The following is a 113,134-nucleotide window of genomic DNA, read 5'->3' as shown; positions in this document are numbered from 1 at the left end:
TTCGCGCAGACGCATGCAGGAGAGACGACAGTGACTGAAGCCAACATGTCCCCCAAGGTGGAAGAAGCGGGCCTGGCCCACGGCGGCTGGAGCCGGGAGCGGATGGAGCTGATTCGACGCACCATCTGCCCGAGGGGAATCAGCGAGGACGAGTTCGCCCTCTTCATCGAGCAGTGCAAGCGCAGCGGGTTGGACCCCCTCCTCAAGGAGGCCTTCTGCGTGGCCCGCCGGCAGAACATCGGCAACCGCGAGCGGCCCAACTGGGTGAACAAGTACGAGTTCCAGCCCTCCGAGGCCGGCATGCTCGCCCGGGCCGAGCGCTTCCCGGACTTCAAGGGCATCCAGGCGAGTGCGGTGTTCGCCGAGGACGACATCGTCGTGGACCAGGGCAAGGGCGAGGTCGTGCACCGCTTCAACCCGGCCAAGCGCAAGGGCGCGCTGGTGGGGGGCTGGTCCCGCGTGGTGCGCGACGGAAAGCTGCCCGTCGTGGTGTGGCTGGACTTCAGCGGCTACGTCCAGCAGACGCCGCTGTGGGCCAAGATTCCCACGACGATGATTGAGAAGTGCGCCCGGGTGGCGGCGCTGCGCAAGGCGTATCCCGAGGCCTTCGGAGGCCTGTACGTCCGCGAGGAGATGCCGGCGGACGACTTCGAGCCGGCGGCCCCAAGCCACGCGGAGCCCACGGGCGCCTACGAGGTGCTGGGCGCGCGTCCTGGCCCCGTGAAGGCGTCCTTCCCCACCCTGCCCGCCGCGCCCGCCAGGGAGGAGAAGCCGCAGCGACTGGACGTCGACGTGCCGCTGGCGCCGCTTCCCCCCAAGGAATCGGCGAGGGCGGTGGAGGTGGATGCCGCTGAAGCCCCCCACCCCGTCGAGCCGCCCGCGCCGCGCCAGAGCCCCAAGGCCAGCGCCGTGGTGGTGGCCTTCGGCCCGTACAAGGGGAAGACGGCTTCGGAGCTCTCCGACGAGGAGCTGAGCGAGAGCATCGAACTGGCGAACGAGAAGCTGATGGAGCAGCCCCGCGCGCGCTGGGCCAAGGCGATGCGGGAGAACCTGCTCGCGCTGGAGGCGGAGACGGAGCTGCGCTGCCGCGTGCCCACCGCGGACAAGGGCAACGGCGCCTCGCACGGCGTCTGAGCCACGCCCGGATGGCGACGTGAAGTCCTCCTCCGCCGGAAGGGCCTCGGCGGAGGACGGGCCACGCGGCTCCACGGGGTGAGTGGTGCGGGAGTCGCTCCGGAGCGCCGTTGCTCGGGCGCGGATCATCGGAGTGACGGGGCTACTGGAGCGCGCTCGGAGGGACTTGAACCCCCAACCCCTGGGTTCGAAGCCCAGTGCTCTATCCAGTTGAGCTACGAGCGCAGAGTACGGAGAGGAAAAACGTGGGCGGCCAACCGGGGTCGAACCGGCAACCTCTGGAGTCACAGTCCAGCGCTCTAACCAGTTGAGCTATGGCCGCCGTTCCGCAACGGCGTTTGAAGCGTGGCTTCCCTACCGTGGAAAGCCGGGCCAGTACAAGGCCCAAATGTCACGGCAGCCAGGTTGGCGCCCCAAGCAGGACTCGAACCTGCGACCCCCGACTTAGAAGGTCGGTGCTCTATCCAGCTGAGCTATTGGAGCTGGCCGGGCCGCCTGCTTCCACATCGCTACTTAAAATCGGGGCGAGAGGATTCGAACCTCCGACCCCCTGCGCCCAAGGCAGGTGCGCTACCAGGCTGCGCTACGCCCCGAAAAGTAGAGTCCGGCATTGTTGAACCATCGCGAACGGACGCGCAAGGACAACGTGCCTGACGGGCCCGCTCAAGTGCCCGTGGAGAGCATCAGCAGCTTCGGCTTCATCTTCCGGAAGGCCGCGCCCCGGTGCGACACGGCGGACTTCTCCTCCGGGGTCAACTCCGCCATCGTCCGGCCACTGTCCGGAAACATGAAGATGGGGTCATAACCGAAGCCATGCGTCCCGCTCGGCGCATGGCCGATGCGGCCTTCGCACCGCCCCTCCTCCACGTGCGTCCTGCCATCCGGCCACGCCAGCGCCAGCGCGCAGCGGAACGACGCCGTGCGCTTCGCGTCGGGCACCCCGGTCAGCTCGGCGAGCAGCTTCTGGTACCGGGCCTTGTCGTCTCCCGGCGCGTACCGGGCGGACAACACGCCGGGCCGGCCGTCCAGCGCGTCCACGCACAGCCCGGAGTCGTCCGCCAGCGCGGGCAGGCCGGTGGCCCGGGCGTACTCCAACGCCTTCTTCACGGCGTTGGCCTCGAAGGTGTCGCCGTCCTCCTCGGGCTCGGGGATGGGCGCCAGGTCCGCCAGCGACACCACCTCCACCGAGTCCCCCACCAGCTCCCGCAGCTCGCGCAGCTTTCCCTTGTTGGTGGTGGCGAAGAGGAGCTTCGACTTGCCCGGCGTCATTCGAGGGCCTTGGCCTGCGCGACGACGAGTTGCTGGATGGCGGCCAGGCCCCCGTCGAGCATCGCGTCCATCGTCTTGCGGTCGAAGAGCTGGTGCTCGGCGGTGCCCTGCACCTCCACCATGCGCCCGTCCCCCGTGGCGACGATGTTCAGGTCCACGTCCGCCTTCGAGTCCTCCTCGTAGTCCAGGTCCACGCGCACCTCGCCGTTCACCACGCCCACGGAGACCGCGGCCATGGGCGTCAGCTTGGGCGTCTTGGTGAGGGTGCCCGCCTTCTGCAGCGACCGCAGCGCGAGCACCAGCGCCACATAGGCCCCGGTAATCGAGGCGGTGCGCGTGCCGCCGTCCGCCTGAATCACGTCACAGTCCAGCGTGAGGGTGCGCACGCCCAGCGTGGACAGGTCCACCGCGGCGCGCAGGGAGCGGCCGATGAGCCGCTGAATCTCCATGGTGCGGCCCGTCTGCTTTCCCTTGGCCGCCTCGCGATGGTTGCGCGTGTGCGTGGCACGAGGGAGCATGCCGTACTCGGCCGTCACCCAGCCGGTGCCCTTGCCCATGAGGTGCGGGGGGACGCGCTCCTCGGTGGAGCATGTGATGAGCACCTTGGTGTGGCCGAACTCCACCTGCACGGAGCCCTCCGCATAGCGGGACACTCCGGGGGTGATGATGACGGGGCGAAGGTCCAGCGCACCACGTTGGAAGGAACGCACGGCGGGCTCCTGGGGAAGTGAAGCGAGCGTCCCTTCTCTACCAGAGCCGCGACACGCGCGTGTCGTCCGCCTCGCCCGCCTGTCCACTCAGTGGGAGACGGGGCCTGCCACCTGGGCGGGCCTGGCGGCATCCCGCCGACGCGTCTCTCGCAGGAAGGCGAGCACGCCCTCGCTGATGGCCTCGGCCAGCTTCTCCTGGTAGTCGTCCCGCCCCAACCGCACGCCCTCCTCTGGATGGGAGATGTAGCCCACCTCGACGAGCACGGCCGGACACTCCACACCCGACAGCACGAAGAAGGGCGCCTGCTGTACGCCCCGGTCCGCCGCGCGCGTGCGTGAGACGAGCCGGGGGTGGATGGCATAGGCCAGCCGGGAGGAGTCCGAGTGCGCCTCCGTGCGGACCAGGTCCTGGAGGATGAGCGCCAGCGTCGAGTCACCGCGCGAAACGCGGGACATCGGCGCCTCCGCGTTCTCCCGGTCCGCCACCGCCAGGGCCGCCTCGCCCGAGGCGCTCGCGGACAGGAAGTAGGTCTCCACGCCCTCGGTGCGCGCGCGCATGCGGGGCGTGGGCATGGAGTTGGCGTGGATGGAGATGAAGAGGTCCGCGCCGTGGTCGTTCGTCATCGACACGCGCTCCGTGAGCGACACCAGCGCGTCTCGTTCCCGCGTCAGGTAGACCTCGCCCCCTGCGGCCTCCAGCTTCGAGCGCAGCCGGTGGGCAATCTGCAGCGCCACTTCCTTCTCGCGCAGCGCACCCGGCCCCTTCGCGCCCTCCTTGATTCCGCCGTGCCCCGGGTCGATGACGATGCGCGCGGGGCGCTCGCCGGCACCGGCGGTGACGGGGACGAGCCAGAGGAAGGCGACGAGGGCCAGGAGGGGGCGGGGGGACAGCGGCATGCCGGGGTGGAATGCTAGCGGAGCCCCACCCCGGGCGCGAACTCCCGCCCTGCCCTGCTTCAGCCGATGACTTCGATGGCGGGGCGGCCCGCCCGCACTTCACCGATGAGGGCCGCGTCCACGCCCGCCTTGTCCAGGGCCTTGAGGGCCTTGAGCGCGTCGCTGGCGGGCACGCTGGCCAGAAGGCCCCCGTTGGTCTGCGCGTCGGCGAGCACCCACTGAATCGCCTCCGGCAGTCCCTTGGGGAAGCGGACCTTCTTCTGGACGTGGGCCAGGTTGGACCGGGTGCCCCCCGGAACCACCCCCGCCTCGGCCAGCGCGGGCACCTCGGCGATGAGGGGGATGCGCTCCAGGTCGATGGCCGCGCGCGTCTTCGCGCCGGTCATCATCTCCAACAGGTGGCCCAACAGCCCGTAGCCCGTCACGTCCGTGAGCGCGTTCACCTTGAACCGGCCCGACGCGAAGACCTCGCCGGCGGCGCGGTTGAGCGTGGTCATCACCGCGATGACGCGCTTCTGGAGCTGCTTCGAGGCGAGCCCGCGTTTGATGGCCGTGGTGGCGATGCCCGTGCCCAGCGGCTTGGTGAGCAGCAGCACGTCGCCCGGCTTCGCGCCCGCGTTGGTGAGCACCTTCTTCGGATGCACCACGCCGGTGACGGCCAGGCCGTACTTGGGCTCCGGGTCTCTGATGCTGTGGCCGCCGAGGATGGAGATGCCCGCCTCCTCCACCTTGGACTGCCCCCCCGCCAGAATCTTGGAGAGCACCGACAGCGGCAGGCCGTCCGGGAAGCCCACGAGATTGAGCGCGAACAGCGGCTTCGCCCCCATCGCGTAGATATCCGACAGCGCATTCGCCGCGGCGATGGCGCCGAACTGGAACGGGTCGTCGACCACGGGTGGGAAGAAGTCCACCGTCTCCACCACGGCCAGGCCGGGCGCGAGGCGGTACACGGCCGCGTCGTCGTTCGTGTTGAAGCCCACCAGGGCCTGGGGGCCACGGGAGGACTTCAGTCCCCCCAGGATTTTCGACAGGTCCCCGGCCTTGAGCTTCGCCGCGCAACCCGCGCAGTGACTCAGCTCGGTGAGGCGCAGGCGCTTCACCGACTTCGCGTCCGCCACGGCGTGTTCCCCTTTTCGGACCCGCCCGGATGAGGGGCGGGCCCTGTGTACGACTCAGATGATGCGCACGTACTCGCGCTTGAGGAGCTGGACCAGCCCTTCGGCCGTGACGACGTCGTCCGCGTCCGCGCGATCCAACACACCCACCAGGGTCCCCTGGTTGATGACGAGCTGGAGCACGTCCAACAGCTCCGGCGTCAGCTCCTTGAGCGGCGGCGCCAGCGGGACGACCAGCTGGAGCATCGCTTCCGGAGGCGGCAGGCTCGGCTGGAGGCGCTTGAGCTCGTCGAGCTGACGGAGCGCGTCCATCAGCAGCGCCTCCGTGGACGAGTCCAGCTCCACCATGAACTCCTGGCTGTCCGCCGGACGCAGCTCGAAGTCGCCCTGCTCCCAGGTGATGATGCGGTTGAAGCTCTTCTGCGGACCCAGGTTGTGGTTGTCGCCGATGACCGCGTAGTACACGCGACCCTGGCGCAGGTAGATCTTCCCCTCCTGGGCGCTGTTGACGACCAGCACGCCGTTCTTCTTGGAGGTGTGGAAGAGCTGGAGCAGGTCCGGCAGGGGGATTTCCTCAATCTTCCCCGTCATGGAGCTGCCCTTGGTGGTGGTCCGCGCGGCCTGGGCGGCGGCGGCCTCCTCCAACTTCAGCTTGGCCATGCCCTCGTCCACGTTGGCGCCGTCAACGCCCTGGTGCACGAGCTTGAGGATGGAGGTCCCGATGAGGATGCGGTCCCCCTCCTTGAGCCCGGCCTGCTTCACCTTCTCGCCGTTGACGAAGGTGCCGTTGGTGGAGCCGAGGTCCTCGATGGTGATCTTCCCACCCGAGAAGCTGATCTTCGCGTGCTTGCGCGAGACCATGTCCTCGACGAGCACCATGTCCAGCTCGCTGGAGCGGCCGATGACGATCTGCTTCTCCGCCTTCAGCGGGAACTCTCCGCCCTGGTACTTCCCGGAGATGAACTTCAGGGCATAGGTCTTCGCGATATCCATGGTCATCAACCCGCCTGCTCCACCTTGCCGGGGTCCTTCACCAGGTTGAGATACATCTGCGCGCTCTTGTTGTCGGGGCTGCGCGCCAGCACGTCCTCCCACACCTGCACCGCCTCCGCCCTGCGTCCAGCGGAGTACAGCGCCACGCCGTACTGGATACGGCCCGGGATGAAGGCTGGGTTCTGCGTGATGACCTGCTCGTACTCGGCGATGGCCGCCACGTTGTCACCCGCGTCTCGCAGGGCGTTGCCCAGCTTGAGGCGGATGTCCACGAACTGGGGACACAGGCCCAGCGCGCGACGATACTCCTCAATCGCCTTCTGCCACGCGCCACTCGACGCGTAGACGTCGCCAATCTCGCCGTACATGTTGGCGATCTTCTTCTCGACGTAGGGGTCCAACTCACCGGGGCCGGTCTTCTGCCGGGACAAGGCGGCCTGGTAGACCTCCTTCGCCTCGGCGTACTTCCCCATGTCGTTGTAGATGACCGCCAGGTTCAGCGCCGCTTCGGTGTACGCCGGATTCAGGTTCAGCGCGGACTCGAACGCCCGCTGCGCCCGGGCGAACTGGCCCTGGTCGTGGTAGATGATGCCGAGCATGTTGAATACGTCCGCGAACGTCGGATTCTGCTCGACGATTTTCGCGAGGTACTGCTCGGCCTGGGCGTACTGCTTCTTCTCGAAGTAGCCGCGCCCGAGGGTCAGTAGCTGCTTGAGGGGCTCTTCCATGACTCGGCCCGTCCTCGGGCCCTGCCTCCGACGCAGGTAGCCTACATGAGCCCGGGCGAAAACAAGAATTCATCACCGTGAAGCGTGAGCGACAGAGACCGTTGGCCCCGGGTGTCCACCGGCCTCGACGGGAGAGAGCCCTGCAGCCGCCAGTGCTCCGTGACGACCGCTTCTTCCCGCTCCAGGCGGATGTACCACGCCTCCGCCCGATAGACGCGTCCTCGCAACATCTTCAGCTCGTCCCATTCGGGTCCCGCCACTCCGGGATTTCCAGGCGCCAACAGTCGGCCCAGGGCCTCCGCGTCCGCCGCCTCGAGCGCGCGGCGGCGGGCCTCCAGCGCGGCGACGACGGCCACCAGTCGGGGCGCGGCGGAGGGCTCCGGCGTCCAGTCACCGTCCTTCAAGACGAAGGGCACCCGCTCCACCCCGGCCGTGCCCACCTGGGTGGCGCCCAGCCTTCCCTCGAAGTCGAGCGTGGCGAAGGCCTCCGCCCGCTTCGCCCCGGGCTCCACCGTCACCGTGATTCGGGCGAAGTGGACCTCCTGGGAGGTGAGCGGAATGGCCGAGTGGGGGATGGGCAGGGAAAGCCCGTAGGCCTCGGTGCGCTTCAGGGCGGTGATGACCTCCGCCTCGGGCCCGGCGGCGAAACCCAGGAGCCGGGGGACGAGCACCGCGCAGGCGGCGAGCACCGCCAGTCCGGCGATGACCAGGCCGCCCAGACGGCTCCACTCCTCCGTCGTCCTCACGTGCCCAGCATGCGCTGGGCCTTCTCCGCGGCGGGAGTCCCGGGCAGGCGGCGCAGCACCTGGCGCAGCGTCTCCTCCGCGCGCTTCGGGTCATTCAGCTTCACGTACGCCTCGTGGAGGTCGAAGAGGGCCTCCTCCTCGACGGGCGTGCCCGGGTACTTGACGAGCAGCCCCTCCAGGCGCTGGGCGACGGCCTTCCAGCGCTCGCGCTTCGTGTAGAAGCGGGCCACGTACAGCTCGTGCTCGGCCAGCCGCTTGCGGGCCTCGTCCGCGTGCTGCTTGGCCTCCGGGGCGTACTGCGAATCCGGATACTGGCGGAGGAACTCCTCCATGGTGGACAGCCCCGCGCGAATCTCGGCCTGGTCCTTCTCCTCCGAGGGCGGGAGGGCGAAGAAGTCGGAGGGGTAGTCCTCCACGTGGGTGAGGGCGGAGCGGAAGGCCGCGTAGTCCACCTTGGGGTGGGTGGGGTGGAGCTTGATGAAGGACTGGTACTGGTCCCGGGCTTCCGGGAAGGCCTCGCGGTCGAAGTCCACGTCCGCCAGTCGCAGCTCCGCCTCGCGCGCGGCTTCCTGGTAGGGGAACTTGGCGCGGACGTACTCGAAGTACTTCTGGGCCTTGAGGAAGTCCTTGTTCTCCAGGGCCTCGCTGCCGAGCAGGAGGTTCTCCTCGGCGGTGACGGCGTAGTCGGGGTCTCCGCCCTGGCTGCCGGAGAGGGCGGCGCAGCCGGAGGTGAACAGCAGGACGGTGGTCAGGAAGGCGACGGCGGAACGCATCGGCACCACGCTATTCGTCCGGCCCCGAGGGGTCCAGCGAAGGTTCGCCCAGGAGCTGATGGATGACGTCCTGGGAGAATCCCCGACCCGACAGGAACCGTGCGGCGCGGGCCCATGCCTTCCCGTCGGGTGGGCGAGCCGACAGTCCGCGCTTCTCCAGGGCGGTGCGCGCCGCGGCGACGGCGTCGAACTCCACCGTGGCGCGGGCGGCGTCGAGCGCGCCACGGGCCTCCTCCTCGGACAACCCATGCGCGTGGAGGCGATGGAGGACGGCCGCGGGCCCCTTGCCCCCGCTCAAGAGGGAGGCGGCGCGCTCGTGGCCGAAGCGAACGTCATCGAGGTAACCCCAGCCCTGGAGCCGGGCGAGCGCGGCTTCTCGTACAGAGGTGGGGAAGCCCTTGCGCTCCAGGGCCTGGAGCAACTCGTGCCGGGTGCGGGCTCGGGCGGCCAGCAGCTTGAGCCCCGCATCCGTGGCGCGCTGGACGGCCTCCGGTCCTTCATCCTCCGAGAGCATGGCGGGATACGTAGCATGTGGTAACAGGCGCGGGCATGCACCCTGTCCTCGCCCGCTTCCTCACCGCCGATGTCGCGAAGGAGACGCTCCGCAAGCAACAGGCGGGAGAGTTCCTCGCCCCGGAGGAGAAGTCCTTCACCGAGGCCGCCAAGGCACACCCGCGCCAGACGTCCATCCTGATGGACGTGGGAGGCCGCGTCCTGTCCTCGGATGCCCAGGCCGCGCTCGTGCTGCTGGCTGCCCATGCGTCGGCGCGCGCGCTGCTGGACGACGAGGAGCTGGGCGAGCCGGCCCGCAAGGCCCGCGCGGCGCTGGCCGAGGAAGGCGCCAGTGACGAGGAGACGGACGCGTTCATCGCCTCCATCCTCCTGGAGGAGGCCTTCGGCTACGCGCAGGACGTGGACTCGTTCGACCGTGAGTACGTGAAGGAGTCCCTGGGTGAGGTGCCCGCGCTGGCGGCGCTCACCAAGGAGGCGGTGGACGCCCTCTTCCTCGGGTTCGTGAAGGGCGCGCCGAACGACGCCGAGCGCAAGGTGCGCGAGACGATGGCCCGCGCGCTGTTCGACATCGCCTGGGAGGAAGGGCCCGCGCCCGTCAACCCCGAGCACATCGAAGCGCTGTTCGACGCGGAGATCTCCAACAAGCCCGAGGAGGAGCAGGAGGCCAAGGTGCACGCCGCCGCTCAGCTCCTCCAGGTGCTCGCGCGAGAGGGCCTGATGGGACCGCTGCGCCTGTCGCGCCTGCGCGCCATGCTGGGCGAGGAAGACGCGTAGCGACGTCGCGCTTTACGTCGAGGCCAGGCCCGTTTCGCGGATCCACCCTGAGCAGCGAGGCCCCTGCCCTTGCGGATCCGCTGGACTGGGGCGCTCGAACGGGCCCGCTCGTCCGCTGAAATGGGCGACGCGACCTCTCGATGCGCACACTCAGGCGTGCCGGCTCACCCGGTGAAACGGAGCGGCTCCCGCTCAGCACGAATCACCCAAGCGAACCGTCCCATCAGGCCGGGCGGAATGGCGTCCGCTCGGAGCGATTCGCCCAGGCCAGGCCGGCCCATCCGGTGAAACGGATGGGCTCGACCACCACTCAGCGAATCAGCTCCTGCGCAGAGCGACTCACCCAGGCAAACCGTCCCATCGGACAGTGCGGAATGGCGCCCGCGTGGAGCGCGTCGCGCGGACCGAACCGGCCCATCCGGTGAAATGGATGGGCCCGGCTCCAGCGCTCAGAAGCGTTCGATCTGGAAGTCGTCGTCCCCACCCGCCGCTGGCGCGGGAGCCGCGGCGGGCGCGGGCGCCGGACGAGGGGGCGCGGGCGCCGGAGGACGCGCGGCCTGGGCGGGTGCGGGCGGACGCGCGGCGGGGGGAGCCGTGGGCGGCGCCGGACGCTGGGCCTGGGCGGGCACCGGCGTGGGCGGAGCAGCCGGAGGCGGCGCGGCGGCCCCCGTGGGCGCTCCCTTCTGCGCGAAGGCGGCGGAGCCGGGAATCGGGCGGGCATCGCCGGGCTTGGCGTCGAAGTTGTCCCACTTCGAGTCGGACGTGCCGCTGATGCCGGAGAAGCGCAGCGCGAAGTCGTCCGGGTTGGACGCCTGGCGGTGGGCCTCCTCGTAAGTCACCAGCCCCTGCCGAACCAGGCTCATCAACGACTGGTCGAAGGTCTGCATGCCGTACGAGTCGGTGCCCTGGGCGATGGCGTCGTGAATCTCCTTCGTCCGGTCCTTGTCCTCGATGAGCTCACGCACGCGCGCGGTGACTCGCAGCACTTCGACGGCGGCCACGCGGCCCTTGCCGTCCGCGCGCGGCACCAGGCGCTGGCTGACCACGCCCTTGAGCACGCTCGCGAGCTGGATGCGCACCTGCTTCTGCTGGTGCGGAGGGAAGGCGGAGACGATGCGGTTGACGGTCTCCGTCGCGTCCAGCGTGTGCAGCGTCGACATGACGAGGTGGCCCGTCTCCGCCGCGTGCAGCGCCGTTTCGATGGTCTCGTGGTCTCGCATTTCGCCCACGAGGATGACGTCCGGGTCCTGCCGCAGCGCGCTCTTGAGCGCCTGCGCGAAGCTCATCGTGTCCACGCCCACTTCGCGCTGGTTCACGATGGAGCGCTTGTCCCGGATGAGGAACTCGATGGGGTCCTCAATCGTCATGATGTGACTGGTCTCGTTGGCGTTGATGTGGTCGATCATCGCCGCCAGCGTCGTGGACTTGCCCGAGCCCGTCGTCCCCGTCACCAGGACCAGGCCGCGCTCCTCACCACAAATCTTCGCCAGCACCTGCGGCAACAACAGGTCCTGCATGGTCATCACCTTGAACGGGATGACACGCAGCACCGCGCCCACGGTGCCTCGCTGCTGGAAGACGTTCACGCGGAAGCGACCCAGGCCCGGAACGCCGTACGCCAGGTCCACCTCGTTGCTCGACTTGAACTTCTCCTTCTGGAACTCGTTCATGATGCCGAAGGCCATGCGCGCCACCTCCTCGGGAGGGAGGCGACGACCGTCCTTCAACGGCACCAGCGAGCCATCCACCCGGAACATGGGTGGCAGACCTGCCTTGAGATGAATGTCGGAGGCACCGCCGCGCAGGGCGATCTGCAGAATCTCATTCAGTTCCATGGGCGCCTGGAATCGTAGCAGACGCCCCCGCGCCGAAGCGACCGAGGGAAGCAGTGAGTCCCGGAAAACACCACGGCGGAGACCCTCGTGAGAGAGCCTCCGCCGCGGGAGACAACCGAGCGACCAACCTGAGCGGTTAGCGCTTGGAGAACTGGAACCGGCGACGCGCGCCCGGCTGACCGTACTTCTTGCGCTCGACCGCGCGAGCATCGCGGGTGAGGAAGCCGGCCTTCTTCAGCGCCGGACGGAACTCCGGGTTGAAGGCGCACAGGGCGCGGGCGATGCCGTGACGGATGGCACCGGCCTGACCGGAGAGACCGCCGCCGCGAACGTTCACGGTGACGTCGAGCTTCCCCTTCTGCTCGAGGATCTCGAGGGGCTGATTGAGCACCATCTTCGAGGTCTCACGACCGAAGTAGTCGTTGATCTCCCGACCGTTGACGGTGACCTGACCCGTGCCGGGACGGAGCCACACGCGGGCGGTGGCTTCCTTGCGGCGGCCGGTGGCGTAGAAACCGAGCTCTTGGTGAATGGGCATGGACGTTGTCTCCCTTACGCCTCGACCGCGAACGCGGCCGGCTTCTGGGCGGCGTGCGGGTGGGTGTCACCTGCGTAGACCTTCAGCTTCGTCATCATCTGCCGGCCCAGCGCGTTGCGGGGCATCATGCGACGCACGGCGTTGAGGATGACGTCCTCGGGGTGACGCTGACGGAGCTTCTCCAGGTTGGTGATCTTCAAGCCACCCGGGAAACCCGCACGGGAGTGCCGGTAGTAGAGCTTGTCCTGCTCCTTCGTTCCCGTCACCTTCACCTTGTCGGCGTTGATGACGATGACGTGGTCGCCCGTGTCGATGGACGGCGTGTAGATGGCCTTGTGCTTGCCCTTGAGGAGGGTGGCAATCTGGCTCGCCGCGCGGCCCAGCACCTTGTCGGACACGTCAACGACGTGCCACTGGCGCTTGATGTCCCCAGCCTTCGCGCTGTAGGTCTTCTGCGACATTTCTTGCACTCCAAACTTCTCGCGGCCGCCAGGTGCATGCCGGGGGACCGCTGAACGTGCCTAACCAACCGCAGGTCCGCCGTCGAAACTCCACGGAGGCCTGGAAAGGCCGACCCTCCTAGTCGGCATGGAGGATCAAGTCAAGGTTGGCGGGGCCTCGGCCCTGGAATGCTCGCCTGCCGCCCCCACCCCACCCTACCGCCCGGGCACCCCACCGCCCCCCGGAGCCCCGGGCGCCGGCTTCTTGAAGCGCTCCTTCAGGTTCGCGAAGAAGTTCTTCTCCTCTGGCGTGGGGTCGCCTTGACGCGGCGCATCCATGGCGACGTGCTCGGCGACCTCGGCGGGCAGGTCCTCCAGGAAACGGGAGGGCGTCCGGGGCACCTCCTTGCCGCGCTTCACCCGGGTGACGGCGCGGGTGAGGTACAGCGTCTCCTTGGCGCGGGTGATGCCCACGTAGCAGAGGCGGCGCTCCTCCTCGAGGTTCTGCGCCTCGCCCTGCATGCCACCGTGGGGCATCAGGTCCTCCTCCATGCCGATGAAGAAGACGAGCCGGTACTCCAGGCCCTTGGAGGCGTGCACCGTCATCAGGGTGACGCGGCGGTTGGCGCCGGGCACGTCCTCGTCCTCCTCCTGCTTGGTGTCCAGGCTGAGGCGGTTGAGGTACGTCAGGAGGCTGGCCTTGGGGCCCTCGCGTTTCTCGAAGCGCTCCAGCGAGCCGAGCACCCCGTCCACGCCCTTGAGCTTCTTGTCCGCGCTGGTGGCGCTGGGCGCGTGGGCGCGGGTGGCCTCGCGGAAGCCAATCTCCTCCAGCAGCTTGCGCGTCACGGTGGCAAGTTGGCCGTGCTCGTAGGCCGCGCGGTAGCGCTCCACCAGCTCGACGAACTCGCGGACCTTCTCGCCGGCGCCGGGGGGCAGGTCCTCGTACTCGGTGGCCTTGCGCATCACCGTCCACAGGGTGACGCCCTCGGAGCGCGAGTGCCCGTGCAGCCGCTCCATCGTCACGTCGCCAATGCCCCGGGACGGGACGTTGACGATGCGCATGAGGGAGATTTCGTCCAGCCGGTTCACGATGACCTTGAAGTACGCGATGACGTCCTTCACCTCGCGCCGGTCGAAGAACTCGCTGCCACCGACAACCTCGTAGGGGATGCCCTTCTCGCGCAGCATCTCCTCCACCGGGTGGGACTGGCCGTTGGTCCGGTAGAGCACCGCGATGTCGTCCTCGGGGACGCCCAGCGACACGTGCTTCTGGATTTCGTGCGCGACGAAGCGGGCCTCCTCCTCGTCATTGGGGCACGCCACGATCTTGACCTTGGGACCGCCCTTGCGGTCGGTCCACATCTGCTTGGCCTTGCGCTCGGGGTTCTTCGCGATGACGGCGTTGGCCGCGTCCAGCACCATCTGCACGGAGCGATAGTTCTGCTCCAGCCGCACTTCCTTGCTGCCCGGGAAGAAGTGGTCGAAGTGGAGGATGTTGCGCACCTCCGCGCCGCGCCACGAGTAGATGCACTGGTCGTCGTCACCCACCGCGCACACGTTGCGCGACTCGCCGGCCATCAGCTTGAGCACGTCCAACTGGGCCAGGTTGGTGTCCTGGAACTCGTCCACCAGCAGATAGCGGAAACGGCGCGTGTACTTGACGTAGAGGTCCGAGTGCTCGCGCAACAGGCGCGCGGGCAGCAGGAGCAGGTCATCGAAGTCCACCGAGCCCTGCGCCTTCAGCGCGAGCTGGTAGTCCGGGTACACCATGTGGGTGATGAGGTCGTAGTCATCGCCGATGCCCTCCGGCTTGGGCTCCGGGGCCTTGCCGGAGTTCTTCGCCTTGGAGATGAGGTTGAGCACCTTGCGCGCGTCGAAGGAGCGGTCGTCGATGCGGTGCTCGCGCATGGCGCGGCGGATGATGGCCAGCTGGTCGCCCATGTCGGCAATGGCGAACTTCTTGGGCCACCCCAGGCGGTGGATATCCTCGCGGAGCATCTCCGCGCCAAAGGCGTGGAAGGTGCACACCAGCACTCCCTGCGCACGCGGCCCGGCCATGTGGACCAGGCGCTCCTTCATCTCCGTGGCCGCCTTGTTGGTGAAGGTGACGGCGAGGATGTTGCGAGCCAGGATGTGGTCTGGTCGCTCGTCGAGCAGGTGGACGATGCGGTGGGTGATGACGCGAGTCTTGCCGCTGCCAGCGCCCGCGAGGACCAGCAAGGGCCCCTGGAGGGTAACCACGGCCTCGCGCTGAGGAGGGTTGAGCTTCGAGAGGTCCATTGCGCGCGGGCCGGGGATACCCTTTGATTCGTCCGTGCGCGACAACTTTCTCCTCCGCCTCACCGCCGCCCTGCTCGCGCTCGCTCCCGGTGTCGGATGCATGGAGCGTGACGCCGCCATGGGCGAGGTGGAAGCCTCCGTGCCCGCCGCGAGCGCGCCCTGCGTGTACTTCAAGTCGCTGGCCCCCTTCCTCCCAGAGGAACTGGAAGGCTTCACCGTCGCACGGACGCAGGGCTCCACCGGCAAGTACGGCGAGGTGTCGGTGTCCGAGGCCGAGCGCCTGTTCACCCGAGGTGAGGGGCGAGAGGTGAAGGTGCGCATCGTGGACACCACGATGGGCGAGAAGATTGGGCAGGCCATCCGCGACGCGGCGGAGCGGGCCAAGGGCCGGGCACCCAGCGACCCGGCGGCGCCCATCCACTGGAAGGACGCGGTGGGCTTCGTGAGATACGACGCGGAGGAGTCGCTGGCGGAGGCCAATCTCCTGGTGGGGGACCGCTTCGTGGTGGCCGTCACCAGCCGAGGCTTCCCGGGGACGGTGGAGGTGCGGCGGGTGGCGCGAGGAATCGACCTGGCCGGGCTGGCCCGGCTTCAGTGAGCCCAGAAGAGAGCCCCAAAGACGGGCAAGGAGTGTCCCGGGTGGTGAAGGAGAAAGGTACGCGGCCAGACGCAGTGGATCCGCTCGCCGCGGAGAAGGCGGCGCGCGCGCTGGTGTCGGCGCTCGGCAAGCGGGAGTTCCTGGAGCAGTTGCAGAAGCTCACCAAGAGCTACGCGTCGGACCCCGGCAACCCGGGCTCCTACGCGTGTGAGGGCTGTCAACGCTGCGCCAACTGCATGTTCTGCAAGGACTGCGACAGCTGCTTCCAGTGCACCCACTGCACGCGGTGCGAGCTGTGCAACAACTGCTCGCACTGCGTGGAGTGCAAGAGCTGTCACGCGTGCGCCTACTGTCTGCAGAGCGAGAACTGCACCACCAGCGCGTACCTGGTGCTCTGCCGCAACCTGCAGGACTGCAACTACTGCTTCGGCTGCGTGGGGTTGGCCAAGAAGGACTTCCACATCCTCAATGTCCCCTTCCCCCGAACCGAGTACTTCAAGATCGTGGGCAAGCTGCGCAAGGAGCTGGGGCTGTCTTGAGCAGCCCCGTCGTCCCCGTGCGCGCGGTTAGAGGGCGCGCACGTAGAGGGCCTTGAGATACTCCGTCTCCCCCAACCCACCGAGCACCGGGTGGTCCAGGCCCGCGCCCCGGCGCTCCAGAATCTGAATCGGGCGCTTGGCGTCCGCCGCGGCACCGAGCAGCATCTCCTCGAAGCCCGCGCGGTCCAACTTGCCCGAGCACGAGCAGGTGACGAGCAGTCCGTCCGGCTTCAGGCACCGCAGCGCGCGCAGGTTCAGCTCGTGGTAGGCGCGCAGTGCGGTCTCCAGGCCCTCGCGGCGCTTGGCGAGCCCCGGCGGGTCCAACACGATGGTGTCGAAGCGTCGGCTCTGTGAGTCGAAGCGCTTGAGCACATCGAAGGCGTTGGCGTTCTCCACGCTGACGTTCGTCCGGTTGTTGGCGCGGGCGTTGTCGCCGATGCGCGCGGCTGCCTTCTCGTCCTGCTCCACCGCGAGCACCGACTCGCTGTTGCGAGCCAGGGCCAGCGCGAACCCACCGTGGTAGCTGAAGAGGTCCAGCGCCTCGCCCCGCGCCAGCTCTCCGGCACGCAGATGGTTGTCCACCTGGTCCAGGAACGCGCCCGTCTTCATGTCGCCCAGCAGGTCCACTTCGAAGCGGTTGTCACCCTCGTGGTACGTGAAGCGCGACTCGCCCTCGCCGTGCAGGAAGCGCGACTCGCGAGGCAGACCCTCGAAGTCGCGGCCGGAGGCGTCGTCGCGGCACACCACGTGGGTGGCGCCGGTGAGCTCCACCAGCATCTTCGCGAGGGACTCCTTGCGGGCGTCCATGCCCTCGGAGAGCGTCTGGAGCGTCAGGCCCTTGCCGTAGCGGTCCACGAAGAGGCCGGGCAGCTGGTCCGACTCACCATGCACCAGTCGCAGGCCGTCGCGGCCGGACAGCGAGGCCCTGCGCGCGAGCGCGGCCTCCAGGCGACGACGGAAGAAAAGGTCGTTCACCGGCTGCTCGCGAGGAGGCTTGCGCGTCAGCAGCCGCAGCGCCAGCGGGGAGCGCCGCGCATAGAGGGCCTGACCGATGGGGTTGCCCTGCGAGTCCACCACCAGCACCACCGCGCCAGGGCCCGTCACGTCGGGCGGGGCGGCCAGTTCGGTGCGGTACAGCCAGGGGTTTCCGGTGCGCAGGGACTTCGCGCCCTTGGGAGTCGTACGTGCAACGGGAAGCGTTACGGGGATGGCCATTCGCGTCACTCCAGGCCGCGCGCGGCCAGTTCTTCATCGTCCTCCCCTCGCAGATGCCCGATTTCGTGCAGCAATGTCACGCGAATCTGCTCGCGCAGCTCCGCCGGCGTGCGCACGGCCCTCGCCAGGTTGCGTCGGTAGAGCACCACGGAGCGGCACGGCGTCTCCGTTCCGTCGCACGGCGCGCCCAGAGGCGGCCCCCTGAACAATCCAAGGATGGTGGGCGACAGAGGAGGCTGGTTGGCCAGCAGGTCGCTCTCGGACGGCAGCTCCTCGGCGGTGACGGGCACGCCCTCCAGGTCGCTCCGCATGTCCACGGGCAGCTCGGACACGGCGCGCGCCACGTCCACGCGGAAGGCGTCCTCGCCAGGCAGGGGCGGCGTCGGGAAGTCCTCGGGCGCCAGGCTCCGGGCCTTCTCGAAGTGCGCCTGCGCCTGCTTCCACTTGCCCTCGCGCTCCAGCAACAGGCCCAGGTGCTGGTGCGCGTGCGCGGCGCGCTCCGCGTCGGAGACGAGCGACAGGAAGGCCGTCTTCGCCTCGGAGAAGCGACACAGTTCGAAGAGGGCCAGGGCTCGCTCGTAGAGCGCTTCCCTGCTTCCCGGCTCCCGGGCCAGGACGATGGCCGCGCGCGCCAGGGCCTCTTCCGCCTGGCCCAAATCGTTGAAGGCCATGGCCGCCACCAGCGCCAGGTGGGGAATCAATTCCGGAGGCGTGCCGGGGTGGGACAGACCTCGCTCGGCGTAGAGCGTGCCCAACTCGTCCCGCTCGCGCGTGGAGGGCAGTTGCACCGCGTACAGGTGCGCCGCGCCCAACAGCGCGTCCGAGTCTCCGGGGTCGATGGCGAGCGCCCGCGCGAAGGCGAGCTGGGCCTCCGGCTCCCGGCCCAGCGCGGCCAGCGCCACGCCGCGCTCGGCATGGGCCGCAGCCAGGTCCGGCTCCAGGGCCGCCGCCTGCGCCGCGCAGGACAGCGCCTCCTCGAAATGGCCCCCGTCGTAGTACCCGCGCGCCGCATCCAAGGGAGAGCTGCCTTGCGCGCGACACACCGCGAGTGGCTGCACCGGACGCGAGGCACCTTCCACCGGAGCGGCGTTGGCCGCCGGGGCCTTCACCGCGGACACCTCCGGCGGACCGGCGTCTCCCGTGTCCGGGGCCGAGGCGTTCCGCTTACACGCGGTGAGGAGGAGGCAGAGGGCGAGCAGACCGCGCCGCGACATGGGGCATCAGGCTACGGCATCACCTCGTGGCCGGGAAGCGGGGACGTGCATGCCCGCTCGGCGGGCGGCGCTCCTCCCGCGCCCGGGTGGACCATGCATCACCTCGTGACTGGGAAACGGGGACGTGCATGCCCGCTCGGCGGGCGGCGCTCCTCCCGCGCCCGGGTGGACCATGCATCACCTCGTGGCCAGGAAGCGGGGACGTGCAGGCTCGGTCGGCAGGCGACGCCCCTCCCGCGCTCGGGTGAACTAGGGTGGGCGCCCCATGAAAGACTTGATTCTGGCGTCCACGTCCAGCGCCCGCCGTGCGTTGATGGATGGCCTGGGCCTGCCCTATCGCACCTCGTCCCCCGGCGTGGACGAGACGGTGGCTCCCCACCTGTCCGCCAAGGAAGCCGTGCGAGAGCTGGCGGCCCGTAAGGCCCGTGCGGTCCACGCGCGCCACCCGGACGCCTGGGTACTGGGCGCCGACCAGCTCGTCGAAGTCGCTGGCGAGGCACTCACCAAGCCCGAGGACCGCGACGCCGCGCGCACACAGCTCGGCAAGCTATTGGGCCACACCCACGACATCCACACCGGCGTCTGCCTCGTCGGCCCCGACGGACACCTCGAGGAAGCCGTGGAGACGGCCCGCCTCACCTTCCACGCGGTGACGCCCGACGAGTTGGAGCGCTACCTGGACCTGAACGAGTGGGAGGGCTGCTGCGGCAGCTACCGCGTGGAAGGCGCGGGACAGGCGCTGCTGGCGCGCCTGGAGGGAGACCGCGCCAACGTGCAGGGACTGCCCATGGTGACGGTGGTGCGACTGCTGCGGCGGGCCGGCTTCTCGTTCTTCGAGCGCCGGTAGCGCAGCGCCTCCGTCAGCCCGCGGTGGACAGCTCCGCGAGAATCTCCTGGTACGCGGCGCGGGCCTTGTCTGACTGGTCCGCCTTGAAGCTGGCCGCCGCCACCACCGGGTGCCCGCCGCCACCGAACCGGCCCGCAATCGCGGACAGGTCGTGCTTGCGCAGCTCCGGCTTCCACGGGTTCGAGCCGATGGACACCTTGGCGCGCGCCGCGCCCTTGCCCACCCACAGCGTGTAGCGCGCGTCCGGATAGAGCGCGTACGCGATGAACTTGTTGAGGCTGTCCACGCCCTCGTCCACCAGGTCGAAGAAGACGACGCCGCGCTCGTAGCGGGCCTTCGCTCGCACCAGCTCGATGTGGCCCTGGTGACGCGAGAGCAGCGGGGCCAGCGGCGTGGCGATGAGCGGCGAGGCGGCGAGCTCCGCGAGCGACTCCGACTGCATGCGCCGGATGACCTCGGGGATGAGCGCCGGGTCCTTGTTCGCCTCCAGCACCGTCATGATGCGCAGCGCGGGCTCCTCCAACGCCACCGCCATCCGCGGCGAAGGGAACTGCGCGCCGTCGATGATTTCCGCCCAGTGGATGAGGTCCGAGAGCGACGAAGCGTCCCAGCCGAAGCGCTCGTGCGCCACGTCCGCCAGGTACTTCGTGCAGCTCTTGCGGTGTCCGTCGTGGAACTTGCGCCCGCTGGTGTCCGCGCGGAAGTGCGCCTCGTCCCCCGGCTGCTGGAAGGCGGAGGCATGGTGGTCGAACCACCACGTCAGCCGCGCGTCCTGGCTGTAGCGGAAGTCGACGATGACGTTCTCCTCGCCGGTGAACACCGCCGGGTCGATGCCCTCCGCGCCCGGCTTGTGATTCAGCCCCTGGTAGCCAAAGGCCGCGTCCGCGCGGACTCGCTCCCGGTAGAAGCGGGAGAACACCGCGGCGCTCGCGGCACCGTCGAAGCAGTTGTCGTGGAAGAGGACCTGAACGTTCATGGCGGGCCGCCCTTTACTGCAACGCGAGGCCCTCGCCCACCGCCGCGAAGGCCGCGGCCCCCTGCGCCTCGCCCGTCTGTGCATCACCCGACCCGGCGGCGACCACGGCGAGCCCCACCAGTCGACCATCCGCCAGGAGCCCGCAACCCAACGTGCCTCGCGCTCCCGCCGACGTGTTCAGCGCGTAGAGCTGCGTGCGTCCGCCCAGCGCCGTCGGAGCAGGCCGCGTCAACGGCGCGTCCGATGCGCCTCCCAGCGAGCGCAGCAGGCCCTGACACCCCGTCGCCAGTGACACGCCCGGCGTGCGCTCCACCCACAGCAGGCCATAGCGCCCTCGCGCCGCGTCGCCGAAACCGACGCCACTGCCGTGCAGCGTCGCCGTGGGCAGCCGCAGGTGCGTGGAGAGCTGCTCGCGCGTCAGCCGCTCCCAGCCCACGGGCAGCTCCAGCCGGTACCCCAGCTCACTGCCCACCAGGAGCTGCCGGACACCCCCTCCGCCACCGGGCGTCACGGTCCCCGGCATCGCGAGCAGCGCCGCCGATACCAGCGCCACCGCGAGCCCCAGGCCCAGACCCGCGTGCCGCCGCGCCACGCCCGGCTCGCCCACCACCAGCGTCAGCGCCACCACACCCAACACGAAGTAGGCCACGTGCACCGGAGCCGTCGGCGCCGCGCGCGCGAGCCACGCCGTGGCCAGCAGTTGCACCACCAGCCCCGTCTGCGCGAGCCCCTTCGCGGGGCCCCGGTTGAGCATCAGCACCAGCGCGAGCACCAGGTCCAGCGCCACCAGCCCGTACGTCCACGACGGGTCCTGGAGTGAGCCCACCACTCCGCCCGCGCGCAGGAACCACGCCGCCGCGCTCGCGCCCAGCACGCCCGCCACGGGGCCCGGATGCGCGGACACCGCGCTCGTCACCAGGTCGCCACCGAACACCGTGGCGTCGTCGTCCACCGCGTCCCCCAGCCTGGCCAGCGGCGTGCGACCGGCCTTCTTGTACGACTGCAGATGGTCGAAGGGCTCGCCGCAGGAAGGACAGGCAGTGGCACCCCGGGGGATGGGGCTATGACCGCAGCTCGGGCAGAGGGTCTGAGGCATGGGCCGGCGTATACCGCACTGAACACTCCTCCCACGAGAGCGCGACTCGCGTGTCAGTCCCTACCCCGCACTGCCAATTTTTCGACCAAAAGGGCGGGGCTTCAATGACACCTGAGTCATTCAAGACTGAGCACACTCGCAGTCCTTGCGGCTTCTGGCCGACTCTCAACTCTTGAACGAAACGTCGAGATTCCAGGGCTGGCTGAACGAAAAATCTCGACAGAACGAGGAATCGGTTCCCAACCCCGACGTTTACCGTGGGGTGGTGAACCTGGAACCCTGCTTCATCACAGGGAAAACCCGTAGTGCGTGTTACCTGCCAGGTGACCTGCCGACTGGCACCTCGTCTGCATATGTCAGACCCCAGGTGTACTCACCCGCGCTGAACCGCGTGGTGGGAGGAGCACATGGCCAAGAGGACGACACGCAAGAGCGTCACGGTCCGCAGGCAGGGTCGCCGGGTGATGCCGGCGCTCCGGCGGACGGCTCAGCGGGCCCGGGTGGCCGCTGAGAAGGCCCAGCTCACCTTGGGGGAAGTCATCGCCGCGGCCTTCGACACGGCCGGTGGTGAGCTCGGTGAAGCGCTGGAGGTGATGACCTCGCCCCAGATGGCGCGCGCGCTGGGGCGCCGCATCGTCGTCGTGGGCTGAAGCACGACGGCGCCACAAGGCTCGCCCGGGCCGCGCCCTCGACTCGGGGACGTGGCCGGGAGCCCTGGGCGTCAGTCCGCCGCCAGCAGCTCGCTGGTGTAGTGCTGCAGGGTGGGCTCGCCCGCGAGTGCACGCGAGAAGTCCTCGGCGTTGTTCGGGTGCACCAGGAAGGTGCCCGCCCGCGTCTCCAGGCGCACAGGCTCCGCGTCCGGGTGCGGGTCAGCGGCCACGGTGCCACCGCCGCCACCGTCCAGCCGCGCGGTCCGCACGGAAGCGCAGCCGGCGGACAGCAGGACACCGAGCATCACGAGGCCAGTCTTCATCCGAGTCCTCCAGGGCACGGCCCCACGGATGGCGGGCCATGGGCCCCTGCCTGTTCCGGTGACACTCCGAGCCGCAAGGCCCGACGCGTCGCGCGCGGAGGACGGAGGGCCCGCGCTCCGGACACCTCACCGGGACGCGGGCCGAGCCCCTTGAGAGCATGGACTACTGGGGCTGCCATCGTGGCCGAACAAGGCCCGGCACGTCGCGCGCGGAGGACGGAAGGCCCGCGCTCCGGACACCTCACCGGGACGCGGGCAGAGCCCCTCGAGAGCCTGGACTACCGGGGCTGCCAGCTCGGCCGAGCAAGACCCGACGCTCCGCGCGCGGAGGACGGAAGGCCCGCGCTCCGGACACTTCACCGGAACGCGGGCCGAGCACCGTGAGGAACTGGACTACCGGGGCTGCCAGCGCGGCCGGTGGTCGTCGCTGTCACTCGTCTGGAGGGTGTAGCCCGCCCTCGGATGGACGATGGCCGCGTTCACCGGAGCGCCGGTGGCCGGGTCGATCTGCTGGACGTTGAGCTGGCCCATCTTGATGAAGGCGACGAAGCGGCCGTCCGGAGAGAACGACGGGAGCGTGCCGTCATCCGCGAGCCGCACCTCGGTGGTGCTGGCGGTGCCATCCGCCGGGTTGATGGCGCGCAGGAAGATGACGTTGCCCGGGCGCGTCTCGCACGGCGACGGGGCTCCGCCGCACAGCACCGCATCTCCTGTGGTGGGCTTGAAGTAGTACGCGCGCACGTACGCGGACCAGGTCCCGTCCGGGGACCAGATGGGGCTGGCGATGAACGTGTTGATGGCGCCGTCCGTGGCCGCCTCCGAGGAGACGTCCGCGACGAGCTGGGGCTGGGCTCCCCCCGTCACGTTGACCGAGTACAGCCGGAACAGCGGCACGGGGGTGGGGTCCCCGGAGAAGACCACCGTCTCGTTGTTCGGGTTGGCGAGGTACAGGAGCTGGGCGTTGGCGCGGTTGTAGTGCGCCTGCTCCGCGGTGGTCCCCGCGCTCGTCAGCGGCGTCGGCGCGGCGCCGAGCGTGGAGGTCAACAATCCCTCCCCCATGATGTTGTAGACGAAGGTCGTGCCGTCGGCGGCCCAGTCGGGGAACGCGCCTGTCGTCGTGGCCTGCGTCACCACGCCACCGGCCGCATCCGTGGTCACCACGGAGATGCCAGAGCGGCTGCTGCCGTTCTGGCGCACCCAGGCGATGTAGCTGCTCGGCTCCCACTCCATGGAGCGGAAGCTCTCCGTATTGCCCGAGCCACCATCGGCGAGGACCTGTGCCTGCCCCGCGACGAGCGGGAGGTCGCGCACCGTCAGGTTGCCAGCGACCTTCTCCGCGGAGGTGTCCACTGCGCCCTGCGCGAAGGAGACACGCGTGCCGCCCGGCCCCCAGCGCGGGTAGCGGCTGTCGCTGTCCCCTTCCGACAGCACCGTCACGCCCGGCGTGTCGTAGCGCATGGACAGCGCCTTGGAGACGCCCGCGTCGTCACGTCCCGTCACCGCGATCTGCTGCGCCTGGCACGTCAGCGGAGTGCCTTCACAGCGCAGGCCCGCGATGCAGTCCCCCGAGGCCGCGCAGCTCTCACCCTTGCCCGCCGTGCCCTGACCTCCACCGTCCACCGGCCCCGCATCCAGCTCGCCCGCGTCGGGCACGCCCGCATCCGGAACACCCGCATCCACCTCCGGCACGCCCGCGTCCGGCTCTCCCGCGTCCGGGTCCGGATCGACGACGGCGATGGGACGCTGCTCACACTTGTTGTCGCCGGTACAAACCCACTCCTGCCCCTCGGCGGGTTGGCCCTTGTCCGTGCGGCAGTCGAACTGGTCGACGCACTCGTCGGAACAGCCCGACGAGAGTACCCACAGCGCGCAACACAGCGCACCGACAACTCGCTTGTTCATATTGAATGCCCCTCCAAAAGAATGGAGGGGTATAGCCTCGGGTGGATGACGGCGATGGGCCCCCAGGGTGGGTTGCTCGAGCGTGTTCCTGAATGAACGGCGATTGCCCACGGCGTGATGAATGATCGACACCCACTGCCATCTCGACGCGACTCGATTCGATGAGGACCGGACCCTCGTGCTGGAGCGAGCCTGGGCCGCGGGCCTTCAGGGAATCCTCATCCCCGGCATCGGCACGCACGACTGGGAGCCCCTGTTGGAGTTGTCCCGACAGGAGGCTCGCATCCAGGTGGGCCTGGGCATCCATCCCCAGCTCCTGCCGGAGATGACTCCAGCGGAGGACGACGCGGCGCTGGAGCTGCTCGACGCGCTCTTGGCGAAGGGCGGCGCGGTGGCAGTGGGCGAGTGTGGACTCGACGGTCCATCCCTCCCCGGCGCGCCGCTGGAGCGGCAGGTGTCGGTGCTCCGGCGCCACCTGGCGCTCGCGCGCAAGTACCAGCTTCCGGTGTTGATGCATTGTCACCGGCTCCATCCGGCGCTCATGGACCTGCTCAAGCAGGAGGAGATGCCGGAGGCGGGCGTGCTCATGCACAGCTACAGCGGCGGCGTGGAGCTGGCGAAGTTCTATCTCCAGAAGGGCTGCCACTTCTCCTTCGCGGGCGCGGTGACCTGGGCGGAGGCACGCAAGCCGCTGGACGCGCTGCGCGCCATCCCCCTGGAGCGGCTGATGGCGGAGACGGACGCGCCGGACCAGGCGCCCACCCCCCACCGGGGAGGCCGCTCCGAGCCGGCCTACCTGCCCCACATCCTGGAGGGGATGGCGCGCGTGCGGGGGGAGCCCCTGGACGAGGTCGCCCAGCGGACGACCGAGAATGCCCGCCGCCTGTTCCGGGAAGGTTTTCCCCCCGCTTCGCGGTAGGCGAGCGGTCGCGTTATAGAGGACTCCCATGAACCCGCAGCCCCCACCGCCCGCCCCTCCTCAGCCCGAGCCCCAGCCCGCCACCCCGCCGAATGTGGCGACAGGCTCGCTCGCCCGTCCCTTCAAGCTGTCCCGGCGCTTCGACCGCACGGGTCGACTGCTGGGCGACACGGCGATGGAGCGGCTGGCCAATGCGCGCGTGGTGGTGTTCGGCCTGGGCGGCGTGGGCAGCTACGCGGCCGAGGGCCTGGTGCGCAGCGGCATCGGCCACCTCACGCTGGTGGACCACGATGACGTGTGCGTCACCAACACCAACCGCCAGCTCCACGCGACGGTGAAGGCCGTGGGCAAGCCGAAGGCGGAGCTGATGGCGCAGCGCTGCCGGGAAATCAACCCGGAGGCCCGCATCGAAGCGGTGCGCGAGTTCTACCGCGAGGAAATCGCCGAGCAGATGCTCCAGGCCGGCCAGTACGACTTCGTCGTCGACGCCATCGACAACGTGAAGGCGAAGCTGCACCTGTTGCACCGCTGCGTGTCGCTGGGCATTCCGGTGGTCAGCTCCATGGGCGCCGCCGCGCGACTGGACCCCACTGCCATTCGCGTGGAGGACCTGTCCGAGACGCACATGGACCCGTTCGCCAAGGACATCCGCAAGCTGCTCAAGCGCAAGTACGGCGTGGAGACGGACCGGCACACCGGCATCACCGCCGTCTACTCCATCGAAGCGCGGCGCATGCCGGTGGCCCTCAATTACGACGACGCCACCGATGGCTTCCTCTGCGTGTGCCCGAACGACAACGACTTCCACACGTGCGACCACCGCACGCAGATTGATGGCAGCGTGTCCTTCGTCACGTCGTGCTTCGGGATGAACGCGGCCGGCGTCGTCGTGCGCCGGCTGGCCTCCACCCGCTAGCGCCTCACGCCACCTGCTGGGGCGCGGCCTGCTGCGCCACCACGGCGGCCTCGCGCCCGCAGGGACGGCGGAACACGCAGCGCATGCACGGCGACAGGGACTCCGACACTGGAAAGGCGGACGCGTCCAGCGGCGTGTTCGTCGCGGGGTCCTTCAAGAGCGCGCGCATCTTCGCCACGCTCGTCTCGAAGTGCTGGTGGAAGGACTCCATGGCGCCCAGGTCCACCTGGACGTCGTGCTCCTTGCCCTCGTTGAGATACACCAGCGACGCGCGCACCTTCTCCACCGGGAAGCGGTAGCGCTGCGACACGTAGAGCGCATAGCCGAGCACCTGCTCGTCATAGCCGTCGCGCGACTTGCCCGTCTTCCAGTCCACCACGACGGGCGTACCGTCCGCGTCGACGAAGGCGAAGTCGGGGATGGCGAACACCTTCAGCCCGTTCAGCGTGAAGTGGGCGAAGTCGAAGCCCGCGTCCACCTCCAGCCACTGCTCGGGCTTGAGGCCCTTGGCGATGACGGGCCAGCGCGACGTGAAGAACCACGCCAGCGCCGCGCGCACCGTCTCCCAGTTCTGTTTCCAGGCTTCGTCGGCCAGCGTCTCGCCGTACTCGTGCTCGACGAGTCCGGTGAAGGGCTTGCGGTACTTCTGCGTCCAGTAGAGCTTCCCGCGCGAGTGGCGGAAGTCGTCCTGCATCACCTTGCGGGCCCGCGCTTCCACCGCGGCCGGGTCGACGGTGCGCCCCGCGCGCCAGTCCAGCAGCACGTCCTTGATCTGCTCGTGCACGATGCTGCCCGCCCAACTGAAGCGGTTGGCCAGCTTCTTCAGCACGTACAGCTCCCGCACGTCCCTCGGCGCGTCCGGCTCCCAGCCGCCCCACGAGCGGTAGTAATAGAAGTAGTAGGAGCGCAGGCATTCGGAGAACTTCTCGTGGCGGCTCTTGGACCAGGAGAAGTCGTTGCTGAGAGGGGGGCGCCGCATGGAAGCGGCGCATCCTAGGCGTTCGCTCGCTCCACCAGAAGGGGAACAGGCGAGGAAACGAGCCCTCGGGGTAGGTTGAATGACAGTCCGGGTGGGTTACCCCAAGAGTATGGTCTCCGGCACCATGAAGAGCCAACCCTTCAAGGAGCGAGTGGTCCTCATCACGGGAGCTTCCAGCGGCATCGGCCGCGCGGCGGCTCGGGCCTACGCGGCGGCGGGGGCGAATATCGTGCTCGCCGCCCGGCGGCTGGAGCGCCTGGAGGACGCGGCCCGTGAAGTGGAGTCACTCGGCGTCAGGGCACTGTCCGTGCGGTGCGACGTGACGCGCAGCGAGGATGTGGAGCGCCTCATGCGTGAGACGCAGGCCGCCTTCGGTGGGCTGGACGTGCTGGTGAACAACGCGGGCCAGGGCCTTTACGGGCCGCTGGCGTCCATCAGCGAGGAGCAGCTCCGACAGGTCTTCGAGCTGAACGTGTTCGCGCTGTGGCGGGTGACTCGCGCCGCGCTGCCTCTCTTGCGCGGACGGCGCGGGGCGCAGGTGGTGAATGTCAGCTCCGTGTTGGGACATCGCGGGTTGCCGCTGCTGGGCGGGTACTGCGCGTCGAAGGCCGCGGTGAACGCGATGACGGAGTCGCTGCGCACGGAGCTGGCGACGGAGGGCATCCGCGTGCTGCTCGTGTCCCCGGGCTTTACCGAGAGCGAGTTTCGCGAGCACCGGTTGAACGCGGAGGGCTGGGCGCAGGAGGCCGTTCCGTTGAAGGCCATGTCGTCGGAGGAGGTCGCCGCTTCGATGGTGCGCGCGAGCGTGCGCGGACGGCGCGACACCATCCTCACCCTCCCTGGCCGCGTCATGGTACTGGCCAACCGGTTCGTCCCCGGCCTGTTCGACCGTGTTGCCCACCGCATGGCAAACCCCGTGAAGAAAGACGCATGAGTCCCCGCAGTCGCCCCGCGAAGCGCGCCGCCACTCCGGTCGTCCAGACACAGCTCGGGATGCTCGACCTGGGTGCGGCGACCCCGAATGGTCCCGTGACGGAGCAGGACTCGGTTCGTCCCCGCCGGGGGCGTCCGCCGCGCACGCCTGGAGCCACGCTCGACAAGTCCTCGGATCTCGTCGACGCGGCGCCTCCCATGGAGCCTCCCCGTGCGAAGCGCGGTCGCCCGCCGCGCACCGCCGTGTCGTCCCGTGTTCCCACGGTGACTCCGAGTGCCGCGCACCTCGCCTCGGTCCGTGGGCCGTTGCTGGATTGGTACGACCGGAACAAGCGTGACCTGCCCTGGCGCCGGACGAAGGACCCGTACGCCATCTGGCTGAGCGAGGTCATGCTCCAGCAGACGCAGGTGGCCACCGTCATTCCTTACTGGGAGCGCTTCCTCAAGCGCTTCCCCACCCTGCTCGCCCTCGCCTCCGCGCCGTTGGATGACGTGCTCTCTGGCTGGAAGGGCCTGGGCTACTACTCGCGCGCTCGCAACCTGCACCGCGCCGCCCAGGAGATGGTGTCGCGCTTTGGCGGCAAGCTGCCCTCCACCGCCGAGGAGTTGCTCACCCTCCCCGGCTTCGGCCGCTACACCTCCGGCGCCGTGGCCTCCATCGCCTTCGGGGAGGAAGCTCCGCTCGTCGATGGCAACGTCGCTCGCGTGCTGTCGCGCCTCTTCGAAGTCGAGGGCCTCCCCGGCGACCGCGAGCGCGAGGCCACGCTCTGGGACCTCGCCACCCTGCTGGTCAAGGGAGAGAGGCCCGGTGACTTCAACCAGGCCCTCATGGAGCACGGCGCCACGACGTGCCGTCCGGAGAACCCGCTGTGCCTGCTGTGCCCCGTGCGCACCGGCTGCGTCGCCTTCCGCAAGGGCCGCGTGGATGAGCTGCCTCCCGCCAAGATTCGCGCCGCGCCGAAGAAGCTGACACTGGCCCTCGCCGTCTGGGCCCACGCGGACACGTTGCTGTTCGCCCGGCGCGCGGACTCCGGCCTCTTCGGCGGATTGTGGGAGCTTCCCGCCGTCGAGGTGGACGAGGACGCCACCGAGCCGGAGACCACGCTTCGCCTCACCGCCGCGCTGGGGGTGGGCGTGAAGCTGGAGGCAATGCTGGGGTCGGTGAAGCGCCAGCTCACCCACCGCGACCTCACGCTGCGCCTCTATCGCGTCTCGGGCCCGCTGCGCCCCACCCGCTCGGCGGCGTTCCAGGAGCTTCGCTGGTGCACGCCCTCCGAGGCGGCGACGCTCGGCATGAGCACCGCGATGCAGCGCGCGCTCGACGCGGCGATGACCGCGCTGAAGTAGGGCCGTGCCTGCTTGCCCTGTCTCGCGAGTCACGCCACATCCACGTCACGCGTGGGTCCGGTTGTCCACCGTGCGACACGGCCTGCCACGTCGTGTCGCGTCGCCAACCTCCGACGCACCGGGTCGCTTTCGCGAGCACCCACCGAGGCTCAATCTTCGCGCGCCCTTTCCCGGAGGCGCCTCGATGGCTCGCAACAGTACCCACAAGCCGACCCCGCAGACGGCGACGCAGCCCACGGAACACTCCAACGACGCCAAGGCCTCACGCGGCCCCATTCCGCATGAGCAGATTGCCCGGCGCGCCTATGAAATCTATCTGGCGCGCGGCGGCAACCACGGGAGTCACGACCAGGACTGGCAACAGGCCGAACGTGAGCTGAAGCTCGGCCGTCAGTAGTCACACCGCCCTCAGTGTGGAGGCGGCGAGTGCAGCACGGGGCGCTCGGCTTCGAGCGCTCCACGCAGCCTCCGCTGCGCCACCTTCAGCTCGGCGAGGACTCGCTCCGCGTCCAACACCGAGCGCATCGCCAATCCGCACGCGGGCGTCAGCAACACCGTCGACACCGCCCGGGGGAACGTGAAGCCGCGAGGCAGCGCGGCCTTCAGCGAGGCCTCCACCGAGTCCGCCAGCTCCGTCACCTCGTACGTCGACGCCAGGTCCGTGGGGATGATGCCCAGGCTCAGCGTCGCGCCAGAGTTCAGGTAGCGCTCCAGCGCCTCGCCCTCCTCCAGCATCGCGTCGAGCGACAGCCTCACGTCCAGCGACAACAGGTCCGGCTGCACGTCCAGCAGCGCGGCCCAGTCCGTGTTGCCGCAGCAGTGCAGCCCCACCAGCGCGCCTTCACGCTGGAGCGCCACCACCAGCAACTTCAGCTCCTGGAGCGCCAGCAGGTGGCGCGGGTTGATGCGCTGAAAGGCATAGAGCCCCGGCTCGTCCAGGAAGAACAGCGGCGTGGTGCCCGCGCGCCGCAGCGCCTTCACCATCGCCAGCGAGCGCGCCAGCACCAGTCGGAAAATCACCTGGTCCAACCCCGGCACCTCCAGTGCGGACAGGCCCGAGTCCGTGCGAGCCACCGAGCGCACCGTGAACGGGCCCGCGAGCTGCGCCTTCGCGAACGCCAGCTTGCGATGCTCCACTTCCCATAGGAACGGGCGCCACGCGCGGCAGGCCTCGGGGGTGGGCTCGTACGCCTCCAGCGTCCCCGCTGCGAGGGCCGCGTCCAGCTTCGCTTCGAACTCGCCGCGCCCTTCCTCCCAGGCCTTCAGGTCCACGGTGCACAGGCCCTCCTCGTCGAAGCGCAGGCCCGGCAGGCCCTCGAGCGCCGCTGGAATCATCAGCTCCGAGGGCTTTCCCACGGGGAGCTGCGGGAGGAACGGGATGTCCATCGACAGGGCGACCTGGAGCCCCAGCTCCACCTGCGTATGGGGCAGGCTTCCAATGCCCGTCGTCGCACAGGCGGGCAGCAACTGGACGGCTCGGCGGATGTTCGGGGCGCTCATGGCCGGGGAGTCTACCCGCTCCCTCCGCCAGCGGGGCACCTCGGGCTCCCCCGGGCGCCGGGCCTTCTCCGAACGAGGCGACCTCATCCTCGCCGGAGGCCCCCAGGGGCGTCCGAAGGAGGAGGAAACCGACATGCTGCTTCCAATCTGGCGAACAGGTGCCCTGCTGGCGACCCTGGGCTGGGCAGCCCCCTCCCTCGCGAAGGAGGACTCGCCGCGCAAGCAGCAGCCGGCTCCGTTCTTCGGCGCCCCCGGCCTCACCGTCCGAGGCGGTGTCACGGCCTACACCGGCGACCTGGGTACGGAGACGGACGTGGGCACGTTCCTGGGGCTCCAGGCAGATGCGCAGCTCTTGCCCGCGGTGGGCCTGGAGTTGGGCTACGAGGGCTCCGCCAATGGCTTCGCGGACATCGACAACGCGACACTGTGGCGTCACAACGTGGGAGCGTTGGCCAAGATGGGGCCCACCGTGCGCGAGCGCTGGAAGCCCTTCCTGGGCGCGGGCGTGGGCGTCACCTACCTGGACGCGACGTCGGAGGCCAACGCGCGCCAGTTCGACGACACCTTCCTGGCCGAGGTGCCACTCACCGCCGGGATTGAGTACCGCTACAACGGGGTGACGGCCGGGGCGCGCGCCACCTATCGCGTGTTCGCGGGCGGCGGAGACTTCGCCCCTGGCGCCGAGGATGACGGAGACCTCTTCACAGCGGGGCTCAGCCTGGGCGGCCGGTTCTGACGAGCCAGGCCGCTCGGCCTCACGGCACCTCCGCTCACATCACGAAAAGAACGATGCCCGGGACGGAACCGCACTCCCTCCCGGGCCGCTCGCGCCTCTCACGTCACGGAGAAGTACGACGCCTGCGGATGGTGGAAGACGATGGCGGACACGGACGCCTCCGGCTCCATCATGCAACCGTCGGTGAGCTGCACGCCGATGTCCTCCGGGCGCAGCGCGACGAAGAGCTTGGACTGGTCCTCCAGTCGAGGACACGCGGGATAGCCGAACGAGTAGCGCTTGCCCGCGTACTCCGCGCGGAAGCGCTCCAGCATCGTCATGTCCGGCTTGTCCGGCGTGCCCCACATGCTGCGTAACTGCGTGTGCAGCAGCTCCGCGTAGCCCTCCGCCGTCTCCAGCGCGAGCGCCTGCACCGCGTGCATCTTCAAGAACTCGCCCTTGGCCTTGAGGCCCTCGGCCAGCTCACGGATGCCCGAGCCCGCGGTCACCACGAACATCCCCACGTTGTCCGTGGGCACGCCGCGCTCCAGCGGACGCAGGTAGTCGGCCAGGCACAGGCCGCCCTCTCGGTCCTGCCGGGGGAACTCGAAGCTCGCCGCTTCCTTGCCGGTGCTCCCATCGAAGAGCACCACCCGGTTGCCGTCGCTGCCCGCCTTGAAGAACTGGAACACCGCGCGCGCCTGCATCAGCCCGCCGCGCAGCATGCCCTTGAGCTCCTCCACCGCCTCCTTCAGCGCCAGCGCCTTGCGCCCCTCCTCCGTCTTCGCCAGCTCCGCCTCCGCCGGAGTGCCCAGTGCACGCGACGACGAGCGCAGGCCCAGGTGCCGGCCGTACAACATGACGGGGTTGATGAACTTCCAGATGTGGTCCAGCGGCGTGTTCGTCAGCACGTGCCGCTCCCAGTCCGGCGCGGAGGGCACCGTGTCCAGGATGCGAATCTCCGCGCTGCGCGCACGCGACGTCGGAGCCTCCACGCGAGGACGCTCCTTCACCTCTTGCGCCAGCTTCACGCGGCGCTCGCTCAGCTCACCGCGCAGCTTCGCGTGCGAGGACGGGTCGACAATCTGCTTCGCCAGGTCCAGGCCGCTCATCGCGTCCTGCGCATAGGCCACCGTGCCGCCGCCGTATGCCGGAGCGATGTTGCGGTCCACGAAGTTGCGGCTGAGCGCCGCGCCGCCCACCAGAATCGGCACGTCCACGCCCGCGCGCCTCAAGTCCTCCGCAGTGGCCACCATCTGGTGCGCGCTCTTCACCAGGAGTCCCGACAGGCCGACGATGTCCGGCTTGTGCTCACGCACCGCCTTCACCAACTGCTCGGGCGGCACCTTGATGCCCAGGTTCACCACGTGGAAGCCGTTGTTGGCGAGGATGATCTCCACCAGGTTCTTCCCGATGTCGTGGACGTCACCCTTCACCGTGGCCAGGACAATCTTGCCGCGCATCGCCGCCTGGGCGGAGCTCATGTGCGGCTCCAGGAAGCCCACCGCCGCCTTCATCGACTCGGCGCTCTGGAGCACCTCCGCGACAATCAGCTCGTTGGCGGCGAAGAGCCGGCCCACCTCGTCCATGCCCTTCATCAACGGCCCGTTGATGATTTCCAGCGGCGCGTACTTCGCCATCGCCGCTTCCAGGTCCGCGAAGAGCCCGTCGCGCGAGCCCTCGATGATGTAGCGCTGGAGCCGCTCCTCCAGCGGCAGCGTGCTCACCTGCGCCTTGGGGGGCTTGCGCTCGCGGAAGTGCGCGGCGAACGGCGTCACCGGGTCCGTGCCCCGGTTGTAGAGCAGGTCCTCCGCGAGCTTCCGCTCCTCCTCGGGCAGGGACGCGTACCGCTCCAGCTTCTCCGAGTTGACCAGCGCCATGTCCAGGCCCGCCTGGACGCAGTGGTACAGGAAGACGGAGTTGAGCACCTCGCGGCCCGCCGTCGGCAGACCGAAGGACACGTTGGAGATGCCCAGCACGGAGCGGCACTGCGGGAAGCGCTGCTTGATGAGCCGCACGCCCTCCACCGTCTCCACGCCGCTGCCCGTGTACTGAGCGTCGCCAGAGGCGCACGGGAAGACGAGCGGGTCGAAGTACAGGTCCTCCGCCTTCATGCCGTACTTCTTCGTCAAGAGCTCGAACGAGCGCTCCGCGACCTCCAGCTTTCGCTGGCGCGTCACGGCCATGCCAATCTCGTCGATGCAGCCCACCACCAGCGCCGCGCCGAAGCGTCGCGCCAGCGGCACCACCTTCTCGAAGCGCTCCTCTCCGTCTTCCAGGTTGACGGAGTTGATGATGGCCTTGCCCTGGCTGTACGTCAGGGCCATCTCGATGACGCGCTCGTCGGTGGAGTCAATCATCAAGGGCACGCGCACCTTCTTGATGACCACCTCCAGGAACTCGCGCATGTCGTCCAGCTCTTCCCGGTCCGGATTCGCCAGGCAGATGTCGATGACCTGCGCGCCTCGCTTCACCTGCGCGCGGGCAATCTCCGAGGCGTCCTCTATCTGCCCCGCGACGATGAGCTCCTTGAACTTCTTGCTGCCGATGACGTTGGTGCGCTCGCCGACAATGACCGGGCGCAATTCGTCCGTCACCTCCAGGTAGTCCACGCCGGACAGCGTGGAGCGAGGCTTGGGCAGGGACGAGCGCGGCTTCAGACCCTTCACCGCCTGGGACAGCGCGCGGATGTGGCCCTCCTGCGTGCCGCAACAACCGCCCACCACGTTGAGCCAGCCCTGCTCACAGAAGCGCGTGAGCGAGCGCGCGAGCATCTCCGGCGTCTCCAGGTAGTTGCCGTTCTCGTCCGGCAGGCCCGCGTTGGGCACGCACGACACCGGGAACGAGCTCAGCGCCGCCAGCGAGCGCAGGTGGTCCGTCATGAAGTCCGGACCCGTGGCGCAGTTGAGCCCCAGATACAGCAACTCCACGTGCTCCAGCGACGCGGCCAGGCTCTCCACGCTCTGTCCCGCGAGCATCGTCCCCATGGGTTCGATGGTGCCAGACACCGCCACCGGCAACGAGTAGCCCAGCTTGCGGAACGCGCGGTCGATGCCCAGCAGCGCCGCCTTGATGTTGCGCGTGTCCTGCGCCGTCTCCACCAGGAGGTAGTCGGAGCCGCCGAGCGCGAGGCCCTCGGCCTGCACCGCGAAGTTCTCTATCAGCTCCTCGAAGGTGATGCCTCCGGTGACGCTGATGGCCTTGGTGGTGGGCCCCACCGAGCCCGCCACCCAGCGGATCCGCCCGTCCTTCGCCTCGGCCTCGGCGGCGGCTTCACGCGCCAGTCGCGCGGAGGCCTCGTTGATTTCGAGCGCCTTGTGCCCCAGGCCGAACTCGTTGAGGACAATCGGCGTGCCGCCGAAGCTGTCCGTCTCCGTCACGTCCGCGCCCGCCGCGAAGTAGCGCGCGTGGATGTCCCGGATGATGTCCGGCCGGGTGAGGACCAGGTTCTCGTTGCAGCCCTCGAACTCGGCGCCGCCGAAGTCCGCGGCCTTGAGGTCCAGCTGCTGCAGCAGCGTGCCCATGGCGCCGTCCAGCACCAGCACGCGCTCACGCATCGCGGTGCGCAGGGCCTCCACGCGGCGACCGTTCTCTCCAGAAGGGGGCGGAAGGGCAGTGGGACTCGTCATGATGGCTTCACTCCAGTCAGCAGAAAGACTCGAAAGGGGCTGGCACCGTCGCGGGCATGCGCCTCGCGGGTGAGCGACGCGAAGCCCCGCTCACGCAGCGCCGTCTCCAACTGCGCCGGCTCGAAGCCCAGGTGGCGGTGGCCCAGCCGCTCCACCACCCAGCGCTCCTCGTGCGGCATCAACTCCAACAACACCAACCGGCCACCCGGCCTGAGCAGCCGCGCCGCCTCCGCCAACACGCTGGCGGGGTCCTCCACGTGGTGGAGGCTCTGCGAAATCACCACGAGGTCCATCCGCCCCGACGCAAGCGACAGCCGCTGCAGGTCCTCGCACAGGAAGGTGACGTTGGTGGCCTGCTCACGCCCGGCCCGCGCGCGCGCCTGCTCCAACGCCTCCGCGTTCTGGTCGATGGCCCACACGTGCCGCGCCCAGCGGGCAATGGCCACGCTCAACACCCCTGTGCCACAGCCGAAGTCCGCCACGTCCAGGGGCGGCAAGAGCGACGCCAGCGCGCCCGCCCACAGGAACCAGGACTGGCCCGGCTCCAGGAGCCGCTCGTTGAGCGCCTGCCGGTCCTCGCGCGCACGAAGCAGGTCCATCAGCCGCGCCGAATCACCCGCCGCGTCCTCGGCCTCTCGCGCCAGCCGGATGAGGGGCCAACGGGTGTCATCCCCCTCCAGCGCCAGCGAGTAGTAGCTGAAGCCCGCCTGCCGCTCCTCGCGGATGAGCCCCAGCCCCTTGAGCTTCCCCAGGTGGTGCGACACCGACGACTGCGCCACACCCACCAGCGACACCAGCTCCGTCACGTTCAGCGGCGCCTCCGACACCAGCCGGAGGATGCGCAGCCGCGTCGGGTCTCCGAGGGCCCGGAAGGATTGGGAGAGGGCTTCCATATCGCCGCATCAACATATGTCGATGCCCCGCTGGTGGCCAGCGGACTTTCGACGCACCGCGTGCTTCATGGCGGACAGTGGTAGATGTGGGACATGGCTTCTCCCTCCCTGCACCAGCTCCTCCAAGGCAAGCGGTTCGGATTGGTCCTCTCCGCGGGCTACTTCGGCTTCTACGGGCACGCCGGCTTCCTCAAGGGGCTGGCGAGCTCGGGGCTCAAGCCGCATGCGTACGCGGGGACGAGCGCGGGCGGCATGGTGGCGGCCTACGCGGCGGCGGGCATGCCGGTGCACGCGATTGAGGAGCTGGTGCTGCGCCAGACGCGGGCCAACTTCTGGGACCCGGACCCGATTGGCGCGGTGATGAACGCGGACGCCAGCGGCCACGGCCTCACGGGCCTGCTCAAGGGCGCGCGCTTCCGCAGGCTGCTCGAGGACACGCTGGGCGCGAGGACGTTCGAGGACCTGCCGCACCCGCTGCTCCTCGTCGGCGCGAACCTGACGCTGGGCAACCACGAGGTGTTCACCACGGGCGAGCTGGCCCCGCGCGTCCACGCCACCTGTGCGTACCCGGGCCTGTTCCGCGCGGTGCCGCTGGAGGGCAACCTGTACTGGGACGGCGGGCTCGTCGACAAGGCGCCCGCGCTGTCGCTGCACGACAGCAGCGTGGGGAAGGACTTGGACGCCATCCTCGTGCACTTCCTGCCGAGCAAGACGCGCAAGGTGGTGGGTGGGCCCATGGCGTACGCGCAGGGGCTCGCGGCGGGCTCGGCCGCGCTGCGAAGGGACCACTTCCGCCTCCAGCTCACCGTGCTGGAGGGCCGGCAGATTCCCGTCTACGTCGTCGTCTCCAACCTGCCCCCGGTGACGCCCACCACCATGGAGCGCGGCTTCGACGCCCTGGACCAGGCGCGCCTGTCCGCCGCCGTCTCCCTGGCCCGGCCGCCGGTGCCATTCGCCCAGGCGCAGTGGTGAGCCGCCCCTCGCGGGCGCGCTCGGCCTTCAGCGCCCGCCGTAGCGCCGGTGGTCCACCATCAGGCAGCGGTCCTGCACCACCTGGATGCCCGCTCGCGCCAGCTTCTCCGCCGCCGCGTCGTTGCGGATGCCGGTCTGGAACCACACCGCCTTCGGCTTCTTGGCGATGAGGTCCTCCACGTGCGCGTCGATGTCCTGCGGCCGTCGGAAGACGTCCACCAGGTCCACCTCGCCCGGCACGTCCGCCACCCTGCGGAACACCGGCTTGCCGAGGATGTGCGTCACGTCCGGGTAGTAGACGGGCACGGGCACCACCTCCACGCCCGCGCTCGCCAGATAGTCCGGCACGTAGAAGGCGGGCTGCCCCGACTGCTGCTCCGTCTTGATGCCCAGCACCGCCACCCGCCGAGCGCTCTTCACCACGCGCTCCACGCCCGCTTCGTCCCTGATGAGGTTCTCTTCCCAGCTCATCGCGCCTCCTCTTGAAGCCCCTGTGCTCGCGATTCCATCGTCACCGTCCACGCCGCCCCGTCCACCCGCGCCTTCACCGTGAGCTCGCGGCTCACCGGCACGAAGCGGCCGTACGCCACCACCTGCTCACCCTGGCACGTCACGCCCGGCGTCAGCTCCGGCCGCCCCGCCGCCACCCACGCATCCGACAAATCATCCGGCGCATCCTCCGGCACCGTGTCCAGGCACCGAAGGCTCAGCACCACCGCGTCACCGTACTCCGTGTCCCGAGTCCCCTGCACGGTGCGCTCCAGCACATACGCCACCTGAGTGTCGCCTGCCGGCAGCCAGTCCACCGCCCAGGTGCGTTGCCCCTCCGACAGATGGCGCTGGAACAGGCCGCCGAACTTCGCCTCCCACTCGCGCCGCGTGCGGTTCTCCAGCGCCTCCGCGCCGAAGAAGCGCAACAGCGGCATCGCGTCCACGCCCGCAGGCACCGACTGTCGCACCGCCTCCGCCGCGGCCTCGGGAGCCACCAGCTTCACGAAGGTGCCATCCGCCGCCAGTCGCAACCGCAGCGCGAAGCGCAGGAGCACGTCGTCCACCCAGCCCTCCACCTCCACCCCAGCGCGCGACTGCTTCGCGTGCGTCACCGACTGCGTGAGCAGCCAGCCGCCCTCGTTGGGGGTGAAGCGGGACTCGGTGGTCAAATCCGCCTCCTCGCGCACCACGCCGCCGGCCTTCTCGACGACGCGGACGCCGCGCTGGGACTCAGTGAGGACCCGGTCGACCGGGGGTTGGAACGTCACGCGCACCCGGGGCGTCACCGTGGGCACGGGCACCCGCAGCGGGGACGGCTTCCGACAAGCGGACGTCAGCGACAGCACGAGACAGCTCAGCAGGAGTCCTGGACGCATGCGCCCGCGAACGCTGGCAGAAACGGCCAGCGCCCGCGAGCGCTTCCTCGATTCCAAGGTCCGTCCCTCAGGGGTGACGCGTGCTGCCGTCGGGCGCGTTCTCCATCAAGTCCCGCCCGATGTTGCGCCTGTCCCGCCGCACGCCGTCATCATCGGGGAGCCCGCCCTGGGAGAAGCGCCGCGCCGCCTCCGCCAGGTCTCGCATCACCGCCTCGCGCGACGCGTACTCGCTGCTCGGCAGGCACTTGAGGACGTTGATGATGTCGACGGTGGCCCCGCCATCCTCGGCGGACTCCACGAGCTCCTCCCGCGTCGACGGGTAGTCCACCGAGTCGATGTGAGGGGTGATGGAGAGCCCGGGGTCTTCCGCGGTTCCGAATGCCATCTGCGGCTGCCTTTCTGCCCGGCCCGCGAGGCCCGGGCGTGCGTCACTGGGTACGAGGAATCTGGGGACGGCGCTCGCACCGGACCACCCGGCCGTCCCCCTCCCCTCCCCTGGCCGACCAGGGGGCCAGCCGCCCCGGCACCTCCCGAGGTAGAGTCCTGTCCGCCGCCCCTGTCGCCCGGAGCCCCGCCCATGTCCGCCGCCCCCTTGCTGCTCGCCTGGCTCGTGTTCGCCAGCACGCCGGCCACGCCGGCCGCCGCCCCCAAGAGCGTCTATGCCCTCGACGACGACGCCTTCGTCGCCCAGGCCCAGGCTGACTTGGAGCAGCTCGAGCGGTACACCCGCGGCCTGCGCCGCCTCCAGGACGAGGTGAAGCAGTCGCGCGCGCTCTACCTCCAGAAGCAGAGCGTGCCGTACTCGCCGGACCAGAAGCAGCAGTTGCTCACCACGTGGGCGACCTTCTTCGACTACTTCGTCTCCACGGAGGTCATCCGCCAGCGCTACTGGGACTTCGTGAAGGTGCCCTCGCTCACCCAGCCCAAGAAGCACGCGTGGGGCTTCCTGCTCACCCACGGCGCGCTCACCACGGAGCTGGCCCACGGCCTCACCTACGCGGAGCTCACCGGAGGCCGCAAGCAGTTGGAGGTCCTCCTGGACGAGCCCTCCGCCGAGTACGGCGTGCCCCCGCGCGCCTTCGCCCGCTTCAAGGACAAGGTCATCCACGTGGCCACCACCACCCAGCTCTACACGGGAGACACGTACAAGGAGCAGCTCCGCCCGCTGCTGGTGAAGGCCGGCGCGCTGGACGCCCCTCGCGTGCCCTGGGTGATGCAGGAGATGAAGCTCAACAGCGAGGTGGCCAAGGGACTGCTCGTCAAGCGCGGCCCCACGATGTTCGCCAAGGCCGCCGTCGACGTCACCCAGGACTCCACCCAGCGCGCCTTCTTCCCCGTGCAGCGCGCGGTGGCCGAGTGGATGGGTGACACCCGCGTGCACCGCACCGGCCAGCCGCTCATCTCCCGCGAGCAGGTGCTGGGCGTGCTCAAGCGGATGGAGCCCGGTGACATCATGGTGGCGCGACAGAACTGGTACCTCTCCAACATCGGCCTGCCGGGCTTCTGGCCGCACGCGGAGCTCTTCGTGGGCACCCCGCAGGAGCTGGCCGCATACTTCGACGAGGACGCGGACGTGAAGGCCTGGGTCGCCACGCTCCCGGGCAAGCCCGCTTCGTTCAGCGCGCACCTGGCCCAGGCGTTCCCCGCCAAGTGGGCTGAGTACTCCGGCAAGGACGCCCACGGCGACCCCATCCGCATCATCGAGTCCATCAGCGAGGGCGTCAGCTTCACCGGCCTGGAGCACGGCATGCGCGTGGACTACCTGGGCATCATGCGCCCCCGGCTGCCCCGCGTGGACAAGGCGCGCGCCATCCTCCGCGCCTTCACGTACCAGGGCCGCCCCTACGACTTCGACTTCGACTTCTTCTCCGACCAGACGCTGGTGTGCACGGAGCTGGTGTGGAAGTCCTACGCGCCCTCGAAGGAGACGCGTGGCCTCGCCGTGCCGCTGGTGGACGTCGTCGGCCGGCGCACGCTGCCCGCCAACGAGTTGGTGCGCCTCTTCGACACCGAGCACGGGAAAGACAACCGCCAGCTCGACTTCGTCGCCTTCCTGGACGGCCGGGAGGGCGAGGGGCTCGCGAAAGAGGCGGACGAGGCCGCTTTCCGTTACAGCTACCGCCGAGCCAAGTGGGACATCGCCCAGGAGTAGGCACGCACATGACGGAAGAAGTGGCCCAGGACATGCTGGAGCTGTCCGCCCAGCTCTTCGAGCGGATGATTTCGCAGCAACAGGCCAAGGTGCTGCGCCTGGCCCGCGAGGCCGTGCCCAACCTCACCCCCGAGGAGCTCCGCAATCCCCACGACTTCCCCGAACTCAAGGAACACCCGACTTTCGAGTACGAGGATGGAATCCTGGCGGGGTTGATTTCGGCCCAGATGGGGCTGCGCGCGGAAATCAAGGGGAGGCTGCCCTATGCACCGCCCACCTTCTGACGCTCGCCCGCCTGCCTTTGCCGTCCAGCCCGGTGTGGGTTAGTGGTTGCCGCCGTGAGCATCCCCACAGGATTCAGCCCGCCGCTGGCCCGGGAACGGTTGGTGTCGGCGCTGGCCGCGGAGCCACCGCGTCTGGACCTGGCCGCGCTGGCCATCGCGACGTTGGACAGGCCGGAGCTGGACGCGCCCGCGTGTCTGCATGTGCTGGACGTCCTGGCGTGTCGGGTCCAGGTGGAGACGGAGCGGATGACGGACAAGGGCGAGGCGCTCGCGCCCCTTCGAGCGCTGCGCCATGTGCTGTCGGACATCGAGGGCTTTCGCGGCAACGAGGACGACTACCACTCGCCGGAGAACAGCTTCCTGGACCAGGTGCTGGAGCGGAAGCTGGGCCTGCCGATAACGCTGTCCGTCGTCTATCTGGAGGTCGCGCGTCGGGCGGGCATCCCCCTGTACGGAGTGCCGTTTCCCGGACACTTCCTCGTCGCGCACGACGCGGGGGACCACAAGCTGTTGATGGACCCGTTCCACCAGGGCGACATCCTCACCGAGCACGGCTGCGAGGAGCTGCTCAAGCGCGTGGCCCCGCAGCTCAAGTTCGACCGGGCCATGCTGGCGCCGGCGCCGGTGGAGCTGATTGCCTATCGCATGTTGTCCAACCTGCGGCGGGTGTACCTGGGCCGCGAGGACCGTGAGCGCGGGCTGGCGGTGGTGGACCTGCTCCTGCTCTTGGCGCCGGACCATCCGGGAGAGCTGCGCACGCGCGCGGCGCTCTTGGCCAACCTGGGGGCTTACCGCGCGGCGCTGCGCGACGTGGAGCGGTGCCTGGAGCTGTCTCCGGAGGCGCCGGACCGCGACCGCCTGGAGCTGACGGCCCGCGAGTTGCGTGAGCGCGCCTCGCTGCTCAACTGAAAAACCCTCGTGGCCCTCGCTCGTGTCGGGGGCCCGGAGCGTCATCCATGTCCCAGACGGTGAAGCCCTGGCGGCGACTGCGCCTTGGGTTGGAGCACGACTATCAGGTGATGAAGGTCCGCGAGGACAAGTGGGCGGACCCGAGGACGGAGCAGGAGCATCCGCGCGTGCGGGTCATCTGCGCGGACTGGGTCAACGTCATCGCGGTGACGCCGGAGGACTCGTTGGTGCTGGTGCGGCAGTTCCGCTTCGGCATCGGCGCGGACACGCTGGAGCTCGCGGGAGGGCTCGTCGAGGAGGGCGAGGACCCGGCCGCCGCGGCGGCGCGCGAGTTGGAGGAGGAGACGGGCTACGTGGCGGGCCGCGTGGAGCCGCTGGGCTGGATGCATCCCAATCCCGCGCTGCAGGACAACCGCTGCTTCATCTTCCTGGCGCGGGACTGCGTGAGGGCCCATGCGGGCCGGCAGGACGAGTCCGAGGACATCGCGGTGGAGCTGCATCCGCGCGCGGACGTGCCCCGGCTCATCCTGGAGGGCCACATCACCCACTCGCTCGTGGTGGGGGCCCTCTTCCTGGAGAAGCTGCGCGAGGACGCGGCCGGGAAGCGCTAGCCGGCACTCATCTGCGCTGGCAGCCGCAGCCGCACGCGTCGAAGAAGGGCGTCTCGTCCGGAGCGCAGACGAACATGATTTGACGGCAGCCCTTCGCGTCCCTGGAGATGGAGCGGCGGCTCGAGTCCTCTGGGGAGCAGCGTGCGCGCGCGTCCTGCGCGACGAGCGTGGGCGACTCCGCCCCATCACCGTCTCCGGAGGCGGGGCTGCAGCCCGTGCTGACCATGACGGCGAGGAACCCCAGGGTGGAGTGAGTCATCCTGACGTTGAGCACCCTTGGACCTCCCCTACGGCCCCGCGCGATTGCTGGGCGCACGTGGCGAGCGCTCAATCTGGACGACCGCTCCGACAAGCGGGAGCCCTGGAGGGCACGAGTTCAGGGAGAGCAGTGCTCGGGAGCACACTGACCACGTCCTGAAGCGGACACCGGGCAGCCCGCACGTGCCGCGCCTCGATGCGCGGGCATGGCGGCGGGCGGAGGCATGGCGCTCGACATCGCGGTGCGAAGCGCCTCCCCTGCGAGCCTTCCGAGGCACGGTGCGGGGAGGACGCGGGCTCCTGGCATGGGCCTCTCCCCTCCCGTTCTTGTGCGCTTGCGAAAGCGCCCTCGCTCAACCCTTCGCGCGCTCGAGAGAACGTCCTCGCTCAACCCTTCGCGCGCTCGAGAGAACGTCCTCGCTCAACCCTTCGCGCGCTCGAGAGAACGTCCTCGCTCAACCCTTCGCGCGCTCGAGAGAGCGTCCGTGCTCAACCCTTCGCGCGTTTGCGTGGACGTGGCTTGGCTGCGGCAGTCCCCTGCTTCGCCGACTCCCGCTCCCACGTCCCCGAGCGGCCTCCGGACTTGTGCTCGAGCTGCACTGCCTCCAGCACCATGCCTCGGTCCGCGCTCTTGCACATGTCATAGACGGTGAGCGCCGCCGCGCATGCGGACGTCAGCGCCTCCATCTCCACGCCCGTGCGGTCCACCGTCCGTACCGTCACGCGGACGGACAGTCCCTCCTTCACGGGCTCGAGTGTCACCTCGACTCCAGACAGGGCGATGGGATGGCACAGTGGGATGAAATCCGGGGTGCGCTTGGCGGCCATGATGCCCGCGAGCCTCGCCGCGGCGAGCACGTCCCCCTTCTCCACCTTCCCCGCGAGGATGCGCTCCCGGGTGGCGGGCAGCATGCGCAACAGCGCGGTGGCCACCGCCACGCGCTCCGTCTTCGGCTTCGCGCCGACATCCACCATCTTCACCGCGCCACCCCCTGCGCCACGGCCTGGAGCAGGTCCTCCACCACGTCGTCCGGGTCCTCCAGGCCCACGGACACGCGGATGAGGCTCTCGCGAATCCCCGCCGCCTCGCGCTCCTCGGGCGTCAGCCGGCGCGCGCTGGCGCTGGCCGCGTGCATCACCAGCGTGCACACGTCACCGAGCGACGGACCCGGACGCCCCACCTTCAGCGCCTCCAAAAAGCGCATGGCCTCGGGACGACCCGCGCCCTTGATTTCGAAGGACACCATGGGGCCGCCGTCCTTGAGCACCTCGCGAGCCACCGCGTGGTCCGGATGCGAGGGCAGCCCCGGGTAGATGACCCGCTCCAGCAGGGGCGACTCCGCGAGCCGTCGCGCCACGTGCGCCGCGTGCTCGGAGTGGGCCTTCATCCGCACCGGCAACGTGCGCAGGCCGCGCAGGGTGAGCCATGCCTCGAAGGGCCCCAGCACGTCGCCCGCAAGGATTCGAGCGGCGCGCAGCACGTCGATGCGCGAGCGAGCGCCGCTCACCGTCCCGCCCAAGGCGTCACTGTGCCCGTTGAGCCACTTGCTGGTGGACTGCACCGCGTAGTCCGCGCCCAGCTCCAGCACGCGCTGTCCCATGGGCGAAGGGAATGTCGCGTCCACCGCGAAGGCCGCGCCCACGTCCCGGCACGCCTTCGCCAGCCCGCGCAGGTCCGCCACGCGCAGCAGCGGATTGCTGATGCTCTCCGCCAGCACCAGTCGCGGCTTCAGCTCGCGGATGCGCGCCTCCGTCCCCGCGTCCGTCAGCTTCAGCGCGTGCAGCTCGACACCCAGCGCCGCGCACAGCTTCTTGTAGAGCGCGCGCGTGACGCCGTAGCCATCCGCCGGCATCACCAGCGTGTCGCCGAGCCGGAAGTCCTGGGCTTCGAAGAGCGAGCGCAGCGCGGCCATTCCGCTGGCGTAGGCCACACACGATTCAGCGCCCTCCAGCGCCGCCACCGCCTCCTCGAGCAACGTGGTGTTGGGAGCGCTGATGCGGGCGTAGGCGTAGTCCTTGCCGTCCAGCGCGCCGTCCAAATCGTCGCTGCTGTCGAACCAGCTCACCGCCGATACGGAGATGGGGGGCGAGACGGGCACCGCCTTGCTGCCCGTCAGCCGCGTCCCCGCGTGCACCGCCAGCGTCTTCTGCTTCGTGCTCATGAGAGTCCTGTTCCGTCCCTGCTCGGCGCCCGGGGCCCGGCTCGAAAAAAGAGGCCGGCCCGCCATGGAAGACGGGCCGGCCTGGAGCATGCGTCACGCGGTGGCGGGTGGGCTACTCGCCCTCTTCAATCAGCCAGCGCTCCGCGTCGATGGCCGCCATGCAGCCGGTGCCGGCGGCGGTGATGGCCTGACGGTAGTAGCTGTCCTGCACGTCACCACAAGCGAACACGCCGGGGATGTTGGTCCGGGTGCTGCCCGGCACCGTCTTGAGGTAGCCGCCCTGGTGCGTCTCCAGGATGCCCTGGAACAGCTCCGTGTTCGGCGTGTGGCCGATGGCCACGAACAGGCCGGTGGCGTTGAGCAGCTGGCTGTCCCCCGTCTTCAGATTGCGCACCACCGCGCCCGTCATTCCCTTCGCGTTGCCGGTGACCTCCTCCACCGCCGAGTTCCACAGGAAGGAAATCTTCGGGTTGTTGAGCGCGCGGTCCTGCATCACCTTCGACGCGCGCAGCGAGTCGCGACGGTGGATGAGGGTGACGTGCTTGACGATTTTCGCCAGGTACGTGGCCTCCTCCATCGCCGTGTCACCACCGCCCACGACGAGAACCTCCTGGTTCTTGAAGAACGCGCCGTCACAGGTGGCACACGCGGAGACGCCCCGGTTCTTGTAGGTGTCCTCACCCTTGACGCTCAGCCACTTGGCCGTGGCGCCGGTGGAGACGATGACGGTCTCCGACAGGACACGGCCAATGCTCTCCCCTTCGATGACGAAGGGGCGCTTGCTGAAGTCCACCTTCACCACGTTCTCCATGTGGATGACCGTGCCGAAGCGCTCCGCCTGCTTCTGGAAACGGTCCATCAGCTCAGGGCCGGTGATGGCCTCCGGAAACCCCGGGTAGTTCTCCACGTCCGTGGTCACCATGAGCTGCCCGCCCGGTACGCGCTGGGGGTGCTCCAGCGTGGGCCCGCCGGCGAACACCACCGGCTCCAGGTTGGCGCGCGCGGCATAGATGGCCGCAGTGTAACCCGCAGGCCCCGAGCCGATGATGGTCACCTTGTTGATTTTCTCCTCCGCCACGGGTGGCTCCTCCCTCTATTCCGTTGAGGCCGCGAAGGTACCAGAGGCCCTCGGGCGCGTGATACGAAGCTGGCCTCATGGATGCCGAGCTCCTCAAGAAGGTTGCGCTGTTCGAGGGTTTGACCCAGGGCCAGCTCGCCAAGGTGGCGCAACTCGGTCAGACCAGGGACTACCCGGCGGGCGCCTTCCTCTTCCGCGAGGGGGAGGCCAGCCAGGAGATGTTCGTCGTCTCCCGGGGCAAGGTCCGCATCTCCAAGTCGGTGCCGGGCATAGGCGAGGAGGCGCTCGCCATCCTGGAAGCCGGCCAGTACTTCGGCGAGATGGCGATTATCGAGGACTCCCCTCGCTCGGCGGATGCCATTGCCCACATCTCCTGCTCGGTGTGGGTCATCGAGAGGTCCAAGCTGGACCAGCTCATGTTCACCGACAAGGACCTGGCGTACGTGCTCCTCTGGACGCTCGTCCGGACGCTGAGCGAACGGCTCCGCGAGACGAACGACAAGATCAAATCGTTCTTCGCCATCTCCCGCTTCTGACCCCCAGCCCGCACCGCCCGCCTCTCACCCGTCGAGAGGGGCCGTGGTGTACCGGTGTCCGTCCGCCAGCCGGGCCGCTTTCGAGCACGCCGGGATGGGTAGGCACACCGCGCCCCAGGTAGCGACAACGGGCACACGCCTTGCTCAAGCACCGTCCCGGGGAAGGTGGGCGGGATGGAGTGGAGCATGGGCGGGGCGTGGGTGGGGAGCGGTGAAGCGGTGGGCGAGGAGTCGGTGGGGGTGCACGCGTCCGGGAGCATGGAGCAGTCCCGGGAGCGGCTCTTCCGGTTGGGGGCGCAGGCTCTCACCGACTCGGAGCTCCTGTGCGTCACGTGGGGTCTGGCGGCGAGTTCTCGAGGTGGGCTGGAGGCGGCTGGGACGCTCTTGAGGCGCTGCGGTGGGCTCAAGGCGCTGCTGCAGGCGGAGCCGGTGGAGCTGAAGGGAATGCCGGGCCTGGGTCCCCGGCGAGCGGCGCAGGTGCTCGCGGCGCTGGAGCTGGGCCGTCGCGCCCAGCGCTCTCCAGAGCGGCGTCCCAAGCTGCGCACGCCCCGGGAGATTCACGCGTACCTCACGCCCGTCATGGGGGCGCTGCGGCGGGAGGTGTTCCACGTGCTGTGCTTCAACGCGCGCAACGTGCTGGTGCATGACGCGCGGGTGGCGGAGGGCACGCTGAACACGTGCCCGGTGGACCCCCGAGAGGTGTTCGCCGCGGCGCTCGTATCGCGCGCGACGGCCATCGTCCTGGCACACAACCACCCCTCGGGAGACCCGGAGCCCAGCGTCCAGGACGTGGGGCTGACGCGGCACCTCGTGGCCGGGGCGAAGCTGCTCAACCTCAAGGTGCTGGACCACCTGGTGGTGGGAGATGGGGCGTTCGTGTCGATGCTGGAGCGGGGGCTGATGCCGGACGGGGAGTGGGAGCGGAAACGGGAATGGAACGTGGCGGGAGGAGGTGGGTGATGGCGGGGTGCCTGGTGGGGATGGTGCAGGTGGAGCTGTTGGAGGACACGCGGGCGCAGGTGGTGCGGCTGGAGACCGGGCGGGCCTGCACGGTGGAGCGCTCGGAGCTGCCCGTGGACGCTCGAGAGGGCGACGTGGTGGTGGATGGACGCAGGGAGCCGGACGCCACCGCGCTGCGAGTGCTGGAGGTGGCGCTGAGGAGGGCCCGCCTGGCCGTCCCCGTGCCGCCGGGGCTGGAGCTGTGAAGAAGGGCGGAGCCCCGTTTCCGTTGACGGCCGGTCCAGGATGGTGAACATGCGAGCGATGCCGTTGGCCCTGCCCTACTTCGAGGAAGCTCAGCAGGGACTGGTGCGCCACTTCGGATTGACCCAGTTCCGTCCCGGGCAGGCGGAGGTCATCTCCACCGTGCTGAGCGGGCGCAACACCGTGGTGGTGATGCCCACGGGCGCGGGCAAGAGCCTCTGCTACCAACTGCCGGCCACGCTGCTGCCGGGGCTGACGTTGGTGGTGTCGCCGCTCATCGCGTTGATGAAGGACCAGGTGGAGCAGCTCACCGCGCGCGGCATCAGCGCCACTTTCATCAACTCGTCGCTGTCGGACCTGGAGCGGGCGGAGCGGATGCGCCGGCTGCGCGCGGGCGAGTACAAGCTCCTGTACGTGGCGCCCGAGCGCTTCCGGAGCGCGAGCTTCGTCCAGACGCTCCTGGACGTGGGCGTGGACCTGCTCGCCGTGGACGAGGCGCACTGCATCTCCCAGTGGGGCCACGACTTCCGGCCGGAGTACGCGCAGTTGGGCCAGGTGCGCAAGAAGCTGCGCCCCCCTCGCACGGTGGCGCTCACCGCGACGGCCACGCCGGAGGTGCGCGCGGACATCGTCCGGGTGCTGCTGATGAAGGAGCCCCGCGAGTTCGCCATGGGGTTCGACCGGCCCAACCTCTTCCTGGGCAAGCAGGAGGTGGGCGGAGATACGGATCGTCACGAGGCCTGCGCGCGGCTGGCGGCGCTGGGCGGCAGCGGCATCATCTACTGCTCCACGCGACGCGCGGCGGACGGCATCTTCGCGGAGTTGCACGGCCGAGGCCTGAAGGCGGTGCTGTACCACGCGGGCATGGATGACGACGCGCGGAGGCGGGCGCAGGACACCTTCATGTCCACGAAGGACGCGGTGGCGGTGGCCACCAATGCGTTCGGCATGGGCATCGACAAGTCGGACATCCGCTTCGTCGCGCACGCCAACATCCCGCGGGCGGTGGAGGCGTACTACCAGGAGATTGGCCGAGCGGGCCGGGATGGCGGCGACGCGCGCGCGGTGCTGCTGTTCAACCACTCGGACGTGTACACGCAGGAGCGGCTCATCCAGGGCAACCACCCCTCGGAGGCGGTGCTCGCGGACACGTGGGGCGTGCTCCAGTCCGTGGAGGAATTCGAGCGAGGCGTGCACGTGCTGGCGGGCATGGTGAACGCCAGCGAGTTCGAGGTCTCCGCGGCGCTGCGCATCTTCGAGCGCGCCGGGAAGCTGGAGCGCGGCGGACGGGGTGAGGGCGAGCACGGGCTGACGCTGACGGAGAAGGCGCCGGCCGCGCACCCGCATGCGGCGGACGCACAGCGCCTCTTGAAGTCGCTGTTGGAGACGTTTCCCCTGGGCCGGCAGGTCACCACGGAGCTGACCATCCTCGCGCGGCGCGTGGGCCTGTCGGTGGACGATGCGCGACACGCGCTGGGCCTCTTGGAGAAGTCGGGCGTGGTGAATGTGCGCCGGCCCTTCTCCGGTCGCTCCATCCGGGCGCTGGCGCGGCTTCCCTTCCGCGAGCTGGGCATGGACCTGAGCCACGTCCGGGAGCAGGAGCGGCAGAACCTCCAGCTCCTGCGGCGGATGACGGACTACGCGTACGCGGACCGGGAGCAGCGCTGCCGGCGGGGCGTCGTCCTCCACTACTTCGGCCAGCAGGACGTGGAGACCTCCTGCGGCAACTGCGACGTGTGCGCACCCGCGAAGATGCCGGCGCTCCTCTCGTCGGGTGGACCGTCCGCTTCCCGGGCCCGCACGGCGGCCTCGTCACAGCCGGTGATGAACTACAGCGAGCTGGCCTCCACGGAGCTGCGGCGCTGGCGCAAGGAGCTGTCGAAGGACCTGGGCGTCGCGCCGTTCATCATCTTCAACGACGCCACGCTGCTCGGGCTGGCGGCGGCGCTCCCCATCGACCGGGAAACCTTCCTCACGGTGAAGGGCACGGGCGAGAGCCGCTGGGAGCGATTCGGCCCCAAGGTGGTGGAAATCTGTCTGATGGCGCGCGCCGCGGGACATGAGCCCCAGGCGGCCCCCATGGCGGCGCCGCGCAAGCCTCGCGTCCGGCGCTCGCTGGGCATCAACTGACGCAGGCTCCGAGGCGCCCGCTTCTCCCGACGTCAGGCCGACGAGGCTAGGAGCCCCCGCCTCGGCGCATCCCGCGGGCGATGAGGTAGCGCAGGCCGCCCATGACGGTGCCCACCACGAGGGCGAGCAGGAAGATGACCACGACCGTGGTGAAGCCGAAGATGAGGCGCACCCCGTACTCGGGGATGCGGCCGTTGAAGAAGGCCGTGCGCAAGGGCTCCATGGCGCCGACCAGCTCCAACGCGCGCGCCGGCAACGAGTCCAGCGACAGCGACAGGCGCTGGAGGAACTTCGAGGGGAACAGGCGCAGAGCGCCCTCCACCACGATGCCCACCAGGAGGTAGAGCGCCGAGAGCAGGAAGGCGTTGCCCCACATGATGCGCAGCAGCGGGGACTCGGGCCCAGGGCCAGAGGGAGGTTGGCGCACGCTAACGAGCCGCTTTCTTCTTGAGGGACGGCAGCGCCTTCTTTACGCGCCCCGCCTCCTCGCTGCCACCCGCCAGCCGGAGAAAAGCCTCGTAGGACTCCACCGCCCGAGGCAGCTCCGCCGACTCGCGCACCAGCACGTCCGCCAGCGCCAGGTACGCGGGCCCGTCCGTGGGCTCCAGCTCCACTGCCTTCAAGAGCGACGCCTTCGCCACGGCCTCCTGCCGCTGCTTCAGGGCCACCAGCCCCAACGCCAGGTGAGAACGGCCCTGATACGGCGCCAGCCGCACCGCCTCTTCCGCCGCCGCCCGGGCTTCTTTCAGCACGCCTGCGCCCAACAGCACGCGGGCCATGGCGGCCTGGGCGAACGCCTTGTCCCAGACAGTCGGAGCACGCGAGGCCAGGTCCTCCAGCGTCCGAGCCGCCCCTCGGCCTCCACTGGGGAGCTGCACGTAGAGTTCGCCCACCCGGCCACAGGTGGCATCTGAGCCCTCACGCCGGGCCGCCGCGAAGGCCGCGTCCGCGTTGTCCACGTTGCCCTGACGCAAGAAGGCGTGGGCAATCTCGCAGAAGGTGTCGGGGTCCTTCGGGTCCAGCTTGTTGGCGCGCTCCAGCGCGGAGAAGCCTCCCTTGGCATCGCCCGAGGCGAACAAGATGGCTGCGCGCAGCCGGTGCGCCTCCGCGTCGTCGGGCGAAAGCTTCGCCGAGCGACCCGCCGCCCCTTCCGCCTCCTTGCGACGTCCGGCATGGAAGAGGGCCAGCGCGAAGCCCTTGTGCGCGGCGGCGCTGCCCGGGTTGTCGAGCTGCCACGTCTCGAACTGCTTGAGGGCCTCGGGCGTGCGGCCCATGGCCAGCAGCGTGCGGCCCAGCGCGTCGCGCGACTCGCCGTGCGCGCCGTTGCGCTCCACCGCCTGCGTCAGGGGCTTGAGGGCCATGTCCGGCAAGCCGCGCGACAGGAGCAGCCGTCCCAGGGAGCACGAGGCCTCGTAGTCGCGAGGGTCCTTCTGCGCCTCCTCGAACTGGGCCTGAGCCTTGTCGAAGGCGCGCTCGCGCCAGTACACCTGCCCCAGCGCCAGTCGCATGTCGTTGCGCGGGCGCTTGGACGCGGCCAGCGCCTTCTCGAGCAGCTCGCGGGCCTGCGCCGCGTTGCCCTCGGCGGCATCCGCCAGGGCCAGCAACGACACTGCTTCCGGAGGATAGCGCTCGTTCACCCGCGTGCGAGCCAGCTCCGCGCGGGCGCGCTTCCAGTCCCCGAGCCGCGCGTACGCCGCGCCGCGCACCAGCGACACCTTGCGGCCACTGTCGGCCTCCAGGCGCGTCAGCACGTCGCGCTCGCGGTCCCTGTCCAACAGCGTGCGACCCAGTCCTTCACGGGCTTCGTCGCTCTTGGGCTGCGCCTTCAGGGCCGCCTCGTACGCGGACTGCGCCGCGTCCAGCTTCCCCGCGGCGCGACTGGCGGCCCCCAGCGCGAGCTGGAAGTCGAAGGCCAGCGACCCCTGCGCACCCTTGCCCAACAGCGCGCGGGCCTCGTCGTGCTTGCCCACGGCGGACAGCAGCCGCCCGTGCACCAACTGCTGGCGCGACTTGAGGGCCGCTGGCAGCTCCTTGTCGTCCGCCAGCGGCGCCACGTCCGCGAGCGAGGCGTCCAACTCCTGCTCCAGCGCGAGCCGGGCCTCCGCCTGGCCGATGCGGGCCACCGGGTGCTTGGGGGATTTGGTGCGCGCCTTCTCGAACATCTCGATGGCGTGCGGGAAGTCCTCCGACGCCAGGTAGTAGCCCCCCAACGCAACGAGGGCGCGCACGTTGGAGGGTGACGTCCGCAGCGCGCGGTCGAACCGCTCCAGCGCCTTCTTTTCGTCCTTCGCCGCCAGCAGCAGGCTCGCGGCGAGCGCCTGGGCCTCGGTGCTCTCGTCCGTCGAAGCCAGCAGCGCGCGGCGCGCGGGCTCCCGTCCCCGGTCATCGGCCACGAGGACGTTCGTGGTGAGCACCAGTCCCGGCGCGGCCTCCTTCACGCCCGGCTTCTCCAATGCCTCCAGCGCCTTGGTGCGGTCCTCCGGCGACATGCCGTGGTCCGCGAAGAGGAGCGCGTGCGTCCAGGCCGTGAGGGCCCAGGCGCGGCTGCTCGCCTCGTCCATCTCCAGCGCGCGATGGAGCTGCTGCAGCGCCCCATCCAGCGAGGTGCGCGTGTCCTGGGTGATGAGGTCCTCGGCCCGGGCCAGCGCCTCGTTCAGCGTCTGGCCACCGGTGGCCGCGCGAATCCGGAGGAAGCCCACGACGATGGTGATGAGCACCATCGCCAGCGCCGTCACGCCCGCGACCTTCACCCCGTTGCGCTTGAGGAACGACGTCTTCGCGGCCTCGCGCGCCAGCTTCTGCCGGAGCTCCTTCTCGTAGGCGGCGGTGAGCGCTTCCGTGTCCTGCTTGGGCTGCCCCGCCTTCGACTTCGCGCCGCTCCCGGCGGACTCGGAGGCCTCCGGAAGGTCGTCGAGCAACGAGCGCTTGGAGCCCGAGCCCCGCGTCGCGGGCTGTTGCGCGCGAGCGGCCACGGGATTCTGCGCGGTCGGCTCCGGCGGAGGCAGGTCGCCCAGGAGCCCCGGCGAAGCGGCGGGAATCACCGGCTTCGCGGTGGTGAACTCACTGGAGCGCAGCAGCACTTCCTCGTCGGACTCGGACGAAGCGGCGGGAATCACCGGCTTCGCGGTGGTGAATTCGCTGGAGCGCAGCAGCACTTCCTCGTCGGACTCGGACGAAGCAGCCCCCGACTCCCCGTCCTCGGAGGAAACCCCAGAGGCTTCGGCCCCCTCCGACGCCTCGGGAGCAAGCTCGCGTCCCTCCCCTGCTCCACGCTCCGTGTCCGAGGGCCGGGGAGCGTCGTCGTCATCCGACAACGACAGGTCCAGGCTCGGAAGCTCGGACCCCAGCGACGGCTGCAGCACCGGCAGGGGCCGGTCAATCAACCCCAGCGAATCGGACTTCGTGGACGCGGCCGCATGCTCACCGGAGCGCGTTCGAGCACTCGCGGGCTCCGTGCCCGACGCAGACTCGTCCGACGTCCCGGCGTCCGACTCCGAACCACGCGCGCCTTCCAGAGAAGACACCTCCCCCTCGGCGCTCGCGCGCCCCCCGGACGCGGCGGCGCTCGCCAGGTCCGCGGCGGCGCGGGCTCCCGCGTTGCGCGAGGCACCAGGGCCAGAAGCCGTCGCGGCCTTCGCGGTATCGCCGAGCGCGGCGGCACGGAGCCTCGCGGCGGCCATCGGAGATGAGGCCACGGGTGCGGGCTCGGCGTCGTCGCCCTCGGCCTTCGCCTCACCGTCGGTCTCTCCTTCCGACGACGGCGCGGTCTTCTCCAGCCCCATCAGGTCCGCGAAGACGGGAGCCGGTCCACCGGCCAGTGCCTGCTGGGCCTGCTCCAGCCACAGCTTCACGCGACCGTCATTGGGTTGCAGCGCCACCGCCTTGCGCAGGAGCGGCAGCGCCGAGCGATACAGCCCGCGCTGCAACAACACCTCGCCAATCAGGTTGTAGGCGTAGGGGTTGTCCTTCTCGATGGCGATGGCGCGGTCGAACTGCTCCATCGCCTCCGCGGGACGGCCCAGGTGGATGAGCGCCTTGCCCCAGAGCACGCGTCCCACCGTGGAGGACGGATGGTGGGAGATGCCCTGTTCACACACCTCGATGGCGCGTGCCGCGTCCCCCTTTTCCAGCAGGGCCTTGGCCAGTTCGACGAAGACGGAAGATGTGGGGTCCTGCCGGAGGAGCTGCTCGTAACGCTCCACCATCGACTTGGCCATGTGGGCTTGCGACTCCGGTGCTCGGGCGGGGAGCCGGACCATACCACCGCGCCCTCGTCCGGGGCGGCCACCGGATGCTACCGTTCCCCCTGTGAATCGCCTGCCTGCCCTGTTTCTCGCGCTCGCCCTGACGGGATGCGCAACCGTATCCAAGAAATCCGACCTGGAAGAACTCAAGCCCACCGTGGACAAGTTCCACCAGCTCATCCGGTGGAAGGACTTCCGGAGCGCCTCCCGGCTGCTCGTCCCGGAGCGCCGCGCGGCCTTCTCACGCGCCCGCGTCGAGCTCCACGACGAGCGGGACTTGTCCGTCACCGACTACGAAATCGAGGAGGTGCGGCTGTCCGAGGACGGCGCACACGCCACGGTGCAGAGCCGCATCCAGTGGATGCGCCTGCCGTCCGCCTCGGAGCACACCGCCGTCGTCCTCTCGGAGTTCGTCTTCCGGGACGGCGTCTGGCTGCTGGAGCGGCAGGACGCGGGGCCCTTCGTGGACGAACTGAAGGACCCGCTGCCCTGAAAAGAAACCGCCCACCGACTCGGGGCCGGCCGAGGCGGTGGGCGCCGGGAGCTCCCCAATGGAGCGCCCTACAAGAATCCGCCCATCGACTCGGGGCCGGCCGAGTCGATGGGCGTCGGGAACTCCCCAATGGAGTGCCCTACAAGAGTCCGCCCATCGGCTCGGGGCCGGCCGAGTCGATGGGCGTCGGGAGCTCCCCAATGGAGCGCCCTGAAATGTGAGCGGGGCGACGGTGTTGTTCAGGCCCGCGTCGCCGCGCGGTGACGCCGGAACCTAGAGCAATGGCGATGCCACTCCGCGCGCCGGGGCTGGCGCGCGGGGCCCGTCATGGAGATTCAAGGGCTTGCACTCGCGGCCACCGCCCCACGAGGGGGGCAGGCCGTCGGGGTGCTGACACTCCTGTCAGAGGATCCAGCCTCCGGCGTCGTGCCAGGCACGACAACCGTGTCAGGGAACCCTCGGACTTTCCTTCCCTACTCGCCCTGCACGGCGCGGATGGTTTCGCGCATGGAGTGGTGGGGCTTCCAGGCCACGTCCTGCACCCAGCGGCTGCCGTCCACGGCGCACAGGAACTGGATGTGGTCCAGCTCCGGGGGCGGGAAGTTGGCGATGCGGTACTTGAAGAGCATGCCCAACAAGGGCCGGGCCACGAGGTGCGGGACGGGAACGGGGGAGTTGCCCAACTCGCGCATCACCGCGGACAGGGGCACCTCGCCGGGGCCGACGACGTTGTAGACGCCCTTGGGCTCGGGGCGGAGGGCCGCCACCATGGCGCGCGCGACGTCCTCCACGTGGATGAGCTGAATCATCGGGTCGAAGCCCGCCATCATCCACGGGTGGCGCAGGCGCAGGTAGTTGGAGGGCGCGTTCTTGATGGTGGGCCCGACGATGTGCACGGGCCGCAGAATCACCGTCTCTATCTGCGGGTGCTTCCAGAAGAAGCCATGCGCGAGCATGTCCACTTCAATCAAGTCGCGCACACCGGAGAAGCGGCTGGCCGCCATCAGCGGCGCGTCCTCGGTGAGGAAGTTGGAGTTGTCCGGGCTGGGCCCGTAGACGTTGGCCGAGGACAACACGACGACCTTCTTCACGCCGTACTTCGCGCAGTACTCCAACAGGCGCGTGGTGCCCACGACGTTGAAGGAGTGGTGCTCCTCCTCGCTCATGCGCGGGTCATGCATGATGCCCATGTGGATGACGGCGCGGACCTCGTTCTTGCGGAAGACGTCCTCCGCCTTCTTCTTGCGCAGGTCCAGCTCGTACATCTCCACGTCTTTCGGCCGGCCCACGAAGGGACGCCGGTCGATGCCGATGATGCGCTCGTGCTTGTGGAGGAGCTTGGCGAGGGTGCGGCCGAGGTTGCCGCTGATGCCCGTGACGACGACGGCCGGTCTCATGGTGCGAGCCTCATGACAGCGTCAGCTTGTTGGACGCGGGCGCTCACCAGAACACCCCGCGACGCTCCTTGAGGCCCTGGTGGAGCATGGACTGAATCGAGGCCTTCACGGTGCGCACCTTCTTGTCCAGCTCGCTGTCCTCATCGTCCGGGCGTCCGGTGAAGTGCATCGGGTCGCCGTAATAGATGCGGTACTTGGTGGGCAGCGGGAAGGGCAGGCCCGTGGGAGTGACGGGGAAGGACGGGAAGCCGAGCAGCTTCGCCACCGGCTTGAGGTCCATCAGCGCGGGGGCCTGCTCCTCGGCGCCGACGACGGCCACGGGGACAATCGGGGTGCGCGTCTCCAGCGCCAGGCGCATGAAGCCCAGGCCGAACTCCTGGAGCTGGTAGCGCTGGGGCCACAGCTTGTTGATGCCGCGCAAGCCTTCCGGGAACACGAGGATGGCCTCGTCGGACTCCAAGAGCCGCCGGCAGTTCTCCGGCGTGCCGACAATCTGGCCCATGCGCGCCATGAAGGTGGAGACGTACGGCAGCGACGGCACCCACTTCTCCACCATGCTGCGCATGGCACGGGGCGGGCTGGCCTCCAGCATCAGCGAGACGCCAATCATGGCGCCATCCAGCGGGAGCTGGCCGGAGTGGTTGGACACCAGCAGCACGCGGCCGGCGGGGACCTTCTCGATGCCGAAGGTCTCCACGCGGAAGTAGTTGCGGTAGAGCCACAGGAAGGGCGCCACGGCCGACAGGCTGAAGTCGAGGTTGTAGCCGAACGGGTCTACCCCGTACTCGTTCTCCGGCCGAGGCAGCGCCAGCATCCGCTGTTTCTGCTCGTCATTGGCCAGGCGATCGGTCCATTCGCGCAGGCCCTTCTTCACTCGGTCGCCGAGTCGCTCCAGCATATCCCTGGTTCTTTACACCACCGGCCCCCGTACCGGGAGTGGAGAAACCTGGCGGTGTCCATCCGGGATAACGTCCAGGAGCCCACGCCCATGCGAATCTCTTCCCGTCCCGCGCCGCCGCCCTCGAAGGCCGCTCCCGCCGTCCCGACGCCCGCCAGCAGCGCCCGCGTCTCCGCGTCCACCCTCCGGCGCGCGCCCGAGCAGGCGGTGGCCTTCAGCCAGGACTTCCATGCGCGGCTGGACCTGCCTCCCGCGCGCCTCCAGGAGAAGCTGGCGCTGATGCGCGCGAGCCCATCGTCCTTCTTCCGGATGATGCCCGCCCTCTTCCACGCGGACCTGAGAGGCCCCTTCGCCGCCGAGGCCCGGCTCGTGGACCGGCCCGCGCCCCGAATCCCAGTGGTGGGTGACGCGCACGTCGGAAACCTCGGCACCTTCCGGGGGCCCGAGGGAAAGCCGGTGTGGGGACTCAACGACTTCGACCAGGCAGGACGCGGCTCGCCGGAGGTGGACCTGACGCGCATGGCGACCAGCGCCGTGCTCACCGCGCGCGAATCCGGGCTGTCCTCCAAGGAACAGGACGTCGTCCTCAAGGCCTTCGCGGACGCCTACTTCTCGACACTCGAGTCGCTCGCCGGAGGCGAACAGAACCCCGGGGCGTTCCTCACGAAGCAGGAGGCCTCCGGCAAGGTGGACGACCTCATTCGTGACGCGAACGACACGTCGCGGGAAGACCTGGTGAAGAAACACGCCCGGCTGCAGGGCCCGGACGCCGCGAGCTTCCGCACCTCCGACACGTTGAAGTCCGTCTCTCCGGAGAAGCAGCGGGAGGTCCGGGCCGCGCTGACGGACGCCCTGGCCACGCTGAAGGGACGGCAGGACATCGCCCTGCCACCGCGGGTGCTGGACGTGGCCCAGCGGCTGGACGCGGGCGGGAGCAGCTACGGACTGGAGCGCTACTGGGTGCTGGCGCGCGCGGCGGACCCGAAGGCGCCGCCGGTGCTGCTGGAGATGAAGGAGCTGCTCGCCCCCAGCCTGGAGTCGCCCGCGGCTCCGGCGGATGGCGGCGCGGTGGTGGAGGCGCAGCGCCGGCTCTCCGGCCACGCCAACCCGCTCACCGGGGCCACGCGCATGGGAGGACGGGCCTTCCTGGTGCGCGAGTTGGAGCCGGAGAAGGCGAAGCTGGGCGACGCGGCGCTGACGGGCAAGAAGGACCTGGTCTCCGTCTTCACGCAGGCCGGCCAGGTCCTGGCACGGGCCCATGGCTCCACGCCCGAGCAGGCGCGAAAGCTGGAGGCCTGGGTGGGCTCGGACGCGGCGGTGGCCACAAGCCGGCTGTCGGCCTTCGCTCGGGCCTATGCCGACCAGGTGCGGGCGGACTGGAGTGCACTGCGTGACGGGACCTGAGCGTCGGGCCTCCACGAGTGGACGAATGCCCCCGTGGCCCCGTGCCGGGCGGGGGTGACGTCGCCATGTCTCGCCCCGCATGCGTGAGCTGCTCGTCGTGCTGGGCCTGGCCTGGCTCTTCTCGGGGTGCGCGGTGACGGCCGCCTCGGTCGCCGTGTCCGCGCCCCGCCTGGCGCCGGTGGAGCAGCGCGCGCCGGTGCTGCTCGTCCATGGCATCGGCGACGACGCCAGCGCCTTCGACCTGCTGCGCGCCCGGTTGGAGCAGGCGGGTTGGCCCCACGTCCACGCCATCTCCCTGGTCCCCAACAACGGCAGTGAGGGGATTCCCACCCTGGCCCGGCAGGTGGCCCGCGAGGCCGAGGCCCTGCGCGCACGCACCGGCGCCCGCCGCGTGGACGTGGTGGGCTTCAGCATGGGGGCGCTCGTCACGCGCTACTGGGTGCAGTTGCTCGGCGGGCGGCTGGTGGTGCGGCGCTTCATCTCCATCTCCGGCCCCCACGCGGGCACGGGGCTGGCGTTCCTGGGACGAGGCAAGGGCGTGTCGCAGATGAGGCCAGGCAGCAGGCTGTTGCGAGCGCTCCAGAAAGACCCTCGGCCCTGGGGCAGCACGGAGGTGCACAGCTTCTGGACGCCGTGGGATTTGACCATCCTCCCCGCCTCCAGCTCACGACTCCCGGGCGCCAGCGAGCGCAGGTTTCCCGTGCTGCTCCACCCGTGGATGCTCACGGACTCGCGCGTGCTGGACTCGGTGGTGGAAGTGCTCGGCTCGCCGTCGGTGGCCCGGTAGCGCTCACAACGTGGCGGACAGCCGCCCGGCCGCGTCGCGCAGCGTGACGACGTCGCACTCGGACTTCAGCCAGCCGAAGATTTCGCGCAGCCGCTCAAGCTTCTGAGTCGCGCCGACGCGCAAGTCCCGCTGCTGGCGGACGAGCACGTCGGGAATCCCATCCGTCGCGTCCAGCACGTCCACGCCGTGCAACTCGAAGTTGAAGAACGCATCGCGACGGCAGGAGCGCCACGCCCCGCGCAGGGTGCGCAGCGGCAGCGTGGTGGCGAACGTCCCGATGAACGGAAAGCGCAGGGCGGGTGTCACCGCCATGGGCAGCTCCAGCACCGGGCCCGCTCCCCGTCGGTAGGGCCGCGCCGGGTCCGGGCGGTATGGCTTGCGAGGCGCGAACAGCACGGCCGGCGTGTCGAGCACCGAGCGGGACGGACGCCCCAGGAGCGACAGCGCGCCCATCACCGCCGCCTTGGCCGCGTAGTACGGCGCGGCGGGAAAGGCGGACGAGCCATACCGGTAGCCCAACTCCACCGTGGCCGCGTACAGGTCCGCGTTCAGCGTGTAGCCCGGCGCGCGGAAGCCCTCCGGACGGGCCCCCGTGGCCGCGAGGATGGCCGCGTCCGCGCGACGCAGGTCCTCCAGGATGGCGGCGGGGCCCCGGCGCGTGAGGGCGTAGTCATGGGCGTGGCTGTGGCTCGCCACCTCGATGCCCGCTTCATGGGCCGCGCACATGCCCGCGGAGGCAACCGGGTCCGCCTCCAGGTCCTCGCCGATGGCGAAGAAGGTGCCCGGCGCGCCGAGCGTGTCGAGCAGCTCGCGGAAGCGAGGCACCGCCACCGCATGCACGAGGGAGCGGGCGCGCGCATCCAGCAGCGACTCCGGCAGGCCATGGATGCGGCAGTAGTGCGGCAGCGAGTCGAGGTCGACGGAGATGGACGCCAGCCTCACGGTGCGCGCCCTCCCCCGCTCAGGTGCCGCGAACGCGGATGACGTAGAACAGCTTGCCCACGTTCTTGAGCACGTTGGGCACGCGCTTGAAGAGGTGGATGGACGGCTGGCGCTTCTCGTGGAGCTGGATGGGGATTTCCATCACGTTGAGCCCCTCGCGCCAGGCGCGGATGACGAACTCGCTGGCGAACACGTCCATGTCCACCACGCACTTGTGGATGACGGGCAGGAGCGCCTCGCGGCGGAACGCCTTGAGTCCGTGCGTGTCCGTGCCCTTGAAGCCCAGCGTCACCTTCAGGAGCTTGTTGTGCACGCGGGTGGCCGCGCGGCGGATGAGGGGGCGCTGGTCACTGGCGCCCTTGGCCGCCTTGGAGCCGATGACCATGTCCGCATCGCCCCGCTCCAGACGCGGCAGCGCGGCGTCGTAGAAGGTGAGGTCGCAGAGGTCGATTTCGTCGCAGACGACGTAGGTGCCCCGGGCCATGAGGATGCCGGCCTTGAGGGCGACGCCGTAGTTGGGGCGCTCCGAATGGAACCAGCGCAGGCGCGGGTGCTTCGCGCACAGCTCGTCGAGAATCCGCGGCGTGGCGTCCCGGGAGCCGTTCTCCGCGAAGATGATTTCGTAGTCGAGGCCGCGCGCATCCAACCCCTGGCGGAGCTCGTCCGCCGCCGAGGTGATGATGGACTCCTCGTTATAGACTGGGATGACGACGGACAGGTGCGGTGCCATGGAATCAGGTCCGGGCAAGCGACGGTCCGGTCCGCCTAGCACGCCCCGCGCCACCCGTCGACAAGATGCGACGCGGCGCGGCTCGACTTCGTCAGCCGTCGTTCAGCGTCCGGGCACACGCCCGCCCGCCGAGGAGGGCGTCCTCCATGGACGAGTACTCCCACTGGCCATACCGGCCCGCCGTGAGGATGCCCGCGTGCTCCAGGAAACGGAGGATTTCCGCCTTCGCGGGCCCGTAGGCGTCGTCATAGAGGACGTAGGCGTGGGGAATCTCCCGGGCCTGGGCGAAGAGGACGTCGTCCGCGGAGTGGATCATCTGCGAGCGCAGCAGGTCCTCCACGGCGTACTTCTCCGCGGCGGCCGGGGACAGCTCGCCGTGGTGGCTGTACTCCACGTAGAACGTCGCGGTGTCCTTGGGCGCCAGCGCGTCGTACACCGCCGAGGGCGAGCCGATGCGGTACGTGTGGAACTCCGGCTCCGGCAGGTAGATCCAATGCCAGGGCTGACGGTTGGCGCCCTTGGCGGCCACGGCGACGTAGGTGACGGTGGTGGCGCGCAGACGCTTCGCGGCGGCGACGACTTCGTCGGGAACACCCGAGGCGCCCTGGGCCAGCAGCTTCACCAGCCCCGGCAGCGACACGGTGGACACCAGCCCCGAATAGGACAGCGTCCTGCCGTCGGACAGCTCCACCTTGCGCGCCTTCCAGTCGATGGAGGTGGGCTCGGTGCGGACGCTCAGCTCGCCGCCCTTCAAGTCTCGCAGCATGGCGCGCGCCAGACTCTCGATGCCGCCCTCGCGCGGGTAGACGAAGGACGCGTTGTAGCCCACGGCATCGCTGCCGGCGCCGAGCGCTCCGTCCACCACTTCCTTGAGGGAGGGCCGAGGCACGAAGCGCCCCACCCAGGCGGCGGACAGCTCGCGCGGGTGCACCGTCCAGAGCTTCTGGTTGTAGGGCACCATGAAGTTCTTCGCGAAGCCCTCGCCCATGTAGCGGAGGATGAACTCCTCGAAGTCGCGAGGCTCCCGCTCCCGCAGCGCGCGGCCCTTCTCGCCGTAGATGGCCTCCACGTAGCCGACCAGGTTCTCCGCGACGACGTCCGGCGGCAGCCCGTGGGTGTTCACCTGGTACGGAAAGCGCGTGAAGACGCCGCGCGTGAAGATGCCCGCCTTGCGCTGGATGCGGACCATCTGCCCCGGCAGCCAGCGCGTGTTCACCAGCTCCTGGATTTCGGCGTCCCGCAGGTGGAGCCAGTGGCCGGTGGGGTCGAAATAACACCCATCGATGACCTCGGTCTTGATGAGGCCGCCGACCCGGTCCGACTTTTCGATGAGGCGCCAGGGCTTCTGGAGGAAATGGGCGGTGGACAGACCCGCGAGCCCCGCTCCCAGGATGACGATGGGTTCCATACCGGGTCGGTCCTACCACCTCCGCCCAGTGAGGGGGGAGCCGAACCCGCCGTGCCAGGGGCGCGAATTCTCAAGCCCCCTCGGCCGGCCGCTCGGGAGTAAAGGGGGGGACCGCTTCTACTGCGGGCTGGCGCGTTCTTTCCGGGCTGGAAACGCCTCTGGTAGCCTGCGCGCGCCGGTCCCGTCGAAGGAACCCCATGAAAGTCTCCTGCCCGTCTTGCCAGACGAATTACAACATCGATGACAAGCGGATCCCCCCGGGTGGCGCGAAGCTCAAGTGCGCCCGGTGCCAGACCACCTTCCCCATCCGTCCGGAGGGAGTGAGCGCAGCGGCCCCTGCCGCGCCTGCTCCGTCGGCCGCCGCCATTCCGCTGCCGGGCTCCGTCTCGTCCGCGCCGAGCGCCGCCGCGATTCCCCTTCCGGGCGCGGCCCCGTCGGGCGCCATCGCGATTCCCCTCCCCGGCGCGGCTCCCTCGGGCGCCATCTCCCTGGGGCACGACGCCATCCCGCTCCCCGGCGCGGCGCCACGCTCCAACGACTTCGGCTACGACGCGGGCGCGATTCCGCTCCCGGGCGCGGCGCCACAAGTCGACGATGGCTTCGGCTACGACGCGGGCGCGATTCCGCTCCCGGGCGCGGCGCCCCAGGTCGACGACGGCTTCGGCTATGACTCCGGCGCGATTCCGCTCCCGGGCGCGGCGCCCCAGTCCGACGGCTTCGGCTACGACGCGGGCGCGATTCCGCTCCCGGGTGCGGCGCCACAAGACGACTTCAGCTTCGACCCGAGCGCTGGCGGCGATGCCATTCCCCTGCCTGGCGCGGCGATGCCTTTCGACTCCGGGGCCATTCCGCTTCCGGGCGTCGCGTCGTCGTCCGGCGCCATTCCGCTCCCCGGCGCGGCGGACCCCTTCAGCGAGGGCTTCGACGACGTGGAGCCTCCCGTCCGCCAGGACGTGACGCGCGTCGTGGCCATTCCGCTGCCGAACGCCGCGTTCCGCGAGGCCGCCCGGCCCGCCGCCGCGCCTCCCGAGCCCAAGTCCAACCGCGACTTCGACTTCTCCGACGACGACTCGCTGGCGCCGCCGGTGGACCTGGCGCAGGGCCCCGTCGATATGCCCGACGTGACGGGCACCGCGCGCGACTTCGACTTCTCCGACGACTCGCTGCCCGTGCCCGCGCAGCCCCAAGCGGAGGCGGATCCGTTCGCCTTCGACGTCGAGACGCCGAGCGGCGAGGCCACCGCCTTCGCGCTGCCGCCCACGCCGAGCCCCGTCCAGGCCGCCTATCCGCCAGTGGAGGAGAACCCCTTCGCCCTGCCTCCGCCGCCCGCGTACGCGCAGGCGCCGATGGAAGAGGACCCCTTCGCCCTGCCTCCGGTGGATGCGGACCCCTTCGCCCTGCCCCCGCCGCCCGCGTACGCGCAGGCGCCGATGGAGGAGGACCCCTTCGCCCTGCCGCCTCCGCCTTCGGGGGGGCCGTCGTTCGACTTCGCCGAGCTGCCCGTGCCCGCGGGCGAGGACCCGTTCGCGCTGCCGCCGCCGCCCACGGGCGGAGGGATGGACTTCTCGGACCTGCCGTCGCCCGCCGCGCAGGCGATGGACTTCTCGGACCTGCCGTCGCCCGCCGCGCAGTCCCAGGACCTGTCGTTCGACTTCGCCGCGCCGCCCACGCCCGCGTTCAACGCGGACTTCGGCTCCGCGCCGGTGCCGGACTTCAGCCTCGACTTCGCCGAGCCGCCCCCTCCCGCCGCGCCGCCCCCGCCCGCGTCCTTCAACCCCTCGGTGGACTTCGGCGACGTGGACTTCGGGATGCCCCCGTCGCCCGCTCCGTCCGCGGGAGTCCCGGACTCGCTGGAGTTCGACCCCACCGCGCGGCCCGGTGACGACCTGGAAGCGGACCTCTCCGACCCGCTGCCGCCTCCGCCCAACGCGGGCCCGGCGGACGGCCTGGAGATGCTGTCCTTCATCGACGACGCCGCCGGCCGCGAGACAGGACAGGCCGGCGCGAAGGTGCGCCGCTTCCACGTCCGTCGCCGCTCGGGCAAGGTGTTCGGTCCCTTCGACGAGGGCGTCGTCGTCAAGATGCTCGAGGACGGGCAGCTGCTCGGCAACGAGGACGTGTCGCTCGACTCGGAGCAGTGGTCGGCCATCGGCACCATCCCCACCTTCGCCACCGCCATCCAGCGGCTGATGGAGGGCCCGTCCAAGGTGGTGGCCGCCGCCCCCGTCGCCACCGCGTCGGACACGGAGGCGCCTCGCGCCGACCCGGGCGGGACGCAGGCGAACATGCGTCGCCTGGAGCAGCTCTACGAAGGCCGCATGGCCGCGGTCTCCGTCGTGGACCGCAGCGGCGCCGACGCGAAGATCAAGAAGCGCATCCCCATGTTCATCGCCGCCGGCGTGGCGGTGCTGCTCCTGGGCATCGGCGTGGGCACGGAGTTCGGCACGCGCTACGGCGCCTTCGGGCGTCGCGCCCTGTTCCCCGCGCGCGTCTCGGACGGCTCGCCCCAGGCGGAGCTCGTGAACCAGGCGCGGCAGGCGCTCCTCCAGGACACCTTCGCCAGCTACAAGCAGGCGCACACCCTCTCCGCGCAGGCGCTCCAGGAGAAGGAGTACCCGGCGGTGCGCTCGCTGTGGTGCCAGTCCGTCTACTACCTGCAGCGCAAGTACGCCGCGGCCGACATGGCGGACATGAGCCGCTGCCGTGACGCGATGGAGGACATCGCGCTCCTGGGCGAGAAGGACGTCGACGTCATCAAGGTCGCCGCGTCGCTCGCGCTCACCTCCCGGCAGGCGGACGCCGCGCTGACGCCGCTCCTGGACGCCTACAGCCGCGAGGCGAACCAGGCGGACCTGGAGCTGGCCTTCCTCGTGGCCGAGGCCCAGGCGATGAAGCGCGACCAGAACAGCGCCATCGAGACGCTGAAGAAGGTGCTCGCCGCGGACCCCAAGTCCGCCAAGGCCCACCACGCGCTCGGCAACCTGCACCAGGCCGCGGGCCGCGCCGACGATGCCGCGGCTTCGTACGCCGCCGCGCTCGAGGCCGACCGCAAGCACGCCGCCTCCGCCGTGGAGCTCGCCGCCGTGCAGCTCCTGGTGCGCAAGGACGCGGAGAAGGGCACCCAGTCCATCGACGAGGCCCTGGCGGAGGACGTCCAGTCCGCGCTCGGCCCGGCGGAGCTGGCGCGGGCCCGGGGCCTCAAGGGCGTGGCGCTCTTCCACCAGCACAAGCCCAAGGAGGCCGAGGCGGAGCTGAAGTCCGCCATGGAGAAGGACCCCCAGTCCGACTTCCTCAAGGCGCAACTGGCCCACGTGATGCGCGCCCAGCGCAACTACGAGGGCGCCCTGCCGCTGTACACGGCGCTCGCGTCCGAGGAGAGCGACAACCTGGAGTACGCCGACGGCCACATCACCTCGCTGGTGATGACCGGGAAGATGCAGGCGGCCCTGGATGCCGTGCAGAAGGCCAGCGGGCAGTTCCCCAACGAGGCCCGCATCGCCTACCTCTACGGCCGCATCGAGGACGCGCTGGACAAGCTCTCCGAGGCGGAGGGCCACTACAAGCGCGCCATCGCCGCGGACGCCGCGCTGGTGGAGGCCAACCTCTACCTGGGCCGCTTCTACCTGCGTCAGCGCCGCAACGCGGAGGCCCGCACCCAGTTGGAGCAGGCCGCCACCAAGGCCCCGGAACACGCGGGCGTGCGCTCCGGTCTGGGCGAGCTGGCCCTGGCGGAGAACAACGCGCTCTTGGGACAGCAGGAGTTCGAGCGCGCCGTGCAGTTGGACCCCAACCTCGCCGACGCCCACCTGGGCCTGTCGCGCGTGGCGCTGCTCAATGGAGACTTGGAGAAGGCCCAGACGGAGGCCAACCGCGCCCTGGAGCTGGACCCGCACCTCTTGAAGGACGGCCGGCTGCAGCGCGGCATCGTCCTGTGGCGCCTGGGCAAGCTGGACGAGGCCGTGGCCGAGTTGGAGAAGGCCAAGGCCGAGGACCCCCGCTCCACCACGATTCCCATCACCCTGGGCGCCGTGCTGCTGGAGCGCGGAGAGCTGCCCAGCGCGGAGAGCAACCTGGGCCTGGCGCTCAGCAACGAGCCCTCCAACCACGAGGCGCTCTACTACCTGGGACTCGTGAAGGCGAAGCGGCTGGAGTTCACCCAGGCCATGGACGCCATGCGCAAGGCCGTGGAGCGCGCCCCCAAGCGCCCCGATTACCACTACGCCTACGGCGTCATCCTCCGCGACGCGAAGAACCTGCCCGACGCCATGCGCGAGTGGAACACCGCCGTGACGCTGGACCCGGCCAACGCGGACGCGCACGAGGCGCTCGGCCACGCCCACCTGGAGAACGGCGAGTTCGACGAGGCCATCGCCTCCTTCGAGGACAGCCTCAAGGCGGATCCGCGCCGCACCCGCGTGCTCGGCTCCATCGGCGACGCGTACTTCAACGCCGCCCGCTGGAACGACGCCATCAAGCGCTACCAGACGGCCCTCAAGGCGGACGCGAAGCTGACCCACGTCTACTACAAGGTCGCCCGCGCCTTCACCGAGCAGGCCCAGCACGCCAAGGCCATTGACTGGTACCGCAAGGCCTCCAGCGTCGAGCCGGAGAACCCGATGACCTACTACTACCTGGGCTTCGCCTATAAGGAGAAGAACAAGCGCCGGGAAGCCGTGCAGGCCTTCAAGGACTACCTCGTGAAGAAGCCGGACGCGACGGACAAGAAGGACATCGAGGAAGAGATCTACGACCTGCAGAACTAGCCGCCAGCCGACAGCCGGCCGTCCTTCCAGGGATGGCCGGCGTCAGGCGGTTTGGGCCCGGGGCGTCCGCCCTTGAGCACCCCGGGCGCGAGGAGTCTTGCTGACGCCCACCGAGGGTGACTACAAGGCGTCCCCCATGCTGGACCTCCGGAACGTTGCGCAGAACTTCGATGCGGTCGTCGCTCGCCTGAAGACGCGGGGCGGCAACCTGGACCTCGGCCCCTTCCAGGAGCTGTTCTCCGAGCGCGGGAAGCTGTTCGCCTCCATGGAGTCGCTGGCCGCGCGCCGCAACGCCGCCAACGAGGAGATGAAGAAGAAGGCGAAGGAGGACCCCCAGGCGCTGGACGCGCTGCGCGGCGACCTTCGCGCCGTCTCCCAGGACATCAAGGACAAGCAGAACCGCCTCAAGGAGGTGGAGGAGGAGATCGACCGCATCCTCCTGCTAATCCCCAACTTGCCGCACGAGTCCGTGCCCGTGGGCGCCAGCGCGGACGAGAACGTCCAGGTGAAGAGCTGGGGTGAGAAGCCGAACCTGCCCTTCACGCCGAAGCAGCACTTCGAGCTGGGGGAGAAGCTGGGCATGCTCGACTTCGAGCGCGCCGCGAAGGTCTCCGGCAGCCGCTTCACCTTCTACAAGGGCGCACTGGCGAGGCTGGAGCGTGCGCTCGTCACGTTCATGATCGATGTGCACACCCAGAAGGGCTACACGGAGCTGCTTCCGCCCTACCTGGTGCTGCGAGAGACGATGATGGGGACGGGCCAGTTGCCCAAGTTCGAGGACGACGCCTTCAAGACGCTGGGCGACCCCGAGCGCTTCCTCATCCCCACCGCGGAAGTGCCCGTCACCAACTACCACGCGGACGAAATCCTCGAGGGCGAGTCGATGCCCATCCGCTACTGCGCCTTCAGCCCGTGCTTCCGCGCGGAGGCCGGCGCCGCCGGCAGGGACACCCGCGGCCTCATCCGCCAGCACCAGTTCCACAAGGTGGAGATGGTGAAGTTCGCCCAGCCCGACAAGAGCCTGGAGGAACTGGAGTCCATGACGGACGACGCGTGCGACATCCTGCGCCGCCTGGGCCTGCACCACCGGGTGATGCTGCTGTGCACCGGCGACATGGGGTTCTCCGCCCGCAAGACGTACGACATCGAGGTCTGGCTGCCGGGGCAGAACGCGTACCGGGAGATTTCGTCCTGCTCGGACTGCGGCGACTTCCAGTCCCGCCGGGCGAAGATTCGCTTCCGGGCCCAGAAGGGGGACAAGCCGCAGCTCGTCCACACCCTGAACGGCAGCGGGCTCGCGGTGGGCCGGACTTCCATCGCCATCCTGGAGAACTACCAGCGTGACGACGGCACCATCGCCATCCCGGAAGTGCTCTGGCCCTACATGGGCGGCATCAAGGAACTGAAGCCGCTTTAGAACTGTGATCATCCGCTTGCAACGGGCGCGGAATGAGGTAGAAGGGCGGCCCCACGGTCGACGTCGGTCCGAGGGACACCGCCGGCTGAAGTCGTTGTATGGAGGCGTGGCCGAGCGGTTGAAGGCAGCGGTCTTGAAAACCGCAGAGGGTGCAAGCTCTCCGTAGGTTCGAATCCTACCGCCTCCGAATTTGTGCTTGAGTTTTGCGGTTCTTTGACAGAGAAGAGTTGGAGAGATGGCCGAGAGGCTGAAGGCACAGGTTTGCTAAACCTGCATACTCGAAAGGGTATCGAGGGTTCGAATCCCTCTCTCTCCGCCACCTTTGTTGTAGCAGTGCGTGAAGATTTGCTCCCTTAGCTCAGCTGGATAGAGCGTCGGACTACGAATCCGAAGGCCGGAGGTTCGAATCCTCCAGGGAGCGTTCCCTTCTTTTCACGCCGTCTCCATGAGTGACGAAGCTTTCATGCAGCAGGCCCTCGCGCTCGCGCGGGAAGCCGCGACACTTGGAGAGGTCCCCGTCGGTGCGGTAGCGGTCCATGATGGAAACATCATCGGAACGGGTTTCAACCGCCGCGAAGTGGACCGCAATCCCCTCGCCCATGCGGAAGTCCTCGCGTTGGATGCCGCTCGCAGGCATCTGGGTGTCTGGCGGATGACGGGCGTCACGCTGTACGTGACGTTGGAACCGTGTGCGATGTGCGCCGGTGCATTGGTGCAGTCCCGGGTGACACGCCTCGTTTTTGGCGCCATGGACCCGAAGGCAGGTGCAGTTGGCTCTCTGTACAATCTGGCCGAAGAGCCCCGACACAACCACCGGCTCCAGGTCACGAGTGGTATCCTGGCGGAAGACAGCCGGATTCTTCTAAAGTCGTTCTTCGAGCGCTTGCGAGCGAAGCGACGCGACAATTGAATACTTGGAGAGCTGGCCGAGTGGTCGAAGGCACCTGACTCGAAATCAGGCATACCGGTAACGGTATCGTAGGTTCGAATCCTACGCTCTCCGCTCCAGACTTTTTTGGAGAGGTGGCCGAGCGGTTGAAGGCGCACGCCTGGAACGCGTGTATATCTGAAAGGGTATCGTGGGTTCGAATCCCACCCTCTCCGTAGTTGTTGTTTCAGCAGTCGATGTCTACATCTTTTGTGGTCGGGACAACGTGGGGGCGCGAACCCCGCCAGGTCCGGAAGGAAGCAACGGTAGCGATCTACCGCGTGTGTCCCGGCCGTTCTGAAGAGCCAGTCCCCATCTCGGGGGCTGGCTCTTCGCCTTTGCGGGCTTGGGGGCAGAGGGGTCCTTGCTCGTGCCCTCCCCTGCCGGCCTGCGTCGCTCAGTCCCGGACGAGCAGCGTCTCGCGGCCGATGCGCTGGGCAATCCGGAAGCCCGCCGCCTGGATTTCGGGCAGGGCCCGGTCCTCGAAGGTGACGACGCGGTTGAAGCGCCGCTCGCGCATGCCCTGCTGGAAGGCGCCGTCCCGGGGCCAGTCGCAGGTGAGCCAGGGAATCTGCTGGCCCAGGTAGAAGAAGCCACCGGACCCCCACAGCCCCTCGTTGACGATGACCAGGCCTGTCGCGCCGCCCATGCGCGTCGCCGCGACGATGGCTCGAAACTGGTCCGCGCGGAGATCATTCGGAGGGAAGAGCCAGGCGGAGGCGAGCCCCGAGGCCAGTGCCCCCGTGGCCAGTCCCCAGCGCAACGCGAGTTGCGCCCGTGAGGTGATGAAGCCCGCGACGACGGGGGCCGCCGCGAGGAGTCCCAGCACCAGCGCCGGGTAGAGGAAGCGCTCCTCCTTGTGCGCGGTCCCCAGCAGCACTCCCAGATAGATGACCGCGCACGTAAGAGGCAGGGACACACCGGCCTTTCGCTTCATCACCCAGAAGCCCAGCGGCACGGCGGCCCAGGCCCAGAGCGGCACGGCCGTCAGCAGGGGCATCGCGTAGAAGCGAGGAGCCGCCGAGCCGAAGCGGGCCGCCGCCTCTCCGGACAGGACGTTGAAGCGGACGTACTTGAAGAACGAGTGGAAGGGGCTGCCCCAGGTGAGGTGGTCCAGCAGGCCCAGCCCCGCGGCCACGGCGAGTCCCCCCAGGCAGGTGAAGGCCAGGAGCTTCCAGCGTCGGGCGGCCATCAGCCAGAGAAGCGCCGCGACGACGCAGATGGCGGACGGGTAGCGGGTGACGACGGCCAGGCCCAGGGCCGCGCCACCGACGAGGCCCGCCCTGCCCTCGCGCTCGCGCCTGTCCAACGCCTCCATGGCCACGAGGAGGAAGGACGTGGAGATGGACTCCGCCAGCGTGCGCCCGGCGAAGACGAGCACCGGTCCGTAGAGGCCCAGCAGCAGGACGGCCAGCCAGCCTCCCATGGGGCCGGCTCGACGGGCGGCGAAGCGGTAGGCGGCCCACAGGCTCCACGCATGCAGCGCGAGCTGGGGGAGGGCCACCACCGCGCGATAGCCCTGCGGGTCGGTGATGCCGAGCACCCCCGCCAGCTTGAGGAAGGCCGCCAGCACCCCAGGTACAGCCCAGTTGCGGATGCCATCGCGCCACTCCCACGCCAGCACGCCGTAGCCATGGACGCGCCAGTAGGCGGGCTCCAGGGCTTGATACACCTCGTCGGGATGGATGCGGCCCAACTGCGTCACCGCGACGATGGCCGGCAGGAGCGCCACGCCCACGAGGGGCAGCCAGGTGAGGAGCGCGCGCTTCCGAGGCTCGGGACGAGGTGCCTCGGCCGGCGGGTTCTCGAGCGGCACGGGGGCGGTGGGTGCGTCGGGCAGGGGTGCGGACACGGGCGTCGGGGACTCTCCCCGGCCCCGCGCCCGGGTGCAAGCCAGGTGACGTTTGTCCGGCAGGCCCTCGCTCGGGTAGGAACGCGGTTCCTTGAGGAGGAAGACACATGCCGGACGTCATCGTGGTGGGAGCGGGACACAACGGGCTCGTGACAGCGGCGATGCTCGCGCGTCGGGGCCTGTCGGTCACCGTCTTGGAGGACAAGGACGTCATCGGCGGAGCGTGCCGCACCGAATATCCGTTCAAGAGCGCGCCGGGGCTCGGCGTGTCCACGGGCGCGTACCTCCTGGGCTTGATGCCGCCGGAGCTGCTGCGCGAACTGGAGCTGGACCTGCCCCTCAAGCGGAGGGACCCGCACTACTTCCTGCCCACCACGGGCAAGCGCTATCTGCTGTTCGGCTCGGACGAGCGCGAGCTGAAGCGCCAGTTCCTGGAGTTCTTCTCCCAGGAGGACTGGGAGGCCAACCAGGCGATGAACGCGGAGCTGGGCGCGCTGCGCGATGACCTGGCCCCGTCGTGGCTCCTGCCCCCGCTCTCCATCGAGGAGACCGCCGAGCGCTACATCCGGCCCGCGCTGCGGCGGAACTTCATCCAGCTGTGTCAGGGCTCGGCGCGCCAGTACCTGGAGCGCTTCCGATTCAAGTCCGACTTCGTGAAGGCCATGTACGCGGTGACCGACGCGTTCTCTGGACTGGACGGCGGCTATGACACGCAGGGGACGGGCATGAACCTGCTCGTCCACAACATGTGCCGGCTGCCAGGCAGCGGCGGCACGTGGATGATTGTCGCCGGTGGCATGGGCACCGTCACCCAGTCCATCGCCAACGTCGCGCGCAAGTACGGCGCCGTCATCCGCACCGGCGCGAAGGTGACGTCGGTCCGCGTGGACGCGGGCGTGGTGAAGGGCGTGGTGCTGGAGAATGGCGAGGAGCTGAGCGCCAACGTCGTCATCTCCAACGGCGACCCGTTCCGCACGTTGAAGCTGGTGGACTCGGCGGCACTGCCCGCGGACTACCGCGCGAAGGTGAACGCGATGGCGGTGCCGGGCACCACGCTCAAGGTGAACCTGTGCCTGAAGGAGCTGCCCACCTTCACCTGCCTGCCCGAGGACCGGGGCCAGTTCGGCCCCACCATCCACCTGCTGCCCCAGGAGGACGACGTGCTCGGCGCTCTGGAGCGCTCGTACCGCGAGACGCAGGCGGGCAAGCTGTCGGAGTTCCCTTCCATCGAGTGGTACATCCACACCACGGTGGACCCCACGCTGCGCGACGCCGAGGGACACCACAACTCCGCCCTCTTCGTGGAGTGGGTGCCCTACAAGCTGGAGGGCACCACGTGGGAGAAGGAGGAGTCGAAGTACGTGCAGCACCTCCTGTCCATCTGCGACCGCTTCGCCCCGGGCACCAGTGACAAGGTGCAGGAGTACTTCGCCCTCACACCCCCGAAAATCGAGAGCCACTTCGGAATCACGGGCGGCCACATCCATCATGTGGACAACAAGCGGGGCTTCACCGACCGGTTGCCCTACGAGACGCCGGTGCAGGGGCTCTATTTCTGCAGCGCGGGCTGCCACCCCGCCGGCAGCGTCATCGGCGCGGCGGGCCACAACGCGGCGGGCGTGGTGCTCAAGGCCCTGGGACGCTGAGTCCGAGCGCCTGGAGATGGATCCCCGTCGCCGTCGTGTTTAGATGAAGACCCCCATGAGCTACCTCGTCCTCGCGCGTAAATGGCGCCCGCAGAAGTTCGATGACATGACCGGACAGGAGCACGTCGTCCGGACCATCGCGAACGCCATCAAGATGGACCGGGTCGCTCATGCGTACCTGTTCTGTGGCCCTCGTGGTGTCGGCAAGACGACGGCCGCTCGACTGCTCGCCAAGGCCCTCAACTGTGACAAGGGCCCCACGGCGACTCCGTGCGGCGAGTGCCGGGCGTGCATCGAAATCGCCAACGGCACCAGCGTGGACGTGGCGGAGATCGACGGTGCGTCCAACAACGGCGTGGAGAACGTCCGCGAGATTCGCGAGAACGCGAAGTACCTGCCGCAGCGGGACAGGCACAAGATCTACATCATCGACGAGGTCCACATGCTGTCCGGAGCGGCGTTCAACGCGCTGCTCAAGACGCTGGAGGAGCCGCCCGGTCACGTGAAGTTCATCTTCGCGACGACGGAGGCGCACAAGCTCCCGGACACGATTCTCTCGCGCTGCCAGCGCCACAACTTCCGCCGCATCTCCGCGGCGCGGATGCTCCAGCGACTTCAGGAGATCTGCAAGGCGGAGGGCGCGGGTATTTCGGACCGCTCCCTGTCGCTCGTCGTGCGCCAGTCCGAGGGTGGCATGCGCGACGCGCTGAGCCTCCTGGACCAGGTGCTCGCTTCGTGCGGCGCGAATCCCACGGATGAAGAAGTCGCCGAGGCCCTGGGCGCCATCGACCGGACGATGGTGCAGGACTTCGCCGAGGCGCTGGTGCGCAAGGACGCCAAGCGCATCCTCGAGCGCGTGGAGGAGGTCTTCAACCGCGGGCTCGACTTGAAGCGGCTCGCGGAGGAGCTGGCGCTCCAGTTACGCCACCTCTTCGTCACGAAGACGCTGGGCGAGGCGCCCGCCGAGTTGGCCGAGTCCGAGCAGAAGGCGCTCATCGCGCTGGCGAAGGAAGCGGAGAGCGCGCAGCTCACCCGCCTGTTCGACATCGTGCACGGCAGTGTGTGGGACGTGTCTCGCGCGGCGCAGCCGAGGCTCGCGCTGGAGATGGCGCTGCTGAAGGCCATCCAGTTGTCGCCCGGTGGTTCCATTCCGGAGCTGCTGGCGCGGGTGGATCGGCTCGCGGCCGGACTGCCGCAGGGCGAGGGTGCCAACAAGACCAATGCTGGAGCGCCAGGAGGTCGCTCCAGCTCCACGAACTTTCGCGCCTGAGCCTCGACCGGCTCCTCGTCCGGAAGTTCCTGCTCCGACGCCTCCCGCCCGGGAGGCGCACGGTGCGACCTCTGATTCCGCTGCGTCGATAGCGCGTGCGCCCTCGGCGTCCCCCGCGCCCGCTGGAAGTGCGTCCGAGCCTCGACCCACCGACGACGCTCGGATGGGTGCGGCACCGCGCGTCGCCGAGTCCATGCAGGGAGCACCTCGCGGCTTCGAAGCTACGCGCAACGCCGAGTCCACACAGGGCGCTTCGAGCGATGCAACCACTGCGCGCTACGTCGAGTCCGCCCAAGGCTCGCAGGCACCGACCGTCCAGGCGGCGCCGCGTGATTTCGGAGCTTCGCGCGACACCGAGTCCACGCAGGGCTCGCAGGCACCGACCGTCCAGGCGGCGCCGCGTGATTTCGGAGCCTCGCGCTACGACGAGTCAGACTACGTGGCCGAGCCTCCGGATGACATCGAGCTGCCTCAGCACTCGGGCGGCGCGTCGGACTCCGGGCCCTCGGGTGCCTGGAGCCCGCCTCCGTCCCCGCCCGTCGCCCCCCCTGTCGCCGCCACCGGCCCGGTGATGGCCGGACTGCCGCCCTCCGCCGCCCGTCCCCTGTCCTTCCTGCGCAATGCCGCGGGCGGGCAGGCCAGTACGGAAGCCCCTCCTCGCCCCGGCGGCTTCGCGGTCGAGCCTCCCCTGCCCTCGGGCCCCGTCCTGGACGGCCTGCCTCCCTCCGCCGCGCGCCCCCTGTCCTTCCTGCGCCAGGGCTCCACCCCGCCGGCCCCCATGGGGCCCGCACCCTCCGCGCCCGTGGCCTCGCCCGGACCTCATGCCGGAGCCACTCCGCTCTCGCGCACCACCGAGCCCGCGCCCAACGTCCGCGTCGTCAACGTCCGCAAGCCGGAGGCCCCACCGGCCCCTGTTGAGTCCGTTGCCGTCGACGACGAAGACTCGCGCTTCTACCCGGAGGAAGCCTCCCCGGGCGGCTGTGCCTCTGGCGACTGCATCCCCGAGCCCGAGTCCGAGGCCTCCGCCGCCGAACCCGAGCCCGAGCCGTCTCCCATCATGGCCGCCGCGCCCGCACCGGCGGCCGCCCGAAGCCGCGACAACCCGAACCTCCCGCTGATTGAGCGATGGCGCGCCGCGGTGGAGAGCGTGAAGGCGAACTCCCTTCGCCATGGCACCGCGCTCGCCAACGGACGGCTCCTGTCGATGAAGGCCGGGGAAATCATCCTCGGCTTCCTGCCCTCCGCGGGCCTTCACCGCATGACGGTCACCGCCGCCGCGGGCAAGGCCGTCATCGACAAGCTCCTCGCCGAGCACTTCGGCCGGGCGGTGAAGCTGTCCTTCCAGGACGTGTCCGCCGACGACACACGGGCCTCGCTCAGCATCGCCGAGCGGGATGCGCAGAGCCGGGCCACCCACGAGAAGAACACCGAGAGCAAGGTGCGCAACCACTCCGCGGTCCGCGCCGTGCTCCTCCGACTGGGTGGAGAAATCGAGCACATCCAGATCTACGAGCCCGAGCGCCCCTCCGCCGCCTCGCCCGCCGACGCTCCAATCGAAGCTCCCGACGACAGCGCCTGACTTTGTCCCCGCGCAACGGTAGGGTGCGCGCCACACTCCACGCCCGAGCGGACCCATGAAGGGTGCCGCTCCCCCGAGTACCGAGGAAGCACATGCCTGGCGTCGACCTGAACTACTTCATCCGGCAGGCGAACAAGCTGACGGAGAAGATTGAAGAGCGGAAGCAGAAGCTGGCCGATGAGACCGTCGAGGCCAAGGCCGGCGATGGCCGCGTCACTGTCGTGGCCAACGGCATCCAGGAGATCCGCAGCATCAAGATCGACAAGGAAGCCATCGACCCGAACGACACGTCGATGCTCGAGGACCTCATCACCGCCGCGGTGAATGCCGCCCTGGCGAGCAGCCGCCAGCACATGCAGAGCGAGCTGGCCAAAATCTCCGGCGGCATCAAGATCCCCGGCGTTACCTGATACCGGATGACGCCCGATCCGCTGAACCGCCTCGTCGCCCAGCTCGCGAAGCTGCCGGGCATTGGCGAGAAGACAGCCCAGCGCCTCGCGTTCCACATCCTGCGCGCTCCCGGTGAGTACGCCGCGGAGCTGTCGCAGGCCATCCGCGAGGTGAAGGAGAAGGTGCACCTGTGCGCGCGCTGTTTCTCCCTCACCGACGCGGAGACCTGCGGCTTCTGCCGCGACCACCGCCGTGACGACCGCGTGCTGTGCGTCGTGGAGACCTTCGCGGACCTGATGGCGCTGGAGCGCACCCGGGAGTTCAAGGGTCGCTACCACGTCCTGCACGGCGTGCTGTCTCCGCTGGAAGGCATCGGCCCCGAGCAGCTCCGCATCAAGGAGTTGCTGGGGCGCCTCAACGACAGCCAGGTGGAGGAGCTCATCCTCGCCACCAACCCGGACGTCGAGGGCGAGGCCACCGCGCTGTACCTGACGCGCCTGCTCAAGCCCATGGGCCTGCGCGTCACCCGCATCGCCCAGGGCCTGCCCATGGGTGGCGACTTGGAGTTCGCCGACCAGGCCACGCTGGCGAAGGCGCTGTCCGCCCGCCGCGACCTCTGAGCCACGACGCGGCGCCACACTCCGGCGCCGCGCTTCTTCCCACCGCTACCGCGTCAGTCGCCAGGCGAACGGCACCAGCACGTTCACCTCTTCGTCGCGATGCGCGGGGAAGCGCAGCCGCTGCGCCTGGGACTGGAGGCAGCGGCCCACCGCCGTCTCCGCCAGAGGTCCTCGCACGCCCGCGCGCACGGCACCCGACGAGGCGATGGAGAACTCCACCTGCACCTGCCCCTCGGTGGACGGCAGGTCCGCGCGGTTCTTCTCGAAGCACGCGGTGATGCGCGTGCGCCCCTTCTCCACCACGCGGGTGATGTCCCCCACGCCCAGCGTCACGCGCTTCTTGGCCGGCGGCGCCTTCAGCACCTTCTCGGCCACCTCTTCATCATCCTGTCCCACGGTGCTCGGAAGCGCCGCCTGCGCCCCTACCGTCTCGGGCTTGTCGCCCTCGGGAGCAACACCGGCTGCCTGCTCTGTCGAGCCAACGCCCGACGGGGCGGCCACCGGCGCGGGAGGCGCGGGCACGGGGGCAGGCTCCTGGACCGTCTGCCCCATGTCATTCGCCAGGGGAACCACGGGAGCAGGAACCACCACCTCGCCTCCCGACGCGGGCGCGACGAACTGCCGGTAACCCACGAGCCCCACGCTCGCGAGCAGCAGGCCCCCCGCGAGGCCGACGACGAGCGGCCTCCACCCTCGCGAACGCGGCGCCTCGACGGGCGGAACGGAGTTCTCGGTAGCCGGCGTCTTCGTCGCCGCGGGCACCAGCCCCGAGGACGACGCGGGAGAGCGGGCGCCCCAGCCGCGCGAGGTGGCGACGTCGGTGCTCCCGCCCACGGAGGCCGGAGCGCCCACCACGTTCGTCCCCGTCTCCATCAACCCGGTCGCCTGGGTGACGACACCGAGGGCCGCGGAGAGCGAGGCCAGCGTCGGGATGCGGGTGCGCTCGGTGAAGCGCTCGTCGCCGAAATGCGAGCGCAGGAAGGCGCCAAGCTGCGGCGTGCCCGCGGAGCTCAGGTGCGCGCCGAGGAAGGCCTCCAGGTCCTCGGCGAAGGCCTCCGCCGTGGGGTGACGGTCTTCCGGGAACGGCGCCATCGCCTTGAGGACGATGGCCTCCAGTTCGAGGGGCAGGTCGGGCCGCAGTTCGCGCGGGCGCTTGAACTCGTTGTGCAGCAGCGCGTTGAGCACCGCGAGGTCGTTCTCCCGCGAGAAGGGCCGCACGTGCGTGAGCGCCTCGAAGAGGCTGACGCCGAGCGCGAAGATGTCCGCGCGGCGGTCCACCTCTCCGCCCTTCGCCTGCTCCGGCGCCATGTACATGTACTTGCCCTTCACGACGCCGGTGCGCGTGTTGGCGAGCCTCGACTCGGCCTTGGCGATGCCGAAGTCCAGCACCTTCACCTGCCCCTGGTACGTCAGGTACAGGTTCGACGGAGAGACGTCGCGGTGGACCACGTTCTGCGGCTGCCCCATCTCATTGGCGAACTCGTGCGCGTAGTGCAGCCCGCGCGCCGAATCGATGAGCACCCGCAGCACAATCGGGAACGGCAGGTACTGCCGCCGACGCCCGGCCAGCCGCAGCGTCGTGGAGAAGTCCTCGCCCGCGAGGTACTCCATGCAGATGTAGTAGCAGCCCTCCGTGAAGCCCAGCTCCTGAATCTGGACGATGTTGGGGTGCGCCAGCTTCGCCGCCAGCCGCGCCTCGTCCCGGAACATCTCCACGAAGTCGGGGATGCTCGACAGGTGCGGCAGCATCCGCTTGATGACGACGTTGCGCTCGAAGCCGTCCGCGCCCAGCAGCTTGGCGAGGAAAATCTCGGCCATGCCGCCCTCGGCCAGCTTCCGCACCAGCACGTATGGCCCATACGGGCGCAACAACGGCGGCGGGACTTCCTCGGAGCCGGGATGTGTCGTCTGGGGGGGTGACATCCTCAGGGCCCTCGCTGTCGAAGGGTGCGGACCGTATGGACATCCGGGGCACCAGGACGGGTCATCTTAAACACCAGCACCGGGGGCGCGCCCACTGGCTCCACCCAGGTATCGAACCGGTGCTTGCCGTCCAGGGAGACAGGACGTCCATTGATGGACACGCGCGCATTCACGGGCGCCACGCCCGAGGCCCGGACCTTCTCCGCGGCCTTCTGGCCATTGCGCGGCTGCGACACCAGCAGCATCGGTACTGAGTTGTCGTACACCAGCTCGAGCTTGTTCATGCGTCCCCCCTTCAGTTGCTCGCCCGTCGCCGACAGCGGCGTGACGGACCAGAGGTAGCTGCCCTCTCCCAGCGCGCCCGCGTCCAGCGCCGCGCGGGCCTCCGTCACGGTGCGCTCGGCCACCGGCTTCTCCAGCGCACCCGCCCGGTACACCGCCACCTTGTACCGCGCCGCGGAGGCCTCCTCCGCATAGGTGAACGTCACCGACGGCGGCTTGTCCTGGTAGAAGATGGTCGTCTTCTCCAGTCCCTCGGGCACCACGTTGCGCACGCGGTCCAGGTCTCCGCCGAGCCGCTCGGGACCGAACATCGCATTGCCCTTCACGAGTTCCTGGCCGTCCTTGCCGCGCACCCGCCAGTACAGCGTGCCGCGCGGGGGGGCTGGCACGTTGACGAAGGACTGGAACACCGTGCCGGACAGCAGGGGCCGAGTGAAGGCCGCGTCCGAGGCCACCTCCACCGTCACCTCGCCCTCCTTCTCCCAGCCGAAGGCCACCTCGCGCAGCCCCTGGTGGTAGACCTCCACGCCGTCGCCCGCGCCGAGCAACAGCGGCGCTGGCCCGAGCGCCTCGATGCGCGCCTGGCCCGAGTCGCCCGTCACCATCGCCCGCTCGCCGGCCCGCAGCGGCTGGCGCACGTCCCCGCGCACCAGCGTCACGCGTCCCGTATGCGCATCGACGAGATAGCCCGTCGAGGTGCGCCGCACCGCGAGGCGCGACGCGCCGTCACCCTCCAACGTGAGTCCGGGCAGCACCACGCGGCTCTCGCGTCCCTGCGCGAGCTGGACGCCGAGTCCACCCTGGCGCAGGTCCATGCGGGCCTCGTCCCGGGTGCCCCCCTGCCCCGCGCCCTCCAGCACCATCTCCGCTGACGGACCGAGCGACAACTGAGAGGTCGACCCCTTCAACATCAACTCCGCGGTGCCATTGCCGCGAGTGCGCACGCCATCTCCCGGCGCCAGCACGTCGCCCCCGGCGCGCAGCGGACGCCATCGCTTGGAGTCCTTGCCGCGCAGCTCCGCTCGGCCCGAGCCCACTCGCACCGTCACCTCGATGGGCGCGAGTTCCACCAATCGCGAGCCGCGCAGCAGCAGCTCCGCCCGCCCCGCCGACACCTCGACCGAGTCGCCCTCCGACGCGCGCAGTTGCTTGCCGTCCTTGGACACGAACTCGATGGCGCCCAGCTTCACCTCCACGCGGCCAGAGTCCTTCGTCACCTGCACGCTCACCTCGCTGGGCTCGGAGCCCACGCGCGTGAGACCGAAGGGCGTCAGCAGGGTCAGCGCCACCTTCTTGCCGCTCGGGGGAGTCCCGGCGGGCCGAGCGGGGACACGCGACAGCACGATGCCGCGCTCCACCGTCAGCGCCACGCTCCCCGCCTCTTCACCCAGGCCGACGCGCGCATCGGCGCCCACTTCCACTGAGTGACCGTCCGCGAAGCGCATCGTCGCCGCGCCCGTCGCGCCCGTCTCCAGCGCATCGCCCGAGTACAGCGGTCCTTCCCGCGCGGGGACCTTCTTGCCGCCGCGCTCCACCAGCACCTCGCCGGACAGCCCCTCCAGGCGGGCCAGCTCCACCGCGGGCCCAGCGTCGACCACGGCCGGAGTCTCCGCGACGGGGACAGAGGGTGGTGCCACCGCCTCCTCGTCGCAGGCCGCGACGACGAGCAGGAGGGCCAGGAGACAGGGACGCGCGTTACTCACCGTGGGTGCCTCGGAACGAAACGACGTTGAACAGGGCCCGCGACCAGGGAGACACGTCGCTCACCGCCGCTGCCTTGGGAAGGCATCTACGTCGGAGCGGGCTCGCACGCCATCCACCAGCAGGACCGCGAGCGAGGGTGCACGTGTCGCTCACCGCCGCTGCCTCGGGAAGGCATCTACGTCGGAGCGGGCCCGCGTGCCATCCACCAGCAGGACCACGAGCGAGGGTGCACGTGTCGCTCACCGCCGCTGCCTCGGGAAGAGGTCGACGTTGAAGATGGCCTGCTCTCCATCCTTCAAGGTGACGAGCTTGGTCTGCGACAGGTAGCCGCGCGCGGAGATGGTGATGCGGTAGGTGCCACCCTTCACCTTGAAGGTGAACGCGCCCTTGGCATCCGTGCGAGCCTTCACCTTCGCCTGGGGAATGAGCAGCGTCGCCGCGACGGGCCTTCCGCCCCGGGCACTGCGCACCTGACCGGTGAGCGTCGCCGGCTCGCCCTTGCGCTCCGAGGCGAGCGGCACGGACAGCTTCGTCTCCTGCCCCGCGACGATGACAGCCGCCTCTTCCGCCACGCGATAGCCCTGCGACTTCGCCACCACGGCCACCGGCCCCGGCGGCAGCGCCTTCACCCACGCCTCGCCCTTCAGGTCCGTGCGCACCTCCACGGCCCCCACCGTCAGCCGCACACCCGGCAACGGCACCCCATTGCCCGCGCTCACCACCGTCATCTTGAGGCCCCCCGTGGCCGGAGGCAGCTTGCGCGCGCGCACCGCCAGCGCCACGCGCCCCCCCTCCTCCACGGTGACTCGACCCTCCGCGGGCTCGTAGCCCTCCGCGCTCACCCGCGCCACGACGTCACCCGGGGGCACCTCCACGTTCTCCAGCGTGCCCCGCGCATCGGCATCGAGCGGCGCGCCCTCCACGCCTTCCGACACCAGCACCACCCGCGCTCCCGACAGCGGTGCCCCCGACTCAGCGTCCAGCACCTGGAGCGACAGCCCTCCCGCCGTCGCCCGCACAGGAAGCGGCGCCAGCTCCGGGGCCCGCGCCTCGGGCGCGTCATTCCAGGCCAGCTCCAGCGCGGCGCCCACCCGGCGCATCCGCTGCTCGGACCGCGTCCCATCCGCGAGCGTCACCGTGTCCTGCACGTGCTGGAAGTCCACGAGCAACGTGCCGGACCAGCGCTGCGTCCCCGTCAGCGGGAACAACAACGCGCCCCCCGCGGCGAAGCCCTTCGCCTCCGCCTTCGTCCCCGCCGAGTCGCGCACCGCCAGCGACACCGGCACTTCTCCCCGCGCCTCCACCTCCAACCGGGTGAATAGCGGCAGCCGCAGGCTCCCCGTCACCAACGCCGCGTGCCGCACCCCGCGCGACAGCACCGGCTCCGAGGACACGCCGAAGTGCGGAAGCTGCGCGAAGCCGTAGCCCGCCCCCACCTCCGCCCGCAGCGGCCCCAGCCAGGTGCGCACCTTGGGCCCCACCGACGCACGCAGCAGGCTGCCGCCGGTGATCCGCGACGAGCCCTCCTTGAGATCAAACCCCTCCCGCTGCACCGCCGCCCACCCGCCAAGCCACGAGCCCGCCCAGACCGAGCCCACCGCCGCCAGATCATTCGGAGTGAAGCCGTCATACGTAAGCCCAGGCCCTACATCCGCCTGGGCGCCGTTCCGGAGGGCCACGCCATAGCGCAGGCGCAGCGAGGCACGCTCGCGCACCTCCTCCGCCCGGGCGGACGGGGAGCCGACCAGCACCAACAGCAAGGGCGCCAGACGCGCCAGGATGGGAGCAAGGGGGCGTGGGGGCGTCAAAGCCCGGCGGAGTATAGAGAAAGCCGCGAGCACTCCCAAACCAGCCCCCACCGGGCCTCCAGAAAGCCCTCCAAGGTGCTTGACGGCAACCCCCTGGGTGGCGGGGGCTGGGGCGCGGGCGTGTTCTCACCCCGACGCGCGGATGGCTTCTTGCTGGAGTGGAGGGGCTTTGCTAAGCATCCTCACCGTCGGTAGCGCCTCGTCTAACCTCCGGGATTCACTCCAGAAACAATCGGGGTGTTGCCGTGAGGCGGGCGAGCGAACGCTGAGGAGCGCATACGCCCATGGGCACGCAACTGGTGATGTACGAAGAGGAGTTCACCAAGATCAACGCCGTTTGCGACCGGCTCACCAAGGACGCGAACGCGAAGGTGGTGTTCCTCGTCGACAAGAACGGGCAACTCATCTCCTCGGCCGGGCAGACGCAGAACATCGACACCACGTCCCTGGCCTCGCTGACGGCCGGCAACGTGGCGGCGATGGGCGGACTCGCCAAGCTGATCGGTGAGAACGAGTTCCCCAACCAGTTCCATGAGGGGGCGAAGGACTCGCTCTACATGACCATCGTCGGCAGCCGGGTCGTGCTGGTCGTCATCTTCGACAACCGCACCAGCCTCGGCCTCGTCCGCCTTCGCATCAAGAAGGCCAGCGACGAGCTCACGAAGATCTTCGAGAGTCTGGTGAAGAAGACGGACGCCCCGGGTGCCGGGTCGCCGTTCGCCGAGATCTCCGACGACGATATCGACAACCTCTTCAGCGAGTAACCCGGGAAGCCATGTCCTTCATCAACTACTCATCCCGCGAAATCAACTGCAAGATTGTCTATTACGGGCCGGGTCTCTGCGGGAAGACGACCAACCTCCAGTACATCTACAACAAGACGGCGGCCGAGACGAAGGGCAAGCTCATCTCCCTCTCCACCGAGACGGACCGCACGCTCTTCTTCGACTTCCTGCCGCTGTCGCTCGGTGAGATTCGCGGTTTCAAGACGCGCTTCCACCTCTACACGGTGCCCGGCCAGGTGTTCTACGACGCCAGCCGCAAGCTCATCCTCAAGGGCGTGGACGGCGTCGTGTTCGTGGCCGACAGTCAGATCGAGCGCATGGAGGCGAACATGGAGTCGCTCGAGAACCTGCGCATCAACCTGGCCGAGCAGGGCTACGACCTGAACAAGATTCCCTACGTCCTCCAGTACAACAAGCGGGACCTGCCCAACGCGGTGTCGATGGAGGAGATGCGCAAGGCCATCAACGCGCGCAACATCCCCGAGTACCAGGCCGTGGCGCCGACGGGCGTGGGCGTGTTCGACACGCTCAAGGCCGTGGCGAAGCTGGTGCTCACGGAGCTCAAGAAGGGCGGCTGAGCCGGGAGCAGCCGGGCAGTCAACTCCCGTACCGCGGGTGAGAAGACGCCCCGCGGTCAAGGGTGTTACAACCTGCTGCCGACGGGCCGGGCCGTCCGCCTCCTGAGGTCGCACAGTGCGTGTCGCATCCGCCACCCTTCGCCTCCTCGCGCTCGTGAGCGCCACCCTCTGTGGGGCGGCGCTCGCGCAGGAGTCGCGTCCCTCGGCGCCCGCCGCTGCCTCGAGCACTCCGGCGGCCTCCACCGAGGCAGACAGCACCGCGGATGAAGCCTTCAACGCGCGGGTGAAGACGCTGGAGGAGCAGGTCGTCGACTTGAAGGAGAAGATCTACCGCTCCAAGGCGCGGCTCCTGTTGCTGCAGGAGACGGTGCTGGGCGGAGACGTCACCACCGGCGCTCGCGCGCTCATCGTCCACAAGAACGAGATGGGCAGCTCCTTCATCCTGGAGTCGGTGACGTACGCGCTGGACGGCGCGCCCATCTTCACGCAGGTCGACATCCAGGGCGAAGAGCTGAGCAAGCGCGAGCAGTTCGAGGTCTTCAACGGGCGCATCGTCCCGGGACAGCACCAGCTCGCGGTGCGACTCGTCTATCGAGGCGGCGGCTTCGGCGTCTTCAGCTACCTGGAGGGCTACAAGTTCAAGGTGCAATCCAGCTACACCTTCAACGCGGAGCCAGGAAAGGTGTCCTCGGTCCGCGTGGTGGGCTTCGAGCAGGGCGGCCTCACGCTGGACATGAAGGACCGGCCCGCGGTGCGCTACGACATCGAGCTGTCGCGCGACTCGGCGCCCCGCATCGACGGCGAAGCGGGCGCAAGCCCTCCTGCCGCCACCTCCACTGAAGCGCGGTAGGGGCCCGCCGGTGAACGTGTCGCTTCGCGCTCTCGCCCTCGCGCTTGGCCTCGTGGGCGGCGCCTCCGCCTGGGCCGCCGAGCCCCCTCCCCCTCCCCCACCTCCGACTCCCCAGGAGTTGGAGCAGCGCCTGACCTCCGTGGAGAAGCAGCTCCAGCTCGCCGAGGAGAGCCTGCGCTTCGTGGAGACGCAGTACAGCCAGCGCGCGGAGCCCGACGAGGAACAGGCCCGCTCGCGGCGCTACTCCGACGCGGAGATTCAGTACCTGCTCGGCGACTGGAACGCCGCCTCCGTCCTCTTCTATGACCTGGTGAGCGACCCGGGCTTCCGCGGCCACCCGCGCTACGCGGACGCGCTCTACTTCCTCGCGGACGCGCTGTACCAGCAGAAGAACGACATCGGCGCGAGGCTCTACCTGCGCGAGCTGTTGTCACAGCCCACGCCCTCGACGCGCCACCGCGACGCCCTCACGCGCTTCCTGGCCATCTCCGGAAGGCTGAACGTCTTCGACGGCGTCGAGGCCTACGTCGAGCAGGCGCGCACGTTGTACGGCGGTCAGCTCCCGGCCGACGTGCAGTACGTCCAGGCGAAGTGGCTCTTCCGCCGCACGGACCTGCCCGCCTCGGAGCGAATCTCCCGGGCTCGCTCGGCCTTCGCGCCGCTGGCCCAGGTTCCGGGTGGCCCGTACCAGCTCCAGGCCGGCTACCACATGGCGGTGCTGTCGATGCAGTCCGGCGAGCTGCCCCTCTCCATCCTCCAGTTCCAGCAACTCCTCACCCCGCTGTCGAACGAGCAGACCGCCGCGCCCGTCTCGACGCCGGGCAAGCCCGTCACCCGCTCGACGACGGACACGGACACGAAGCGCATCCGGGAGCTGTCGCTGATGTCGCTGGGGAGGCTCTTGTACGAGGCGGGCCGCTTCGACGAGGCGCTGGACCGCTACGGCCAGGTGCCGCAGGACAGCGAGTCCTTCCCGGAGTCGCTCTACGAAATCGCGTGGACGCAGGTGCGCAAGGGCAACCACCAGGAAGCGAAGAACGCCATCGACATCCTGTTGCTCGTCGCTCCCGACGCGCGGCTCGCGCCCGATGCGAAGCTCCTCCAGGGACACCTGCTCCAGAAGCTCAAGCGGTACGACGAGGCCATCGCCGCGTACGACGAGCTCATCGGCACCTTCCGCCCCGTGCGCGAGAAGGTGGACCTGCTCCTGAACGCCAACCGGGACCCCGTCGCGTACTTCGAGCGGCTCCTGGCGCGCACGGACACCGTTCCGGACGTGCGCACGCTGTTGCCGCCCCTGGCCCTGAAGTACGCCTCCACCGAGCGCGAGGTGAGCAGCGCGGTGAAGATGGTGGGCGACATTGACAGCGGGAAGAAGGGCACGGTCGACGCACGCGAGCTCGCGGCCCGCATCCTCCGCGCGCTGGACGCACGCAAGCTGGAGACCTTCCCGGAGCTGCAGGCGGGCTTCACCCGCGCGGACGCGGTGGAGACGGCCGTCACGCACGTGGACGCGGCGCTGGTGGAAGTGGAGGGACTGACGCTGGAGCCGTCGCTCACCTCGCAGGAGAAAGACAGGCTCCAGTTGCTGCGCCGCGAGAGCGATGCGCTGGCCGCCCGCTTCGGCAAGCTCCCCACCACGCAGAAGGAGATGGAGGAGCGGCTGCGCCGCATGCAGTACCGCGTGGACGCGGTGGACCGAGACGCCTTCCGGCTGGGCACGGAGATTCAGGGCCTGCACGCCATCGCCTCCTCGGTGCGCAAGTGGGTGGATGACACGCGACTGCTCCGCCAGACGCCGCCCGACGAGGAGCGCGAGTTCCTGGTGCAGCTCCAGGGCGAGGTCCAGACGCTGAACGACCTCCAGGCGGAGCTGGACCGGACGCGGGGCCGGCTCGCCGATGAGCGCAACAGCGCGGCGGCCTCGCTCGCGGGAGAGCAGGCCATCCGGGGCCGCTACGCGGCGGCGCTGCGCTCCCAACACGAGGTGCTCAGCGAGGCGGAGCGTCGGCAGACTCCCACCGCCGTGCTGACGCACGCGCATCAGGTGCGGGAGCGAGGCGAGGCGCTGAAGAAGCGCGTGGTGGAGGCGCAACTCGCCCTGAGGGCCAAGGTGGACCAGCGGGGACAGCGCATTCGCGCCAAGGTGCAGGCCGAGCAGTCGCTGCTGGAGCGCTACGAGGCCGAGGTCGCCGCGGTGTCCGGCAACGCGAAGCAGTTGGTGGGCCGCATCGCCTACGACAGCATCCGTCGCGTGCGTCGTCAGTTCTACGACCTGGTGCTCAAGGCGGACGTGGGCGTGGTGGACGTGGCCTTCACCGAGAAGCAGGACAAGACGACGAACATCCAGAAGGTCTCCGCGCAGAAGGCCGAGGCGCTGCGCGCGCTGGACGCCGACTTCCGGGACGTGCTGTCGGAGGAGGGACGGTGATGCGGCGCATGCTCGCGGTGCTGCTCTCCGTGGCCTCGCTGCCCGCCGCCGCCCAGGCGCCGGCCCCCGCCGCGCAAGCAGCCTCCCCCGCCCAGGCGGAGAGTCCGTCGGGCACACCGGATGCGAGATACCTGACGGGCCTGGGCCGCACGCCCGAGGAAGAGACGCTGCTCCAGGACGTCAGCCGCGCCCTGCGCACGTACGACGAGGAGTCTCGCGAGTTCAGCCGCGAGGTGCAGCTCCTGATGGAGCGCAAGTACGAGCAGAAGCGCGACTCGCTCGCGTCCTCGTACGAGAAGGTCATCCGGGACTTCGAGGCCCAGGAGCGCAAGGAGCGGATGGAGGCCATCGTCCGCTTCGAGGAGTTCCTCCGCCGCTACCCGCAAGAGCCGCGCTACACGCCGGACGTGATGTTCCGGCTGGCGGAGCTGTACTACGAGCGCTCGCAGGACGAGCACCAGCTCGCGATGAAGGAGTACCGGGACCGGCTGGAGGCGCACGACAAGAACCCCGACTCGGCCTTCCCCGTGGAGCCGAAGAAGGACTACGGGGACTCCATCGCGCTGTACCGCCGGCTCCTGAAGGACTACCCGACCTACCGCCTCAACGACGGTGCCTGGTACCTGCTGGGCTACTGCCTGGAGGAGCAGGAGGAGGTCGACCAGAGCTTCCGCACCTACGAGCAGCTCATCGCCCGCTATCCGCGAAGCCGCTTCGCCACCGAGGCGTGGGTCCGCATCGGCGAGTACTGGTTCGACAACTACAAGGACCCGCAGGCGCTGCCCCGCTCCGCGCAGGCCTTCGAGGCCGCCGCCCGCGACACGCTGCATCCGCTCTACGACAAGGCCCTCTACAAGCTGGGCTGGACGTACTACCGGATGGACCGGTTCGACGAAGCGGTGGAGTCCTTCCTCACGCTGGTGGACTTCTACGAGGCCCAGCGCGTCGCCAAGGGCGAAGCAGAGGCCGGCGGAGACCTGCGCGACGAGGCCCTCCAGTACGTGGCCATCTCCCTGGCGGACGAGACGTGGGGCGGACTGCCTCGCGCCCAGGCCCTCTTCGCGAAGCGCGGCCCCAAGCCCTACGAGGCGGACGTGTACCGCCGGCTGGGCAACGTCTACTTCGACCAGACGAACCACCCGGCCGCCATCGCCGCGTATCAGCGCGTGCTCCAGAAGGAGCCCCTGGCGCCGGACGCACCCGAGCTTCAGCAGCGCATCGCCCTGGCCTATGAGCGGGACAGGCTGCTCGCGGAGTCCTTCACGGAGTCGGAGCGGCTCGCCAGCCTCTACCAGCCCGGCACCGCCTGGTACGCGAAGAACCAGGGGGACCCGGACGCGCTCTCGCGAGCCAACACGCTCGTCGAGAAGAGCCTGTACACGAGCGCCACCTTCCACCACCAGCAGGCGCTGGTGTTCAAGAAGGAGGGCAAGTTCGACCAGGCCAGCGCGGGCTTCTCCACCGCAGCGCGCGCGTACGGCAACTACCTGGAGCGCTTCCCGCGCAGCAAGAGCGCGGGCGAGATGCGCTTCTATTACGCGGAGTGCCTCTACTTCTCCTTCCAGTTCGCCGAGGCCGCGAAGAGCTACGAGCTGGTGCGTGACACCGGCGTGAGCGAGAAGCACCGCGACGAGGCGGCGCACAGCGCGGTGCTCGCGTGGCAGCAGTTGCTCGCGCAGGACATGCAGGCCGGCAAGGCGCAGGACCTCAAGCCGCTGCGCTCCACCGAGCGACCCGAGGGCTCTGCTGTGAAGCCCGTGCCGCTGGCGCCCACCGAGCAGAAGCTGGTGTCCGCCTCCGACAAGTACGTGGCGCTTTTGCCGCGCGACGCGAAGGCCGCGGGCATCGCCTACAAGGCCGCGGAGCTGTACTACGCGCACGACGACTTCCCCGAGGCGCGCAAGCGCTTCGAGCGCATCATCCAGACGTGGCCCCGGAGCGAGGTGGCCCGCTACGCCACCAACCTCACCGTTGAGACGTTCCTCATCGACAAGGACTGGCGCAGCGTGGAGGAGGTCAGCGCCAGGCTGGCCAGCAACACGCAGGTCATCGACCCGTCCAGCGACCTCCACAAGCAATTGGTGAAGTTCAAGCTCGCCGGCCGCTTCAAGCTCGCCGACCAGCTCCTCGCCGAGGGCAAGCACGAGGAGGCCGCGCGCAAGTACATCCAGCTCGTCGACGAGGAGCCCCGGCACGAGTTCGCCGACAAGGCCCTCAACAACGCGGCCGTCGCGCGCGAGAACACCCGGCGCTTCGACTCCGCGATGAAGCTCTACGAGCGCATCTATCGCGAGTACCCCTCCTCTCCGCTCGCGGACGCGGCGCTGTTCCGCGTGGCGGTGAACGCGGAGAAGTCCTACGACTTCGACAAGGCCGTGGTCAGCTACCAGAAGCTGGTGAAGGACTATCCCGCGTCGAAGGACCGCGAGGCGGCGCTCTTCAACACCGCGCGACTGCTCGAAGGCCAACAGCGCTACGCGGAGTCCGCGGCGACGTTCCTGCGCTACGCGGAGCTGTTCCCCGCCGCCGAGGACGCGCCGAAGAACCAGTACCGCGCGGCCATCCTGCTGGAGAAGCAGGGCGATCCTCGCGGTGAGGTCCGCGCGCTCCAGGAGTTCGTGCGCAAGTTCGCCAACAAGCCCGGCCAGGTGGAGCTGGTGGTGGACGCGCACCGGCGCATGGGTGACGCGCACCAGAAGCTCGGCGACGAGAAGGAAGCCCAGCGCGCCTATACGCAGGCGGCGAGCGAGTTCGACCGACGCAAGCTCAAGCCGGACACCCATCCCCTCGCGGCGAACGCGGCGGCGTATGGACGCTTCCAGTTGGCGGAGGCGGAGCTGCGGACGTTCGACAAGCTGAAGATTGGCGGCTGGGGCAAGGCCCTGGTGCGCAGCTTCGCGGTGAAGCGCGCGGCGGTGAAGACGGTGAAGGACGCGTACTCGCGCGTCTATCCGTACAAGCAGCTCGAGTGGTCCCTCGCGGCGGCCTACCGCTCCGGCTACGCGTTGGAGCGCTTCGCCAACACCATCATCGAGACGCCCGTGCCGCCCGACGTGAAGCGGCTGGGTGAGGAAGCGGTGGTGACGTACCAGGACCTGCTCGCGCAGAACACGGCGGAGCTGGAGGACGCGGCCGTGGAGAGCTACGCCGTCGCCCTGGCGGAGGCTCGAAAGAATCGCGTCTCCAACGAGTGGACGCGACGCACGCTGGAGTCGCTCAACCGCTTCCGTCCCAAGGAGTACCCGGTGCTCAAGGAGCCCAAGCAGGCGCTCGCGTCCGACGCCGCCTATCCGGACGGGCTCATCGGCAGCGTGAGCGGCCCTGCTCGCCCCACGTCGACGGACGAGAGCCGCATCACCGGGGGAGCCAAGCCGTGAGCTTCGCGCCACGCCGCACACAGGGGGCCTCCACCCTCACCGCGCTGTTCCTGTCCTCGGGGCTGTGGCTGTCCGCGTGTGCCTCCGCTCCGGAGACGCGCCCTGCTCCCGAGGCAGCGACGCCGGCTCCGGTCGACGCGAACTCGAAGCCCACGCCCGTCGTCGTCGAGCCTCCGCCGCGCAGCGCCGCGCAGGACTTCGACCAGGCCGTGGCGATTGCACGGGCCGGAGAGCTGACGGCGGCGGAGACGGCGCTGCGCGCGCTGGTGACGCAGAACCCGAAGCTCGACTACGCGTGGACGAACCTGGGCATCGTCCAGGAGCGGCTCGGCAAGCACGAGGACGCGGAGCGCTCGTATCGCCAGGCGCTGGCGGTGGCTCCCGAGCAGGAGTCCGCGTGGGACTGCCTGGCGCGCCTGTATGGACGCACGGACCGCTCGGCGGCGCTGGAGACGGAGCTGCGCGGGCTGGTGGAGGCGAAGCAGGACTCGGTGCCGCTGCGCACGGCGCTGGCCGTCACGCTGCTCCAGCAGAAGAAGCTGGGGCCCGCGGCAGCAGAGGCGAAGCAGGCCCTGCGGCTCGAAGAGCGGCACACGCGCGCCATGCAGGTGCTCGCGCAGGTGTACTACCGCGAGGGCAAGCATGAGCTGGCGCGCATGGTGCTGGAGAACGCGCGGGACATCGCGCCCGGGGATGCGGCCACGCGCAACGCCCTGGGGCTGGTGTACCTGGCGCTGAAGGTGGGCCCGCAGGCGCTGGAGGAGTTCAAGGAGGCCGCGAAGCTCCGGCCCGACTTCGCCGAGGCGCGCAACAACTTCGGCGCGCTGCTCAACGAGGCCCAGGACTACCCGGCCGCCGTCACCGAGCTCGAAGCCGCGGTGCGCGCCGCTCCCGACTTCGCCGCCGCGCGCCTCAACCTGGGCAATGCCTACAGGGGCCAGGGCGAGTTCGAGCGCGCCAAGGCCGAGTACGAGCAGGTGCTCGCGCTGCGCCCCGGTCAGGCCGATCCGTTCTTCAACCTCGCCATCCTGTTCCTCGACGTGGAGCCGCCAGGGGTGGACCCCGTCCAGCGGTACAAGACGGCCATCACCTACTTCGAGCGCTACGAAGCCCAGGGCGGTCGCGACGAGCGCATCCCCCAGTACACGAAGGACGCGCGCAAGAGCATCGAGCGCGAGGAGCGACGGCTGGAGCGCGAGCGCAAGGACCAGCTCCGCAAAGCCGCCGAGCAGGAGAAGGCCCAGCGCGAACAAGCGAAGCAGGACGCCGAGAAGCCCGCTCCGGCCGCCCCGCCGGAGCAGCCCGCCCCCACCCCAGCACCTTCCGCGCACGTCGGAGCACCCTCGGAGGGAACTCCGCCCCCCGCGCCGGTGTCCCAGCCCGAGCCTGCTTCCAGCACCGCGCCCTCGAAGAGCGGCTCGGGTAAGCTGGCCACCGACAAGAACTAGGACCGCATGCGCGCCCCCTTCGCCCTCTTCGTGCTCCTCACCGCCGCGCCCGTGCTCGCGCAGGACACTCAAAAGTCCTCCGCGCCCGGCAGCACCGGCGGAGCCACGTCGAGCAGCGAAACCGCGCCCGCGAAGAAGGCGCCTCGCAAGGTCATCCGCCTGGACGCGCTCACCGTCGAGGGCCGCATCCAGAAGCCCCAGGCGTTCTACATCCTCCCCCGCTCCAACCTGAGCTTCGACGACCTCAACCGCACGGAGAGCTTCGTGCCCAAGGTCGAGAAGAGCGTCGAGCAGGAGCCCTTCTAGGCCATGGCCGCCCCGTCATCTTCCAAGCTGCTCCGCGTCGGCCTCATCCAGAACGGCCAGATTGTCGAAGAGCACCACGTCCGGCGCGAGAGCGTCACCATCGGCCATGACGCGCGCAACACCATCGTCCTGCCCGCCTCGGACGACAGGCCCGCGCGCTTCAGCGTGTTCGAGCACCAGGGCCACCAGTTCCTGCTCGTCATCAATGAGTCCATGAAGGGCCGCGTCAACCTCGGCTCCTCCGACGTGGACTTCGACGCCCTCCGCTCCCAGGGCCTCGCCTCGCGCCGGGGCGACCTCTACGTCCTGCCCCTCCAGGAGACCGCGCGCGGCAAGGTGGAGCTGGGCGACGCCACCCTCTTCTTCCAGTTCGTCGCGCCCCCAGCCGAGGAAGCGCGTCCGCTGATGCCCTCGGACATCCGCGTCAGCCGCTGGAAGACGATGGACCGCGTCTTCTTCGGCATCCTCGCGGCCTCGCTGCTCGTCCACTTCTCGGGCGCCGCCATCATCCTCTCCGCCGAGGCACCCAAGGAGCAGGAGCTGGCGTTGGATCAGCTCGATGACCGCTTCGTGCGCGCCATCATCCCCCAGCGCCCCATCGAAGCCGTGAAGCCCGCCGCACCGGGCCCCACCGAGGCACCGAAGGAAGACCCCAAGCCCACCGAGCCGAAGGACGGCGCGGACAAACCCGCATCGGAGAAGCCCGCGTCGGCCGCCGCCGCCGAGCGCCACGCGGAGATGGTGAAGAAGGTCTCCGACAAGGGCCTCTTGAAGATGCTCGGCTCCAAGGGCTCGGGCACCGGCGCGTTCCAGGACGTGCTGGGCAACGCCAGCGGTGGCAACGACATCGTCGCGGCGCTCCAGGGCGCGGGCGGCGTGGGCGTGGCCACCGAGGCCGCCGTCGGCAAGGGCAACACCCCGCGCGGCGGTGGCACCGGCACCGTGACGGGCATCGGCGAATTGGGCACCCAGGGCGGCGGCAAGGTGGACCTGGGCACCAAGAAGGAAGTCGAAGTGAAGGGCCGCGTGCAGGACTCGACGCCGGAGGTCGACAGCTCCGACGTGGACCGCGACGCACTCGCCCGCTACGTCCGCGCGCGCAAGGGCGCCATCCAGAGCTGCTACGAGAAGGAGCTCAAGCGAAACCCCAACCTCAAGGGCAAGGTGGTGGTGCGCTTCTCCATCACCCCGTCCGGTCGGGTGGGCGACTTCGACATCGACGAGAACACGCTCGGCAGCGAGGCGGTGGCCAGTTGCATCCGCGCCGCCATCCGAGGCTGGGTGTTCCCGTTCAAGCCCGAGTCCGCCGCCACCGTGTCCTACCCCTTCGTCTTCTCTCCAACGGGGTAGTCTCCAGCACCGGTGCACCTGGCGCGGGCTCCGAGGGGACCATGGAGAAGCTGGCAGTCATCGCCGCCTCACCGCTGTTCGAGATGCTCTCCCCCGTGGAGCTGGACCGCCTGGCGGAGCTCGCCCGGACGCGCCACTGCGCCCCCGGCGAGGTCATCTTCGCGGAGGGCGACTTGGGCGACAGCCTCTTCGTCGTCGTCGAGGGCCAGGTGGAAGTCGTCCGCGACGGCGACGATGGCGAGCCTCGGGCCCTGGCCGTGCTGTCCCATCCCGAGTTCTTCGGGGAGATGGGCCTCATCGACAAGGACTACCGCTCCGCCACCGTCCGCGCGCGCACGCAGGCCCACCTGCTCCAACTCACCTCTGGAGACTTGCGCGCCTTCCGCCAGCACCACGCCGAGGGCTTCACCTTCGTCGTCGTCAACATCGCGCGAAGCCTGGCTGCTCGACTGCGTGAGGCCAATGCCCGCCTCTCCGGTAACCACTGAATAACTGGAGGGTTGTCGCGTTGACACCCCTCCCCTCGCCTTCTACGCTTTGACGCTCATGGGAAGGGCCGGGAGAGCCGAGAGGCGTATGCGCACTGTCGGAATGGTCGCTGCAATCGTCGCCACGGGCGTGGCCGTCGCGCAGGGACCGGTGCCCTCGCCCCGGGCGCCCCCCGCCGCCGTGGCCCTGGAGAAGGCCAGCGAGGTGCCTGACTCGCAGAAGCTGGAGCGCAGCACCCAGGCGCTGAGCGTGATGCGAGACGTGCTCCGCCAGGTGCTCGGCAAGGTGGAGGAGGCGCGGCGCACCAAGGACGTGGTGAAGCTCAACTGCGCCAACGAGAAGCTCACGCAAATCAAGGGCCTCCTGCGCATCTCCGAGTCCGCGGACGTGTCGCTCCAGGAGGCCCTCACCCGGCGCGAGGTCTCCGCCAGCGAGCACGAATACACCAAGGTGATGATCGCCCGGCAGAAGGTCGGTCAGCTCCGCTCGGAGGCCGAGGAGTGCATCGGCCAGCTCGCCTTCCGCACCGACGAGAACCTCTTCGTCGAGGTGGAGGAGCCCGAGAACCTGCCTGGTGGTGATCCCACTCGCCCGCCCCCTCCCGACGACATCTTCGTCAGGCCGCCGCCCGCGAGCCCCATCAACTGAGTCCCGTGCGCCCTCCGGCCGAGTCCAGGTCCCGTGTCGAACAATTCTTCGGCCTCTGAAATCGCGCGTGCTATGACGCCCGAGGCCGTCCGCATGAAAGGTGGGAGTGGGTACGCCCTCTCACTGGGAAGCCACTGCGAGCCATGACGCTGAGAGGGACATTCTGGGGCACGGTCTGCGGGCTGGCGCTGATGGCGCTCGGCTCCGTGGCCATGGCTCAGGACATGGGCTCTCCGCCGCCCACGGGTGGCAACGGCTTCAAGGTGGGCAACGGCCGGCTGCATCCGTACTTCGATTTGGAGACGCGCCTGGACAGCGGCGTGGGCTACTTCGGCCGCGAGGGCCAGGAGTTCCCCGGGGGCGTGTCGCCGGACCTGTCGGGTGAGCTGGTGATGCACATCCGGCCGGGCATCCGGCTGGACATCCCTTCCCCCCGGCTGGCGTTCAACCTCAACGCCAACCTGGACTACGTGCTCTTCACGGGCCTGATGACGAAGGGCTCGAACGCGGCCTCGCACATGGAGGGCGCGGCGGACCTGCTGGCGCGCATCAACCCGGAGGCGCCGCTGTCGCTGGAGCTGTCGGACCAGTTCGCGCGCTCGGACCGGACGCGCACGGCGGCCATCGGCGCGGGCATCCTCAGCCTCTACAACGAGGCCAAGGTGAGGGCCCCGTGGCGGCCGGGTGGAGGCGCGGTGGAGGTGACTCCCGGCGTAGCCTACGCGATGGAGTTCTTCGAGCCGCTCGCGGCATCGGCGCCCGCGGACTGCGGCGACAGTGTGTGCGACCCCGTCGGCGCGGACCGCTTCAACTACGGCAACCTGCACCTGGGCGTGGAGAGCCGCTGGCGCTTCCTGCCGAAGACGGCGCTGGTGCTCGACACCGGCGTGGACGTGCGGCGCTACTTCAACGACGGTGGACCCAACGCCACGCTGCTGCGCGCGATGATCGGCGTGGCGGGCCTGGTGTCGCCCAAGGTCGCGGTGACGGCCAAGGCGGGCTGGGGGCAGAACTTCGGGGCGACGGGCGGCGGGACGGTGATTGGCCAGCTCGACGGCACCTACCTGTTCAGCCCCACGCTGACGTTCAAGGGCGGCTACCTGCGCAGGCTGGAGCCGGTGGCGGCCTACGGCACGTTCCGGGATGACCGCCTCTCCCTGGAGGCCCGCGCGCTGATGGGTGGCAAGCTGACCTTGCACGCGGTGGGCATGGTGGACTTCCTGAGCTTCGCCGGCAGCCGTGGCGACACGGTGGTGTCGGTGGACGTGGGGCCCGAGTACCAGTTCCGTCCGTGGCTCACCGGCGCCGCGGGCTACATGCTGAGCAACCGCTCCTCCTCGGTGGATGGCGGCGGCCTGAACTACACGCGCCACGAGGGGTATGCTCGCCTCTCGGTGACGTACTGAGCCCCCGCAGCGCCGGGGAAGCTTCCCCGCCCACGAGGTCTCCTCCCGGATGAGAACCCTCCGTCTGTCCATCGCCCTGCTCCTGTCGGGAGCGCTGTCCGCGTGCTTCGGCTCGACGCCGCGTCCTCCGCCCCCCACGCCCACGCTGGCGGCCGAGGCGGGAGAGGCCCGCTCGGGCGGTGGCACGCTGGGGCCCGGCGACGTGGTGGAGGTGCGCGTCTTCCAGGAGCCCGAGCACTCCGGGACGTGGCGCCTGTCGCCCGAGGGCACCATCGACTACCCGCTGTGCGGCAAGGTGCCGCTGCGCGGGACGACGCCCAGCACCGCGGCGGACATGCTGCGAGAGTGCCTGGCGCGCTACGTGCGCCGGCCGCAGGTGTCGGTGCTCATTCGCGAGTACAACTCGCACAAGGTGTTTGTCTTCGGTGAAGTGCAGAAGCCCGGCACCTTCCCGGTGGATGGGGAGATGTCCATCGTCCAGGCGATTACGCTCGCGGGCGGCTTCACCAAGCTCGCGGCGAAGAACAACACACTGGTGACGCGCGTGGTGGACGGACAGGAGCGCAAGATTCGCGTGCCCGTCGAGGACATCGGCGTGGGGCGCGAGAAGAACTTCATGCTCCAACCCGGCGACATCGTCTTCGTGCCGGAGAGCTTCTTCTAGGTCGCGCGGCACCCAGCGCGCGGAGCACCTCGCACGGTGCAGACTGTGCGCTGCATGCCCCACCTGGTGCTCGTCGGCCCTGAGTCCTTTCCCTTCGTGCGCGACGTGCTGCGCGCCGAAGCCCAGCGCACGGGCCTGCGCGTCGTCGAAGTCTCCATGAGCGACTGGGGCACCGGCGTCACCCCGTGGGTGGAGGTGGTGGGAGGACGCTTCCGCGCGGGCCTGCTGGGGCCCTGGGGTGACTTGGAGTTGGGCCCCGAGGATGTCTTCTGGTGCCTCGCCGAAGGTCCCCCGCCCCGCGCGGAGAGCGACTATCTGAGCTCGGAGCACGAGGCCCTGCGCGAGGCCTTCCACACGTGCTGTCCCGCACGCGTCATCAACCGTCGCGGACTGCTCGCGCCGCTCTGGACGACGGCGATGTGGCGGATGCTCGCCCAGCGACTGCCTTCGCCGGAGGCCGACAGCGTCCTCGCGCCGCCGCACTTCCACCTGGGCGCGCCGCCCGAGGATGGGCAGCGCTGGACTCGCTGGCCCGAGGAGGCGGAGACGCGCATGGGGCAGGTGTGGTGGACGGTGCCCGAGCCCGGTCCGCTGCGACAGGCCCTGGTGCTGGGCTCGCACGTCACGCTCTGGCCGCTGGAGTTCGAGGAGGAACCGCCCACGCTCCCGTCGGCCCTGGAGAGGGACCTCACGCGTCTGGCCGCGTCCTGCGGTGCCGACGTGCTGGAAGTCCTGCTGGTGTCCTCGGGCATGCTGGACGCATCCGCGCGGTGGACGGCGCTTCAGCTCGGCACGTCGCCGGAAGGACTGGAGCGACTGGTCGCGCAGGAGGACCCCGTGGCCCTCGCGCAGTTGGAGCGCTTCATCCGCGCGCGCTTCGCGAGCAAGGAGGACGCACGATGATTCTCGTCATGGGGCCCGTGGACGAGTTGGTGACGGCGTTCTTCCTCAAGCACCTCACCGACACGAAGCGCGAATACCTCTTCGTGGATGAGCGCCACCTGGGCGGAGACGTGCGCCTGGAGCTGGACCTGCCGCAAGGCCCGTCGGGGAAGGGACGACTCCGGGGCGCGGTGCACTTCCCCACCTGGCGTGTCGGGCTGGAGGAACTCACGGGCATCTACTCGCGCCTGGGGACGGGGAATGTCGAGCAGCGCAAGACACCGGAGGCCCGCGCGGAGCAGGCCCACGCGGCGGCACTGCTCGACCTCTTCCCGGGCCCGGTGGCCAACCGCGCCACGGCGATGCTCTCCAATGGCAGCAAGCCCTGTCAGTATGCCGCCATCCTCGCCGCCGGCCTGCGCGTGCCGGACACGCTGGTGGGAGGCACCTGGGAGCGCTGGGAGCCCTTCGCGCGGGCGCTCGACGGTGACCCCGTCATCAAGTCCGTCAGCGATGAGCGCTCCCTGGTGAAGCAGGTGTCATGGGAGGCCACCCGAGCCTCCGCCCGGCCCGGCCAGGCACTGGCCCCCCACCAGTTCCAGCAGCGAATCCACGGCACCAACATCCGGGCCCACGTCGTGGGTGCGCGCCACGTGCTGGCCTGTCGCGCGGAGACGCAGGCCCTGGACTACCGCCACCCCGACATGACGGGCCACACGGTGAGCCTGCGCGCCACCGAGCTGCCCGAGCCCGTCGCCGAGGCCTGCCGCCGACTGTCACGGGCGCTCGGCGTCGACCTGGCGGGCATCGACCTCATCGAGCCCCCAGGAGGCTCCTCCAGGCCCGAGGACTGGGTGTGCCTGGAGGTGAATACCTGCCCGGGCTTCATGTGGTTCGAGCAGAACGCGGGACTGCCTATCGCCCGGGTCCTTGCGGATTTCCTCGGCACTCCGCTAGGCTCATGACGCTGTAATTTTCCGAGGAATTGGGAATCCCGGAAATCACCAGGGGGAAGTACACCATGTCGAATCAGTCGACGGATGCGGGGCTTATTTCGTCGCAGGACCTGCCGAAGCTGGCGGAGGCGGGGCACGTCGCGGCGCCCACGGTGGGCAACAGCGCCGCGGAGTTGCGTGAGGCGGTGCAGGCAGCGCTCGCCGAGCAGTGGTCGCTGATGGGCATCATCGACACGGGCAAGAAGGCCTCCGACCTCGGGAAGAAGGCGGCGGACGCCCTCACCGACAAGGGCAAGGAAATCGAAGACAAGGCCATTCATCGGGAGAAGGACGCCCGTGACGAGGCGCACCGGAAGATGAACGACGACAAGGCCAAGAAGCACGGGCGTGAAGCGGGGGCCCATGGCGCCACCACGAACGCCTTCGCCCGGGCGCTGTCGGAGCTGCGCGGCTGATTCAGTTCAGGGCTTGGGTGTCCAGCCCAGCTCGTCGATGAAGTGCCTGGCCTCGGCGAGCAGCACCGGGGCCAGCTTGGGCGCGGAGGCGATGACGTCTCCGCGCATCACGCTGAAGGGAGCGCCCGTGACATGGCGGATGACGCCTCCGGCCTCCTCCACGAGCAGCGAGCCCGCGGCGATATCCCAGGGCTTGAGGCCGAACTCGAAGAAGCCATCGAAGCGGCCCGCGGCCACATAGGCCAGGTCCATGGCGGCGCTTCCCGTGCGCCGCATCCCCTGCGCGCGCAGGACGAAGCGGGTGAAGAGGCCCACCGGCCCCTCGGGCTTCTCGCGGACGTCGTAGGGAAAGCCCGTGCACAACAGCGCCCTGTCCAGCCTGTCCACGGTGCTGGCGCGCAGCGGGCGGCCATTGAGCGTGGCGCCCTCCCCTCGCGCTGCGGAGAACAGCTCGTCCAGCATCGGGTCATACACGGCGCCGGCCAGCACGCAGTCAGGACCCTCCACCGCCACGCTGACGCAGAAGTGCGGCACGCGGTGGGCGTAGTTGGTGGTGCCGTCGAGCGGGTCCACCAGCCAGCGCAGGCCATCCGTGCCCGCCGTCGCGCCGCTCTCCTCCGCGAGGATGGCGTGGGTGGGGTGGCGCAAGCGGATGAACGCGAGCAGCGCCTCCTCGGACGCGCGGTCCGCGTCCGTCACCAGGTCGATGCCGCCCTTGAGTTCGATGACGCGCTCGCGGAAGAAGCGGTCGGCGAGGATGCGGCCGCCAAGGCGCGCACCCTCCTCCGCGGTGCGGCGCAGCTCGGCGGGAGTCTCCGGGGCCGTGTCAGCCATGACGTCTCCTGAGCGGGGCTACGGCGCGGGCTCGGCCAGCAGCGCTTCGATTTCCGTCTGGTACTTGGTGAGGAACTCCTCGTTGAAGCCCTCGTGGATGTGGCGCACCACCCCGCGCTTGTCGACGAAGTACGTCGTGGGCATGCCGCGCACCTTCAGCGTGCGCTCGGCCACGCGGGCGTTCTCGTCGACGAGGATGGGCAGGCCCACCTTCACTTCCTTCAGGAACGGCTCAATCGCGCGCGTGTCCTCGTCCACGTTGAGCGCGTAGACCTTGAGGCCCTTGGCGCCGTACTCGCGCACGAGGTTCTCGTAGAAGGGCAGCGCGTCCCGACAGGGCTCGCACCACGTGGCCCATACATCGATGAGCACCACGCTGCCCCTGTCGCCCACCAGGTCATACGGCTCGCCACCGGGGTAGCGCTTCACCTGGAAGACGAGCGGCTGGGTGCTGGAGACCTGCGTGCCCTGCTGCTCCGCGCCACCGGGCACGGGGGGCGTGAGGGACGGCATCGTGCTGCTTCGAGCACAACCCGTGAGGGACAGGACACCCAGGAGGACGGTGAGCGGGAGGCGCATGTCAGTCAGTCTCCCCCGCGCGGGCCTTCAAGGCCACGAGCAGCTTCTCGATGAACCCGCCGAAGGCGCCGTTGCTCATGACGAGCAGCACATCACCGGGGCGTGACTCGCGAGCGACGAGGTCCACCATGGCCTGCACGTCGGTGGAGCCCTCGGCGGCGATGCCCTGCGCCTGGAGGTCGGCCACCAGCTTGCGCACGTCGAGTTCCTCGCCGACGGGCACCTTGTCATGGCGCTCGGGGACCTTGAGGCTGGCGCGAGCCGCGCCGGTGAAGGCGTGGGCGTAGTCCTCCTGGTGGATGTTGCGGCGGCTGGTGTTGGAGCGGGGCTCGAAGATGGCCCACAGCCGACGCTCCGGGTAGCGGTGGTGGATGGCGTCGATGGTCTCCCGCACGGCCGTCGGGTGGTGCGCGAAGTCGTCCACCACGAGGATGCCGTTGGGTTCGCCGCGAGGCTCCTGCCGGCGCTTCACGCCCTGGAACGTGGACAGGCCCCTGGCGATTTCGTCGAAGGACAGGCCCAGGCCGCGCGCGGCGGCGATGACGCTCAGCGCGTTCTCCACGTTGTGCAGGCCGCCCATGGGCAGCTCCACCGTGCCGAGCACCGTGCCGCGCTCCGCCACCTGGAAGCGCGCGCCGTTGGCACCGAAGGAGACCTCGCGAGGGACGTAGTCCGCGTCCGCGCCCTCCTTCGCGACGTACGTGACGACGCGGCCCTGGCAGCCCTCGCGCGCGAGCTTCACGGCGTTGGGGTACGCGGCGCAGACGACGAGCTGCCCGTCGGCGGGGATGAGCCGGACGAACTTCTCGAACGTCGCCTCGTAGTGGGGCAAGTCGCGGAAGATGTCCGCGTGGTCGAACTCCACACTGGTGAGGATGGCGGTGCGCGGACGGTAGTGGAGGAACTTGGAGCCCTTGTCCCAGTAGGCGGTGTCGTACTCGTCGCCCTCGACGACGAAGTGCGGTCCTTTGCCGACGCGGTAGTTGCCCGAGTAGTTCTGGGTGACGCCGCCCACGAGGAAGGACGGGTCCTTGCCGGCCTCGACGAGGACGTGGGCCATCATGGAGGACGTCGTCGTCTTGCCGTGGGTGCCGGCGACGACGACGGAGTGGGAGCGGGCGAGGAAGAGCGAGCCCAGGGCGGCGGGGAAGCTCATCTGCTGGATGCCGCGCTCGCGGACGGCGGTGGCCTCGGGATTCACGCGGCGGATGACGTTGCCGATGATGACGAGGTCCGGCTTCGCGTCGTCCAGGTTCTCCGGACGGTAGGGCGAGGCGGCGGGGATGCCCCACGCCTTGAGCATGTCGCTCATGGGTGGGTAGACATTCTCGTCGCTGCCGGTGACTTCGTAGCCGGCGGCCTTGAGCATTCCAGCGAAGGAGCCCATGCCGGTGCCCGCCACGCCCACCAGGTGGACGCGGCGGACGCTGCCGGGCTCGAGGGTGTCGAGGACGTTACCGTTGTCGTCAGCCATGCGTTCCCTGCGAGATGCTGGTGAGGCCGAGCGCCTCCACGACGAAGTCATGGAAGACGGGTCGGAAGTCGCGGATGCGAAGCTCCTGGCGGCCCAGCGCCACGCGGTTGGTGACGAGCGCCACCACCAGCGAGCGACGCAGGTCCACCCAGAGACTCGTTCCGGTGAAGCCCAGGTGCCCGACGGCGCCCGGAGGTGAGTCGCCCACGAAGCGGCCCGCGCTGGAGCCGACCTGGGACGGTGAGTCGAAGCCCATGGAGCGCGTGCTGCCTTGCACGAGCGAATCCGTGGCGAGCGCGCGGTGCCAGAGCGGGGCCGGCGCAATCACGGGGCTCGTCCCCGCGCAGCCGTCGAGCACGGCCTGACCGAAGCGGGCCACGTCCACGGCGGTGCCGAAGAGGCCCGCGTGTCCAGCGACGCCGTCCATCACCCAGGCGTTGTCGTCGTCCACTTCACCTGGCCGCGTGGGCTGGGTGGGCACGTCCTTCCACAGCGACTCCTGACCGGGCGCGGGCTCGCGGGGGCGCGTGGCGCCGGTGGGCGCGGGCATGGCGTCGGCGGGAAAGTCGGTGAGGCGGTGGAAGCGGGCGGAGAGGCCGAGCGGCTCGGCGACGTGGCGGGAGAAGAGCGTGTCGAGCGGGGCGCTGGCGGCGCGGGAGAGAATCTCGCCGAGTAGGATGAAGCCCACGTCGCTGTACGCGGTGCGGGTGCGAGGCGCGGCGGCGAGCGGCGTGGAGGCGGCGGCCTGGAGGACCTCGTCGCGGACGCGGGAGCGCGTGGCGGAGGGACAGGTGGCGTCGAGCAGCTCGGGGTGGGCGGTGAGGGCCTGGGCGAAGAACGGGACGAAGGGAGGCAGGCCGGAGCGGTGGTAGAGCAGGTCCGCGACGGTGGCGCCCGCGTCGCCCACGGGCGAGCCGGGGAAGTAGCGGGACACGAGGGTATCGGGCCCCACCTTGCCTTCGGTCCACAGGCGGAGGAACAGGGCGGTGGAGCTGAGGACCTTCGTGAGCGAGGCGAGGTCGAAGCGCGTGTCGCCGGTGACGTTGCCCGCGACGCCGCCGAAGACCTGGACGCCCCGGTGGAGGACGACGGCCTGGGCGGAGGGGAAGACGCCGATGCCCACGGCCTCGTCGAGCAGCGTCTGGAGGACGGCGATGGGGTGTTGCTCAGGAGGAGCGCTCATGCACGCACGGCTCCTTCGAGGAACGTGAGCCGGGCCGAGTCCGCGTCCAGGCGGACCTGCGTGCCGAGGGCCACGGGGTAGTTGAGAGCGCCGTGGCCGATGGGGAAGCCCGCCGCGCAGGGGACGCCCGATTCGCGGGCGAGGTCTCTGAGGACGTCGCCGCTGGTGTAGTCGGTGTTCCGCTCCTCGCAGGCGGTGAAGTCGCCGAGGACGATGCCGCGCACGCGGGAGAAGACGCCGGCGAGGCGGAGCTGGGTCCACATGCGGTCGAGGCGGTAGGGGCGCTCGGTGACGTCCTCGAGGAGGAGCACGGCGCCGTCGAGGGGCGGCAGGTACGGGGTGCCCAGGAGGGTGGCGAAGACGGAGAGGTTGCCGCCGACGAGGTGGCCCTCGGCGGTGCCGGGGACGTAGGTGGCGGTGCCGGTCAGCGGAGGCGGAGCCTCGGGGGACTCGAGGAGGCGGAAGAAGTAGTCGCGGACCTCGGGAGGCTGCTTGCCGAGCTGGGTGAGGACGGGCCCGTGGATGGAGACGCGGCCGAGGACCTGGAGGGCGGCGTGGACGGAGGTGAGGTCGGAGAAGCCGGTGAAGAGGCTCGGCGCGGCGTCGGCGAGGGGGAGCTTGGGGAGGAGCCGGGCGCTGCCGTAGCCACCGCGGGCGCAGAAGATGGCGCGGGCGGAGGCGTCGAGGAGGGCGTGGGAGAGCTCTTCGGCGCGGCGCGAGTCGTCACCGGCGAGGTAGCGGTAAGCGGAGCCGAGGTCGGGGCGGAGGACCGGGGAGTAGCGCTCGGCGATGACGGCGAGGCCGACGTCGAAGAGGGGGCGGTCGAAGGGCCCGGAGGGAGCGACGACGTGGACGGTGTCGCGGGGGCGGAGCGGGAGGGGCTTGAGCCAACGCACGGGCGCTTCATAGCACCGGGGGGACGGCGGGCATCCGGATTCGAGCCGGGAGCGTTGAGTACTCCCGGACGTCGGAACGCGGACACTGCGGTCGCTCGAAGCCTCCTCCCCTACCCGGCCGAGCGCTCCAGGACGGCCGCGAAGAACGCGTCGGTGCCGTGGCTGTGGGGGGCGACAAAGAGGAAGCCGTCGCGAAGACAGGCGTCGGAGAGCCACCCCGCGCCGGGACGGATGAGGCGGTAGTCGGGTCGAGCGGCGAGGAAGGCGGAGACGACGTCCTCGTTCTCGGCGCGGTTCACGGTGCAGGTGGCGTAGACGAGCCGGCCCCCTGGGCGCACCAGGTCCGCGCCGCGCTGGAGGATGTCGAGTTGGAGCGGAGGGAAGTGGGCGAGGACGTCGGGGGTGATGCGGAAGCGCTGGTCGGGGCCGCGGCGGAGGGAGCCCAGCTCCGAGCAGGGAGCGTCCACGAGGACGCGGTCGGCGCCGAGGCCCGGGCTGGGAGGGGACCGGAGGACCTGGACGCGGGTGAGGCCGGCGCGGGAGGAGCGCTGGAGGAGTCGGTCGAGCCGCTCCGGGTCGGGGTCATGGGCGAAGAGGCGGCCGGAGTCGCGCATGGCGGCGCCGAGCTGGAGCGTCTTGCCCCCGGCGCCCGCGCACAGGTCGACCACGGTTTCGCCGGGGAGGGCCTCCAGGAGGAGGCCGAGGAGCTGGCTGCCCTCGTCCTGGACCTCGAAGCGGCCTTCCTGGAGGGAGGGCAGCGCGTAGAGGTTGGGGCGGGGCCCGTCGATATGGAGGGCGAGCGGGCTCCAGGGGCCCGGGAGGGTGGAGACGCCCTCGGAGCGGAGGCGCTCGGCGAGTTCCTCACGGGAGGAGCGGAGTGGATTGACCCGGAGGGTGATGGGCCCGGGGACGTTGATGTGGGCGCAGAAGGCGTCGGCGTCGGGGCCGAGCTCGCGGGAGAAGTGGTCGGCGAGCCAGTCCGGGAGGGAGTAGCGGAGGGCGAGCGAGGGGGGCGGCGAGTGGTTCAGGGTGGAGATGCCCTCCCCTACTCCGGCGAGCGAGGCGGCCTCGGGGGCGGGGACGTGGGCGAGGCCGTGGAGGAAGGCGAAGAGGAGGAGCGGGGGTGGAGCGTCGTCCTGGTCGAGGAGGAAGGCGAGGCGGCGGCGCCAGAGGCCGACGTTGAAGATGGCCTCCTTGAGGGTCTGGCGCTGGTCGCGGGAGAGGGAGCGATGAGCACGGAGGGTGCGATCCACGACGCGCTCGGCGGGGGAGCCGGCAAGCACGAGGGAGATGGCCTCGGATGAAACGGAGGCGAGCCCGGCGAGGGCGGACCAGGGTGGACCCTGGAGCCGGGAGAGCGGATCAAACGGGACAGTTGACAGAGGGGGCTCCGTTCTCTAGAAAGCGCGTCATCGCTGCGGCGCCGTTACCACAGCGAGGACATATTCCCCGATAGCTCAGCCGGTAGAGCGGGTGACTGTTAATCACTAGGTCCGAGGTTCGAGTCCTCGTCGGGGAGCTGAAGAACGAAGGCCCTGCCAGTTTCTGGCGGGGCCTTTTTCTTTTCCACGGGCCTCGAACTTAGTGACGCCTACCGCAAATCGTGGCTCCGTGAGCATTCACTTCTTCTGACGATGGCGAGTGCTGCATCAGCACATCAATCAAGCCACTACAGCGGCTCTTGATTTTTGCCTACCCTTAATCGGCCAAGGCCTCAATGCCAGCATAGAACTCAGAGCCCGATTTCCCACAACTCCTCGATCCCCATTGCATCCAGGATCGGCCCAATAAACCAGAGGTAGAGCACCAACTCAATCTAGATGAACTGCATTCCAGCCTCGCGACGCTGTCATTGCACGCAGGATGGCCCGAACTACCGTACTGAGCCTGGACTCTCAGTCAAATCGGGTAGATGCTTCTTCTGTCGAGCCAATTCGAGAAGAACCGCACCTCGATGCCTGACCAGAACGAAGAGAGGGCCTCAGCATGAGCAACTCACCCCGGGCCGGAAAGCCGATAACAATAGCTGGACGAAAAGTACCTTTCTCATTCTGGCCGACATCCGCAGCAAACAGTCGCCATCAGGGGCAGTCTGCGATTTTCACATCCGACCCCTGGGGCATAATACTCAGCCACACCAAACAACGCTGTCCAGCAATCGCACGCCCGGCAGCACTAGCCTTTCTCAAACAAGCCGAAGACAACTTCAGAGCAGCAACCGACGCATCAATAATCGGAGCCAAACCTGTACTCCTATACTACTCCTTCCTAAATCTCGCAAAATCATACATTCTCACACAGGGACTACAGCGAGACCTCAACACGGCTCAACACGGAATCAGCGAGAAGCCCCCCGTCGGAGGGAAGGAATTCGACGATGCATTAATCAAGGCGCACCCAAGCACCGGGGCTCGCTCAATCAACATATTTGACGAATTCCATCGAGCAATTACGGGACTTCCCCTAACAGCAGCAACGGATTTCCCGGTCCCAGAACTGCTTGGACAAATCATAACAGGACACCGACTATGGTGTTCCGCAAGAAAAGAACGAGAACGCTTCATACCATTGCGGTCAATTGACTTCATTCACGACGCCACCTCAAAACAGGCATGGCTGGCCTTCGAACTCGACAAGGACGACATCAAGCGCTCAGGGATAACAGCAAACGAACTGCTCGCCAGGACAAATCTATCCAACACCTGGAAGGAGGTCGGCGCTCCAACCTCCCGCCGCCGCTTCGAATTAATCGCGGCAACATCGTACAGCAAGACAGCGGGCGCAGAGACAGCAAAACTCGCAACCCACTTAGCTCAACATGTCTGGACAACCCTCACATTTGTGCCACCCTACAGAACCCTATATCTATACACACCGCCAACCAGCGCCAGCACCCTACCGCAGGCGCTCGCAATGTATGCAATAATTTTCTATCTCGGTTCAGTAACCCGCTATAGACCACACGTGTTCGCCAAAATACTCGACGACTCGTACGGCCCCGCAATCCAAGAGACAATCTCTTCAGCACCACGTCAATTTCTATACCTCATGGCATCACGATTTGCACAGCGCGAAGTCATCCAATCCGCAGCTATCTAGACAACTCCAACCGAGAATCTCTTGAAATTCCCTCAAATTGAGCCAAGCCGGATTCATATAGAAGACCTAACCGAAGGCATCGGAGCGGGGACAATCGGACTACCGGACTTTCAGCGCGATTTCGACTGGTCGGACCGTGACGTTCGCGCACTAATCGGGACAGTCCTAATGGGCTGGCCTGCGGGCACCTTACTCATAATGAGAGGCAATCCTGAATACTTTAGCCTTCGACCATTCGACGGAATCCGCCATCTAGCCCCACAGGTGAAGTATGTAATACTGGATGGCCAACAGCGACTAACCTCGCTCTTTCGCGCGCTCCATAATGTTGGACCCTTCGTCTACGCAATCAAATTCGGCGAAGTCTCCGCAGACGACATAGACTCTCTTGAGGAAAACATCGTCAGCTACCGCAGGGCTGATTGGGAATCGTCTTTCCCCTCGGAGACAATTCAACGAGACCAAGGTCTTGTCCCTGTATACGCGCTGAAATCAGCATCGGATTTTTTCGCATGGAAAGAAGCTGCAGCTCGAGGGTCTAAAAAGAAAGAGAAATCCCCAGACCCACTCTCAGTCCTATACAAAGCGCTTTTCTCCAGAGTAGATGGCTATGAATTTCCGGCCGTCATCATGGAGAGGGAGCTGCAACCCGACGCAATCGCGCGAATTTTCGAGCGAATCAACAAGACAGGCATGCGCCTTGGCGCATTCGACCTCATGGTCGCTCGCTCCTATGGGCCCAAGTGGAACCTACGCCAAAAGTGGGCTCAAGCATCCGATGAGCATGTGAAACTCCACGCGTTCCTAGAGGACGATGGCATGCCTGTGTTGCAATGCATCGCCCTCACTCAACTCAACAACATTCGCCAATCCGCCATTCTGGCTCTCGACGTCGACACCGTTCGAAAAAAATGGCAGACCTCAGCAAAAGCCATCGAGTCGGCTGCATCCTTTCTGATGGCCGAGTGCGGGGTATTGAATCAAGAATGGCTCCCTTATCGGGCACAACTACTAGTATTGGCCGGACTAGTTGCCACTGGAGTTGACCTCTCCAAGAACGCAGACCTATGGCGTTCTTGGTTCTGGGACCGCTCGTTCAACCAAGGGTACGACGTGGCATCCAATACCCGGACGGTATCAGACTTTAAGTATCTTCTCGAAATCGTCGCTGGCGACATGGACTTTGAGTTCAGGATGCCCAATCTGAAAGCTCTCCAGGAGGCAACAAAGCGAGGCCAAGGAGCACTCTGGCGGAGCTTTGTCTGCGCGCTAGCCTCCAACAAGCCGATTGACCTGTCTGGCGACTCACTCGAGATAAATACCAAAACTAAGCCCAAAGAGAACGGCACGGCGATTGAGATCCAGCCAATCTTCGGAAAAGAAACAACCCCAGACGGCCCCGGGCTCCATACCCGAATTCTTTCGTCCGTTCTTCTCCTGCCTGAGACGGCATCCCACCTTAAGAGAGCGACTCTATCCAAACTGGTTGATACTCTTGTGCGCCAGTCCGGCAGCAAGGCCGCAGACAGCATCTTGGCCACGCAGTTTCTTCCACCAGCCAAAGACATTAAACGCCTAGAGAAAAACCCTAGCGCCATATTGGAATACAGATCACAGTCGCTTGCGAAATTCCTGCTAAAATTCAACACCTGACCTAAAGCCTACGCGTGCACTCACGGTCACAATCAGACGACGTCGGGCTACTGAGGCGCAACGCAATCCATTGCAAGGACGAGGCGCTTCGGAGCCCCAGGCTCAATAGCTTGCGGCACGTCATCCGCCGGAAGGCGACCAAGCAATGCGCCATCGCTGGGTCGCGAACTCCTTCTGACTCTGCCCGCTCGCCTCGAAATCTTCCACCAACGACTTACACTCATCCGGATTGGGGCACCGGACGCTGGAGTGAGCCGGTTCCCCCTGTGTCAGGGAAGAAGTCGCCTCGGCTGACGTCACGAGCCTGTCACAGCCACGGTCACGAGGCTTGCCTGGAGGCCCACCCTGCGGGGTGCAGACCGCCCTTCGGCCCTTGCACCGTGCGCAGATATCTTTGAGCTTCGCGTTCTCCAAGGACTCCGCGTGACCGCATGGACAGGACTGCCACCTTCTTTCGATGACACCCGAAGATCCCAACGATTTCACGGCAGCTTTCCCGTGTCATGACAGTCGATTGCGCTTCGCACTGCGGGGTCCTTCACATGGCCGATTCCCGGACCTCCAGTCCGGTGAGTCGACACCTCGATCGAAACCCCATGACCCCATTCCGAAGTCTGTGGCTCGCGGCCGCCCTACTGATGGCCGCCTGTGGAACGACTGAGCTCGCGCAGCCCGACGACGTACAGGATGCGACGACGGCCCAGGACCTCTCCACGCTCTCCGTGCGAGGAACCACCAGCGCGAGCGGCCTGGCCACCACCACCCTCTCCATCCCCACCCCCGTGGGTACGGCCGCCGGAGATGTGCTGGTGATGCAGCTGAGCAATCGCGAGGCCGTCACCGCCGTCGCCACCCCACCCGCTGGATGGACGCTGCTGCGCTCCGAGCAGAGCGCCTCGGCCATCAAGTCCTGGCTCTTCCTCCGCGTGGCCAGCGCGGCCGAGCCGAGCAGTCACACCTTCACCCTCGACCTCGCCAGCTCCATGGCGGCCACCCTGGTCGCGGTGTCGGGCGCGGATCCGCTCCAGCCGATCGACGTGCACGTGGGCCAGAAGAATGGCAACAGCGCGAGCCTCGCGCTGCCCGTCGCCACCACGTCGTCCGCGAACGGCCTCGCGGTGTGGTTCTCGGCCCAGGTCTGGGGAGGCGCCGCGTGCCCCGCGGTCCACACCCCTCCGACGGGCTTCACCGAGCAGCTCGACACCTGCCTCGTCTCGTCGTCGCGCGGCGTGCTGCACAGCGCCGCCACCTCGGAGCTCGGGGCCGCAGGTCCCCAGCCCGCCTTCACCGGCAGCTCCACGCTCCCCAACACCAACATCACGTACGCGGTGGTGCTGCGTCCCCTCCAGCCGCCGTCCACCGGGGAGATCACCCTCGTCGGCACCACGCACGCGAGCGGCAAGACGGTCACCAGCCTGACCCTCTCGACCCCTCCGGGCGTCACCGCCGGTAACGTGCTGCTGGCGCACCTCGCGAACCGGAACCAGATCGGCGCCGAGCTCACCCCGCCCGCGGGTTGGACGCTGGTGCGCACCGACATGAGCACCTGGAGCATCCGCGGCTGGGTCTTCGTCCGCGTCGCCACCGCCAGCGAGCCCGCGAGCCACACGTTCCAGAGCTCCATCGCGAGCTACCTCGTCGGCAACCTCGTGGCGTATGCCGGCGTCAATCCGGCCAACCCGATCGACACGCACGCCGGCAAGAGCAACAGCGGTTCGACGGCCTTCACGACGCCGCAGCTGAGCACCTCGACCGCGGGCGGGGCCGCCGTCTGGTTCGGCGCGCAGACGTGGACCGGCGCCGCGTGTCCGACCCCGGCGATCGAGCCCCCCCTGGGCTTCGCCGAGACCTACGACACCTGCTTGGTGTCCTCGTCCCAGGGCCTCGTCTTCAACGCCGCCTTCATGCCCCTCGCCGGTGCCGGCCTCCAGGGACCGTTCAACGGGAGCTCGACGTTCGCCGAGACCAACGTCGCACAGGTCGTCGCCCTTCGCCGCGCCGAGGTCGCGCCGTCCTCGGGGGTCGCGTTGCGTGGGAGCTCGCGCCACAGCGGCCTGTCGCTCGCTTCGCTGTCGATCCCCAAGCCGTCGGGGACCGCGGCCAACGACGCGCTCATCGCGCGGGTGACCGTGCGCAACAACATCTCCGCGACCGTCACGCCGCCCGCCGGCTGGACGTTCCTGCGCTCGGAGCAGAGCGCCTGGGCCATCCGCACCTGGATCTTCTACCGCGTCGCGGGCGCCTCCGAGCCCGCGAGCTACGCGTTCGGACTGGACGCGGCCACCCACATGGCGGGGAGCGTGGAAGCCTTCAGCGGCGTCGATCCGATCCAGCCCATCGACGTGCACGCAGGCCAGAAGAACGGCGACTCCGCGTCGTTCACCGTGCCCGACGTGGTGACCGGCAGCGCGGGTGGCCTCGCCGTCTGGTACGGCTCACAGGTCTGGCCGGACGCCACCTGCCCTGCCACCGGCATCGAGCCACCGCTCGGCTTCACCGAGGCCTTCGATGCGTGCCTGGGTCACGCCAATGGACTGCTCTTCAATGCCGCCTACCGGTCGCTCACCGCGCCGGGCCTCCAGACGGACCTCTCCGGCAGCTCCGCGTTCGTGCAGACCAACACCGCGCACGTCGTCGTCCTGCGCGCCGCCAACGCCCCCACCTGCATGGTCGGCGACACGTACGCGAGCACCTTCACGCTCCAGGGCACCGTGACCGCGCCGCAAATCGTGGAGCCCTCGGGCCTGGCCGCGAGCCGCGTGGTCGGCAACGCGCTCTACGTGCACAACGAGGACACCACCGCCATCGTCGCGATCAACACCCTCAACGCGAGCACCCTCGGCACGTTCAATGTGACCAACGTGACGCCGGCCGACTGGGAGGACCTCGCGACCGGGCCCTGCCCGAGCGGCTCGTGCATCTTCATTGGTGACATCGGGAAGTGGAGCGCCAACTTCCCTCCGGGTGGCACCCCCACGTCGTTCACGATCTACCGCGTGCCCGAGCCGGATCTCGCCAACGGCCAGACCTCGGGGGGGCTCGTCGCCGAGGCCTTCCCGTTCGTCTATCCGGACGGCGCCAAGGACGCGGAGTCGCTGATGGTGCACCCCACCACCGGGGACATCTACGTCGTCACCAAGGACGGGGGCACGGGGAAGAGCGGCGTGTACAAGTTCCCCCGGCCGCTGACGCCGGGCGTGCAGGCCACGCTGATCCACGTCCACACGATCCAACTGCCGCTGAACGGAGACGCCAACTTCTCGGCCGCGACCGCGGCGGCGATCCACCCATGCGCGGATCGCTTCCTCCTTCGCACCTACCGCACTGTCTACGAGTTCCGTGCGACGCCGGGACTTGGCTTCGAGTCGGCCGTCTTCGCGACGCCCGTCACGCTGACCGACACCACCGAGGGCCAGGGAGAGGCGATTGAGTACGAGGCCAACGGCGCGAGCTACTTCACGATGAGCGAGAGCCCCTCGCCCTTCAGGCTCAAGCGCGTGCCCCTGCGGTAGGACCGCGTCGACACGCCGAGGAGCAAGGCCGGTCGTGGGGCACGTCCCCATGGCCGGCCTTGCTGTTCCGAGTTGGGAGCTCGCGTTCGGCGCCGCCGTACACACGGCGTCTCGCCTGAAGCCCAGGCACACCCGCGGACCGGAGCGTGAGCACCGGTCCCCGCGCGCATCGCCGGGCCAGATGCCTCTCCTCGGAAGCGACGTGCGGCACGGAGGTCTCCGCGTCGGACTCCTTGCGAACCTGCGGGGCAGCTGCGCCCGCTGCGAGGGAGTCCACGCCATGGAGACGATGGCCACGGCGCTGCGACGCTACTTCGACGAGAGCGGCTTCGAAGAGGACGGCGGGTACGCGTCCGATTGAGTCGACTTCAAGCTTGGCCCCTCCCCTTGGGCTTGATCCGCTTCAGTGGACACCAAGGAAGAGGCAGGTACGGCATCCCCGACCCAGGAGAAAGAGCAGGACGGTCTGGCCGCGTGGGCAGGAACCGAGGAGGGCTGGGGTAGATGAGCCCTGAGCACGCGTCGGGAATCAAGTCGAGGTGACACCGAGAACTTCCCGTGTTCCAGGCTACGCGCATGAGCCGGTGCTACCGCGAGGGTGACCTCGCGTGTCTGGCTGCGACCTGGGGGGCGTGCGAGAGTACCCCTCCCCTTTATGCGTCTGATGAACAACCTCTCCGTAGCCATTGCTGGAATGATGCTGGTGCTGGCCGCTTGCAAGACGACGGGCCCTGCACCCGCCCGCGATATCCCCACGGCAATGAGCCAGGCCGCGACGACCCTGCTGCAGTCACGACTGCTGCACGCAACGTCGATTGCAGTGGTCTATCGCGGCGAGGAGTTCATCCTGCATCGGGGTGAGCTGGAGACCGGCAAGTCCAATCCGCCCGATGATTCGACCCTCTATGAAATAGGGTCGGTCAGCAAGACCTTCGTCGGCCTGCTGTTGGCAAACGCTGTCCTCGAAGGCAAGGCGACCCTCGACGACCCGATACAAAAGTATCTGCCGTCCGCCTATCCGAACCTTCAGTCAGACGGCGGGCCCATCCGCCTGCGCCATCTGGTCACCCACACCAGCGGCATGCCGGGGATGTTGCCACTGCAAGTGAATGAGGTGTTGAGGGACTTCACTGCGCATGCCACCCCGGCAAAGCTCAATGCCGCCTATGCGGACTACGGGCAGCCGCGGTTCTGGC

The 113,134-nt window shown here is 69.1% G+C and carries 98 protein-coding genes, 10 tRNA genes and 1 other RNA gene; 58 read left to right on the top strand and 51 right to left on the bottom strand.

The window, feature by feature from the left end; all coding sequences use genetic code 11:
- Positions 1–45 precede the first annotated feature (45 nt).
- The gene (gene bet, locus G4D83_RS22365; RefSeq protein WP_163866887.1) at positions 46–1,134 is read left to right on the top strand and encodes a phage recombination protein Bet; all 1,089 of its coding nucleotides are present in this window, start codon (positions 46–48) and stop codon (positions 1,132–1,134) included.
- A 151-nt stretch (positions 1,135–1,285) separates the two neighbouring features.
- On the opposite strand, the gene G4D83_RS22360 is transcribed toward bet, so the two are convergent.
- The 13 genes from G4D83_RS22360 to G4D83_RS22300 all read right to left on the bottom strand — a co-directional run bounded on the left by G4D83_RS22360 (position 1,286) and on the right by G4D83_RS22300 (position 8,879).
- Positions 1,286–1,359 (bottom strand) — tRNA-Arg (locus G4D83_RS22360).
- A 23-nt stretch (positions 1,360–1,382) separates the two neighbouring features.
- Positions 1,383–1,456, bottom strand: a tRNA-His gene (locus G4D83_RS22355).
- A gap of 84 nt (positions 1,457–1,540) precedes the next feature.
- Positions 1,541–1,617, bottom strand: a tRNA-Arg gene (locus G4D83_RS22350).
- 36 nt (positions 1,618–1,653) lie between these two features.
- A tRNA-Pro gene (locus G4D83_RS22345) sits at positions 1,654–1,727 on the bottom strand.
- Between the two features lie 70 nt (positions 1,728–1,797).
- Positions 1,798–2,403: an XTP/dITP diphosphatase gene (locus G4D83_RS22340; RefSeq protein WP_163866817.1), complete on the bottom strand. Its 606-nt coding sequence runs from the start codon at positions 2,401–2,403 to the stop codon at positions 1,798–1,800.
- Positions 2,400–3,113, bottom strand: coding sequence for a ribonuclease PH (rph, locus tag G4D83_RS22335; protein ID WP_163866816.1), 714 nt, complete (start codon positions 3,111–3,113; stop codon positions 2,400–2,402). Before rph ends, G4D83_RS22340 begins: the two co-directional genes overlap by 4 nt.
- Positions 3,114–3,200: 87 nt before the next feature.
- Complete coding sequence (locus tag G4D83_RS22330) at positions 3,201–4,010, bottom strand: N-acetylmuramoyl-L-alanine amidase family protein (RefSeq protein ID WP_163866815.1); 810 nt, start codon at positions 4,008–4,010, stop codon at positions 3,201–3,203.
- A 59-nt stretch (positions 4,011–4,069) separates the two neighbouring features.
- The gene (gene selD, locus G4D83_RS22325; protein ID WP_275902387.1) at positions 4,070–5,110 is read right to left on the bottom strand and encodes a selenide, water dikinase SelD; all 1,041 of its coding nucleotides are present in this window, start codon (positions 5,108–5,110) and stop codon (positions 4,070–4,072) included.
- Positions 5,111–5,182: 72 nt separating this feature from the next.
- A complete protein-coding gene (locus G4D83_RS22320; RefSeq protein ID WP_163866886.1) occupies positions 5,183–6,118 on the bottom strand; it encodes an FHA domain-containing protein in 936 nt (311 codons plus the stop codon).
- Between the two features lie 5 nt (positions 6,119–6,123).
- Positions 6,124–6,846 (bottom strand): tetratricopeptide repeat protein, encoded by a 723-nt coding sequence (locus tag G4D83_RS22315; RefSeq protein ID WP_163866813.1) that lies wholly within the window; start codon positions 6,844–6,846, stop codon positions 6,124–6,126.
- Between the two features lie 41 nt (positions 6,847–6,887).
- A complete protein-coding gene (locus G4D83_RS22310; RefSeq protein WP_163866812.1) occupies positions 6,888–7,592 on the bottom strand; it encodes a hypothetical protein in 705 nt (234 codons plus the stop codon).
- Positions 7,589–8,365: an outer membrane protein assembly factor BamD gene (locus tag G4D83_RS22305; RefSeq protein WP_163866811.1), complete on the bottom strand. Its 777-nt coding sequence runs from the start codon at positions 8,363–8,365 to the stop codon at positions 7,589–7,591. The genes G4D83_RS22310 and G4D83_RS22305 overlap by 4 nt, the downstream gene beginning before the upstream one ends.
- Positions 8,366–8,375: 10 nt before the next feature.
- A complete protein-coding gene (locus G4D83_RS22300; protein WP_163866810.1) occupies positions 8,376–8,879 on the bottom strand; it encodes a regulatory protein RecX in 504 nt (167 codons plus the stop codon).
- Between the two features lie 35 nt (positions 8,880–8,914).
- On the opposite strand from G4D83_RS22300, the gene G4D83_RS22295 reads away from it, so the two are divergent.
- Positions 8,915–9,652 (top strand): hypothetical protein, encoded by a 738-nt coding sequence (locus G4D83_RS22295; RefSeq protein WP_163866809.1) that lies wholly within the window; start codon positions 8,915–8,917, stop codon positions 9,650–9,652.
- Positions 9,653–10,101: 449 nt separating this feature from the next.
- Here the strand turns inward: G4D83_RS22295 and G4D83_RS22290 are convergent, their stop codons facing one another.
- The 4 genes from G4D83_RS22290 to G4D83_RS22275 form a co-directional block, all read right to left on the bottom strand.
- A complete protein-coding gene (locus G4D83_RS22290; RefSeq protein WP_163866808.1) occupies positions 10,102–11,487 on the bottom strand; it encodes a type IV pilus twitching motility protein PilT in 1,386 nt (461 codons plus the stop codon).
- A gap of 136 nt (positions 11,488–11,623) precedes the next feature.
- Positions 11,624–12,025, bottom strand: a complete 402-nt coding sequence (gene rpsI / locus G4D83_RS22285; RefSeq protein WP_163866807.1) for a 30S ribosomal protein S9 — start codon at positions 12,023–12,025, stop codon at positions 11,624–11,626.
- Between the two features lie 14 nt (positions 12,026–12,039).
- Positions 12,040–12,486: a 50S ribosomal protein L13 gene (rplM, locus tag G4D83_RS22280; protein WP_163866806.1), complete on the bottom strand. Its 447-nt coding sequence runs from the start codon at positions 12,484–12,486 to the stop codon at positions 12,040–12,042.
- 195 nt (positions 12,487–12,681) lie between these two features.
- The gene (locus G4D83_RS22275; protein ID WP_163866805.1) at positions 12,682–14,745 is read right to left on the bottom strand and encodes an ATP-dependent helicase; all 2,064 of its coding nucleotides are present in this window, start codon (positions 14,743–14,745) and stop codon (positions 12,682–12,684) included.
- Positions 14,746–14,863: 118 nt separating this feature from the next.
- Between G4D83_RS22275 and G4D83_RS22270 the strand changes: the two genes are divergently transcribed.
- Complete coding sequence (locus G4D83_RS22270; RefSeq protein WP_163866885.1) at positions 14,864–15,343, top strand: hypothetical protein; 480 nt, start codon at positions 14,864–14,866, stop codon at positions 15,341–15,343.
- A gap of 41 nt (positions 15,344–15,384) precedes the next feature.
- Positions 15,385–15,882: a caib/baif family protein gene (locus G4D83_RS22265; RefSeq protein ID WP_176437509.1), complete on the top strand. Its 498-nt coding sequence runs from the start codon at positions 15,385–15,387 to the stop codon at positions 15,880–15,882.
- 27 nt (positions 15,883–15,909) lie between these two features.
- On the opposite strand, the gene G4D83_RS22260 is transcribed toward G4D83_RS22265, so the two are convergent.
- Positions 15,910–17,097 carry a class I SAM-dependent rRNA methyltransferase gene (locus G4D83_RS22260; RefSeq protein WP_163866803.1) on the bottom strand — a complete coding sequence of 396 codons (1,188 nt, stop codon included), beginning with the start codon at positions 17,095–17,097 and terminating at the stop codon, positions 15,910–15,912.
- Positions 17,098–17,102: 5 nt separating this feature from the next.
- Entirely contained in the window at positions 17,103–18,311 is a 1,209-nt protein-coding gene (locus G4D83_RS46905) for a metallopeptidase family protein (protein WP_163866802.1), read from the bottom strand.
- Positions 18,312–18,576: 265 nt separating this feature from the next.
- On the opposite strand from G4D83_RS46905, the gene G4D83_RS22250 reads away from it, so the two are divergent.
- The gene (locus tag G4D83_RS22250) at positions 18,577–19,158 is read left to right on the top strand and encodes a Maf family protein (RefSeq protein WP_163866801.1); all 582 of its coding nucleotides are present in this window, start codon (positions 18,577–18,579) and stop codon (positions 19,156–19,158) included.
- A gap of 13 nt (positions 19,159–19,171) precedes the next feature.
- Here G4D83_RS22250 and G4D83_RS22245 read toward each other — a convergent pair whose 3' ends face one another.
- Both G4D83_RS22245 and G4D83_RS22240 read right to left on the bottom strand, forming a co-directional pair.
- Positions 19,172–20,134 (bottom strand): DHH family phosphoesterase, encoded by a 963-nt coding sequence (locus G4D83_RS22245; protein ID WP_163866800.1) that lies wholly within the window; start codon positions 20,132–20,134, stop codon positions 19,172–19,174.
- 13 nt (positions 20,135–20,147) lie between these two features.
- Complete coding sequence (locus G4D83_RS22240; RefSeq protein ID WP_163866799.1) at positions 20,148–21,230, bottom strand: zinc ribbon domain-containing protein; 1,083 nt, start codon at positions 21,228–21,230, stop codon at positions 20,148–20,150.
- A 407-nt stretch (positions 21,231–21,637) separates the two neighbouring features.
- Between G4D83_RS22240 and G4D83_RS22235 the strand changes: the two genes are divergently transcribed.
- Positions 21,638–21,880, top strand: coding sequence for a hypothetical protein (locus G4D83_RS22235; RefSeq protein ID WP_163866798.1), 243 nt, complete (start codon positions 21,638–21,640; stop codon positions 21,878–21,880).
- A gap of 71 nt (positions 21,881–21,951) precedes the next feature.
- Here the strand turns inward: G4D83_RS22235 and G4D83_RS22230 are convergent, their stop codons facing one another.
- The gene (locus tag G4D83_RS22230) at positions 21,952–22,203 is read right to left on the bottom strand and encodes a hypothetical protein (protein WP_163866797.1); all 252 of its coding nucleotides are present in this window, start codon (positions 22,201–22,203) and stop codon (positions 21,952–21,954) included.
- 393 nt (positions 22,204–22,596) lie between these two features.
- Positions 22,597–24,105: a TolB family protein gene (locus tag G4D83_RS22225; protein WP_163866796.1), complete on the bottom strand. Its 1,509-nt coding sequence runs from the start codon at positions 24,103–24,105 to the stop codon at positions 22,597–22,599.
- Positions 24,106–24,226: 121 nt separating this feature from the next.
- On the opposite strand from G4D83_RS22225, the gene G4D83_RS22220 reads away from it, so the two are divergent.
- Together G4D83_RS22220 and G4D83_RS22215 are read left to right on the top strand one after the other, a co-directional pair.
- Positions 24,227–25,024, top strand: a complete 798-nt coding sequence (locus tag G4D83_RS22220; RefSeq protein WP_163866795.1) for a TatD family hydrolase — start codon at positions 24,227–24,229, stop codon at positions 25,022–25,024.
- 28 nt (positions 25,025–25,052) lie between these two features.
- On the top strand, positions 25,053–25,940 hold the full coding sequence (locus G4D83_RS22215; RefSeq protein WP_163866794.1) for a tRNA threonylcarbamoyladenosine dehydratase: 888 nt from the start codon (positions 25,053–25,055) through the stop codon (positions 25,938–25,940).
- 4 nt (positions 25,941–25,944) lie between these two features.
- Here the strand turns inward: G4D83_RS22215 and G4D83_RS22210 are convergent, their stop codons facing one another.
- Positions 25,945–26,919, bottom strand: coding sequence for a PD-(D/E)XK nuclease family protein (locus G4D83_RS22210; protein WP_163866793.1), 975 nt, complete (start codon positions 26,917–26,919; stop codon positions 25,945–25,947).
- Between the two features lie 109 nt (positions 26,920–27,028).
- Between G4D83_RS22210 and G4D83_RS22205 the strand changes: the two genes are divergently transcribed.
- From G4D83_RS22205 to G4D83_RS22195, 3 genes are all read left to right on the top strand, one after another.
- Positions 27,029–27,853 carry an SDR family oxidoreductase gene (locus tag G4D83_RS22205; protein ID WP_163866792.1) on the top strand — a complete coding sequence of 275 codons (825 nt, stop codon included), beginning with the start codon at positions 27,029–27,031 and terminating at the stop codon, positions 27,851–27,853.
- Between the two features lie 197 nt (positions 27,854–28,050).
- Entirely contained in the window at positions 28,051–29,199 is a 1,149-nt protein-coding gene (gene mutY, locus G4D83_RS22200) for an A/G-specific adenine glycosylase (protein WP_163866884.1), read from the top strand.
- 184 nt (positions 29,200–29,383) lie between these two features.
- Complete coding sequence (locus G4D83_RS22195) at positions 29,384–29,596, top strand: DUF2934 domain-containing protein (RefSeq protein ID WP_163866791.1); 213 nt, start codon at positions 29,384–29,386, stop codon at positions 29,594–29,596.
- An 11-nt stretch (positions 29,597–29,607) separates the two neighbouring features.
- Here the strand turns inward: G4D83_RS22195 and G4D83_RS22190 are convergent, their stop codons facing one another.
- Positions 29,608–30,699: a uroporphyrinogen decarboxylase/cobalamine-independent methonine synthase family protein gene (locus G4D83_RS22190; protein ID WP_163866790.1), complete on the bottom strand. Its 1,092-nt coding sequence runs from the start codon at positions 30,697–30,699 to the stop codon at positions 29,608–29,610.
- Positions 30,700–30,832: 133 nt separating this feature from the next.
- Between G4D83_RS22190 and G4D83_RS22185 the strand changes: the two genes are divergently transcribed.
- The gene (locus tag G4D83_RS22185) at positions 30,833–31,435 is read left to right on the top strand and encodes an outer membrane beta-barrel protein (RefSeq protein WP_163866789.1); all 603 of its coding nucleotides are present in this window, start codon (positions 30,833–30,835) and stop codon (positions 31,433–31,435) included.
- 98 nt (positions 31,436–31,533) lie between these two features.
- Here the strand turns inward: G4D83_RS22185 and metH are convergent, their stop codons facing one another.
- Together metH and G4D83_RS22175 are read right to left on the bottom strand one after the other, a co-directional pair.
- Positions 31,534–35,043 carry a methionine synthase gene (gene metH / locus G4D83_RS22180; protein WP_163866788.1) on the bottom strand — a complete coding sequence of 1,170 codons (3,510 nt, stop codon included), beginning with the start codon at positions 35,041–35,043 and terminating at the stop codon, positions 31,534–31,536.
- Entirely contained in the window at positions 35,040–35,936 is an 897-nt protein-coding gene (locus tag G4D83_RS22175) for an ArsR/SmtB family transcription factor (RefSeq protein WP_163866787.1), read from the bottom strand. The genes metH and G4D83_RS22175 overlap by 4 nt, the downstream gene beginning before the upstream one ends.
- 84 nt (positions 35,937–36,020) lie before the next feature.
- Here G4D83_RS22175 and G4D83_RS22170 point away from each other — a divergent pair, with 84 nt between their 5' ends.
- A complete protein-coding gene (locus G4D83_RS22170) occupies positions 36,021–36,908 on the top strand; it encodes a patatin-like phospholipase family protein (protein WP_420826649.1) in 888 nt (295 codons plus the stop codon).
- A 27-nt stretch (positions 36,909–36,935) separates the two neighbouring features.
- Here the strand turns inward: G4D83_RS22170 and G4D83_RS22165 are convergent, their stop codons facing one another.
- From G4D83_RS22165 to G4D83_RS22155, 3 genes are all read right to left on the bottom strand, one after another.
- Positions 36,936–37,379: a CoA-binding protein gene (locus G4D83_RS22165; RefSeq protein WP_163866785.1), complete on the bottom strand. Its 444-nt coding sequence runs from the start codon at positions 37,377–37,379 to the stop codon at positions 36,936–36,938.
- On the bottom strand, positions 37,376–38,275 hold the full coding sequence (locus tag G4D83_RS22160) for a hypothetical protein (RefSeq protein ID WP_163866784.1): 900 nt from the start codon (positions 38,273–38,275) through the stop codon (positions 37,376–37,378). The genes G4D83_RS22165 and G4D83_RS22160 overlap by 4 nt, the downstream gene beginning before the upstream one ends.
- A 67-nt stretch (positions 38,276–38,342) precedes the next feature.
- Entirely contained in the window at positions 38,343–38,660 is a 318-nt protein-coding gene (locus G4D83_RS22155) for a DUF2795 domain-containing protein (protein ID WP_163866783.1), read from the bottom strand.
- A gap of 192 nt (positions 38,661–38,852) precedes the next feature.
- On the opposite strand from G4D83_RS22155, the gene G4D83_RS22150 reads away from it, so the two are divergent.
- The 4 genes from G4D83_RS22150 (at position 38,853) to G4D83_RS22135 (ending at position 42,231) form a co-directional block, all read left to right on the top strand.
- Complete coding sequence (locus tag G4D83_RS22150) at positions 38,853–40,427, top strand: YiiX/YebB-like N1pC/P60 family cysteine hydrolase (protein ID WP_163866782.1); 1,575 nt, start codon at positions 38,853–38,855, stop codon at positions 40,425–40,427.
- An 8-nt stretch (positions 40,428–40,435) separates the two neighbouring features.
- Positions 40,436–40,711, top strand: a complete 276-nt coding sequence (locus G4D83_RS22145) for a hypothetical protein (protein WP_141649139.1) — start codon at positions 40,436–40,438, stop codon at positions 40,709–40,711.
- An 84-nt stretch (positions 40,712–40,795) separates the two neighbouring features.
- Entirely contained in the window at positions 40,796–41,620 is an 825-nt protein-coding gene (locus tag G4D83_RS22140; protein WP_163866883.1) for a SirB1 family protein, read from the top strand.
- A gap of 47 nt (positions 41,621–41,667) precedes the next feature.
- A complete protein-coding gene (locus G4D83_RS22135) occupies positions 41,668–42,231 on the top strand; it encodes an NUDIX hydrolase (protein ID WP_163866781.1) in 564 nt (187 codons plus the stop codon).
- Positions 42,232–42,238: 7 nt separating this feature from the next.
- On the opposite strand, the gene G4D83_RS22130 is transcribed toward G4D83_RS22135, so the two are convergent.
- From G4D83_RS22130 to trxB, 4 genes are all read right to left on the bottom strand, one after another.
- The gene (locus G4D83_RS22130; RefSeq protein WP_163866780.1) at positions 42,239–42,490 is read right to left on the bottom strand and encodes a hypothetical protein; all 252 of its coding nucleotides are present in this window, start codon (positions 42,488–42,490) and stop codon (positions 42,239–42,241) included.
- Positions 42,491–42,978: 488 nt separating this feature from the next.
- Positions 42,979–43,470 (bottom strand): cyclic pyranopterin monophosphate synthase MoaC, encoded by a 492-nt coding sequence (gene moaC, locus G4D83_RS22125; RefSeq protein WP_163866779.1) that lies wholly within the window; start codon positions 43,468–43,470, stop codon positions 42,979–42,981.
- On the bottom strand, positions 43,467–44,651 hold the full coding sequence (locus G4D83_RS22120) for a trans-sulfuration enzyme family protein (protein ID WP_163866778.1): 1,185 nt from the start codon (positions 44,649–44,651) through the stop codon (positions 43,467–43,469). Before G4D83_RS22120 ends, moaC begins: the two co-directional genes overlap by 4 nt.
- A 112-nt stretch (positions 44,652–44,763) precedes the next feature.
- Positions 44,764–45,729, bottom strand: a complete 966-nt coding sequence (trxB, locus tag G4D83_RS22115; protein WP_163866777.1) for a thioredoxin-disulfide reductase — start codon at positions 45,727–45,729, stop codon at positions 44,764–44,766.
- 77 nt (positions 45,730–45,806) lie between these two features.
- Here trxB and G4D83_RS22110 point away from each other — a divergent pair, with 77 nt between their 5' ends.
- The 4 genes from G4D83_RS22110 (at position 45,807) to G4D83_RS22095 (ending at position 49,598) form a co-directional block, all read left to right on the top strand.
- Positions 45,807–46,265 carry a cyclic nucleotide-binding domain-containing protein gene (locus tag G4D83_RS22110; RefSeq protein ID WP_163866776.1) on the top strand — a complete coding sequence of 153 codons (459 nt, stop codon included), beginning with the start codon at positions 45,807–45,809 and terminating at the stop codon, positions 46,263–46,265.
- Positions 46,266–46,451: 186 nt separating this feature from the next.
- Positions 46,452–47,225 carry a RadC family protein gene (gene radC, locus G4D83_RS22105; RefSeq protein WP_420826648.1) on the top strand — a complete coding sequence of 258 codons (774 nt, stop codon included), beginning with the start codon at positions 46,452–46,454 and terminating at the stop codon, positions 47,223–47,225.
- Positions 47,225–47,470 carry a DUF3006 domain-containing protein gene (locus tag G4D83_RS22100; protein ID WP_163866774.1) on the top strand — a complete coding sequence of 82 codons (246 nt, stop codon included), beginning with the start codon at positions 47,225–47,227 and terminating at the stop codon, positions 47,468–47,470. The genes radC and G4D83_RS22100 overlap by 1 nt, the downstream gene beginning before the upstream one ends.
- 40 nt (positions 47,471–47,510) lie before the next feature.
- Positions 47,511–49,598 (top strand): RecQ family ATP-dependent DNA helicase, encoded by a 2,088-nt coding sequence (locus G4D83_RS22095; protein ID WP_163866773.1) that lies wholly within the window; start codon positions 47,511–47,513, stop codon positions 49,596–49,598.
- A 46-nt stretch (positions 49,599–49,644) separates the two neighbouring features.
- Here the strand turns inward: G4D83_RS22095 and G4D83_RS22090 are convergent, their stop codons facing one another.
- Complete coding sequence (locus G4D83_RS22090; RefSeq protein ID WP_163866882.1) at positions 49,645–49,974, bottom strand: hypothetical protein; 330 nt, start codon at positions 49,972–49,974, stop codon at positions 49,645–49,647.
- Positions 49,975–50,026: 52 nt separating this feature from the next.
- The gene (locus G4D83_RS22085) at positions 50,027–53,815 is read right to left on the bottom strand and encodes a tetratricopeptide repeat protein (RefSeq protein ID WP_163866772.1); all 3,789 of its coding nucleotides are present in this window, start codon (positions 53,813–53,815) and stop codon (positions 50,027–50,029) included.
- Between the two features lie 184 nt (positions 53,816–53,999).
- Between G4D83_RS22085 and G4D83_RS22080 the strand changes: the two genes are divergently transcribed.
- Entirely contained in the window at positions 54,000–54,335 is a 336-nt protein-coding gene (locus tag G4D83_RS22080) for a hypothetical protein (RefSeq protein ID WP_240356495.1), read from the top strand.
- A gap of 473 nt (positions 54,336–54,808) precedes the next feature.
- Here G4D83_RS22080 and G4D83_RS22075 read toward each other — a convergent pair whose 3' ends face one another.
- Together G4D83_RS22075 and G4D83_RS22070 are read right to left on the bottom strand one after the other, a co-directional pair.
- Positions 54,809–55,732, bottom strand: coding sequence for an SDR family oxidoreductase (locus G4D83_RS22075; RefSeq protein ID WP_163866770.1), 924 nt, complete (start codon positions 55,730–55,732; stop codon positions 54,809–54,811).
- Between the two features lie 43 nt (positions 55,733–55,775).
- Positions 55,776–56,630 carry a lysophospholipid acyltransferase family protein gene (locus G4D83_RS22070; RefSeq protein WP_163866769.1) on the bottom strand — a complete coding sequence of 285 codons (855 nt, stop codon included), beginning with the start codon at positions 56,628–56,630 and terminating at the stop codon, positions 55,776–55,778.
- A 90-nt stretch (positions 56,631–56,720) separates the two neighbouring features.
- Between G4D83_RS22070 and G4D83_RS22065 the strand changes: the two genes are divergently transcribed.
- Both G4D83_RS22065 and G4D83_RS22060 read left to right on the top strand, forming a co-directional pair.
- Positions 56,721–58,034 carry a DUF2252 family protein gene (locus G4D83_RS22065; protein WP_163866768.1) on the top strand — a complete coding sequence of 438 codons (1,314 nt, stop codon included), beginning with the start codon at positions 56,721–56,723 and terminating at the stop codon, positions 58,032–58,034.
- Positions 58,035–58,113: 79 nt separating this feature from the next.
- A complete protein-coding gene (locus G4D83_RS22060; RefSeq protein ID WP_240356494.1) occupies positions 58,114–58,821 on the top strand; it encodes an esterase/lipase family protein in 708 nt (235 codons plus the stop codon).
- Between the two features lie 3 nt (positions 58,822–58,824).
- On the opposite strand, the gene G4D83_RS22055 is transcribed toward G4D83_RS22060, so the two are convergent.
- The 3 genes from G4D83_RS22055 to G4D83_RS22045 all read right to left on the bottom strand — a co-directional run bounded on the left by G4D83_RS22055 (position 58,825) and on the right by G4D83_RS22045 (position 61,901).
- Entirely contained in the window at positions 58,825–59,763 is a 939-nt protein-coding gene (locus tag G4D83_RS22055; protein ID WP_163866767.1) for a polysaccharide deacetylase family protein, read from the bottom strand.
- A gap of 19 nt (positions 59,764–59,782) precedes the next feature.
- Positions 59,783–60,493: a glycosyltransferase family 2 protein gene (locus G4D83_RS22050; RefSeq protein ID WP_163866766.1), complete on the bottom strand. Its 711-nt coding sequence runs from the start codon at positions 60,491–60,493 to the stop codon at positions 59,783–59,785.
- A gap of 91 nt (positions 60,494–60,584) precedes the next feature.
- Positions 60,585–61,901 (bottom strand): protoporphyrinogen/coproporphyrinogen oxidase, encoded by a 1,317-nt coding sequence (locus tag G4D83_RS22045; protein WP_163866765.1) that lies wholly within the window; start codon positions 61,899–61,901, stop codon positions 60,585–60,587.
- Positions 61,902–62,098: 197 nt separating this feature from the next.
- Between G4D83_RS22045 and G4D83_RS22040 the strand changes: the two genes are divergently transcribed.
- From G4D83_RS22040 to ffs, 9 genes are all read left to right on the top strand, one after another.
- Positions 62,099–66,664, top strand: a complete 4,566-nt coding sequence (locus G4D83_RS22040; RefSeq protein ID WP_163866764.1) for a tetratricopeptide repeat protein — start codon at positions 62,099–62,101, stop codon at positions 66,662–66,664.
- 136 nt (positions 66,665–66,800) lie between these two features.
- Complete coding sequence (gene serS / locus G4D83_RS22035) at positions 66,801–68,081, top strand: serine--tRNA ligase (protein WP_163866880.1); 1,281 nt, start codon at positions 66,801–66,803, stop codon at positions 68,079–68,081.
- A gap of 100 nt (positions 68,082–68,181) precedes the next feature.
- A tRNA-Ser gene (locus tag G4D83_RS22030) sits at positions 68,182–68,268 on the top strand.
- 42 nt (positions 68,269–68,310) lie between these two features.
- Positions 68,311–68,400 (top strand) — tRNA-Ser (locus tag G4D83_RS22025).
- A 28-nt stretch (positions 68,401–68,428) separates the two neighbouring features.
- Positions 68,429–68,502, top strand: a tRNA-Arg gene (locus G4D83_RS22020).
- A 24-nt stretch (positions 68,503–68,526) separates the two neighbouring features.
- Positions 68,527–68,991 carry a tRNA adenosine(34) deaminase TadA gene (tadA, locus tag G4D83_RS22015; RefSeq protein ID WP_163866763.1) on the top strand — a complete coding sequence of 155 codons (465 nt, stop codon included), beginning with the start codon at positions 68,527–68,529 and terminating at the stop codon, positions 68,989–68,991.
- Between the two features lie 6 nt (positions 68,992–68,997).
- A tRNA-Ser gene (locus tag G4D83_RS22010) sits at positions 68,998–69,084 on the top strand.
- Between the two features lie 14 nt (positions 69,085–69,098).
- Positions 69,099–69,185: transfer RNA gene (locus tag G4D83_RS22005), tRNA-Ser, on the top strand.
- Positions 69,186–69,218: 33 nt separating this feature from the next.
- Positions 69,219–69,311: signal recognition particle sRNA small type (ffs, locus tag G4D83_RS22000), an RNA gene on the top strand.
- A gap of 95 nt (positions 69,312–69,406) precedes the next feature.
- Here ffs and G4D83_RS21995 read toward each other — a convergent pair.
- A complete protein-coding gene (locus G4D83_RS21995; protein WP_205522685.1) occupies positions 69,407–70,861 on the bottom strand; it encodes a glycosyltransferase family 39 protein in 1,455 nt (484 codons plus the stop codon).
- Positions 70,862–70,968: 107 nt separating this feature from the next.
- On the opposite strand from G4D83_RS21995, the gene G4D83_RS21990 reads away from it, so the two are divergent.
- The 5 genes from G4D83_RS21990 to recR all read left to right on the top strand — a co-directional run bounded on the left by G4D83_RS21990 (position 70,969) and on the right by recR (position 76,366).
- Positions 70,969–72,507, top strand: coding sequence for a phytoene desaturase family protein (locus G4D83_RS21990; RefSeq protein WP_163866762.1), 1,539 nt, complete (start codon positions 70,969–70,971; stop codon positions 72,505–72,507).
- A gap of 55 nt (positions 72,508–72,562) precedes the next feature.
- The gene (gene dnaX / locus G4D83_RS21985; RefSeq protein ID WP_163866761.1) at positions 72,563–73,777 is read left to right on the top strand and encodes a DNA polymerase III subunit gamma/tau; all 1,215 of its coding nucleotides are present in this window, start codon (positions 72,563–72,565) and stop codon (positions 73,775–73,777) included.
- Positions 73,778–73,940: 163 nt separating this feature from the next.
- Complete coding sequence (locus tag G4D83_RS46305) at positions 73,941–75,356, top strand: DNA polymerase III subunit gamma/tau (RefSeq protein WP_240356493.1); 1,416 nt, start codon at positions 73,941–73,943, stop codon at positions 75,354–75,356.
- Between the two features lie 92 nt (positions 75,357–75,448).
- A complete protein-coding gene (locus G4D83_RS21975; protein WP_163866760.1) occupies positions 75,449–75,766 on the top strand; it encodes a YbaB/EbfC family nucleoid-associated protein in 318 nt (105 codons plus the stop codon).
- 6 nt (positions 75,767–75,772) lie between these two features.
- Complete coding sequence (gene recR / locus G4D83_RS21970) at positions 75,773–76,366, top strand: recombination mediator RecR (protein ID WP_163866759.1); 594 nt, start codon at positions 75,773–75,775, stop codon at positions 76,364–76,366.
- Positions 76,367–76,411: 45 nt separating this feature from the next.
- On the opposite strand, the gene G4D83_RS21965 is transcribed toward recR, so the two are convergent.
- The 3 genes from G4D83_RS21965 to G4D83_RS21955 form a co-directional block, all read right to left on the bottom strand.
- A complete protein-coding gene (locus G4D83_RS21965; RefSeq protein ID WP_163866758.1) occupies positions 76,412–78,289 on the bottom strand; it encodes a protein kinase domain-containing protein in 1,878 nt (625 codons plus the stop codon).
- Between the two features lie 2 nt (positions 78,290–78,291).
- A complete protein-coding gene (locus G4D83_RS21960; protein ID WP_163866757.1) occupies positions 78,292–80,274 on the bottom strand; it encodes a FecR family protein in 1,983 nt (660 codons plus the stop codon).
- Positions 80,275–80,514: 240 nt separating this feature from the next.
- Positions 80,515–82,026, bottom strand: a complete 1,512-nt coding sequence (locus G4D83_RS21955; RefSeq protein ID WP_240356500.1) for an MSCRAMM family protein — start codon at positions 82,024–82,026, stop codon at positions 80,515–80,517.
- Between the two features lie 341 nt (positions 82,027–82,367).
- Here G4D83_RS21955 and mglB point away from each other — a divergent pair, with 341 nt between their 5' ends.
- The 15 genes from mglB (at position 82,368) to G4D83_RS21880 (ending at position 98,708) form a co-directional block, all read left to right on the top strand.
- Positions 82,368–82,847, top strand: coding sequence for a gliding-motility regulator GTPase-activating protein MglB (gene mglB / locus G4D83_RS21950; RefSeq protein ID WP_163866756.1), 480 nt, complete (start codon positions 82,368–82,370; stop codon positions 82,845–82,847).
- Positions 82,848–82,858: 11 nt separating this feature from the next.
- On the top strand, positions 82,859–83,446 hold the full coding sequence (gene mglA, locus G4D83_RS21945) for a gliding-motility regulator Ras-like GTPase MglA (RefSeq protein WP_163866755.1): 588 nt from the start codon (positions 82,859–82,861) through the stop codon (positions 83,444–83,446).
- 115 nt (positions 83,447–83,561) lie between these two features.
- Positions 83,562–84,296, top strand: coding sequence for a dihydrolipoamide acetyltransferase (locus G4D83_RS21940; protein WP_163866754.1), 735 nt, complete (start codon positions 83,562–83,564; stop codon positions 84,294–84,296).
- Between the two features lie 16 nt (positions 84,297–84,312).
- Entirely contained in the window at positions 84,313–86,727 is a 2,415-nt protein-coding gene (locus tag G4D83_RS21935; protein WP_240356492.1) for a tetratricopeptide repeat protein, read from the top strand.
- The gene (locus tag G4D83_RS21930) at positions 86,727–90,104 is read left to right on the top strand and encodes a tetratricopeptide repeat protein (protein WP_205522684.1); all 3,378 of its coding nucleotides are present in this window, start codon (positions 86,727–86,729) and stop codon (positions 90,102–90,104) included. The genes G4D83_RS21935 and G4D83_RS21930 overlap by 1 nt, the downstream gene beginning before the upstream one ends.
- The gene (locus G4D83_RS21925; RefSeq protein WP_163866751.1) at positions 90,101–91,552 is read left to right on the top strand and encodes a tetratricopeptide repeat protein; all 1,452 of its coding nucleotides are present in this window, start codon (positions 90,101–90,103) and stop codon (positions 91,550–91,552) included. Before G4D83_RS21930 ends, G4D83_RS21925 begins: the two co-directional genes overlap by 4 nt.
- A gap of 6 nt (positions 91,553–91,558) precedes the next feature.
- On the top strand, positions 91,559–91,858 hold the full coding sequence (locus tag G4D83_RS21920; protein WP_163866750.1) for a hypothetical protein: 300 nt from the start codon (positions 91,559–91,561) through the stop codon (positions 91,856–91,858).
- Between the two features lie 3 nt (positions 91,859–91,861).
- Positions 91,862–93,208: an AgmX/PglI C-terminal domain-containing protein gene (locus G4D83_RS21915; protein WP_163866749.1), complete on the top strand. Its 1,347-nt coding sequence runs from the start codon at positions 91,862–91,864 to the stop codon at positions 93,206–93,208.
- A 41-nt stretch (positions 93,209–93,249) separates the two neighbouring features.
- Complete coding sequence (locus tag G4D83_RS21910; RefSeq protein WP_163866748.1) at positions 93,250–93,696, top strand: cyclic nucleotide-binding domain-containing protein; 447 nt, start codon at positions 93,250–93,252, stop codon at positions 93,694–93,696.
- Positions 93,697–93,784: 88 nt separating this feature from the next.
- Positions 93,785–94,345: a hypothetical protein gene (locus G4D83_RS21905; protein WP_176437391.1), complete on the top strand. Its 561-nt coding sequence runs from the start codon at positions 93,785–93,787 to the stop codon at positions 94,343–94,345.
- A gap of 143 nt (positions 94,346–94,488) precedes the next feature.
- A complete protein-coding gene (locus G4D83_RS21900; protein ID WP_163866746.1) occupies positions 94,489–95,751 on the top strand; it encodes a hypothetical protein in 1,263 nt (420 codons plus the stop codon).
- A gap of 49 nt (positions 95,752–95,800) precedes the next feature.
- The gene (locus G4D83_RS21895) at positions 95,801–96,415 is read left to right on the top strand and encodes a polysaccharide biosynthesis/export family protein (RefSeq protein ID WP_163866745.1); all 615 of its coding nucleotides are present in this window, start codon (positions 95,801–95,803) and stop codon (positions 96,413–96,415) included.
- 36 nt (positions 96,416–96,451) lie between these two features.
- Complete coding sequence (locus G4D83_RS21890) at positions 96,452–97,318, top strand: hypothetical protein (protein WP_163866744.1); 867 nt, start codon at positions 96,452–96,454, stop codon at positions 97,316–97,318.
- Positions 97,315–98,262, top strand: a complete 948-nt coding sequence (locus G4D83_RS21885) for an ATP-grasp domain-containing protein (protein WP_163866743.1) — start codon at positions 97,315–97,317, stop codon at positions 98,260–98,262. Before G4D83_RS21890 ends, G4D83_RS21885 begins: the two co-directional genes overlap by 4 nt.
- Positions 98,263–98,318: 56 nt before the next feature.
- Positions 98,319–98,708 carry a hypothetical protein gene (locus G4D83_RS21880; RefSeq protein ID WP_163866742.1) on the top strand — a complete coding sequence of 130 codons (390 nt, stop codon included), beginning with the start codon at positions 98,319–98,321 and terminating at the stop codon, positions 98,706–98,708.
- Positions 98,709–98,714: 6 nt separating this feature from the next.
- On the opposite strand, the gene G4D83_RS21875 is transcribed toward G4D83_RS21880, so the two are convergent.
- The 6 genes from G4D83_RS21875 to G4D83_RS21850 form a co-directional block, all read right to left on the bottom strand.
- Entirely contained in the window at positions 98,715–99,542 is an 828-nt protein-coding gene (locus tag G4D83_RS21875) for an inositol monophosphatase family protein (RefSeq protein WP_163866741.1), read from the bottom strand.
- Positions 99,543–99,560: 18 nt separating this feature from the next.
- On the bottom strand, positions 99,561–100,121 hold the full coding sequence (locus G4D83_RS21870; RefSeq protein WP_163866740.1) for a TlpA disulfide reductase family protein: 561 nt from the start codon (positions 100,119–100,121) through the stop codon (positions 99,561–99,563).
- Between the two features lies 1 nt (position 100,122).
- Positions 100,123–101,595, bottom strand: a complete 1,473-nt coding sequence (gene mpl, locus G4D83_RS21865) for a UDP-N-acetylmuramate:L-alanyl-gamma-D-glutamyl-meso-diaminopimelate ligase (RefSeq protein ID WP_163866739.1) — start codon at positions 101,593–101,595, stop codon at positions 100,123–100,125.
- Positions 101,588–102,778, bottom strand: coding sequence for a serine hydrolase domain-containing protein (locus tag G4D83_RS21860; protein ID WP_163866738.1), 1,191 nt, complete (start codon positions 102,776–102,778; stop codon positions 101,588–101,590). Before G4D83_RS21860 ends, mpl begins: the two co-directional genes overlap by 8 nt.
- On the bottom strand, positions 102,775–103,674 hold the full coding sequence (locus G4D83_RS21855; RefSeq protein WP_163866737.1) for a S66 peptidase family protein: 900 nt from the start codon (positions 103,672–103,674) through the stop codon (positions 102,775–102,777). Before G4D83_RS21855 ends, G4D83_RS21860 begins: the two co-directional genes overlap by 4 nt.
- A gap of 110 nt (positions 103,675–103,784) precedes the next feature.
- Entirely contained in the window at positions 103,785–104,927 is a 1,143-nt protein-coding gene (locus tag G4D83_RS21850; RefSeq protein ID WP_240356491.1) for an RsmB/NOP family class I SAM-dependent RNA methyltransferase, read from the bottom strand.
- A 193-nt stretch (positions 104,928–105,120) separates the two neighbouring features.
- On the opposite strand from G4D83_RS21850, the gene G4D83_RS21845 reads away from it, so the two are divergent.
- From G4D83_RS21845 to G4D83_RS21825, 5 genes are all read left to right on the top strand, one after another.
- A tRNA-Asn gene (locus G4D83_RS21845) sits at positions 105,121–105,193 on the top strand.
- Between the two features lie 467 nt (positions 105,194–105,660).
- Positions 105,661–106,773, top strand: coding sequence for a YaaC family protein (locus G4D83_RS21840; RefSeq protein WP_163866736.1), 1,113 nt, complete (start codon positions 105,661–105,663; stop codon positions 106,771–106,773).
- 21 nt (positions 106,774–106,794) lie between these two features.
- On the top strand, positions 106,795–108,426 hold the full coding sequence (locus G4D83_RS21835) for a DUF262 domain-containing protein (protein ID WP_163866735.1): 1,632 nt from the start codon (positions 106,795–106,797) through the stop codon (positions 108,424–108,426).
- A 596-nt stretch (positions 108,427–109,022) separates the two neighbouring features.
- Positions 109,023–111,938: a cell wall anchor protein gene (locus G4D83_RS21830; RefSeq protein WP_163866734.1), complete on the top strand. Its 2,916-nt coding sequence runs from the start codon at positions 109,023–109,025 to the stop codon at positions 111,936–111,938.
- Positions 111,939–112,602: 664 nt separating this feature from the next.
- Positions 112,603–113,134, top strand: a 532-nt coding sequence (locus G4D83_RS21825) for a serine hydrolase domain-containing protein (RefSeq protein ID WP_163866733.1), incomplete at its 3' end; no start/stop codon positions are given.

Origin of the sequence: Myxococcus eversor, assembly GCF_010894455.1 — a bacterium.
In the GTDB taxonomy this organism is placed as follows: domain Bacteria; phylum Myxococcota; class Myxococcia; order Myxococcales; family Myxococcaceae; genus Myxococcus; species Myxococcus eversor.
This window is presented reverse-complemented; position numbering and strand designations above follow the sequence as displayed.

Excerpts from the sequence above, each read along its gene's own strand:
- G4D83_RS22070 (WP_163866769.1), bottom strand. The coding sequence starts at position 56,630 with ATGCTGGAGCGACTCGGCGACCGAGTGAAGAAGGGCCTGCGCGAATGG.
- mglB (WP_163866756.1), top strand. The coding sequence starts at position 82,368 with ATGGGCACGCAACTGGTGATGTACGAAGAGGAGTTCACCAAGATCAAC.
- radC (WP_420826648.1), top strand. The coding sequence starts at position 46,452 with ATGGGCGGGGCGTGGGTGGGGAGCGGTGAAGCGGTGGGCGAGGAGTCG.
- rplM (WP_163866806.1), bottom strand. The coding sequence starts at position 12,486 with ATGTCGCAGAAGACCTACAGCGCGAAGGCTGGGGACATCAAGCGCCAG.
- G4D83_RS22090 (WP_163866882.1), bottom strand. The coding sequence starts at position 49,974 with ATGTGGGGCAACGCCTTCCTGCTCTCGGCGCTCTACCTCCTGGTGGGC.
- G4D83_RS22095 (WP_163866773.1), top strand. The coding sequence starts at position 47,511 with ATGGTGAACATGCGAGCGATGCCGTTGGCCCTGCCCTACTTCGAGGAA.
- G4D83_RS46305 (WP_240356493.1), top strand. The coding sequence starts at position 73,941 with ATGGGTGCGGCACCGCGCGTCGCCGAGTCCATGCAGGGAGCACCTCGC.
- G4D83_RS22330 (WP_163866815.1), bottom strand. The coding sequence starts at position 4,010 with ATGCCGCTGTCCCCCCGCCCCCTCCTGGCCCTCGTCGCCTTCCTCTGG.
- G4D83_RS22250 (WP_163866801.1), top strand. The coding sequence starts at position 18,577 with ATGAAAGACTTGATTCTGGCGTCCACGTCCAGCGCCCGCCGTGCGTTG.
- G4D83_RS21870 (WP_163866740.1), bottom strand. The coding sequence starts at position 100,121 with ATGCGCCTCCCGCTCACCGTCCTCCTGGGTGTCCTGTCCCTCACGGGT.
- G4D83_RS22060 (WP_240356494.1), top strand. The coding sequence starts at position 58,114 with ATGCGTGAGCTGCTCGTCGTGCTGGGCCTGGCCTGGCTCTTCTCGGGG.
- G4D83_RS21920 (WP_163866750.1), top strand. The coding sequence starts at position 91,559 with ATGCGCGCCCCCTTCGCCCTCTTCGTGCTCCTCACCGCCGCGCCCGTG.
- G4D83_RS22315 (WP_163866813.1), bottom strand. The coding sequence starts at position 6,846 with ATGGAAGAGCCCCTCAAGCAGCTACTGACCCTCGGGCGCGGCTACTTC.
- G4D83_RS21975 (WP_163866760.1), top strand. The coding sequence starts at position 75,449 with ATGCCTGGCGTCGACCTGAACTACTTCATCCGGCAGGCGAACAAGCTG.
- G4D83_RS46905 (WP_163866802.1), bottom strand. The coding sequence starts at position 18,311 with ATGTCGCGGCGCGGTCTGCTCGCCCTCTGCCTCCTCCTCACCGCGTGT.
- G4D83_RS22300 (WP_163866810.1), bottom strand. The coding sequence starts at position 8,879 with ATGCTCTCGGAGGATGAAGGACCGGAGGCCGTCCAGCGCGCCACGGAT.
- G4D83_RS21830 (WP_163866734.1), top strand. The coding sequence starts at position 109,023 with ATGACCCCATTCCGAAGTCTGTGGCTCGCGGCCGCCCTACTGATGGCC.
- G4D83_RS22085 (WP_163866772.1), bottom strand. The coding sequence starts at position 53,815 with ATGGCCAAGTCGATGGTGGAGCGTTACGAGCAGCTCCTCCGGCAGGAC.
- G4D83_RS22165 (WP_163866785.1), bottom strand. The coding sequence starts at position 37,379 with ATGAGCTGGGAAGAGAACCTCATCAGGGACGAAGCGGGCGTGGAGCGC.
- G4D83_RS21895 (WP_163866745.1), top strand. The coding sequence starts at position 95,801 with ATGAGAACCCTCCGTCTGTCCATCGCCCTGCTCCTGTCGGGAGCGCTG.
- G4D83_RS22065 (WP_163866768.1), top strand. The coding sequence starts at position 56,721 with ATGCGAATCTCTTCCCGTCCCGCGCCGCCGCCCTCGAAGGCCGCTCCC.
- G4D83_RS22135 (WP_163866781.1), top strand. The coding sequence starts at position 41,668 with ATGTCCCAGACGGTGAAGCCCTGGCGGCGACTGCGCCTTGGGTTGGAG.
- G4D83_RS22120 (WP_163866778.1), bottom strand. The coding sequence starts at position 44,651 with ATGAGCACGAAGCAGAAGACGCTGGCGGTGCACGCGGGGACGCGGCTG.
- G4D83_RS22155 (WP_163866783.1), bottom strand. The coding sequence starts at position 38,660 with ATGGCATTCGGAACCGCGGAAGACCCCGGGCTCTCCATCACCCCTCAC.
- G4D83_RS22130 (WP_163866780.1), bottom strand. The coding sequence starts at position 42,490 with ATGACTCACTCCACCCTGGGGTTCCTCGCCGTCATGGTCAGCACGGGC.
- G4D83_RS22245 (WP_163866800.1), bottom strand. The coding sequence starts at position 20,134 with ATGAACGTTCAGGTCCTCTTCCACGACAACTGCTTCGACGGTGCCGCG.
- tadA (WP_163866763.1), top strand. The coding sequence starts at position 68,527 with ATGAGTGACGAAGCTTTCATGCAGCAGGCCCTCGCGCTCGCGCGGGAA.
- G4D83_RS22210 (WP_163866793.1), bottom strand. The coding sequence starts at position 26,919 with ATGCGGCGCCCCCCTCTCAGCAACGACTTCTCCTGGTCCAAGAGCCGC.
- G4D83_RS21840 (WP_163866736.1), top strand. The coding sequence starts at position 105,661 with ATGAGCAACTCACCCCGGGCCGGAAAGCCGATAACAATAGCTGGACGA.
- mutY (WP_163866884.1), top strand. The coding sequence starts at position 28,051 with ATGGAGCCTCCCCGTGCGAAGCGCGGTCGCCCGCCGCGCACCGCCGTG.
- G4D83_RS21875 (WP_163866741.1), bottom strand. The coding sequence starts at position 99,542 with ATGGCTGACACGGCCCCGGAGACTCCCGCCGAGCTGCGCCGCACCGCG.
- G4D83_RS22175 (WP_163866787.1), bottom strand. The coding sequence starts at position 35,936 with ATGGAAGCCCTCTCCCAATCCTTCCGGGCCCTCGGAGACCCGACGCGG.
- G4D83_RS22260 (WP_163866803.1), bottom strand. The coding sequence starts at position 17,097 with ATGGCCATCCCCGTAACGCTTCCCGTTGCACGTACGACTCCCAAGGGC.
- G4D83_RS22205 (WP_163866792.1), top strand. The coding sequence starts at position 27,029 with ATGGTCTCCGGCACCATGAAGAGCCAACCCTTCAAGGAGCGAGTGGTC.
- G4D83_RS21880 (WP_163866742.1), top strand. The coding sequence starts at position 98,319 with ATGTCGAATCAGTCGACGGATGCGGGGCTTATTTCGTCGCAGGACCTG.
- G4D83_RS22100 (WP_163866774.1), top strand. The coding sequence starts at position 47,225 with ATGGCGGGGTGCCTGGTGGGGATGGTGCAGGTGGAGCTGTTGGAGGAC.
- G4D83_RS21990 (WP_163866762.1), top strand. The coding sequence starts at position 70,969 with ATGCCGGACGTCATCGTGGTGGGAGCGGGACACAACGGGCTCGTGACA.
- mglA (WP_163866755.1), top strand. The coding sequence starts at position 82,859 with ATGTCCTTCATCAACTACTCATCCCGCGAAATCAACTGCAAGATTGTC.
- rpsI (WP_163866807.1), bottom strand. The coding sequence starts at position 12,025 with ATGCCCATTCACCAAGAGCTCGGTTTCTACGCCACCGGCCGCCGCAAG.
- G4D83_RS21965 (WP_163866758.1), bottom strand. The coding sequence starts at position 78,289 with ATGTCACCCCCCCAGACGACACATCCCGGCTCCGAGGAAGTCCCGCCG.
- G4D83_RS22110 (WP_163866776.1), top strand. The coding sequence starts at position 45,807 with ATGGATGCCGAGCTCCTCAAGAAGGTTGCGCTGTTCGAGGGTTTGACC.
- recR (WP_163866759.1), top strand. The coding sequence starts at position 75,773 with ATGACGCCCGATCCGCTGAACCGCCTCGTCGCCCAGCTCGCGAAGCTG.
- G4D83_RS21930 (WP_205522684.1), top strand. The coding sequence starts at position 86,727 with ATGCGGCGCATGCTCGCGGTGCTGCTCTCCGTGGCCTCGCTGCCCGCC.
- serS (WP_163866880.1), top strand. The coding sequence starts at position 66,801 with ATGCTGGACCTCCGGAACGTTGCGCAGAACTTCGATGCGGTCGTCGCT.
- G4D83_RS21885 (WP_163866743.1), top strand. The coding sequence starts at position 97,315 with ATGATTCTCGTCATGGGGCCCGTGGACGAGTTGGTGACGGCGTTCTTC.
- G4D83_RS21860 (WP_163866738.1), bottom strand. The coding sequence starts at position 102,778 with ATGAGCGCTCCTCCTGAGCAACACCCCATCGCCGTCCTCCAGACGCTG.
- G4D83_RS22270 (WP_163866885.1), top strand. The coding sequence starts at position 14,864 with ATGGGCGAGGTGGAAGCCTCCGTGCCCGCCGCGAGCGCGCCCTGCGTG.
- G4D83_RS22185 (WP_163866789.1), top strand. The coding sequence starts at position 30,833 with ATGCTGCTTCCAATCTGGCGAACAGGTGCCCTGCTGGCGACCCTGGGC.
- G4D83_RS22045 (WP_163866765.1), bottom strand. The coding sequence starts at position 61,901 with ATGGAACCCATCGTCATCCTGGGAGCGGGGCTCGCGGGTCTGTCCACC.
- G4D83_RS22290 (WP_163866808.1), bottom strand. The coding sequence starts at position 11,487 with ATGGAACTGAATGAGATTCTGCAGATCGCCCTGCGCGGCGGTGCCTCC.
- G4D83_RS22145 (WP_141649139.1), top strand. The coding sequence starts at position 40,436 with ATGACGGAAGAAGTGGCCCAGGACATGCTGGAGCTGTCCGCCCAGCTC.
- G4D83_RS22340 (WP_163866817.1), bottom strand. The coding sequence starts at position 2,403 with ATGACGCCGGGCAAGTCGAAGCTCCTCTTCGCCACCACCAACAAGGGA.
- G4D83_RS22230 (WP_163866797.1), bottom strand. The coding sequence starts at position 22,203 with ATGAAGACTGGCCTCGTGATGCTCGGTGTCCTGCTGTCCGCCGGCTGC.
- G4D83_RS22160 (WP_163866784.1), bottom strand. The coding sequence starts at position 38,275 with ATGCGTCCAGGACTCCTGCTGAGCTGTCTCGTGCTGTCGCTGACGTCC.
- G4D83_RS22235 (WP_163866798.1), top strand. The coding sequence starts at position 21,638 with ATGGCCAAGAGGACGACACGCAAGAGCGTCACGGTCCGCAGGCAGGGT.
- G4D83_RS22195 (WP_163866791.1), top strand. The coding sequence starts at position 29,384 with ATGGCTCGCAACAGTACCCACAAGCCGACCCCGCAGACGGCGACGCAG.
- mpl (WP_163866739.1), bottom strand. The coding sequence starts at position 101,595 with ATGGCTGACGACAACGGTAACGTCCTCGACACCCTCGAGCCCGGCAGC.
- metH (WP_163866788.1), bottom strand. The coding sequence starts at position 35,043 with ATGACGAGTCCCACTGCCCTTCCGCCCCCTTCTGGAGAGAACGGTCGC.
- bet (WP_163866887.1), top strand. The coding sequence starts at position 46 with ATGTCCCCCAAGGTGGAAGAAGCGGGCCTGGCCCACGGCGGCTGGAGC.
- dnaX (WP_163866761.1), top strand. The coding sequence starts at position 72,563 with ATGAGCTACCTCGTCCTCGCGCGTAAATGGCGCCCGCAGAAGTTCGAT.
- G4D83_RS22240 (WP_163866799.1), bottom strand. The coding sequence starts at position 21,230 with ATGCCTCAGACCCTCTGCCCGAGCTGCGGTCATAGCCCCATCCCCCGG.
- G4D83_RS22170 (WP_420826649.1), top strand. The coding sequence starts at position 36,021 with ATGTGGGACATGGCTTCTCCCTCCCTGCACCAGCTCCTCCAAGGCAAG.
- G4D83_RS21900 (WP_163866746.1), top strand. The coding sequence starts at position 94,489 with ATGACGCTGAGAGGGACATTCTGGGGCACGGTCTGCGGGCTGGCGCTG.
- G4D83_RS22320 (WP_163866886.1), bottom strand. The coding sequence starts at position 6,118 with ATGGATATCGCGAAGACCTATGCCCTGAAGTTCATCTCCGGGAAGTAC.
- G4D83_RS22215 (WP_163866794.1), top strand. The coding sequence starts at position 25,053 with ATGAACCCGCAGCCCCCACCGCCCGCCCCTCCTCAGCCCGAGCCCCAG.
- G4D83_RS22075 (WP_163866770.1), bottom strand. The coding sequence starts at position 55,732 with ATGAGACCGGCCGTCGTCGTCACGGGCATCAGCGGCAACCTCGGCCGC.
- G4D83_RS22275 (WP_163866805.1), bottom strand. The coding sequence starts at position 14,745 with ATGGACCTCTCGAAGCTCAACCCTCCTCAGCGCGAGGCCGTGGTTACC.
- G4D83_RS22295 (WP_163866809.1), top strand. The coding sequence starts at position 8,915 with ATGCACCCTGTCCTCGCCCGCTTCCTCACCGCCGATGTCGCGAAGGAG.
- G4D83_RS22225 (WP_163866796.1), bottom strand. The coding sequence starts at position 24,105 with ATGAACAAGCGAGTTGTCGGTGCGCTGTGTTGCGCGCTGTGGGTACTC.
- G4D83_RS21910 (WP_163866748.1), top strand. The coding sequence starts at position 93,250 with ATGGAGAAGCTGGCAGTCATCGCCGCCTCACCGCTGTTCGAGATGCTC.
- G4D83_RS21915 (WP_163866749.1), top strand. The coding sequence starts at position 91,862 with ATGGCCGCCCCGTCATCTTCCAAGCTGCTCCGCGTCGGCCTCATCCAG.
- G4D83_RS22305 (WP_163866811.1), bottom strand. The coding sequence starts at position 8,365 with ATGCGTTCCGCCGTCGCCTTCCTGACCACCGTCCTGCTGTTCACCTCC.
- G4D83_RS22150 (WP_163866782.1), top strand. The coding sequence starts at position 38,853 with ATGTCCGCCGCCCCCTTGCTGCTCGCCTGGCTCGTGTTCGCCAGCACG.
- G4D83_RS22220 (WP_163866795.1), top strand. The coding sequence starts at position 24,227 with ATGATCGACACCCACTGCCATCTCGACGCGACTCGATTCGATGAGGAC.
- G4D83_RS22050 (WP_163866766.1), bottom strand. The coding sequence starts at position 60,493 with ATGGCACCGCACCTGTCCGTCGTCATCCCAGTCTATAACGAGGAGTCC.
- G4D83_RS21905 (WP_176437391.1), top strand. The coding sequence starts at position 93,785 with ATGCGCACTGTCGGAATGGTCGCTGCAATCGTCGCCACGGGCGTGGCC.
- G4D83_RS22040 (WP_163866764.1), top strand. The coding sequence starts at position 62,099 with ATGAAAGTCTCCTGCCCGTCTTGCCAGACGAATTACAACATCGATGAC.
- G4D83_RS22190 (WP_163866790.1), bottom strand. The coding sequence starts at position 30,699 with ATGAGCGCCCCGAACATCCGCCGAGCCGTCCAGTTGCTGCCCGCCTGT.